The 115,343-nt window shown below is 72.2% G+C and carries 89 protein-coding genes (2 of these 89 only partly in view); 43 read left to right on the top strand and 46 right to left on the bottom strand.

Annotated features, from left to right (window positions below; translation table 11 throughout):
* The 3 genes from WME76_RS20740 to WME76_RS20730 all read left to right on the top strand — a co-directional run.
* Positions 1–202: the final stretch of an MmcQ/YjbR family DNA-binding protein gene (locus tag WME76_RS20740; RefSeq protein WP_437961805.1), read on the top strand. The gene continues 959 nt to the left of window position 1, outside the view; 202 of the gene's 1,161 nt are visible here — the last part of the coding sequence; its start codon lies beyond the left edge, outside the window; it ends in the stop codon at positions 200–202.
* 144 nt (positions 203–346) lie between these two features.
* Positions 347–1,447 (top strand): endonuclease/exonuclease/phosphatase family protein, encoded by a 1,101-nt coding sequence (locus tag WME76_RS20735; protein WP_437961804.1) that lies wholly within the window; start codon positions 347–349, stop codon positions 1,445–1,447.
* Positions 1,448–2,188: 741 nt separating this feature from the next.
* Positions 2,189–3,619 (top strand): glycoside hydrolase family 5 protein, encoded by a 1,431-nt coding sequence (locus WME76_RS20730; RefSeq protein WP_437961803.1) that lies wholly within the window; start codon positions 2,189–2,191, stop codon positions 3,617–3,619.
* A 217-nt stretch (positions 3,620–3,836) separates the two neighbouring features.
* Here the strand turns inward: WME76_RS20730 and WME76_RS20725 are convergent, their stop codons facing one another.
* Genes WME76_RS20725 through WME76_RS20710 form a run of 4 tightly spaced genes read right to left on the bottom strand, consistent with a single transcriptional unit; the run spans position 3,837 to position 8,783 of the window.
* Positions 3,837–5,231, bottom strand: a complete 1,395-nt coding sequence (locus tag WME76_RS20725) for a TolC family protein (RefSeq protein ID WP_437961802.1) — start codon at positions 5,229–5,231, stop codon at positions 3,837–3,839.
* Positions 5,219–7,318, bottom strand: coding sequence for an HlyD family secretion protein (locus WME76_RS20720; RefSeq protein WP_437961801.1), 2,100 nt, complete (start codon positions 7,316–7,318; stop codon positions 5,219–5,221). Before WME76_RS20720 ends, WME76_RS20725 begins: the two co-directional genes overlap by 13 nt.
* Entirely contained in the window at positions 7,318–8,007 is a 690-nt protein-coding gene (locus tag WME76_RS20715) for a DUF4956 domain-containing protein (protein ID WP_433937794.1), read from the bottom strand. Before WME76_RS20715 ends, WME76_RS20720 begins: the two co-directional genes overlap by 1 nt.
* Positions 8,007–8,783 (bottom strand): VTC domain-containing protein, encoded by a 777-nt coding sequence (locus WME76_RS20710; protein ID WP_437961800.1) that lies wholly within the window; start codon positions 8,781–8,783, stop codon positions 8,007–8,009. The genes WME76_RS20715 and WME76_RS20710 overlap by 1 nt, the downstream gene beginning before the upstream one ends.
* A 285-nt stretch (positions 8,784–9,068) precedes the next feature.
* Here WME76_RS20710 and WME76_RS20705 point away from each other — a divergent pair, with 285 nt between their 5' ends.
* From WME76_RS20705 to WME76_RS20695, 3 genes are all read left to right on the top strand, one after another.
* Positions 9,069–9,935 (top strand): hypothetical protein, encoded by an 867-nt coding sequence (locus WME76_RS20705; RefSeq protein WP_437961799.1) that lies wholly within the window; start codon positions 9,069–9,071, stop codon positions 9,933–9,935.
* A 253-nt stretch (positions 9,936–10,188) separates the two neighbouring features.
* On the top strand, positions 10,189–11,277 hold the full coding sequence (locus tag WME76_RS20700) for a hypothetical protein (RefSeq protein WP_437961798.1): 1,089 nt from the start codon (positions 10,189–10,191) through the stop codon (positions 11,275–11,277).
* Between the two features lie 181 nt (positions 11,278–11,458).
* Complete coding sequence (locus WME76_RS20695) at positions 11,459–13,894, top strand: substrate-binding domain-containing protein (protein ID WP_437961797.1); 2,436 nt, start codon at positions 11,459–11,461, stop codon at positions 13,892–13,894.
* 31 nt (positions 13,895–13,925) lie between these two features.
* Here WME76_RS20695 and WME76_RS20690 read toward each other — a convergent pair whose 3' ends face one another.
* From WME76_RS20690 to WME76_RS20680, 3 genes are all read right to left on the bottom strand, one after another.
* Positions 13,926–14,999, bottom strand: a complete 1,074-nt coding sequence (locus WME76_RS20690) for an ABC transporter permease (protein WP_437961796.1) — start codon at positions 14,997–14,999, stop codon at positions 13,926–13,928.
* The gene (locus WME76_RS20685; protein ID WP_437961795.1) at positions 14,996–16,570 is read right to left on the bottom strand and encodes a sugar ABC transporter ATP-binding protein; all 1,575 of its coding nucleotides are present in this window, start codon (positions 16,568–16,570) and stop codon (positions 14,996–14,998) included. The genes WME76_RS20690 and WME76_RS20685 overlap by 4 nt, the downstream gene beginning before the upstream one ends.
* 61 nt (positions 16,571–16,631) lie before the next feature.
* On the bottom strand, positions 16,632–17,654 hold the full coding sequence (locus WME76_RS20680) for a sugar-binding protein (protein WP_437961794.1): 1,023 nt from the start codon (positions 17,652–17,654) through the stop codon (positions 16,632–16,634).
* Between the two features lie 645 nt (positions 17,655–18,299).
* Between WME76_RS20680 and WME76_RS20675 the strand changes: the two genes are divergently transcribed.
* Both WME76_RS20675 and WME76_RS20670 read left to right on the top strand, forming a co-directional pair.
* Positions 18,300–19,334 carry a hypothetical protein gene (locus WME76_RS20675; protein ID WP_437961793.1) on the top strand — a complete coding sequence of 345 codons (1,035 nt, stop codon included), beginning with the start codon at positions 18,300–18,302 and terminating at the stop codon, positions 19,332–19,334.
* Between the two features lie 168 nt (positions 19,335–19,502).
* On the top strand, positions 19,503–20,813 hold the full coding sequence (locus WME76_RS20670; RefSeq protein ID WP_437961792.1) for a hypothetical protein: 1,311 nt from the start codon (positions 19,503–19,505) through the stop codon (positions 20,811–20,813).
* A 46-nt stretch (positions 20,814–20,859) separates the two neighbouring features.
* Here the strand turns inward: WME76_RS20670 and WME76_RS20665 are convergent, their stop codons facing one another.
* The 4 genes from WME76_RS20665 to WME76_RS20650 form a co-directional block, all read right to left on the bottom strand.
* Entirely contained in the window at positions 20,860–21,480 is a 621-nt protein-coding gene (locus tag WME76_RS20665) for a universal stress protein (protein ID WP_437961791.1), read from the bottom strand.
* 77 nt (positions 21,481–21,557) lie between these two features.
* Positions 21,558–22,382: an SDR family oxidoreductase gene (locus WME76_RS20660; RefSeq protein ID WP_437961790.1), complete on the bottom strand. Its 825-nt coding sequence runs from the start codon at positions 22,380–22,382 to the stop codon at positions 21,558–21,560.
* Positions 22,383–22,464: 82 nt separating this feature from the next.
* The gene (locus tag WME76_RS20655; protein WP_433926183.1) at positions 22,465–22,608 is read right to left on the bottom strand and encodes a hypothetical protein; all 144 of its coding nucleotides are present in this window, start codon (positions 22,606–22,608) and stop codon (positions 22,465–22,467) included.
* Entirely contained in the window at positions 22,605–22,877 is a 273-nt protein-coding gene (locus tag WME76_RS20650) for a hypothetical protein (protein WP_437961789.1), read from the bottom strand. Before WME76_RS20650 ends, WME76_RS20655 begins: the two co-directional genes overlap by 4 nt.
* Positions 22,878–23,337: 460 nt before the next feature.
* On the opposite strand from WME76_RS20650, the gene WME76_RS20645 reads away from it, so the two are divergent.
* Positions 23,338–27,219 (top strand): serine/threonine-protein kinase, encoded by a 3,882-nt coding sequence (locus WME76_RS20645; protein WP_437961788.1) that lies wholly within the window; start codon positions 23,338–23,340, stop codon positions 27,217–27,219.
* 132 nt (positions 27,220–27,351) lie between these two features.
* Here WME76_RS20645 and WME76_RS20640 read toward each other — a convergent pair whose 3' ends face one another.
* A complete protein-coding gene (locus WME76_RS20640) occupies positions 27,352–28,293 on the bottom strand; it encodes a hypothetical protein (RefSeq protein WP_437961787.1) in 942 nt (313 codons plus the stop codon).
* A 162-nt stretch (positions 28,294–28,455) separates the two neighbouring features.
* On the bottom strand, positions 28,456–28,776 hold the full coding sequence (locus WME76_RS20635; RefSeq protein ID WP_437961786.1) for a hypothetical protein: 321 nt from the start codon (positions 28,774–28,776) through the stop codon (positions 28,456–28,458).
* Positions 28,777–28,811: 35 nt separating this feature from the next.
* Here WME76_RS20635 and WME76_RS20630 point away from each other — a divergent pair, with 35 nt between their 5' ends.
* The 5 genes from WME76_RS20630 to WME76_RS20610 all read left to right on the top strand — a co-directional run bounded on the left by WME76_RS20630 (position 28,812) and on the right by WME76_RS20610 (position 32,425).
* Complete coding sequence (locus tag WME76_RS20630; RefSeq protein ID WP_437961785.1) at positions 28,812–29,600, top strand: SDR family NAD(P)-dependent oxidoreductase; 789 nt, start codon at positions 28,812–28,814, stop codon at positions 29,598–29,600.
* An 85-nt stretch (positions 29,601–29,685) separates the two neighbouring features.
* Positions 29,686–31,074: an MFS transporter gene (locus tag WME76_RS20625; RefSeq protein WP_437961784.1), complete on the top strand. Its 1,389-nt coding sequence runs from the start codon at positions 29,686–29,688 to the stop codon at positions 31,072–31,074.
* Between the two features lie 111 nt (positions 31,075–31,185).
* Complete coding sequence (locus WME76_RS20620; RefSeq protein ID WP_437961783.1) at positions 31,186–31,545, top strand: hypothetical protein; 360 nt, start codon at positions 31,186–31,188, stop codon at positions 31,543–31,545.
* Between the two features lie 62 nt (positions 31,546–31,607).
* Complete coding sequence (locus tag WME76_RS20615) at positions 31,608–31,991, top strand: hypothetical protein (protein WP_437961782.1); 384 nt, start codon at positions 31,608–31,610, stop codon at positions 31,989–31,991.
* On the top strand, positions 31,988–32,425 hold the full coding sequence (locus WME76_RS20610) for an HNH endonuclease (protein ID WP_437961781.1): 438 nt from the start codon (positions 31,988–31,990) through the stop codon (positions 32,423–32,425). Before WME76_RS20615 ends, WME76_RS20610 begins: the two co-directional genes overlap by 4 nt.
* A 109-nt stretch (positions 32,426–32,534) precedes the next feature.
* On the opposite strand, the gene WME76_RS20605 is transcribed toward WME76_RS20610, so the two are convergent.
* On the bottom strand, positions 32,535–33,311 hold the full coding sequence (locus tag WME76_RS20605) for a hypothetical protein (RefSeq protein WP_437961780.1): 777 nt from the start codon (positions 33,309–33,311) through the stop codon (positions 32,535–32,537).
* Positions 33,312–33,547: 236 nt separating this feature from the next.
* On the opposite strand from WME76_RS20605, the gene WME76_RS20600 reads away from it, so the two are divergent.
* A complete protein-coding gene (locus WME76_RS20600) occupies positions 33,548–34,069 on the top strand; it encodes a DUF2243 domain-containing protein (protein ID WP_437961779.1) in 522 nt (173 codons plus the stop codon).
* A gap of 148 nt (positions 34,070–34,217) precedes the next feature.
* Here the strand turns inward: WME76_RS20600 and WME76_RS20595 are convergent, their stop codons facing one another.
* Positions 34,218–35,042 (bottom strand): hypothetical protein, encoded by an 825-nt coding sequence (locus tag WME76_RS20595; protein ID WP_437961778.1) that lies wholly within the window; start codon positions 35,040–35,042, stop codon positions 34,218–34,220.
* Between the two features lie 77 nt (positions 35,043–35,119).
* Positions 35,120–35,605 (bottom strand): Cys-tRNA(Pro) deacylase, encoded by a 486-nt coding sequence (ybaK, locus tag WME76_RS20590; RefSeq protein ID WP_433926172.1) that lies wholly within the window; start codon positions 35,603–35,605, stop codon positions 35,120–35,122.
* A 35-nt stretch (positions 35,606–35,640) separates the two neighbouring features.
* Here ybaK and WME76_RS20585 point away from each other — a divergent pair, with 35 nt between their 5' ends.
* Positions 35,641–36,942: an ABC1 kinase family protein gene (locus WME76_RS20585; protein WP_437961777.1), complete on the top strand. Its 1,302-nt coding sequence runs from the start codon at positions 35,641–35,643 to the stop codon at positions 36,940–36,942.
* Between the two features lie 53 nt (positions 36,943–36,995).
* Here the strand turns inward: WME76_RS20585 and WME76_RS20580 are convergent, their stop codons facing one another.
* The 3 genes from WME76_RS20580 to WME76_RS20570 all read right to left on the bottom strand — a co-directional run bounded on the left by WME76_RS20580 (position 36,996) and on the right by WME76_RS20570 (position 41,194).
* Positions 36,996–38,642 (bottom strand): ATP-binding protein, encoded by a 1,647-nt coding sequence (locus WME76_RS20580; protein WP_437961776.1) that lies wholly within the window; start codon positions 38,640–38,642, stop codon positions 36,996–36,998.
* A 10-nt stretch (positions 38,643–38,652) separates the two neighbouring features.
* A complete protein-coding gene (locus tag WME76_RS20575) occupies positions 38,653–40,215 on the bottom strand; it encodes an ATPase domain-containing protein (protein ID WP_437961775.1) in 1,563 nt (520 codons plus the stop codon).
* A 64-nt stretch (positions 40,216–40,279) separates the two neighbouring features.
* Positions 40,280–41,194: a hypothetical protein gene (locus WME76_RS20570; RefSeq protein WP_437961774.1), complete on the bottom strand. Its 915-nt coding sequence runs from the start codon at positions 41,192–41,194 to the stop codon at positions 40,280–40,282.
* Between the two features lie 468 nt (positions 41,195–41,662).
* Between WME76_RS20570 and WME76_RS20565 the strand changes: the two genes are divergently transcribed.
* The 4 genes from WME76_RS20565 to WME76_RS20550 all read left to right on the top strand — a co-directional run bounded on the left by WME76_RS20565 (position 41,663) and on the right by WME76_RS20550 (position 44,782).
* A complete protein-coding gene (locus WME76_RS20565) occupies positions 41,663–43,306 on the top strand; it encodes a di-heme-cytochrome C peroxidase (RefSeq protein WP_437961773.1) in 1,644 nt (547 codons plus the stop codon).
* Between the two features lie 150 nt (positions 43,307–43,456).
* Positions 43,457–43,981, top strand: a complete 525-nt coding sequence (locus WME76_RS20560) for a hypothetical protein (protein ID WP_437961772.1) — start codon at positions 43,457–43,459, stop codon at positions 43,979–43,981.
* 136 nt (positions 43,982–44,117) lie between these two features.
* Positions 44,118–44,399 carry a type II toxin-antitoxin system Phd/YefM family antitoxin gene (locus WME76_RS20555; protein WP_437961771.1) on the top strand — a complete coding sequence of 94 codons (282 nt, stop codon included), beginning with the start codon at positions 44,118–44,120 and terminating at the stop codon, positions 44,397–44,399.
* Positions 44,396–44,782: a type II toxin-antitoxin system VapC family toxin gene (locus WME76_RS20550; RefSeq protein WP_437961770.1), complete on the top strand. Its 387-nt coding sequence runs from the start codon at positions 44,396–44,398 to the stop codon at positions 44,780–44,782. Before WME76_RS20555 ends, WME76_RS20550 begins: the two co-directional genes overlap by 4 nt.
* Before the next feature lie 97 nt (positions 44,783–44,879).
* Here the strand turns inward: WME76_RS20550 and WME76_RS20545 are convergent, their stop codons facing one another.
* The 5 genes from WME76_RS20545 to WME76_RS20525 form a co-directional block, all read right to left on the bottom strand.
* A complete protein-coding gene (locus tag WME76_RS20545) occupies positions 44,880–45,125 on the bottom strand; it encodes a hypothetical protein (protein ID WP_437961769.1) in 246 nt (81 codons plus the stop codon).
* Positions 45,126–45,264: 139 nt separating this feature from the next.
* On the bottom strand, positions 45,265–47,136 hold the full coding sequence (locus WME76_RS20540; protein ID WP_437961768.1) for a DUF885 domain-containing protein: 1,872 nt from the start codon (positions 47,134–47,136) through the stop codon (positions 45,265–45,267).
* Positions 47,137–47,228: 92 nt separating this feature from the next.
* Positions 47,229–48,119 (bottom strand): SCE4755 family polysaccharide monooxygenase-like protein, encoded by an 891-nt coding sequence (locus tag WME76_RS20535; RefSeq protein ID WP_437961767.1) that lies wholly within the window; start codon positions 48,117–48,119, stop codon positions 47,229–47,231.
* 303 nt (positions 48,120–48,422) lie between these two features.
* Positions 48,423–49,082: a carbonic anhydrase gene (locus WME76_RS20530; RefSeq protein ID WP_437961766.1), complete on the bottom strand. Its 660-nt coding sequence runs from the start codon at positions 49,080–49,082 to the stop codon at positions 48,423–48,425.
* A gap of 210 nt (positions 49,083–49,292) precedes the next feature.
* Positions 49,293–53,246 (bottom strand): M36 family metallopeptidase, encoded by a 3,954-nt coding sequence (locus WME76_RS20525; RefSeq protein WP_437961765.1) that lies wholly within the window; start codon positions 53,244–53,246, stop codon positions 49,293–49,295.
* 552 nt (positions 53,247–53,798) lie between these two features.
* Between WME76_RS20525 and WME76_RS20520 the strand changes: the two genes are divergently transcribed.
* Complete coding sequence (locus WME76_RS20520) at positions 53,799–54,758, top strand: diacylglycerol/polyprenol kinase family protein (RefSeq protein ID WP_437961764.1); 960 nt, start codon at positions 53,799–53,801, stop codon at positions 54,756–54,758.
* 101 nt (positions 54,759–54,859) lie between these two features.
* Here WME76_RS20520 and WME76_RS20515 read toward each other — a convergent pair whose 3' ends face one another.
* From WME76_RS20515 to WME76_RS20485, 7 genes are all read right to left on the bottom strand, one after another.
* Positions 54,860–55,279, bottom strand: a complete 420-nt coding sequence (locus tag WME76_RS20515; protein WP_437961763.1) for an HNH endonuclease — start codon at positions 55,277–55,279, stop codon at positions 54,860–54,862.
* Positions 55,276–55,632, bottom strand: coding sequence for a hypothetical protein (locus tag WME76_RS20510; protein ID WP_061620903.1), 357 nt, complete (start codon positions 55,630–55,632; stop codon positions 55,276–55,278). The genes WME76_RS20515 and WME76_RS20510 overlap by 4 nt, the downstream gene beginning before the upstream one ends.
* Before the next feature lie 250 nt (positions 55,633–55,882).
* A complete protein-coding gene (locus tag WME76_RS20505; protein WP_437961762.1) occupies positions 55,883–56,524 on the bottom strand; it encodes an HD domain-containing protein in 642 nt (213 codons plus the stop codon).
* 258 nt (positions 56,525–56,782) lie between these two features.
* Entirely contained in the window at positions 56,783–57,595 is an 813-nt protein-coding gene (locus WME76_RS20500) for a mechanosensitive ion channel family protein (protein ID WP_437961761.1), read from the bottom strand.
* 150 nt (positions 57,596–57,745) lie between these two features.
* Complete coding sequence (locus tag WME76_RS20495; RefSeq protein WP_437961760.1) at positions 57,746–58,609, bottom strand: mechanosensitive ion channel family protein; 864 nt, start codon at positions 58,607–58,609, stop codon at positions 57,746–57,748.
* A 235-nt stretch (positions 58,610–58,844) separates the two neighbouring features.
* On the bottom strand, positions 58,845–60,842 hold the full coding sequence (locus tag WME76_RS20490) for a DUF4139 domain-containing protein (RefSeq protein ID WP_437961759.1): 1,998 nt from the start codon (positions 60,840–60,842) through the stop codon (positions 58,845–58,847).
* Between the two features lie 118 nt (positions 60,843–60,960).
* Positions 60,961–61,443: a peroxiredoxin gene (locus WME76_RS20485; RefSeq protein ID WP_437961758.1), complete on the bottom strand. Its 483-nt coding sequence runs from the start codon at positions 61,441–61,443 to the stop codon at positions 60,961–60,963.
* 94 nt (positions 61,444–61,537) lie between these two features.
* On the opposite strand from WME76_RS20485, the gene WME76_RS20480 reads away from it, so the two are divergent.
* The gene (locus WME76_RS20480; RefSeq protein WP_437961757.1) at positions 61,538–62,695 is read left to right on the top strand and encodes a hypothetical protein; all 1,158 of its coding nucleotides are present in this window, start codon (positions 61,538–61,540) and stop codon (positions 62,693–62,695) included.
* A 208-nt stretch (positions 62,696–62,903) separates the two neighbouring features.
* Here WME76_RS20480 and WME76_RS20475 read toward each other — a convergent pair whose 3' ends face one another.
* Positions 62,904–63,389, bottom strand: a complete 486-nt coding sequence (locus WME76_RS20475; RefSeq protein ID WP_437961756.1) for a hypothetical protein — start codon at positions 63,387–63,389, stop codon at positions 62,904–62,906.
* Between the two features lie 349 nt (positions 63,390–63,738).
* Positions 63,739–65,298, bottom strand: coding sequence for a serine/threonine-protein kinase (locus tag WME76_RS20470; protein ID WP_437961755.1), 1,560 nt, complete (start codon positions 65,296–65,298; stop codon positions 63,739–63,741).
* Between the two features lie 181 nt (positions 65,299–65,479).
* Between WME76_RS20470 and WME76_RS20465 the strand changes: the two genes are divergently transcribed.
* The 4 genes from WME76_RS20465 (at position 65,480) to WME76_RS20450 (ending at position 73,086) form a co-directional block, all read left to right on the top strand.
* A complete protein-coding gene (locus WME76_RS20465; RefSeq protein ID WP_437961754.1) occupies positions 65,480–68,128 on the top strand; it encodes a protein kinase domain-containing protein in 2,649 nt (882 codons plus the stop codon).
* A gap of 88 nt (positions 68,129–68,216) precedes the next feature.
* Positions 68,217–69,419 carry a serine/threonine-protein kinase gene (locus tag WME76_RS20460; RefSeq protein ID WP_437961753.1) on the top strand — a complete coding sequence of 401 codons (1,203 nt, stop codon included), beginning with the start codon at positions 68,217–68,219 and terminating at the stop codon, positions 69,417–69,419.
* A gap of 617 nt (positions 69,420–70,036) precedes the next feature.
* A complete protein-coding gene (locus WME76_RS20455; protein WP_437961752.1) occupies positions 70,037–71,704 on the top strand; it encodes a DUF1592 domain-containing protein in 1,668 nt (555 codons plus the stop codon).
* A complete protein-coding gene (locus WME76_RS20450) occupies positions 71,704–73,086 on the top strand; it encodes a DUF1552 domain-containing protein (protein WP_437961751.1) in 1,383 nt (460 codons plus the stop codon). Before WME76_RS20455 ends, WME76_RS20450 begins: the two co-directional genes overlap by 1 nt.
* Positions 73,087–73,256: 170 nt before the next feature.
* Here the strand turns inward: WME76_RS20450 and WME76_RS20445 are convergent, their stop codons facing one another.
* From WME76_RS20445 to WME76_RS20435, 3 genes are all read right to left on the bottom strand, one after another.
* Positions 73,257–74,294, bottom strand: coding sequence for an SGNH/GDSL hydrolase family protein (locus WME76_RS20445; RefSeq protein WP_437961750.1), 1,038 nt, complete (start codon positions 74,292–74,294; stop codon positions 73,257–73,259).
* 537 nt (positions 74,295–74,831) lie between these two features.
* Positions 74,832–76,151: a PAS domain-containing protein gene (locus WME76_RS20440; RefSeq protein WP_437961749.1), complete on the bottom strand. Its 1,320-nt coding sequence runs from the start codon at positions 76,149–76,151 to the stop codon at positions 74,832–74,834.
* Positions 76,152–76,318: 167 nt separating this feature from the next.
* Positions 76,319–76,495 carry a hypothetical protein gene (locus WME76_RS20435; RefSeq protein ID WP_437961748.1) on the bottom strand — a complete coding sequence of 59 codons (177 nt, stop codon included), beginning with the start codon at positions 76,493–76,495 and terminating at the stop codon, positions 76,319–76,321.
* A gap of 402 nt (positions 76,496–76,897) precedes the next feature.
* Between WME76_RS20435 and WME76_RS20430 the strand changes: the two genes are divergently transcribed.
* Positions 76,898–77,077 carry a hypothetical protein gene (locus WME76_RS20430; protein WP_437961747.1) on the top strand — a complete coding sequence of 60 codons (180 nt, stop codon included), beginning with the start codon at positions 76,898–76,900 and terminating at the stop codon, positions 77,075–77,077.
* Positions 77,078–77,150: 73 nt separating this feature from the next.
* On the opposite strand, the gene WME76_RS20425 is transcribed toward WME76_RS20430, so the two are convergent.
* Positions 77,151–77,543, bottom strand: coding sequence for a hypothetical protein (locus WME76_RS20425; RefSeq protein WP_437961746.1), 393 nt, complete (start codon positions 77,541–77,543; stop codon positions 77,151–77,153).
* Here WME76_RS20425 and WME76_RS20420 point away from each other — a divergent pair.
* Positions 77,536–78,357 (top strand): endo-1,4-beta-xylanase, encoded by an 822-nt coding sequence (locus WME76_RS20420; protein ID WP_437961745.1) that lies wholly within the window; start codon positions 77,536–77,538, stop codon positions 78,355–78,357. The genes WME76_RS20425 and WME76_RS20420 overlap by 8 nt on opposite strands.
* A 198-nt stretch (positions 78,358–78,555) precedes the next feature.
* On the opposite strand, the gene WME76_RS20415 is transcribed toward WME76_RS20420, so the two are convergent.
* A complete protein-coding gene (locus tag WME76_RS20415; RefSeq protein WP_437961744.1) occupies positions 78,556–79,332 on the bottom strand; it encodes a hypothetical protein in 777 nt (258 codons plus the stop codon).
* A gap of 833 nt (positions 79,333–80,165) precedes the next feature.
* Between WME76_RS20415 and WME76_RS20410 the strand changes: the two genes are divergently transcribed.
* Entirely contained in the window at positions 80,166–81,890 is a 1,725-nt protein-coding gene (locus tag WME76_RS20410) for a glycoside hydrolase family 43 protein (RefSeq protein WP_437961743.1), read from the top strand.
* A 175-nt stretch (positions 81,891–82,065) separates the two neighbouring features.
* Positions 82,066–83,208 carry a family 16 glycosylhydrolase gene (locus WME76_RS20405; protein ID WP_437961742.1) on the top strand — a complete coding sequence of 381 codons (1,143 nt, stop codon included), beginning with the start codon at positions 82,066–82,068 and terminating at the stop codon, positions 83,206–83,208.
* 82 nt (positions 83,209–83,290) lie between these two features.
* Here the strand turns inward: WME76_RS20405 and WME76_RS20400 are convergent, their stop codons facing one another.
* Together WME76_RS20400 and WME76_RS20395 are read right to left on the bottom strand one after the other, a co-directional pair.
* On the bottom strand, positions 83,291–84,331 hold the full coding sequence (locus tag WME76_RS20400) for a Gfo/Idh/MocA family protein (RefSeq protein WP_437961741.1): 1,041 nt from the start codon (positions 84,329–84,331) through the stop codon (positions 83,291–83,293).
* A 44-nt stretch (positions 84,332–84,375) separates the two neighbouring features.
* The gene (locus WME76_RS20395) at positions 84,376–84,579 is read right to left on the bottom strand and encodes a hypothetical protein (protein ID WP_437961740.1); all 204 of its coding nucleotides are present in this window, start codon (positions 84,577–84,579) and stop codon (positions 84,376–84,378) included.
* A gap of 701 nt (positions 84,580–85,280) precedes the next feature.
* Here WME76_RS20395 and WME76_RS20390 point away from each other — a divergent pair.
* The 3 genes from WME76_RS20390 (at position 85,281) to WME76_RS20380 (ending at position 89,443) form a co-directional block, all read left to right on the top strand.
* Complete coding sequence (locus tag WME76_RS20390; protein WP_437961739.1) at positions 85,281–86,771, top strand: DUF1592 domain-containing protein; 1,491 nt, start codon at positions 85,281–85,283, stop codon at positions 86,769–86,771.
* Between the two features lie 16 nt (positions 86,772–86,787).
* Entirely contained in the window at positions 86,788–88,164 is a 1,377-nt protein-coding gene (locus tag WME76_RS20385) for a DUF1552 domain-containing protein (protein ID WP_437961738.1), read from the top strand.
* Between the two features lie 361 nt (positions 88,165–88,525).
* Positions 88,526–89,443 carry a hypothetical protein gene (locus tag WME76_RS20380; RefSeq protein ID WP_437961737.1) on the top strand — a complete coding sequence of 306 codons (918 nt, stop codon included), beginning with the start codon at positions 88,526–88,528 and terminating at the stop codon, positions 89,441–89,443.
* Between the two features lie 458 nt (positions 89,444–89,901).
* On the opposite strand, the gene WME76_RS20375 is transcribed toward WME76_RS20380, so the two are convergent.
* Both WME76_RS20375 and WME76_RS20370 read right to left on the bottom strand, forming a co-directional pair.
* Positions 89,902–91,533, bottom strand: a complete 1,632-nt coding sequence (locus tag WME76_RS20375; RefSeq protein ID WP_437961736.1) for a non-reducing end alpha-L-arabinofuranosidase family hydrolase — start codon at positions 91,531–91,533, stop codon at positions 89,902–89,904.
* Between the two features lie 181 nt (positions 91,534–91,714).
* Positions 91,715–93,199, bottom strand: coding sequence for an endo-1,4-beta-xylanase (locus WME76_RS20370; RefSeq protein ID WP_437961735.1), 1,485 nt, complete (start codon positions 93,197–93,199; stop codon positions 91,715–91,717).
* 1,064 nt (positions 93,200–94,263) lie between these two features.
* Here WME76_RS20370 and WME76_RS20365 point away from each other — a divergent pair.
* The 4 genes from WME76_RS20365 to WME76_RS20350 all read left to right on the top strand — a co-directional run bounded on the left by WME76_RS20365 (position 94,264) and on the right by WME76_RS20350 (position 99,281).
* The gene (locus tag WME76_RS20365) at positions 94,264–95,055 is read left to right on the top strand and encodes a hypothetical protein (protein WP_437961734.1); all 792 of its coding nucleotides are present in this window, start codon (positions 94,264–94,266) and stop codon (positions 95,053–95,055) included.
* 133 nt (positions 95,056–95,188) lie between these two features.
* Positions 95,189–96,310: a hypothetical protein gene (locus WME76_RS20360; RefSeq protein ID WP_437961733.1), complete on the top strand. Its 1,122-nt coding sequence runs from the start codon at positions 95,189–95,191 to the stop codon at positions 96,308–96,310.
* Between the two features lie 45 nt (positions 96,311–96,355).
* Positions 96,356–97,726: a cation:proton antiporter gene (locus WME76_RS20355; protein WP_437961732.1), complete on the top strand. Its 1,371-nt coding sequence runs from the start codon at positions 96,356–96,358 to the stop codon at positions 97,724–97,726.
* 109 nt (positions 97,727–97,835) lie between these two features.
* On the top strand, positions 97,836–99,281 hold the full coding sequence (locus WME76_RS20350) for a sigma 54-interacting transcriptional regulator (RefSeq protein WP_437961731.1): 1,446 nt from the start codon (positions 97,836–97,838) through the stop codon (positions 99,279–99,281).
* A 36-nt stretch (positions 99,282–99,317) separates the two neighbouring features.
* On the opposite strand, the gene WME76_RS20345 is transcribed toward WME76_RS20350, so the two are convergent.
* Together WME76_RS20345 and WME76_RS20340 are read right to left on the bottom strand one after the other, a co-directional pair.
* A complete protein-coding gene (locus tag WME76_RS20345; protein WP_437961730.1) occupies positions 99,318–101,063 on the bottom strand; it encodes a hypothetical protein in 1,746 nt (581 codons plus the stop codon).
* A 46-nt stretch (positions 101,064–101,109) separates the two neighbouring features.
* Positions 101,110–105,195, bottom strand: coding sequence for a protein kinase domain-containing protein (locus WME76_RS20340; protein ID WP_437961729.1), 4,086 nt, complete (start codon positions 105,193–105,195; stop codon positions 101,110–101,112).
* 29 nt (positions 105,196–105,224) lie between these two features.
* On the opposite strand from WME76_RS20340, the gene WME76_RS20335 reads away from it, so the two are divergent.
* Positions 105,225–106,652, top strand: a complete 1,428-nt coding sequence (locus tag WME76_RS20335) for a serine/threonine-protein kinase (protein ID WP_437961728.1) — start codon at positions 105,225–105,227, stop codon at positions 106,650–106,652.
* A gap of 58 nt (positions 106,653–106,710) precedes the next feature.
* Here the strand turns inward: WME76_RS20335 and WME76_RS20330 are convergent, their stop codons facing one another.
* Positions 106,711–107,010 carry a helix-turn-helix domain-containing protein gene (locus WME76_RS20330; protein ID WP_437961727.1) on the bottom strand — a complete coding sequence of 100 codons (300 nt, stop codon included), beginning with the start codon at positions 107,008–107,010 and terminating at the stop codon, positions 106,711–106,713.
* Between the two features lie 300 nt (positions 107,011–107,310).
* Between WME76_RS20330 and WME76_RS20325 the strand changes: the two genes are divergently transcribed.
* The 3 genes from WME76_RS20325 to WME76_RS20315 all read left to right on the top strand — a co-directional run bounded on the left by WME76_RS20325 (position 107,311) and on the right by WME76_RS20315 (position 111,187).
* The gene (locus WME76_RS20325) at positions 107,311–108,996 is read left to right on the top strand and encodes a glycoside hydrolase family 43 protein (RefSeq protein ID WP_437961726.1); all 1,686 of its coding nucleotides are present in this window, start codon (positions 107,311–107,313) and stop codon (positions 108,994–108,996) included.
* Positions 108,997–109,192: 196 nt separating this feature from the next.
* Entirely contained in the window at positions 109,193–110,200 is a 1,008-nt protein-coding gene (locus tag WME76_RS20320) for a hypothetical protein (protein ID WP_437961725.1), read from the top strand.
* Positions 110,201–110,518: 318 nt separating this feature from the next.
* On the top strand, positions 110,519–111,187 hold the full coding sequence (locus WME76_RS20315; protein WP_437961724.1) for a hypothetical protein: 669 nt from the start codon (positions 110,519–110,521) through the stop codon (positions 111,185–111,187).
* Between the two features lie 61 nt (positions 111,188–111,248).
* Here WME76_RS20315 and WME76_RS20310 read toward each other — a convergent pair whose 3' ends face one another.
* Positions 111,249–112,340: a serine/threonine-protein kinase gene (locus WME76_RS20310; protein WP_437961723.1), complete on the bottom strand. Its 1,092-nt coding sequence runs from the start codon at positions 112,338–112,340 to the stop codon at positions 111,249–111,251.
* Here WME76_RS20310 and WME76_RS20305 point away from each other — a divergent pair.
* A complete protein-coding gene (locus WME76_RS20305) occupies positions 112,257–113,156 on the top strand; it encodes a zinc-binding dehydrogenase (RefSeq protein ID WP_437961722.1) in 900 nt (299 codons plus the stop codon). The genes WME76_RS20310 and WME76_RS20305 overlap by 84 nt on opposite strands.
* 141 nt (positions 113,157–113,297) lie before the next feature.
* Positions 113,298–115,343 carry the 5' portion of an SNF2-related protein gene (locus tag WME76_RS20300; protein WP_437961721.1) on the top strand. Its footprint extends 1,566 nt past the window's final position, so 2,046 of the gene's 3,612 nt are visible here — the first part of the coding sequence; it begins with the start codon at positions 113,298–113,300; the stop codon falls past the right edge of the window.

Here is a 115,343-nt window from a genome sequence, read left to right as displayed (position 1 = left end):
GGCAAATGGCGTGACGGCAAATGCCGCGGCGGCGGGGAAGAAGGGCGCGGCCAAGCGCGCCGAGGTGAGCAAGGGAGTAGTGAGGGCCGCGGCGGAGAAGAAGGAGACGGCCGTCAAGAAGGCGCCGCTGGTGAAGCCCGCAGCACCGGGGAAGAAGGCAGCGCCGGTGCAGCGAACGCAGCCCGCCCGGAAGCGGGGTTAGCGGAGCGCTCTCGCGCGCCCACGCCTGCTCGCACACGGAACGACATCGATGCGGCAAAGCGACCAATCCAGGGAAGCGTCATCCGCTTCGCGAGGGCCTGCTGTCGGGCGCCCGACGCCGCGCTGGCGCCGGCTGCGGGCCGTCGTGCTCGCGAGCGCCGCGCTCTACCTCCTCGGGGTCGCCGTGGTCTGGCTCGCCTTGCCCCGCCTGGGTGACCGGTGGTGGCCAGCGACGCTCTTCCTGTTCGGCCCGCGCCAGGTCATCGCGCTGCCTCTGCTCGTGATCGTGCCCGCCGCGCTGCTCGTGCAGCGCCGCGCGCTCGTCCTGGCGGCCCTGGCGTCCGCGATCGTGGTCTGGCCCATCCTGGGGTTCACGGTCTCGCTCCGGGCCCTCGTCGGCGGGGCGGAGCGCGGTGATCTGCGGGTCGCCTCGTTCAACACGGCGAGCCGCCCCCTGACCATGGATCGACTCAAGGGCTTCGTGGCCGAGACCCGGCCCGATGTGCTCGCGCTGCAGGAGTGCGCGACGCCCGAGCCGGAGCTGACAGCGGCCTTTCCAGGGTGGTTCGTCCACGTCGACCGCGGGATGTGCCTGCTGAGCCGGCATCGACTTCTCGAGGTAGAATCCCGGGATCGGCGCGATGTGTGGAATGCAGGAGGCCACGGCGCCATCCTCCGTTACACGATCGCGCTGCCGGACCGCGCGACCGCTGCCGCGCCGGCCGGCTCGCCCGGTCCGGGCGCCGCCGCAGCGCCGGGCGCGCAGGATGCGCCGCAGCGAGCCGAGCACGCGCCCCCCGGGACGCGCGCCTTCAGCCTGCTCAACCTGCATCTGGAGACGCCCCGCGACGCGATCGAGGCGCTGATCCACGGCCTGTGGAAGCAAGCCGCGGAGCACGACCGGGTGATCGCGCTGCGCGCGTGGGAGTCCGAGCTGGCGAGGCAGTGGGTGGACGAGGCGCCTTATCCGGCCATCATCGTCGGCGATCTCAACATGCCTGTCGACAGCGCCATTTACCGCCGCTTCTGGGCGGGCTTCGAGAACGCGTTCTCGCGCGCCGGGCTCGGGTTCGGCGCGACGAAGCGGACGCGCTGGTTCGGCATTCGCATCGACCACGTGCTCGCCGGTCCGGGCTGGACGACCGAGCGCGCGTGGATCGGCCCGGAGCTCGGCTCGGATCACCTCCCCATCCTCGCCGACCTGCGCTGGACCGGTGGCGGGCCTGGGGGAGACCCCCAGCGCTAGAGTCCATCTATAAATCTTCAGTCCTGCCATCGCGGCCACTGGCGGCGGCACGACCTGACGGCGGAGCCGCCCTGTCGCGCTCAGGAGTGACCCCGCCCACATCAACCGTGCAGTCGCGACGCCAACGGCCCCACCCAGCGAGGTCGACTCGGATTTGTGAGCCGTGGCGCCGCGCGAGAGGCACTGTTGCGCGGAGGGCTGCTCCACGGTGCGAGCGCTGGCTCCACAGGGAGGAGCCGCGCGCCGCCATGGCGCGATCCGGCAAAGAGCAACGAGCCAGGAGCAAGGCGTAACGAGCAGAAGCGTCTGTCCCGCGTCGCGCCTGACGCGATGTAGGAGCATCAGGGGCCTCCGTGGGGCGCTGCCTGACGTCCGAGATGCCCAGAGAAAAATTCACCTCGATCGCATATCATGGGGAGTTGAAAATCACGTTTCGAGACCTGACAGGAGTGTGTTACTAGTTCTATATGCTTCTTTCCCCGCTCCCGGAGGGCGTCTCCGGGGTTGCGGGTGTCGTCGGCGTTACTTGGCCAGGAACTGGTCGCGAGTCGGTACCTTACGTTCGGCTCCCGCGATGCTCGCCACCTGCGGCCTCACCGGCCCGTTGACTGGTCCCGGGCGTCCGGGCCTGCTCGGCCCCGTGGAGGCCAGAAGAGCGCAGCGCGAGGGACTGTCTTGCTCCGACTCACCAGAGCTCCTGGCGTTCCCTGGGAGGACGAGATGAAGAGCTTGCTTTGGGGGATGGTTGCGGATTCAGGCTTCCGGTTCGGGCTGTGCGTCGCCGCGGTGCAGGCGGCCATGCTGTGCAGCTGCGTGGCGTCGTCGGAGGACGCGGGGCAGGGCGAGGTGATCGAGAGCGAGCTCACGGACGAGGAGGCGTTCGCGGCGAGCACGAGGCCGGTGGACGCGCACGGCCGGCTCCAGATCGTGGGCAAAGAGCTGAGGAACCAGCACAACGTGCCGGTCCAGCTCAAGGGCATGAGCCTGTTCTGGAGCCAGTGGGGCGGCGCGTTCTACAACGCGAGCGTCGTCAACTCGATCGCTGACAGCTGGGGCGCGACCGTCGTGCGCGCCGCGATGGGCGTCGAGTCGGGCGGGTACCTCACGAACCCGACGGCCGAGAAGAACAGGGTGAAGGCCGTCGTCGACGCGGCGATCGCCAGGGGCATCTACGTGATCATCGACTGGCACGACCACAGCGCCCAGGATCACAAGGCGCAGGCCCAGGACTTCTTCCGGGAAATGGCGACGACCTACGGGAGCCGGCCCAACGTCCTGTTCGAGATCTACAACGAGCCGGACGGCGAGCCCTGGAGCACGATCAAGCCCTACGCGACCGACGTGATCCGCACGATCCGCGGCGCGGGCTCGAACAACGTGATCATCGTCGGCACGCCGACCTGGTCGCAGGACGTGGACATCGCCGCCAACGACCCGATCACCGGGTTCACGAACATCGCGTACACGCTGCACTTCTACGCCAACACGCACAAGGAGAGCCTGCGCGCCAAGGCGAGGACGGCGATGGACAAGGGCCTGGCCCTGTTCGTGACCGAGTTCGGCACCTGCGACGCCTCGGGGAACACCGGGCTCAACCTCACCGAGTCTCAGACCTGGATGAACTTCCTGAACGCGAACAAGATCAGCTGGGCCAACTGGTCGCTGTTCGACAAGAACGAGACCGCCTCCGCGCTCGTCCCCGGCGCCAGCACCACCGGTAGCTGGCCGGACACGCAGCTCACCGAGTCGGGCAAGTGGGTCAAGGCGAGGATGCTGGAAGGCAGCGGCGGCGCGGGCGGCGGCAGCAGCACGAGCACGAGCAGCAGCACCAGCACCAGCAGCAGCAGCGGGACGGGCGGCAGCGGCGGCGCGGGCGGCAGCGGCGGCGCGGGCGGCGGCGGCGGCGGCACGACCTCGGGCTTTCAGTTCACCGTGTCCCCGAACATCAACCCGTGGTGGATCCAGGTGAAGGTCGTCGAGCCGGGGTACAGCATCACCCGCGTCACCGCGCGGGTGAACACCACCACGCACACCCTCGATCCCAGGCCGTCGTGGGGTGAGGGCGAGTTCGCCATCGGCAAGGAGGTCCCCCCCGGCACGCAGGTGGTCTTCACGGCCACCGACAATCGAGGCGTCTCCGCGAGCTTCAAGTCCGAGCCCTGGCCGAGGTAGCCCCGCGGCTCACGAAACCCTCACTCGACCTTCCTTGTCCCCAACCCGGTAGGCCCCCGGAGAGGGTATTCTCGGCGCGGGGTGGGGGATGGGCCGATGTCTGAGCCTTCGACATGAGTCATCCGGCTTGCCGGATGACTCATGTCGAAGGCGAGTTCGGCGGGGCCCCCACCCCGCGCGGAGCTCACCCTCTCCGGGGGCCGGGCCCCTCGGCCGCTCAGCGCCGGGCGGCCGGCCCGGCCGCGGAAATGGGCCCGCCCACCGCGGTGCGCAGCTCGGCCAGCGCCGTCCGGTAGTCGCGCACGAGGCGAAGGAGCTTGACGCGCGCGGCGTCACGACGCTCTTCGAGGCTCAGCGCCTCCAGCACATCGATCTTCCGGCTGTCGAGCGCGCGCGCGACCTCGACCCCGGCGCGCTCGGCGGCCGGGAGCGCGCGGGCCCTGAACTCCTCGACCAGCGCCCCCGCCGCGCGCGCCTCCCGGAGCCGATCGCGCACCTCCCGCGCGACCCGCTGGACCTCCGCGGCGAGCGTGCGCTCGGCCGCGACGGCGTCCGCGTCCGCGGCCTCGATCGCGCTCGAGTGCGTGTCGAAGAGCGGCAGCTCGATCCCCGCCTCGAACGTCCAGCCGAGCGGGTCGCGCGTGGCGGGCGTGAACTCGTAGCCGACCTCGATGAACGAGAGCCACGGCCAGCGCAGCGCGCGCGCGAGCGAGCCCTCCGCGCCCGCGGCGTCGACCTCGGCGGCCGCGAGCGCGATCTCCGGGCGGCTCCGCAGCGCCGCCTCGACCAGCGCGTCCTCGGGCAGGAGCGCGACGAGCGGCGCCGACCCGAGCGGCTCGCCGACGAGGCGCACCGGCGCGTCCGGGTCGAGCCCGACGCGCTCGAGCAGCGCCCCGAGCGCGGCCCGGCGGCGCGCGCGCGGCTCGGCGCTCTCCTCCGTGGCCACCGCGGCCGCCAGCGCCGCCATCGCCTCGTCGACGGCCGTCCCGTGCGCGGCGCCGACCAGCGCTCGCTGCTCGTCCGCGAGCTTCCGGCGCGTCGCGGCGACAGCGTCGAGCGCCTCGATCTCGGCGTCGATCAGCAGCACGTCGTCGAACAGCCAGCGGACCTCGGCCTCGAGCTCGAGCTCCGCGGTCCGCGTCTCCGCGCGCGCGACGGCCACGTCCGCGCGCGCGGCGTCCGCGGTCGCGCCGGCCTCGCCGGGCCTGGGCGGACGCACGCGGACGCCTGCGCTGATGCGCGGCTCGTGGTCGAGATACTGATCGAGGCGGATCTGCGAGACGCGGATCTCCGGGTTCCGGTAGGTGCCCGCCGACTCGGCGTCGACGCGCGCCCGGGCCGCGACCTCGCGCGCGCTCATCGCCGCGACCGTCCCGCTCCGTTGCTTCGCCATCGCCACCGCGTCGTCCACGGTGAGCTCGCGCGGCGCGGCCCCGCGCGCGGCCGCGCGGCTTGCGCTCGCGCGGGCGCTCGCCTCCGCCTTCCCCGCGCGGTACAGCGCGACCGCCCGGTCGCCCGCCTCGAGGTGCGCCGGCCCGGCGCACGCCGCGAGCGAGAGGCACGCCAGGGTCGTCAGCGCGGACAGCGCCCGAGCGCCGCTCAGCCCTGCCACGGCAGCTCCAGGAACGAGGGCACCTCGGCGCCTGCGTCGAACACCACGATCAGGTTGCCGGACGACAGCGAGAGCGAGATCCCCTCCGGCTTCAGGCCCGGGAAGCGCCGCACGAGCAGGGGCGAGAGGGCGCCGGCCTGGGGGCGCGGGACGCGGAAGAGCGCCCCCGCGTCGCCGTCGGCGGTGGACGGCGTCGACGTGATCGCAAGCGAGCCGTCCGGGAGGAAGCACAGATCGGAGATCCCGCCCGGCGTGGGCGCGCCGCCGAGCTCGACGTCGACGCGCGCGCGCGCCCACAGCGAGAGCCCGGCGCCCTCGAGCCGCTTCGCGTCGAAGAGCGCGCGCGGCGCGTCGAGCTTCCAGAGGAGCGCGTTGCCCTGCGCGTCGAGCGGCGACTTGAGCCCGAAGTAGAGCGCGCCGTCCCGGTAGGCCATGCCCTCGATCTCGAGCGGGCGCGTGCCGCCCGGCAGCCCGAGCCCCGCGAGGACCGCGGGGCCCGCCGCGTCGAGCAGCTCCGCGAGGTGCACCTCGCCGTCGACGCGGAAGCCCCGGCCGTCCGGCTTCAGCCGGAGCAGCGCGGTGCGCGCCGTCTTGCGCTTGCCCTTCGCGCTGTAGCCCTGCGACGAGAGCAGGTACACGTCGCCGCCGTCGCCCGCCGTGATCGACTCGATGTCGACGAGCTGCTTCACGCCGGTCACCGGCACCGGCTCCGGGGCGACGGCGCCGGCGGCGGACATCGCGAACAGCCAGGGCGCGCCCTCGTCGTCCTCGTCCTTGTGGCCCGTGTCGTCGCTGACGAGCAGGTACCGCCCCTCCGCGGGGCGGGGCAGGACGCCGGACGGCTCGAAGCGCGTCCGCTGCCGCAGCGCGGCCGGGACCGCCATGCGGAGCGCCTCGGCGCCGGCGCGCTGCGCCGCCGCGGGCACGACCGGCGACGCCGACGCCGCGGGGGCGCCCGGCGCGGCCTGCGCGACGGGCACGGCGGGCAAGCCCGGCGCGGCGGGCATCCCCGGCGCGGCGGGCGCCGTCGAGCGCTCGAAGGTGACCTCGAAGGCCTGTCCGGCGAGCAGATCGACCGGGTGATCGAGCGCGATCTGGACGTCGCGGCCCCACGCCGGGAGGTTCAGCGAGGCCCAGCAGCGCGTCGGCAGCTCGAGCACCACCGGGCCGACCGTGACGGCCCTGCCGATGAGCGGCGCCCCGCTCCGGCCGCGCACCCAGGCCTTCGCGACGTCGCCCGCCTGGACATCGAGCGCCGCGCGCTCCGGGACGCAGGCGACGATCCGGCCCCGCGAGCTGACGATCTCGACGATCGGATCGCCCGGCACGGCCACGTCGCCCGGCCGCTTGCGGATCGCGGCGACGCGGCCGGCGTGCGCCGCGCGCAGCACGGTCTGGGAGCGCAGCATCTCGAGCTGCTCGATCTCCCGCCTCGCCACCGCGAGATCCGCCTCGATCTTCGCCGTCTGCGGGCCCGCCTGCTCGCGGAGCTTCCTCCGGCGATCCTCGGCCGCCGCGATCTGCGAGCGCAGGAGCTGGATGGTGCGCGGCTTCTCGCGCGCGATCGCCGCGACGCCGGCGCGCTGCACGTCGAGCGAGCCGAGGTCGTCGATGCTCGCCTGCCGGTCCTCGACCATCCGCTTCACCCGGGAGATCTCGCCGGCCAGCACCTCGCCCTCGGCGCTCGCGCGGCGCTGCTCCTCGACCTCCCGCGCGAGATCGCGCTGCAGCCCCTCGACGTTCGCCGCGATCTCCTCCTCGAGCCGCGCGACCTCCGCGGGGATCATCGCCTGGAGGCGCGCCTCCTCGGCGCGCGCCAGCGCGAGCTCCGCGTCGACCGAGCCGCTCTCGAGCGTGACGATCACCTGACCCGGCGCCACCTCGGCCCCGATCTCGACGTCGATCGACCTCACGCGCCCGGCCTCGACCGCGGCGATCGCCTCGATGTCGGACTGCGCGAACGCGACGATGCCGCCGCTCGGCCCGGTGGAGAAGTAGAGCCAGGCCGCGAGGCCGAGGGTGCCCGCCATCGTCAGCGTGGGGACGGCGGAGGAGATCGCGGATCGAGTTCGCCCGGAGATGTTCATCAGAGGTCCAGCGTCGGTTCCTGGAGCATCAAGCTCACGTCCTCCACCCCGGGCACGCCCTGCAGGCTGGTCACGAGGCGGACGCGCAGATCGGGGTGGTGCACGCTGATCTGGTAGGCGTGCTCCATGACGGTGCCCTGCGCGGCCTCGCGCAGGGTCACGAGGGAGAAGCTGCGGCAGTGATCGCGGAGGATGGTCGTGATCGTGCCGGAGATGTCCGCGCCCGCCTGCCCGGCCGGCGCGACGAACCGGAGCAGCCCATCCGGCTGCTTGCGCGATCCGTAGCCGGTCACGTGGAGCAGCAGCGACGCGCCGGCGAACATCCCCGCCCCCGCGATCGCCGCGCCGTAGGCCTGCGCGCCGCTCGCCATGCCGATCGCGAGCGACGCGAAGACGAACACGACGTCGCGCGGATCGCGCATCGTGGTGCGGAACCGGATCGCCGAGACGCCCCCCGCGATCCCGATGCCCGCGGCGATGTTGTTGCCGACGGCGAGCATCAGCGTGCACGTGATGATGCTGCCCATCGCCATGCTCTGGACGACGGTCCGCGAGTACGAGAGGCCGCGGAACGTGAGCATGTAGACGCCGGCGATGCCCTGCGTGAGCCCGAACGCGACCAGGAGGGCGATGAGCGCCTTGCGCCACTCGACGGCCCCGCCGTGCGAGAGCGTCGCCAGCATGTCCATCACAGCTGCAGCCCTCCCTCGAGCCGGGCCGAGCGCACCTCCGGCAGCGTGAGCTGCGCGGTGACGCCGTAGCAGTACTTGGAGAACGAGCGCCGGACGAGCTCGAGGCGCCGCACGAGCGCCACCATCCACGCGGGCGGCCTGCGCTCGAACTTGAGCTCGAGGACACAGACCGGCTCGTACGTCGACGTCTGCACGGGGTGGTCGACGGGGCGCCACCCCCCGCGGAGGGGCGCCTCGAGATCCAGCTTCTCCCGGCGCTGGCACACGATCTTCCGGTCGAACGTCAGGCGCGCGTAGCGGTCGATCGTGCTCTCGTAGGCCTCGCGCTCGTAGTCGACGAGCAGCCTGGGCTTCAGGTCGTGGCGGTGGACCGCGGTGATGAACTTCTCCGCGCCCTTCCGCACGTGGGGCGGGAGCTTGTCGAGCACGGCGGGGCTGCCGCTCGTGAGCAGCTCTTGCCAGCCGTCCGCCGACACCGACGCGCGCGACTTGATGATCACATCCTGGACGCGGCGCTTCACCTCGAGGAAGACCGGGCTGTTCTTCCCGGGGTAGGTGCGCACCCGCACCTTGAAGCGATCCCGCTGCTCGCGGTCGTTAGCCCAGTAGAGATCGAACCCGGTCGTGTCGAGGTAGAGCGACCGGATGCGGTACACGCCGCGCTCGTCCGCGTACCGGTCCCGCCGGCCGACCGCGCAGGCCGTCGCGCGGATCTCCGCGACGAGCCGCTCGGGCACCAGGTACTTGAACTCGTATCGTTCGATGAGGTCCAAGAACGCCGCCCTCCTCGAGCGCGAAGGCGAGGCCCGCGGCGGCGCGGGCCTCGATGGTAAAAAGGCAAACTCGCGGCGCCGCCGCGAGCGTCACAAAATTGTTACTGTACAACAGTGATAATGACACAAATAACGCCGAGCGCCGCAAGCGGAATTCATCGCAAGACCCCGAGATCTCCGCGCTTTCCCTGTGGATTTCATTCGACGCGCACAGTTACAGCGCCAGCGCTGGCGAGGCGCTCAGCGGGGCTCGGGCTGGCGCTGGCGCTGGCGCTGGCGCTGCTCGTGTCGGGCTGCCAGGGCTCGGGTCCGCCGGCGCCCCTGCGGACCTCCGGCTGCCCTCGTTGCGGCGCGGTCGCGCGGGTCGGCGACCTGCCGAAGGGCGATCTCGACGAGTGCTCGGGCCTGGTCGCGGGCGTGGCGCACCCGGACGCCCTTTATCTCCACAACGATTCCGGCGACGGCCCTCGCTTCTTCGCGATCGGGCTCGACGGCGCGCTGCGGGCGGAGATCGAGGTGGCCGGCGCGGCCGCGGTCGACTGGGAGGACGCCGCGCGGGGCCCGTGCAGCGACGGTGGGGGGAGCTGTCTGTTCTTCGGCGATATCGGGGACAACGACCGCGAGCGCGATCGCTATGCGCTCTACGAGGTGAAGGAGCCCGACGCGCTCGGTGGAGCGCCGCGCTCGCTGACCGCGGAGGTGATCCCGTTCGCGTACCCCGACGGGAGCGACAACTCGGAGACGCTGCTCGTCCACCCCATCACCGGGGCGATCACCGTGGTGACGAAGGTCAAGAAGAAGGGCGCGGCGGGCGTCTACGAGCTGCCGGCGAGGCCCGCCGCCGGCGCCACCGCGACGCTCGTCCGGGCGGGCTCGGTCGAGGCGCCCGCGGGGAATCCGAGCTTCACGGGGGGCGACGTGCACCCGGACGGCACCGGCGTGCTGCTCCGCACCTATACGCACGTGTTCTTTTATCCGATGACGCCGGACCAGACGGTGGCGGAGGCGCTGGCCGGAATGCCGTGCGACATGCCGGTGGCCGACGAGGAGCAGGGCGAAGCGATCGCGTGGCTGCCCGGCGGATGGGACTACGTGACGATCGGCGAGGGGGGCGAGGCGCCGATCCACCGCGTCTCCTGCGAGGCGCCCTGAGCGCCGCCGCGCCGGGCGCGGAGCCGCGGGCGGCCGCCGGCGGAGGCGGGCACGCGCGCGAAGCACGTCAGTTCTTCCTGTCACAGGCGCGCAGCCGGCCGACTCGGTCCCTCCGGCCTGATTCGCGCTCATCTCGTCGAACTCGAGTCGTCCGTTGATCCCGATGCCGCTGACGTAGGGCACAGGGACACACGCCGTCTGCGCCGTCGCCGGTGTGCATGGTAAGGAACCGGCTCCTGTGATAATATTTGCTATGACTGTAATCTATGCCTCACGTCGCGCGCGCATGGTGTTGCTGAGCCTGGCGCTCCTTGGCTGCGGCGACAGCGAGGACGACGGCAAGACCAGCGGAGACCCCGGCGCCACGAGCAGCGGCGCCGGCGGGAGCGGGGGTGACGGCGGGGGCGGCGGCGGCCCAGCCGCGATCGATCCGCGCGTCGAGGCCTGTTTGCGGATCAACGCATGTGACGCGGACGGCGGGACGCCGGTGGGACTCCATGCTTGCCTGGGCCACGCGCTCGACGAGCGGTGGGCGTGGGCGACCGTCGGTCCGAGGCGGCTCGGCCTCGCGGCCATGCAGTGCAAGCTCGCGGCGACCGACTGCGCCGGCGTCCGCGCGTGTACGCCGGCGGCCGGGGGCTTCGCCGCGGCGTGCAGCGAGAAGGCCGGCTCCGACCTGTGCGAGGGCGATACGTGGGTGTTCTGCGACGACCTTGGCGCGCCGATCGCCGCGATGGACTGCGCGGCGGTCGGGCTCTCCTGCATGTCCGACTTCGTCGCCGGATGCGGGGCCGAGCCGTGCGACTACGCCACCACGCCGTCGGCGTGCGATCCCGAGGACAAGGACGTGCTCATCGAGTGCAGCGCGGCCGGCTTCCTGACCCGGGTCCACTGTCCGAGCCAGTACAACCTGGTGCGGGTGAACGGCCGTGAGGGGGACGAGGTCTTCGCGATCGCGGGGGAGACCTGCGGCCACGACGAGCAGCGCGGCGCGCTCGGCTGCGTGGGCACGGGCGAGGCGTGCGGCTTCTTCTCCCAGCGGTGCGACGGCGCGGTGCTCGAGACCTGCGCGGGCGGGAAGCTGGGCCGCCGCGACTGCGCCGCCGAGCAGCCGGAAGGCCAGGGCTGCGGCTTCATCCAGAGCGGGCAGCTCGCCGGCGCGGCCTCGTGCGGGTTCGTCGGCGGCGCGTGCGATCTCGGCGGCGACGAGGCGTGCGACGGCGCGGTCCTCCGGTTCTGCGACGGGGGGACGCCGGCGGCGATCGACTGCCGGGCCGCGGGCTACACCGGCTGCGCCGCGGCCGAGCAGGGCGGGCGCACGGTCGCTTACTGCACGCCGTGATCCGGGCCACGGAGGTGCGGTGATCGCGCATCTCGGATTTCTTGAAGAGCGACGGGAGCGCTGTGCGATGGTGGCTCCCCTCGCCGTCCGTGCGAAGGGAACAGCCCTGATGACGGAGCGGTGCTGTACGCTCTCTCGACCCGATCTTCTCGCCTGGTAGTGGCCGCTCGGAACGAACCGCATGCTCAAGGTGCCCGATCTCCTCGCCGTCCTCCACCAGATCGTGCGACGGGCCATGGCCATCTCTCCTCGCGCGCCGCGCGGCAGCCTGCTGCTCCGCGAGGGCCGCCGCTTCGTCGTCAGGGCGCTCATCGGGGCTGACCGCTCGCGTGACCCTGCGCCGTACATGCCCGCCGCCGCGGCGCTCACCGACGACGCGGCGCTCGTCCCCGAGGCGGCGCCCGAGGCGGCGCGCGGGATCTGCGTCGTCGCCGCGCGCGCGTGGTACCGGGCGTTCCTGCCCGCGCCGATCGAGACGCGCGGCGCCGTTCCAGAGGGCGCCGGCGTGCTGGTCGCGCCCGTCCACGCGTGCGGCGCGCCGGTGGGGTACCTCGCCGTCGAGCAGCCGACCCTGGCGTCCCCGGACGAGGAGCGCCGCGCCATGATCGAGGTCATCGCGGACGCCGCCGGAGACGCGCTGGAGCGCAACAGGCTCTATGACGACAAGGCGAGATCGGCGCAGGAGATCCGCCTGTTCGAGAGGCTGCTGAGCGCGGCGGGGACGACGGTCGGGCTGCACGACCTCATCGAGACCATCGCCCACGGCATCAAGAGCGTGCAGCTCGATCCGGAATGGAAGGCGGTGGAGCTCTGGGCGCTCGAGGAAGACAGCATCCTCGACGGCGGGGCGCCGGCGCGCGGCGATCGCCGCGCCCGCGTGTACCGGGCGCCGTCGTCGGAGCCGACGACCTACTGGCAGAACATCTGCGCCGGCGCCGTCAGCGCCGGGCGCCCCCTGGGCATCACCGTGGACTTCCGGACCGGCCACGGCGGCGGCGGCGGCGAGGGCTCCCAGCGCGCCCTGCTCGACGAGGCGATCCGCCGGCGCGTGTCCGGCATCCTCATCGCGCCCGGCAACCCCGAGAACGCGGAGGAGGCGTTTCGACAGGCGGCGGAGGCGTCCATCCCGGTCGTCGTGATCGACACGCCGCCGATCCAGGGCAGCCAGGCGCAGCTCTACATCGGGACGGACAACGTGGCGTCGGGCAGGCTCGCGGGCGAGATGATGAAGCGGCTGCTCCCGGGCGGCGGCGTCGTCGGGGCCCTCGGCGCCGTGGACCTCGCGCGGAACGTCCACGAGCGCGTGGAGGGCTTCCGCGCCGCGATGCTCGGGTCGAGCATCGCGGTGCTGCCGACCATCGCGTGCGACTGGGACCGCGCGGCCGGGACGCGGCTCGCCACGGCGGCGCTGGAGGCGCGGCCCGACATCGCCGGCGCGTTCGGGGCCGCCGCGGACAACGGGCCGTCCTGGGGCTTCTCCGCGGGGGCCCTCGGCAGGAGGGGGGATCTCAAGATCGTCGGGTTCGATCTCATGGCCAGCACGGTCGCCCTGCTCCGGCAGGGCGCGATCCACGCGACGATCGTCCAGCGCGAGTACGACATGGGCTTCCGGGGCGTCGAGGTGCTCCACCGGATGATCTCGCGGGGTATCGCGCCCACCGCCGCGGAGCTGCCGCCGTCGCGCGTCCTGCACACCGGCGTCGATTGCGTCACCCTGGAGCAGACGCCGTGGTCCACGACGCTGAGCGACTACCTCACGCGCGAGGCGTCCCGCCGCGTCGACAACGAGCTGGGCGGCCGGAGCGCGTCCGGCGGCGATCCGACCGAGGTCATGCTGATCGGGTTCCCGCCGCCGTCGCGCGCCGTCATCGAGGCCGAGGTCACGGTCCCGGCGCGCTCGCTGGTGGGCCGCGCGCTCGAGGCGGGGAGCCCGCTCGTGATCGACCCGGGCGAGGGCGACGCGGGCGCGGAGGCGGCGCTGCCCGCGGCCCACGCCGGCGCGCGCACGGTCGTGGCCCTGCCGCTCCAGGCCCGGGGCAGCGTGCTCGGCGCCCTCGTCCTGAGCAGCGACCGCGCGGGAGCGTGCGGGCGGGACGACGTATCGTTCCTGGTCCGCGTCGCCGACACGGTGGCGGTCGGCGTCGAGAACGCGCGGCTCTTCCGCCGGATCTCCGAGCGGAGCGCGGAGCTGGAGCGCGCCAACGAGCAGCAGGCGGCGATGCTCGAGACGATCCGCGAGCTCTCGAGCCCCGTCGTGCCGATCGCGGACGGCATCCTGGTGATGCCCCTGGTGGGCGTCATGGATGCCGAGCGCTCCAGCCACTTCATCGCCTCGATGCTCCGCGAGATCGAGGCGAAGAGGGCGCGGGTCGTGCTGATCGACGTCACCGGGATGGCGATCGTGGACGCGGCGGCGGCGTCGCAGCTCGCCCAGGCGGCGCAGGCGGCCGCGCTGCTCGGCGCCGAGGCGGTGCTCGTCGGCCTGCGGCCGGGCGCCGCGCAGATGATGGTCGCTCAGGGGCTGGACATCGGCGCGATGGTGACGCGCAGCAACCTGGCGCACGGCTTCCGGTACGCGCTGGCGCGGACGCGCGGGCGCGCCGCCAAGCGTGGCTGAGCGCGGCTGAGCGCGGCGGGCCGCGAGCGCGTTACCCCGTGTCGGCGGTGGGCGGCGCGTCGATCGGGCGCGGCGCCGCGGCGCGCGCGTCGTCGGCGCGCCGAGTGCGCCGCTGGGCCTGGACGATGTGCACCACCTGGTCGAAGACGACCGCCACGAGGATGACCGTGCCGATGATGATGAACGTCCAGTTCGGGTCGAGGCGCCAGATGCGCCGCACGCCGCCGTCGACGTAGCGGACCTGGAACATGTTGATGCCGTTGTCGATGACCCGCATGATCGCCGAGCCGATCAGGATCCCGAGCGCGCTGCCCTCGCCGCCGCGCAGCGAGCAGCCCCCGAGCACGGCGCCGGCGATCGCGTAGAGCTCGTAGCCCATGCCGACCAGCTGCGACATCTGGCCGATGTACGACGCGTAGCAGACGCCGGCGATGCCGCCGGTCGCGGACGAGATCACGTAGGTCAGGACCTCCACCTTGCCCACGTCGATGCCCGAGTACTCGGCGGCCTCGCGGTTGCCGCCGAGCGCGTACATGTAGCGCCCGAGCACGGTGAAATGCAGCACGTACGCGCCGGCGGCGAGGACCGCGAGGAAGATGACGAGCGGGTACGGGATCAGCGCGTCGCCGCCGACGCGCAGGAGCCCGCCGTTCGCGAGGTCGAGGAACGGCGAGTCGCCGAAGCTCAGCGTGCCGCCCTCCGCCACCGTCTGCGAGACGCCGCGCACGAGGAGCATGCCCCCGAGCGTGACGACGAACGGCTGCAGCTTGAGCCGCGTGATCAGGAGCCCCTGCGCGAGCCCCACCAGCACCGCGGCGGAGAGCGCCGCCGGGATGCCGACCCAGAGCGGATAGCCCAGGCACCCCATGCCGGTCGACGAGATCTTCGCGATGAGGACGCCCGTGAGGCCGATGACCGAGCCGATCGACAGATCGATGCCGCCGCTGATGATGACGAACCCCATGCCCATGGCGAAGATGCCGAGCATCGAGATCTGCCGCGTGGTGTTGACGACGTTCGATTGGCCGAGAAAATCGGGGTTGGAGATGTAGAGCCCCGCGCACATCAGGACGAGCACGAGGCTCATGCCCAGCTCACGTCTCATGCCGTCACGTCTCCTTCCGCGCCTTCCGCTGCGGCGTCTTCCGCTCTCCCGGTCATCAGCGAGGCGAGGCGCTGCTCGGTGAGCCGCTCGCGCGGGAGCACGCCCGTGATCCGCCGCTCGTGCAGGACGACCACGCGATCGCTCATGCCGAGCACCTCCTCCATGTCGGAGCTGACCATGAGCAGGGTGATCCCCTCGTCGGCCAGCGCGGCCATGTGGCGGTAGATCTCGGCCTTGGCGCCCACGTCGATGCCGCGGGTCGGCTCGTCGAGGATGAGGACGCGGGGGCTCATCGACAGCCATTTCCCGAGGACGACCTTCTGCTGGTTGCCGCCGGAGAGGTTCACCGCGCGCTGATCGAGCGTCGGCGTCCTGACGCGGAGGCGGTCGACCTCGGCGCGCGCCGCGCGGCGCTCGGCCTCGCGGAGGAGCCACCCCCACCGGCTGTAGCGCGCGAGGTTCGGCAGCGACGTGTTCTCGACGAGCGTCATCGGGAGGACGAGCCCATGTCGCTTGCGATCCTCGGGGGCGAGGCACACGCCGCGGTCGATGGCCTCGCGCGTCGTCCGCGGCAGGTAGGGGGCTCCCTCGAGCGTCATCGCGCCGCCGAGCGCGCGGGTCGCCCCGAAGATCGCCTGCATCAGCTCGGTGCGGCCCGAGCCGACCAGCCCCGCGAACCCGAGGATCTCCCCGCGCAGCGCGGTGAAGCTCACGCCCGCGGGCGCGCCGGGCACGACGAGATCGCGCACGACGAGCGCCGGCTCGCGCGGCGGGCGCGCGCGCTTCTCGGGGAAGTAGCGGCCGCTGAGCTCCCGCCCGACCATCATGGCGACGATCTTGTCGTGCGTCGCCGCGGCCCGCGGCAGGTCGCCGACGTGGCGGCCGTCGCGCAGCACGGCGATCCGGTCGGCGAGGCTCATCACTTCCTCCATGCGGTGCGAGATGTAGATGATGCCGATCCCCTCGGCGCGGAGCTTCCGGACGATCGCGAAGAGCTCCGTCGACTCGCCCGCGGTGAGCGACGACGTCGGCTCGTCCATGACGATGATCCGCGCGCGCTCCGCGAGCGCCTTCGCGATCTCGACCATCTGCATCTGCCCCGCGGTGAGCGTCGAGACGGGCGTGGTCGGCGGCAGCGGGAGCCCGACGCGCTTCATCAGCGCCGCGGCCCGCGCGTTCATCGCGTCGCGCTTCAGCGGGGCCAGGAGGCCGCGCGACCCCTCGTTGCCGAGGAAGACGTTCGCGGCGATGTCGAGGTTCGGCGCGAGCATCAGCTCCTGGTGGATCAGCGCGACGCCGAGCCGCTTGGCCTCGCGCACCCCGCGCAGCGCGACCGGCGCGCCGTCGATGAGGATCTTCCCCTCGTCGGGGGCGAGCGCCCCGCCGAGGATCTTCATGAGCGTGCTCTTGCCCGCGCCGTTCTCGCCGACGAGCGCGAGCACCTCCCCGGCGTGGAGGGAGAGCGACACCCCGGCGAGCGCGGTGACCCCGGGGAAGCGCTTGACGATCCCGCTCATCGCGAGCAGCGGGGGAGCGTCCTCGTGGGGGGCAGGGTCGGCGGTGAGCGTCATCCAGAGGGGTGGGGCGGCCCGGGCGAGGGGAGGGCCTCGCGCGAGCCGCCCGCAGGACGGGCTACTTCTTCAGCTCGGCGAGCCTGGCCTTGAACTCCGCGACGTTCTCCTTGTTGATCACGTCGACGCCCGTATCGACCATCTTGTTGGGGGGGATGGCGGCGATGGCCGCGTCGCCCTTGGTCGCGAGGTCGTGCATCCACTTGCTCGCCATGTAGCCGAACTGAAACGGCTTCTGGACGACGGTGCAGGCGACGGTGCCGTTCTCGATGCCGCTGAGCGTCGCGTCCTCTTCATCGAACACGGCGGGGACGACCTTGCCCTTCTTCCCGAGCGCCTCGACGGCGGAGATGATGGCCGGCCCGTTGTACGACCAGAGGCCGGTGGCGACGTCGAGGTCCGGGTGGGCGTTGATGATGTCCTCCACGTTGGCGCGCGCCTTGGCGCGATCGGCGTTGTCCTCGCGCTTGTCGACGATCTGGATGTTGTGGGCGGTGACCACGTCCTGGATGCCCTTGAGGCGCTGGGTCGCGTTGTCGACCGCGAACATCCCGACGAAGACCGCCATCTTCCCGCCGTTCGGCAGGAGCTTCACGATCTCGTTGCCGAGCACCTTGCCGGCCTCGTAGTTGTTGGTCCCGATGTAGAGCAGGCGGTTCGACTTCGGAGCGTCGGAGTCGAACGTGATGAGCTTGACCTTCTCGGCGACCTTGTTGAGCACGGTCACCTGGTCGTTCGGGGCGAGGACGGTCACGGCGACGGCGTCGTAGCCCTGGCTGGCGAGGCTCTCGAGGATCTGGTTCTGCTCCTCCGGCGTGCCGTTCGGCGGCGCCTTGATGTCAACTTGAATCTTGGCCTCTTGCTCGTACTTGTGGACGCCGGCCCCCGCGATCTTCCAGAACTCGCTGGTGCCGCTCGTCACGAAGGCGAGCTTGACGACCTTGGCCGTGGCGTCGTTGCTCTTGCCTTCACCTTTGCTGCCGACCTCGCCCCCGCCACCCTGATCGCAGCCTGCGATCAGCGCCATCGACAGCATGGCGAACGCTGCACACGCGAGCTTCCAGAGACCCTTCTGTTGATTCATGGCAGTCCTCCCCGCTTCGTCCGAGCCAGGCGTGCGTCGAGACGATGCCGTCAGACCGCGACACCGCCATGCCCCGAGGCGATGCTAGCGACTCACTTCGACGATGTCGCGCCTCGTCTGAGCGCCCCAGGCGCAATTCCAACCTGCACCGGCAGACGCGCGCCTGGACGCCGGGAGAGCCGGGCGTGGGCGCATCACGTACACCGGGACGTGGGTCGTTCATGGGCCCACCTGCTCCGTCCCATTCCCCTCTTCATCGCGGTAGATGACGTGCCCTGCTGGATTGACCACGACCCATGGAGTCGCCTTCTCCGGCGGGTACGCGTGCTCGACGGCCACGAACCCCCAGGACGTGTCGTTGGGACCGACGAGATGGCCGTTCGGATCGAGCAGCGATCTGCTCGCTGCTGGTGAGTCTCGGCTGCCCTTCGCGAGGGGGTGAATCGGCCGCGCAGGCGCCCGCGTGGACCGGCGCGAACTGGCGAACCGACGGTCGCCCGGCGGGCTACCCCGCGCCGCGGCCGCGGGTGACATTGGCGGCGCCCTGCGTTAGCATCCTCTCCCCGGTGAGCAGCCCTCACGCCTCGCCTCGCACACCGCCGCGAGGTGTGCGCGCGCGACGGAGCCTACATCAAGGAGAACCAGGTGCGACACGGTGCGATCTTGGGCGCGGCGTGGAAGCTGATCTGCATCGCGGTCGCGGGCGCTGCTTGCGATCCCGTGGTCAGGTCGTTCGACGGCGAGGGCGCCTCCACGGGCGGTCCTGCCGAGCCCGAAGGCGAGTGCGGTGACGGCCGGGTCGATCCTGGCGAGGTCTGCGAGGACGGCAACACCACAGACGGCGACGGCTGCGACAGCAACTGCACGCCGACGGGCTGCGGTAACGGCGTGGTCAGCGAGGCCGAGGGGTGCGACGACGGCAACACCAGAGACGGCGACGACTGCGACAGCAACTGCACGCCGACGGGCTGCGGCAACGGCGTCGTCACGCGCGGTGAGACCTGCGACGACGGCGACTCTACTGACGGCGACGGCTGCGACAGCAACTGCACGCCCACCGGGTGCGGCAACGGCGTCATCACAAAGACCGAGTCGTGCGACGACGACAACCGCGAGGACGACGACGGCTGCGACAGCAACTGCACGCCGACGGGCTGCGGCAACGGCATCGTCACGACCGGCGAGCTGTGCGACGGTGAGGAGCGCTGCCGCGAGGACTGCGAGGCGCTCATCTACCTCCCGACCGACGTCCGTGGCATTCGCAAGTTCGCCGGCGGCGAGCCGTTCCTCCTCGGCTTCCTGGCGATCAAGTCGGGCACGGAAGACCGCACCGTGGCGGAGTTCAGCCTTCACGATCTCCCGCCGACGAGCACCTCCGTGCAGCTCTCGATCGATCTGCAGAACATCGATGAGGGGGGGACCGAGGGGTCGATCGACGTCTACTGGTACTCCGCAGACGGCGTCGTCAATCCGGACGATTTCGATGCGGGCGAGCACTACAGCAGGCTGCCGGCCAGCGCGTCTTTCCAGACGGTCTCCGTGGACGTGAGCTCCCTGGTGGCGACCCTGCGCATGGGGTTCTCGTCCCTCGGCGTCCGTCTCTCGACGGCGACGGCCGACCGCTACAATCTCGATCAGCAAGGCGCCCAGCCGCCGCGCCTCGAGGTGCTCTCGAGATAGAGCAGGCGTCAGGCGCTCGCGGCGGCGGACAGGCCGCTCCGGGATCTCGCGCGCTCCCGCCTGACAGAGCCGCTTTCTGTCATCCACCGCCGTCGTGCCGGTTCGCGCCCTCTGGTAGACTGGAGCCGAGATCGATCCTTTGCCCATCTCCTTGGCTTCGGAGGTTCCATGTCCTCTCGTTCACGCGCGCTCCCGCCCGCGCTCGCTGCCCTCGGCGTCGCCGCCCTCGTCTCGCTCCCCGGCCAGGCGCGCGCCGACGATGCCTACGCCATCTCGGGCGGAGTCTTCATGTCGCTCTCGTTCGGCCAGCAGCTCGCCTTCGGCCTGGGCGCGGATCTCCGCGCGACGGCCCTCCTGAACACCGGCAGACCGTCCGGCGCGGGGAACACGGGACTCGGTCCGTTCGCGCAGGCGACATGGCTCAACTTCTCTGCCGGCCGCTTCGCGGCCGGCATCCACGGCGGCAGCGATCTCGCCGAAGACTTCAGCGATACCCTGCACAGCATCGACGGCGAGCTCGGATGGACGTACCGCACCCGCTATAACGACGAGCTCCCGGGGCAGCACGGCTTCCACGTCGGTGTCATGAGCTCCCTGTTCAGTCCGGTGGCCCTCGATGTCTTGGCGCGCGCCGTCATCCCGCTGTCCGGCGAGCCGTTCGTGCCCGAGGGGACGTTCGGCATCGGCCTCCGCGTCACTCCGCCCTTCGGGGTGCGGTCCGAGGCCGTCGACGGCCGGCCGCTGCGCACGGCGGAGGGGGTCGTGCTCCCGCCGGCGCTCGCGCTGGGCCCCGCGGCCATGCGCCCGGCGCGGCTCGATCGCGCGACCCGGGCCGCGCTCGCGGGCGCGTGGCTGGACAGCGCGCGGGCCGAGTGCGGCTCGATCCCGGCGTTCCTCGCGCTGGCGCGGGATCTCGCGGGCGTCGGCGCGCCCGCGTCGCTCGTGGCGCGGGCGCTCGCCGCGCTCGGCGATGAGGTCCGCCACGCGGCGCGGTGCAGCGAGATCGCGAGCTCGCTCGCGGGGTGGCGCCTCAGGCCGGCGCTGCTCCCGCCCCCGCCGGCGCGCGACGCGGACCGGCGCGCGGCGCTCGTGCGGATGGCGCTCGAGGCGTGGCACGACGGCTGTCTCGGCGAGGGCGCGGCGGCGGCCCGGGCGCGGCGGTCGCTCGCGGGGGCGTCCGACGCGGGCGTGCGGGCGGCGCTCGGCGAGGTCGCGCGCGACGAGGCGCAGCACGCCGAGCTCGGGTGGCGCGTGCTCGCCTACTGCCTGGCCGAGGGCGGGCGCGAGGTGCGGGAGGCGGTCGGCGACGCGATGGCCGGGCCGGCCCCCGCGCCGCCCGGGGGTCACGTGGAGGTCGAGGGCGAGCGGAAGGAGACGCAGGCCTTCGGCCAGCTCCGGCGCGCGCAGGCCGACGCCGCCTGGGACGAGACCTGGGCGGCGGCGCGGCGCGACGGGGAGCGGATGCTCGTCGCGGCGTGAGCGGCGGCGGCGAGCGCGCGCGAGAACCCGGCCCGCGATGGCGAGCTCAGGGCGAGAACCCCCAGGGCACCACCGCCCGGCGCACCGTCCTCGTCGTCTCGGCGCCGGAATAAACATGCGTGTGGACATGACCCTGGTGCCGCTCGCACCAGAGGGTCGCCCCGCCGCTCTGGTTGCGCGCAGCGAGGCAATCCGGGCAGGGCGGCTCGATCTCGGGCACGCGCCAGGACTCGTCGTGGTGCTTGTCCCGCACGACGCAGACGGGACACCCCGCGGTCCGCACGACGTGCTCGGCCACCGAGCCGAGCACGAGGCGCTGTACGCCCGTGCGCCCGTGCGTGCCCATCACGATCAGATCCGCGTCGATGTGCGCCGCGAGCCAGACGATCTCGCGCGCCGGGTCGCCCGTGAGCAGGTGCGTGACCACGCGCTGGACGTGCCCGGGCCGCGACGGCACGGCGAACTCCTTGACGGCGCTTGTCGCGAGCTCCTGGAGCCGCGCCGCGGCGTCCCTGTCGCCCACCGTCACCACATGAACCTCGCCGCCCGTCTCCTCCGCGTTCGCCAGCCACAGCGCGCGGAGGAGCACGCCGCGGCTCGCCGGCGAGAGATCGATCGCCGCCAGGACGTTGAACGGTCGCGCATCGCTCGATGATCTCGACTCCATCGGTTCCTCCCTTGCAATGTGCTCGTCTTCAATCCGCGACCACGCAACGTCCATGCCCCCCGCCGCCGCCCCTGCGCTCAGCCCGCCGCCGGACCGGCCTTCCGCTGCGCGCCGTCGCAGACCCAGCGTACCACGCCCGGGAGCACGCCCTGCGCGATCGCGCTCACGCGCGAGCCGACGTCGGGGTAGATCTCGAATCGACCGCGGGCCATGCCGTCGGCCATGCTGCGCGCCACCGCGTCCGGCTCCAGCGTCTTCACGTTGCCCGCGATCGCCTTCGTCTCCGCGGGCTTGTACTGGTTCTCGAACGCGAGCTGCGGCGTGTCGGTGTCGGGCGGCATGCACACGCTCACCCGGACGCCGTGCGGCCACATCTCCGCGCGCAGCGCCTGCGAGAAGCCGATCAGGGCGAACTTGCTCGCCGCGTAAGGCGTGTAGCCGTAGATACCGATCACCCCCGCCAGCGAGGAGACGTTGAGCACGTGGCCGCTGCCGCGCGCCACCATCGCCGGCAACACCGCCTTGCAGAGGTGGACGGCGCCGAAGAAATTCACGTCCATCATGCTCCGGAACTCCTCGATCGGCAGCTCGAGGAAGCGCCCCGGCATCACGGCCCCCGCGTTGTTCACGAGGTGATCGATCGGCCGCTCGGCGAGCCGCGACTCCATCGCCCGCGCGACGTCCTCCGCCCGGCTGATGTCGAGCTCGAGGATGTCGACCCGCGCCGACGGGTGCTCGCGCCGGATGCCCACCGCCGCCTCCTCGAGGAGGGCGCGGCGTCGCGCGACGAGCGTCACCGCGGCGCCATGGCCCGCGACGAGCCGCGCGAACGACAGGCCGATGCCGCTCGAACCGCCGGTGACGAGAACGCTCTTGCCCTGGAAGTAAGTTCGGGTGTCCATACGGGGCGGAACCTACTCCAGGACAGCGCCCGACGCGAGGCGCTCGAGCGGCGCGCGGAAGCACGTCGACGCGCGGAGCAGCTCAGCGCTCGCGCCGCCGCTTCTTCAGCGCGTCCTTCAGCAGCCTGCCGGCCGCGGCGCCGATCGTGTCGACCGCGATCATCGCGGCCGCCGTCGACACCGCCTTGACCGCCCTTCGAAGGGCACGACGGGTCTTCTTCTTCATGACGACTGGACGAGCTCGACCTCCGGGTGAGCTCTCCCCGAGACGCCATTGGCCAGCCTCGACACGCCCAGCGCGCTCGCCCAGCCCTTCACCTTGCTGGTCACGGCGGTGCCAGCGCTGGACAGATAGCCTCTCGCCTTGCCGCTGTACAATCCGGCCGCGAACACCGCAGCGAAGCTCGTCACGGCGGCCACGGGCTTGAGGACCTTCCGACCGAGCTTGCTGAGCTTCTTCTTTTGCTTCCTGGACAGCTTCGTCTTCATGCTCATCAGTCCAGCACGCTACATGCCATTGCACTGGAACTCGAAATGCTGTGTCAGCGCGACGAGCTATCGTGGCGCCCGCCCATGACCAGGGCGTTATGCCTCACTGTGGTGAAAAGGGGCTGCCCCCGGGTCGCGCCCCCATCGAGGGCCCCGCCCGCCGGGACGCGCGGCGTCTGCCACCCGCGCCCACCCGCGGCGGCCGGGCGAGCCGGCGCGAGCGCCGACCGCGCGCTCCGCTCCACCCGCGCCCACGCCACCGCAGCGCGCGCCCGCTCCGCGCCGCCGCGCGCGGGCGCCGTGTTGTGCAGCTCACATCATCTGACCGTGATCCGGTCCCGGCCGCGCCGCCGCGTCGCTCGCGCGCGGCCGCTCCGGGCGGAGCCGCTGGCGATCGGCGGCGAGTTCGTTTACTCACCGTTGTAAGCAGGCTCATGCGAGGTCTCAGGTAAGACGGGGCGCGGAGATGCGCGTGGGAGATGTCATCGACCGTCGCTTCCAGATCGAGCGCCTCGCCAGCTCGGGGGGGATGGGCGACGTCTACCGCGCCGTCGATCTGACCACGAACGAGACGGTGGCGCTCAAGCTCCTGCAGCGCCGGGGGCTCCAGGAGGCGGTCCGGTTCGCGCGCGAGGCCGAGGCGCTCGAGGCGCTCACCGCGCTGCGGCACCCGGGCATCGTGCGCTACATCGCGCACGGCGCGACCGACGCGGGGCAGCCGTTCCTCGCGATGCAGTGGCTCGACGGCGAGACGCTGACCGAGCGCCTCGCGCGCAAGCCGCTCACGATGAGCGAGAGCCTCGCGCTCGCCTCGACGATCGCCTCCACGCTCGGCGTCATCCACCGCGCGGGCCTCGTTCACCGCGACCTCAAGCCGAGCAACCTGCTGCTCCCCGGCGGCGCGGTCGAGGGGGTCACCCTCATCGACTTCGGCGTGGTGCGCCTCGGCGCCATCGATCGGCACCTCACCATGCCCGGCACGATGCTCGGCACCCCGGGCTACATGGCGCCGGAGCAGGCCCGCAGCGAGCCGGTCATCGACGCCCGCGCCGACGTCTTCTCGCTCGGCTGCGTGCTCTTCAAGTGCCTCACCGGGCGCTCGGCGTTCCAGGGCGCCGACGGGCTCTCGGTGCTCATCAAGGTCATCCTCGAGGACCCGCCGCGCCTCCGGGAGCTGCGCGGCGACATCCCCGAGGCGCTCGACGACCTCGTCGCGCGCATGCTCGCGAAGGCGCCCCAGGCGCGGCCCCGCGACGGCGACGCGGTGGCGGCGGAGCTCCTCGCGCTCGACGAGCTCGGCGCGGGCGCCGTGAGCAGCCGCCCCATGAACACGGTGCGCGGCAGCGAGATCACGACGAACGAGCGCAAGATGATGTGCATCGTGCTCGCGCGCGACGTGACCGGCGACGCCGAGGCGACGCGCTCCCAGGAGGAGGACCTGGAGCGCAGCAAGGCGCTCATCGCCGTCGCCGAGCGGTACCAGGGCGAGCTCGAGATCCTGGAGTCCCGCTCGCCGCTCATCGTGCTCACCGCGGGCGGCGCGCCGACCGACCTCGCGGCGCAGGCCGCGCGCTGCGCCCTCGCGCTGAACGCGCTGCTCGGCTGCGTGCCGGTCGCGCTCGTCACGGGCCGCGCGGAGATCTCGTCGCGGCTGCCGGTCGGCGAGCTCATCGATCGCGCGGTCCACCTGCTCCCGCCCGCGCCCGCGGGCGCGGACGCGGTCCGCATGGACGAGGTGACCGCGGGGCTGCTCGGCTCGCGGTTCGACGTCACGCGCGACAAGGGCGGGCTCCGCCTCCACGGCGAGCGCGAGGCGCTCGCGACCACGCCGCCCCTGCTCGGCAGGCCGACGCCGTGCGTCGGGCGCGACCGCGAGCTCGCGCTCCTCGAGGCCGCGTTCTCGCACTGCGTCGAGGAGGCGACGCCGAGCGCCGTGCTCGTCACCGCGCCCGCGGGCGCCGGCAAGTCGCGCCTGCGGACCGAGCTCCTGCGGCGGCTGCGCGACCGCGGCGAGGAGATCGAGGTGTGGTTCGGGCGCGGCGATCCGATCAGCGCCGGCTCGGCGTTCGCGCTGCTCGCCCCGGCGCTCCGGCGCGCCATCGGCCTGTTCGACGGCGAGCCGCTCGAGGCGCGCCAGCACAAGATCCGCGCGCGCGTCGAGCGGTACGGCCGGGGCGACTCCGCGCGCACCGCGGCGTTCCTCGGCGAGCTCATCGGCGTGCCGTTCCCCGACGGCGACAGCGTGCAGCTCATGGCGGCGCGGCGCAGCCCGGTGCTGATGAGCGACCAGATCCGCCTCGCCTGGGAGGAGATGGTGCGGGCGGAGTGCTCGGCGAGGCCGGTGCTGCTCGTGCTCGAGGACCTGCACTGGGGCGATCTGCCGAGCGTGATGCTCGTCGACTCGGCGCTGCGCAACCTCGGCGACCAGCGGCTCATGGTGCTCGCGCTCGGCCGGCCCGAGGTGCACGAGCTGTTCCCGAAGCTCTGGGCGGGGCGCGGGGTGCACGAGGTGCAGCTCTCGGGGCTGCCGCGCCGCGCGAGCGAGCGGCTCGTGCGGCAGGTGCTCGGCGAGGACGTGGCGCCGGAGCTGCTCGCGATGATCGTCGACCGCGCCGACGGCAACGCGTTCTACCTGGAGGAGCAGCTCCGCGCGGTCGCCGACGGCAAGGGCGCCGACCTGCCCGAGACGGTGCTGGCCATGGTGCAGGCGCGCATCGACGCGCTCGACATCGAGGCGCGGCGCGCGCTGCGCGCGGCGAGCATCTTCGGCCAGACGTTCTGGCTGGGCGGCGTCTCGGCGCTCGTGGGCGGGGCGCAGGTGGCGTCGAAGCTGGTCGAGCTGGAGCAGCGCGAGGTGATCGCCCGGCGCGGCGAGGGGAGCCTGCCCGGCGAGGTCGAGTACAGCTTCCAGCACGCGATCGTCCGGGAGGCGGCCTACGGGATGCTGACCGAGGGCGACAGGCGGCTCGGGCACCGGCTCGCCGGCGACTGGCTCTCGCGCGCGGGGGCGGCGGACGCGATGGCGCTGGCGGAGCACTTCGAGCGCGGCGGGGAGCTGTCGCGGGCGGCGTCCGCCTACTGCCGCGCGGCCGAGCAGGCGCTCCGCGCGCAGGACCTCGCGGCGGCGATCGAGCGGGCCGAGCGCGGGATCGCATGCGGCCCCACGCCGCACACGCTGGGCGCGCTCCGCCTCGTCGAGGCCGAGGCGCACGTGTGGCGCGGGGAGATCGCGCTCGCGGAGCAGCGCGGGACCGAGGCGGTGGACCGGCTCCAGGCCGGGTCGGCGGCGTGGTTCTCGGCGATCAAGCAGGTGGCGGTCGCCGCGGGCAAGCTGGGCGGCTTCGAGCGGGCGGAGCGCTGGATGAGCGTGGCGCAGGCCGCCGAGGCGGCGGCGGAGGGCGCGCTCGTGGCGAAGCACATGTGCCTCGGGGAGGGGGCGCTGCTGCTCGTGTTCGGCGGGCGCTACGCGTTCGCGGACGCGCTGATCGAGGCGGTCGAGGGCGACGGGACCGACCTCGCGGAGCGGGAGGTCGAGGTGGCGGCGCGGCTGCACGCGGCCCGGTCGGTGCGGGCGCTGGTGAACGGCGATCCGGGCGCGTGCCTGGCGGGGCTCCGGGCGGCGCTCGCGGCGTTCGAGCGCGCCGGCGACCGCGGCAACGCCTGCGCGGTCCGCATGAACGTGGGCTACATGCACGCGGAGCTCGGGGATTTCGCGGGCGCGGAGGAGGTGCTGCGCAGCGCGCTGGCGAGCGCCGAGCGGATGGGGCTGCACGAGCTGGTGGCGGCGACGCTGAGCAACCTGGGGCACGTCCTCGGCTACCAGGGTCGGATCGACGAGGCGCAGCGGACCGAGCGGGAGGCGATCGCGCTGTCGCAGCGGCTCGGGGATCCGCGCCAGGAGGGGAGCGCGCGGACCTACCTCGCGCGGATCGCGCTGCTCGCGCGGGATTACGAGGGGGCGGAGCGGGAGGCCCGGACGGCGGCGGAGGTGCTGCAGAGCGCGCCGCCGCTGCGCGCGGCGGCGGTGGCGGAGCGCGCGCGGGCGCTGCTCGGGATGGGGCGGTTCGACGAGGGGCTATCGGCGGCGGGGGAGGCGTTCTCGATGCTGACGGCGATCGGCGCGATCGAGGAGGGGGAGTCGTCGGTGCGGCTCGTGTACGCGGAGGCGCTGGCGGCGAACGGGATGGAGGCGGACTGCGCGGCGGCGATCGCGGCGGCGAGGGAGCGGCTGCTGGAGAGGGCGGGGAAGATCAGTGATCCGGTCTGGAGGGAGCGGTTTTTGACGCTCCCGGACAACCGGAGGACGCTCGCGATGGCGGAGCGGTGGCTCGAGCACCGGCCGGCGTGAGGGGCCGCGGAAGAGAGAGATTTGAACCACAGAGGCACAGAGGGCACAGAGGACAGAGATAGAGAGAATTTTTTTCTCTCCTCTCCCCTCTGTGCCCTCTGTGCCTCTGTGGTTCGTCTCTCTGCCGTTTGATCAGTCGTCGCGGGGCTCCACGGGGAGGCCGGCGTTCTTGCGGAGGGTGGCGCGGAGGGCGTCGAACGCCTCGCGGTAGCTCTTCTGGGCGGCGGCGATGCGCTCGTCCATCGTCTCGTCGATCTGCTTCGCCTGGGTCGCGGAGGCGTCGAGCATCGCCTTGCTGCGGCCGAGCTCCGCGATGCGCGCGTCCGAGGCCTTCTTCTCCTCGTCGGTGCGCTTGCCGGACGACTGGAACGCGCGCTCCGCCGCGACGGCCTCGTCGATCGACGCCTTGATCGCCTCGATCTCCTCGAGCATCCGGCGGAGCCGCAGCTTGTGCTCGACCATGTCGATGTGCACGAGGTAGCTCGTGAAGCTCACGGCGTCGGCCTGCTTCTCGAGCGCCGCGGCGTTCTCCTTGCCGAGCGAGGCGCGGTGGCGATCGATGCGGCGGTGCGCCTCGTTGCGGTCGCGGACGTACTTCTCGAGCTGGCGCTCGACGCCCTCCTCGAGCGCGTGGGACGTGGCGCCGGTGACGTCGACGTCGCAGCCCTTCTGCTTGACGACATACTGCGCGGCGCCGCTCACCTTGCGGGTGAGGTCCTCCTTGTTGTCGTTGAAGAACGCCACGGCGCCGTCCACGGCGCGCACGCGCTCCACGTAGTCGTAGCTCCGGCCAGCAGCGTCCGCCTGCTCGATGACGTCGACCACCACCTTCCAGTCCGGCTCCTTGAGCTGGTCCGGGTAGCCCTGGAACTGGTCGGCGGTGCGCTTCGCGATGTCCTCGCGATCGCTGAGCGACGTGGCCGTGGCCTGCAGCTCGGCCGGATAGCGCTCCGCGTAGCCGCTCTGCGAGGCCGAGGAGGCGATCTCGGGCTCCGGCTTGGGAGCGCTGCAACCGAGCGCAAAGAGGTGGCCGGCCAGGAAGAGCGCGCCGGCGACGAGGCGGGGTCGGGTCATAAGCGGACGCCTATACTCCAACTCCACCCGGCCGGTCGAGCCCGCGCGCCGACCCCGGAGCGCCGCCGAGGAGACCTTGTGTCCGGAGGGGCCGATCGGGAGATCGCGCTCGCCGGGAGCGGCGGAGAGCGCACGTGGGGCGCGCGCCGCGAAAGGCGGCGATCACGCCTCGGATCGGTCGTGGACGAGCAGGCCTTCGGCGAGATAGTTCCGCTCCGGGCCGTCTATCGTCAGGTTGAAAATATCCACCCTGCCTGCGGAAGGCGCGGGGCGATGCGCCGTGACGGAGAGCTCGCGCCGGAAACCCCGCGGCGTCACGACCCGCGTGCCGCGCGCGAAGCAGCTCGCCAGGGTACCGGAATCGCTTCCCTTTTCGTCACCCCCTTGGCATCGTCGCGGTTCTGTCCGGCGCGGCAGGTCGCCGCTCGAGGCGCGGGAAGACGGTTGTTCGATCTCGGCATCTCGGGCGCCGGAGCCGGTCACGGCGGCGTTGATTCCTTGACGAGAGGATGTGCGGTATGGGAGCTTTGAAAGACAAGGTCGTCATTGTCACCGGCGCGAGCTCGGGCATCGGCAGGGAGACGGCCGTCGCGCTCGCCGCAGAGGGCGCCAGGGTCGTCGCGACCGCGCGGCGCGAGGCGCAGGGGCGCGCGCTCGTCGCCGAGGTCAAGGACCGCGGCGGAGAGATCACCTGGGTCACCGCCGACATGCGGGTCGAGCGCGACATCCAGGCGCTCGTGGACGCCGCGCTCTCCACCTATGGCCGCCTCGACGGCAGCTTCAACAACGCGGGCTGCGGCAGCTTTGCGCCGCTCGCCGAGACGACCAACGACGACTACGACATCGTGATGGACACCAACCTTCGCGGCACCTTCTGGTGCATGAAGCACCAGATCAAGGCCATGCTCGCGGGCGGCGGGGGCTCCATCGTCAACTGCGCCTCGGTGGCCGTGTCGCGCTTCTACCCCGGCCTCTCCGCCTACAGCGCCGCCAAGGCGGGTATCGTCGCGCTGACGCGCACCGCCGCGGTCGAGTACGCGCAGAAGGGCATCCGCGTGAACGTGGTGAGCCCCGGCATCATCGAGTCGGACATGTCCAGGGCGGGCTTCCACCTCGACCAGCCCGCGGGCCGCGCCTTCGCCTCGTCGCTCCACGCGATGAACCGCGTCGGCAAGGTCGAGGAGGTGGCCGCGACCGTCGCGTTCCTCCTCAGCGACAAGGCGTCGTTCATCACCGGCCAGGACCTCGCCATCGACGGCGGCAGCCTCTCGGCGGCGTGGCCCGTGAACTACGCGGGCGCCGGCTGAGCCGCGCTCCACCGCAGAGCCCGGCCCCACCGCGGCCCGAGGCTCGGGGCATAGCGACGTGCGCCGGGCGCACCATACTGCGGCCATGCGTCAGCCTGAACCTGAACCGGCGCCGCTCCCCGCGGCCGCCGATCGCAGGCGACGGGCGGCCTCCCGCCCGGCGCTGCTGCGGGCGCTCCGCCACCGGAACTACCAGCTCTTCTTCTCCGGGCAGCTCGTCTCGCTGGTCGGCACCTGGATGCAGTCGGTGGCGCAGTCGTGGCTCGTCTACCGCCTCACGGGCTCGTCGCTGCTGCTCGGCACGGTCGGGTTCGCCACGCAGATCCCGGTGTTCGTGCTCGCCCCGATCGGGGGCGCGGTGGCCGATCGGCGGAGCCGCCACCGCATCCTCGTCGCCACGCAGTCGGCCGCGATGGTGCTCGCGCTCGGGCTCGCCGCGCTCACGATGAGCGGGCGCGTCGAGGTCGCGCACATCCTCGGGTTCAGCGTGCTCCTCGGCGTGGTGAACGCCTTCGACATCCCGGCGCGGCAGGCGTTCGTGGTCGAGATGGTGGGCCGGGAGGACCTCGCGAACGCGATCGCGCTGAACTCGTCGATGTTCAACGGCGCGCGGATCGTCGGGCCGGCGGTGGCCGGCATCCTGGTCGGCGCGATCGGCGAGGCGTGGTGCTTCCTCGCGAACGGGCTGAGCTTCCTCGCGGTCATCGGGAGCCTGCTGGCGATGCGCGTCCCGCCCCGGCCGCCCGCCGCGGCGCGCGCCTCGGCGCTCGCGGAGACGGGCGAGGGCTTCCGGTTCGTGGCGCGCACGCGGGCGGTCCGCGCGCTCCTGCTGCTGCTCGGCGTCGTGAGCGTCACCGCGATGCCGTACGCGGTGCTGATGCCGATCTTCGCCGACCGGATCCTCCGCGGCGGGGCGCAGGGGCTCGGCATCCTGATGGGCGCGTCGGGCGTGGGCGCGCTGCTCGGCGCGCTGGCCCTCGCGAGCCGCAGGCGGCTGCGGGGCCTGGGCCACTGGGTCGCCGGCGCGTGCGCGGGGTTCGGGGTGGCGCTCGGGCTGTTCGCGCTGTCGCGCTCGTTCTGGCTGTCGGCGGCGCTGCTCGTGCCCGTGGGCTTCTCGATGATGGTGCAGATGGCGGGGTCGAACACGCTCGTGCAGGCGATGGTGCCGGACGCGCTGCGCGGCCGCGTCATGGCGGTCTACGCGATGATGTTCATGGGGATGGCCCCGCTCGGCGCGCTGCTCGCGGGCTGGCTCGCGGACCGGATCGGCGCGCCCGCGACGGTCGCCTCCGGCGGCGCCTGCTGCGTGGTCGCGGCGGCGGTGTTCGCGACGCGGCTCCCCGGGCTGCGGCAGGAGGCGCGGGAGCTCATCATCGCGCAGCAGATGGCCGCCGGGACGCCGTCGGAGCAGCTCACGCAGGCGGTCGCGGTGAAGGCCCCGACGGGCGGGCAGGACGCGGCGCGGCCGGCGTGAGCGCGGGCGGCGGACGGGGGCGGCGCGCGCCGGCACCTGGCGTGCACGCAGCGAACCGCGGCGCGCGTGTGCGGGAGATGCACGGCGCGCGTCGGCCGAGGGAGGGGAACCATGGGGCGCGATGACAAGGCGCGGTCCGAACCGCAGGCGCAGGGCAAGGGGCGAGTCGACGAGGTCGATCAGTCGAAGGGGATCTTCCGGCTCGACGGGCCGCATCCGAAGGACGCCGAGCTGCGCGCGCCGGGCACGCTCGGCGGCGGTCCCTACGAGGAGTCGGGGCGCGGAGGCCCTGCCGGCTCGCTCGAGGCGCGCGACCCCAGCGTCACGGCCGCGGGCGCGGCGGCTCCGCAGGAGGAGCCGCCGGAGCCGGAGGGCGGCGCGGCTGAAGCGGAAGAGGCGCAGCCGGTGGGGGCGCTGCCGCAGCATGTCGAGCGGAGCCCGGAGGAGCGCAGGCCCGAGGGGCAGGGGTAGGGAGGGGCGCGGAGCTGCCTCCTGGGGGTCGCCTGGGGCGGGGGGCGTGGTAGCATGCACCCATGAGCGTGCTGGACCCTTCGGAGCTGGAGACGATCCTCGCCGCAGCGCGACGTCTGCCCCGGAAGGCGCAGGCCGAGCTCGCCGAAACGCTCCTGCGCGAGGCCGGGGCGCCCGCCGTCGAGCCGTCCGGCCAGCCGGGGCTCGAGGCGTTACGAGGGATGAGCGAGACGGAGCTCGTTGCGCTGTCCAGCTCCGTTGTCGCTCCCGGGCGCCAGCGACGGATGAAGGCGCTCCTGCGAAGAAATTCTCGGGGTGAGCTCGACGAGGGCGAGCGGCAGGAGCTCGACGCGTTGCTGGAAGAGGTCGACCGCATCGCCCTGTTGAAGGCCAGGGCGGCGTACACGCTCGCCCAGGTTGGACGCCGCCGCACGGCCGCGGCGTGACCGCGGGCCGGATCGCCCTCCGGCTACGCAAGCTGATCCTCGCCCGCGATGCCGGCCGGTGCGCGTTCTGCCGCTGCGCCGAGAGCCTGATCGGCGTGACGTTCGAGATCGATCATGTCGTGCCCCGATCCGCGGGCGGCACGACGTCGCTCGACAACCTCTGCCTTTGTTGCCCGACGTGCAACCGCCACAAGGCAGCGCGCACGCACGCCGTGGACCCGACCACCGGAGAGAGCGCTCCGCTGTTTCATCCCATCCACGACACATGGCAGGAGCACTTTTGGTGGCGCGAGGGCGCGACGCTCCTCGTCGGATGCACGGCGGCCGGACGCACGACGGTGGCGGCTCTCCACATGAATCGACCCGTGATGGTCGAGCTTCGTCGTTACTGGGCAGCGACCGGTCTCCATCCACCGCCGGAACGTGCCGTGTAGAGTTCCCAGGCTCTCCGGCACCCCGGGCCCGGCAGTATCGAGCCGGCGCGATCGGCCCTCGACCTGGCCTGAGGAGGTCGAGGGCCGATCGCGCCGGCGCCTCGCGCGCTCACCGCCGCGGGGCTGCGCCGCTGGCGACGCCGAGGGCGACGTACTTGCTGAAGGTGCCGAGCACGCCCATCTTGTCACGGAAGTTCTTCATGAGCCGGTCGGGCAAGACCAGCTCGTCGAGCAGGAAGCCGCTGAACGCGGACAGCGCGCCCGTGAGCGCGTCGCCCCGCCGCCCCGCCGCGTCGAGCGCCTTCTCGTAGCCGATACCCCACGCGAGCAGACCCCCGGCGAGCGTCGCGATGCCTACAGGCGTGACCACCGGATCGAACCGGTCGCTCACGCGGCGCCCCCCGACCCCGACCGCCGTCGCCATCGCGTTCATGGACGCCCACGGCGAGCCGCGCTTGAGGGTGGACGCTGCCATCATCGTGCACATCGTCGCCGCCGTCATCACGGCGCCGGTCCGCAGCCCGCGCGTGACGATCTCGCGCATCGGGGTCCCCTGCCGAGGGCGCTGCTCCGCTGCGGGAGCCGTCGGCCGCGGCGCCTGGGGCATCGCCTCGGGCGGCAGGGCGGTCGCCTCGGGCGGCAGGGCGGTCGCCTCGGGCGGCAGGGCGGTCGCTTCCGGCGGCACGGCCGCCGCCTGGACACGCGGCGACGTCCCCTGGGAGGGAGGGATCAGCGCCTCCGGCTGGTCCGTCTCCGTGCCTCCCTGGCGGCCGACATGGAGGTAGTCCTCGCGGCCATCGTGGTACGTGTAGGGGACCGGCCTGGGACCCTGGTGCTCCGGCTCCGACGTGCCTGCAGCGTGTTCCGGGTTCGTTCGATTATCCATCTGACACCTTTCAGCATTTCTTCAAAACGGTTGAGCCGGGGCATGTGCCAACGCCGTGCCAGTCCCGATCTGGCCAGTGGAGAGGGGCGCGACCGCGCTGAAATGACCGTCGGCAGCACCACCGGAAGGCCATCCGCTGGAAGCTGGAAGGCCGGCGCTCGGCCGGCCCGATCATCCGTTCGCACCGGCTACATGCCGTGGTTTGGCGCTCGCATGACGTCGCCGCGGAGGATCCCATGAGCACAGCCCGCCCGTTCGCGACCGATCTCCCCACGAGGACACCGCGCGCCGTGAAGACCGCGGGGGTGCTCTTCGGCATGGGCGCGGGCGGCCTCATCGATGGCATCCTGTTTCATCAGCTCCTCCAGTGGCACCACCTGATCTGCTTCAGCTGCCACCCGGAAGCGACCATCGAGGATGTGAGGAGAAATATCTTCGCCGACGGGCTATTCAGCGTCGTTGCATTCGGCCTCACCGTGGCAGGAGTCACCAGGCTCTGGAGCGCGCTGCGCACGGGCGGGGAGCTCCTGCCAGCAAGGGCGTTTCCGGGCGCCGCCGCCGTGGGCTGGGGGGTGTTCAACCTCGTCGAGGGGGTGATTGACCACCACCTCCTCCAGATTCATCACGTCCGTCCAGGGCCGGATCAGACGGCCTGGGACCTGGCATTTCTCGCGTTCGGCGGCCTGCTCGTGCTCGGCGGCCTGCGCCTGATGCGCGAGGCGCCCCGCGGCGCGCCGGTCCGGCCGTCAGCGCGATGAACGGGCGCGGCGCGTGGCGCGCGCCGGCGCGCCGCGAGAAACGTCTCCGGGACCCGGCGTGAACGCCGGGATCACCGGGACACGCGCGCTCGTGTCACCGCGCAAGTCACCGTGTCGAGCTCCCCGCCTGCCGGCTGCGGCTCTGGCCTTATCCAGCGGACGGGCCGCTCTCGCCCTCTTCCCATGCCATCTGGACGAGGCGGCGCAGCACGGACAGCGAGGGCGCCCGCGGGGCCGTCTCCAGCGACGGGAAGGCGCAGGTGAGCTGCACCGCGGCGAACGGCGCCCTCCTGGCGACGAGCAGCTCGCAGTGGCCGCCGAACACCGCCGGGTTCCGGGGCGCCGTGTGGGGGTCCAGCGAGAGCCCCTCCGGCAGCTCAGCGAGCGCCCGCTGCAGGTCGTCGAGCTCCTCGGGCGCGAGGCGCCGCGCGCGAGGCTCTCCGGCGCAGCCCCCGCCGGCCCGGACGAGCGCGTGGCCCGCGGCCTGCGCGCGGAACGGGGCCGCCGAGGACGGGGGCAGCGAGAGCTCGACCTTGACCCAGCGGCGCCCCCCGCCGGCCGGCGCGATGCCCTCGAGCACGAGCAGCCAGTCGGGCGCCGGCGGCCGCGCCATCGCGCGCGCTGCCCACCGCCGCAGCGCCCGGGGCCCCACCCAGGGCGAGACGCCCGCGTGCCAGTCGCGGAACGCGAGCTCCTCCCGGAACGCCGCGCCCGGCAGCCACCCCCTGGCCGCCCCGAGCGACTCCCAGACCACGAGCCCCGCCGCGAACGCCGGGCCCACGCTGATGCACTGGACCAGCCCAGGAATGCAGGCCGCGGCCGCCGCGAGCACGGCGCCCCCCGCGGCGGTCGACGCGATGAGCTGGACCGCGCCGAGCCCGAGCTCCCACGGGTGGCTGCTCCGGCACTGCTGCCGCAGCTCCGCGGTGCTCAGCTCGATGGGATCGCGCACGTCGCAGGCCGCTCTGGTCATATCCTTGGTCGCCGCCGCCGCGCCCGGGCCGCGCGGCCGAGCCTCGCCAGCATACCGCGATCCGGCGGCGGGCGCCCTCACTCCGGCTCGCCGCCGGGCCCGGCGATGGCGCCGACCGTGGCCCTGGTCGCGCGCAGGTAGTCGCCCGGTGACACGAGGATCTGCGTGCCGCGCACGCCGGCCGAGACGGAGACGACATCGAAGAGCTCGATCGTCTCGTCTGCGTAAACGGGATAAGCCTTCTTCGCGCCGAGCGCAGTGACCCCGCCGCGCACGTATCCCGTGAGCGGCTGGACCTCCTTCAAGGACACGGTGTCGACCTTCCGGTCGCCCGTGAGCCGCGCCATCGCCTTCAGGTCGAGCTGGGCGTTGCCCGGCACCACAGCGAAGCAGACGCCGTGGCGATCGCCGCGCGCCACGAGCGTCTTCCACACCTGCTCCGGCGGCAGGCCGATCTTCCTCGCCACCGTGCTCGCGGTGAGGTCGCTCGGGTCGACCTCGTAGGTGCGCAGCTCGTACTGGATACCGAGGCTGTCGAGGATGCGCGCCGCGTTCGTCTTCATGGGGCCGGGCCATGCTATACGACCCGGCTGCGCCGATGACGACAGAGAAGAAGGTCCCCGAGGGTCGGTTGAACCGCTTCGTCCGCCTCGCGGGCCTCGGCGCCCGCGCGGGGGCGGCGCACCTGCTCTCGAGGCGAGTCGACGCCGCCGACGCCGCCGCGAGCGCCGCGGCGCAGGTCGCCGAGGTGCTCGGCACGATGCGCGGGCTCGCCGCCAAGGTCGGCCAGATGGCGAGCTACGTCGATGGCTTCGTCCCCGAGCCCCAGCGCGAGGCCTACGAGTCCGCGCTGCGCTCGCTCCGGGCCGCCGCGCCCACGTCGTCGCCCGCTGCCATCCGCGCGATCGTCGAGGAGGACCTCGGGGCGCCGCTGGGTGAGCTGTTCGCGGCCTGGGACGACGCGCCGTTCGCGAGCGCCTCCATCGGCCAGGTGCACCGCGCGGCGCTCGCGGACGGGCGCGAGGTCGCCGTGAAGGTCCAGCACCCGGGGATCGACCGGGCGCTCGCGAGCGATCTCGAGAACGCCGGCGTGATCCAGGCGATCGTCGGCGCCGTGGCGCCCCGGGAGCTCGACGCGAAGCGCGTGTTCGCGGAGGTGAGGGCGCGCTTCCTCGAGGAGCTCGACTACGCGCTCGAGGCGGAGCGGCAGCGCACTTTCGCGGGCGTGCACCGGGGCGATCCGGCGATCCACATCCCCGAGGTCATCGCGTCCCGCTCGGCGCGCCGGGTGCTCACCACCGAGCTCGCGCGCGGCGCCACCCTGGAAGAGGCGGCGACGCGCGACGAGCGCACCCGGCGCGCGTACGCCGAGGCGCTCTGGCGGTTCGTGTTCAAGGGCAACCTCGTGGGCGGGATGTTCAACGCGGATCCGCACCCGGGCAACTACCTCTTTCACCCGGACGGCCGGGTCACCTTCCTCGATTTCGGCTGCGTGGAGCCGCTCGACGGCGCGCGGCTCGAGCACGGGCGCGGGATGCACCTCGCCGCGCTCCGCAAGGACGAGGCGGCGTTCGCGCGGCACGCGGCGCGCATCCTCGGGACGCGCGGCGGGCGGTTCGAGGAGCTCTCGCTTTCGTACACGCGGCGGTGCTTCGAGCCGCTGTTCAGCGCGCCGTTCCGCGTCACGCGGGCCTACGTGAGGGGGCTCGTGGAGGGCGTGATGGCGATCAAGGAGCAGTTCCTGGTGAAGGACAGCGGGTTCGTGCAGCTCCCGCCGGGCATGGTGTTCCTCAACCGGCTCCAGTTCGGGTTCTACTCGGTCCTCGCGCGGCTCGACGTGGAGGCCGACTACGCGGCGGTCGAGGGCGCGTTCCTGCGGGAGGCGGGGCTGCTCGAGTAGGCGGGCCAGCGCGCCGCGATCCGGCCCGGCGTGCGCGGCCCCCTCCTCCGCCGTCAGGCGCTCCCGCGGGCGAGCTGCTCGATCGCTGCAGCGAGCAGGTCCGGGTCGACCGGCTTGGCGATGTGCGCGGCGAACCCCGCCGCCAGCGCCTGCGCCCGGTCGTCCGTGCGGGCGTAGGCCGTGACCAGCGCAGCCGGGAGCGCGGGCTCGCCCCGCTCTCCCTCCATCGCCCTGAGCCGGCGGAGCAGCTCGTAGCCGTCCAGGTCCGGCATCCCCAGGTCGCTCACCAGCACGTTCGGCCTGCCGCCGGCGTTTGCCGCCGAAAGCACCTCCAGCGCCGCCTGGGCCGACCCGACCACCGTCACCTCGGCCCCCTGCTCTCCGAGCGTGTAGGCCATCACGTGGCGGGTGTCGGGGTCGTCCTCCACGAGGAGCACCCGGAGCCCGCGCAGCGGTCGCGCGATGAAGGCAGCGCTGTCGGCGAGCGGGCCCCCCTCGGCCGGCGCGGCGGCCCTGTCCGCGGCGGGGACGACGGGGAGCGCCACCGTGAACAACGCGCCCAGCCCCTCCCCGGCGCTGGCCACGGAGAGGGTGCCGCCGTGCAGCTCGACGAGCTGGCGGCTGATGGCGAGCCCGAGCCCGAGCCCGCCCTGCCGCCGCTGCGGCGCCGTGTCGGCCTGCCGGAAGCGCTCGAACACGTACGCGAGGAACTCGCGGCTGATCCCGCGGCCCGTGTCCGCGACCGAGATGCGGAGCTCGCCCTCCTCGCGCCACACCCGGATCGAGATGCGCCCGCCCGGCGGCGTGAACTTGACGGCGTTGCTCAGCAGGTTCCAGAGCACCTGCTGGATACGGTCGGGATCGACGCGCACGAGGCCAGCCTCGGCGTCATACGCGGCTTCGAGCTGGATCCGCTTCGCCTCCGCCGCGGGGCGGACGGCCTCGACCGCCGCGCCGGCGATCTGCGCCAGATCCGTGTCCCGCGGGCGCAGGTGGAGCTTGCCCACCATCATCCGCGAGACGTCCAGCAGGTCCTCGACGAGCCGCGATTGCGCCCGGGCGCTCCGCTCGACCGCCTGCAGGCCCTGCTGCATCTTCGGCGCGTCGGCCCGGCCGCTGCCGAGGACGCGCGTCCAGAGCAGGATCGCGTTCAGCGGGTTGCGGAGCTCGTGGGACACCGTGGCGAGGAACGTGTCCTTGATCCGCACCGCGTCCTCCGCCACGGCCTGCGCCGCCTCCGCGGCGTTCCGCGCCGACCGCTCCCGCGCGATCAGATCGCGGAGCTCGCACTGCCGCCGCCGGGCCCGCAGCGCCGCCTGGACGGCCGTCACCAGGGTCAGCTCCCGGACCGGCCGATCCAGGACCGTCAGGTTGCCGGCCGCGCGCAGCGCCGCGATGGCCTCCTCGCTGGAATGCGCGAGCGGCTTCGCGTCGGCCAGCAGCACCACGGGCAGATCGGACCACGATGGCTGCGCGGACAGCGCCGCGACGAGGTCTGGCACGGCCGCGGGCGCCAGCGCCTCCTCCGTCAGCAGCACGACCCCCGCGCCCTCCCGCACGGCGGCCTCGAGCTGCTCCATGTCGCGGCACGCCACAGGCGCGATCCCTGCCCGCGCGAGGACCTGGCACAGCAGCGGCGTGTCCCGACCCACCGGCGCCAGCACCAAGGCGCGCTCGTCGCACGGTGAGGCCTCAGGCACGGCGCTGGCGCTATCCACGGCTGCCGCCCTCCTCGCTCGCCGCCATGCCCCCGTGGCTCGCCGAGCCCTGGCCAGGGCCGGTCGGCTCGGGAATGCCGGTGAGGAGATTGCGGAACTGCCGCAGCGGCGTGTCCCCGACACGTATCCCCTCGGCGCTGATGAACAGCTCCCGGATCGTCGTCTCGTGCCCGCCCTTGCGCTTCTTGATGGCCGCCACGCACCTCCGGATGCCGCCGTCCGCCTCGAAGAACCGCAGGGAGAGGATCGAGTCCGACAGGTAGCTGACGTCCACCGCCGGGATGGGGCCGACGCTCATGAACCCCTCCTGGGTCACCACGAGGAGCGTGAGCACCCCGCGGATGCTCAGGAAGTTGAGCAGCTCGTGCATCTGCACCGAGAGCAACGAGACGTCCCCCATCGTGTTGAAGTACCCCGTCACGCTGTCGATCACGACGACCTTGGCCTCGCGGTCCTCGACCGCTGCGCGGACCCTGTGCGCGAACTCTCCCGGGGTGATGTCCGTCGGATTGAGCTGCTCGATCGTCATCCGGCCGCTGTCCAGATGAGACTGCAGCGCGATACCCACCCCGATGGCCCGCGCCTTGAACGTCTCCGGGCGCTCCTCGAAGAGGAAGATGGCGGCGGCGTCGCCCTCCCGGGCGGCGGCGCAGGCGTAGACAGCGGCCAGCGTGCTCTTGCCGGCGCCGGACGGACCGATGAGCAGGCAGGCGGTGCCCAGCTCCAGCCCGCCCCCGAGCAGCCGGTCGAGCGACTCGATCCCGCTCTGAAGTCGCCGGAACTCGGCGTACTCCGCCCCTTGGCCCCCCTCCAGTCGGGGGTAGACCACCAGCCCGCCCGTCCGGATGCGGAAGTCATGGTATCCGCTCCGGAAAGGGACGCCGCGGACCTTGATCACCCGCAGGCGCCGCCGGACCTCGCCGAAGTCCCGGGCCGAGTGCTCCATGTGGATCACGCAGGCGGCGATGCTGTGAAACTCGGTGTTGAGGGGGCCCTCTCGATGCGTCTCCGACGGCCATTCGCCGATGAACAGCGCCGTGCACCCGCGCGCGACGAGGAATTGCCGGAGCATCACGATCTCCCGGTGGTACCGGGCCGAGCTGCCGGCCAGCAGGGCGATGACGCCGATCGAATCGAGGACGACCCGGCGAGGCTGGGTCTGCTCGATCACCTCGCGAAGCCGCCGGGTGAGCTCGCCGAGCTCGACGTCCGCCGTGCGCAGGACCGTCTGCTCGGCGCGGAGGTCCTCCGCGAGATCGACGGGCGACAGATCGTGCACGGTCACGCCCTCCAGCGACCACCCATGGGAGCGCGCGATCGCCTCCAGCCCTCTCCTGGTCTGGGCGAGCGTGATGTACAGCGCGCTCTCCCCGGCCTCGGCCCCGGAGAGGAGGAATTGCAGCGCGAGCGTGGTCTTGCCGGTGCCGGATGCGCCCTGGACGAGGTGCATCTCCTCGCGCGGAAACCCGCCGTGCAGGATGGAGTCCAGGCCTTCGATGCCCGAGGCTGCCTGTCTATCGGCGAGCGAGGTCGTGTGATCCCCCGGAGCTGTCATGCGGTAGATTGAAGCGTCGACCCGCGGTTGTCGCGCGGCGAGAGGCGATCTCCGCGACGCGGGGTCAGCGCGGGCGGCGGTCGTGGAAGAGGAGCATCTCGATCGTGCCGGCCTCGCGGAGCCAGGGCTGGTCGTGCGGGCCTGGAAGAACGCGGAGAGTGCGAGGAATCGAGCGCTTCGCGAGCTGCGCGGCGAGGGCGGCGTTCGCGTCGTGGAACGGGTCGCCCTGGCTGGTGAGCAGGTGGAGGTCGCGCGCACCGGCCGCGGCGACGGCCCTGGCGAGCCGGTCGGCGTAGGCGGGGGCGCGGTGGGCGCTGATGGCGGACTGCACGCCGCCCCAGGCGCCGAAGAGCTCGGGCCGGCGGAGGAACACCTCGATCCCGACGAAGCCGCCGAGCGAGCAGCCGTCGAGCGAGGTGCGGGCCGCGTCCTGGAACACGGGCGCCTCGGCGCGGGCGCGCGGCAGGACCACCTCCGCGAGCCAGCGCGCGTAGCCGTCGAGCGCCGCGGAGGGGCTCGGCGCCTTGTGGACGTTGGGCATGAACGGGCACGCGACCGCGAGGCCGCGGAACGGCTGCGCGGCGAGCGCGGCGTTCACCTCGGCGAGCCGCGCGTCGGTCCAGTCCTTCCGGCGCGCGGTGCGGCCGAGCGGCGGGCGGCGGAGCCGCTCGTAGGCGGACCCGAGGCCGTAGCGCTCGAGCCACGCGAAGGCGCCGAGGCGCTCGTCGCCGGTCTCGCCGAGGCCGTGGAGGAGCACGAGCAGCGGCACGCGCTCGCCCGGGGCGAGGTGCTTCGGGACGAGCAGCGTGAACCGCCGGCCGAGGGCGCGGTCGCCGGGGACCTGGAGGTCGCGCACCTCGAAGGGGGGCGGGGCAGGGGCGGGAGAGGGCGGCGGGGGGCCGGCGGGGTCGGCGAGGGCGGCGCGCGGGGCCAGGGCGGCGGCGCAGAGGGCGAGGAAGGGGCGCCGGGGGAGGAGCATGCGGGGGAGTGTCGCAAGCTCCGCGGCGCCCGGCCAGCGATCGCGGGCCGGGCCGCGGCGCGCGGCGGCGTCGGCGGCACCCGTGGCCGCGGCGCGCGGCGGCGTCGGCGGCACCCGTGGCCGCGGCGCGCTGTCGCGATCTCCGGCTCCTCACCGATGACCGAGATCCCGAGAGGCGGATAGCGCAACGCACGTCCCCAACATCGGAGCACCGGAGTCGAGCCGTGCGCCAGCCGCGCGCTTGACTCGGCTTTGTAGGGTCGTACGCTCCCTGGTAGGCGTCGCGCCGCTGCGCTCTGTTCGGGGGTGCGCCGCGGCGGCGCGCGGATGAAGCCTTGTCGCGCTCGAGAGAGCCGATCGGGAAAAAGCGCCTTTCGCGGGATTCCGACATGCGGTATCGGCGACCGGCGCGCGCGTTCGGCGGAGCTCACGCCGGTCCGGGTGAGCCTGGCAATTCAGGGGGCGGTCATGTGGAGAATCCAGATCGGCGCCGTCGCGCTCGCGGTGATCGCGGCGTCTGCCTGCGCGCACTCGAAGGGCGGCGGGCGCGCGGGCGACGTCGTGTACCTCGACCAGGGATGGGGCGCCGAGGAGCGCCAGATCTTCTACCGCGCTTCCCAGGGGACCAGGCTCCTGCCGCTCCGGTGGTTCCTCGCCCTGGAGCGGGAGGACAGCGCGGAGCGGTTCGCCGCGAGCGATCCCATGGCGCGCTATCGATTCATCGAGGATCCGGGCTCGAAGGACAACCCGGAGCGCCTCCCCGTGGGGTTCGCCAGGGACGTCGACGCCGCGACCGGCGAGGAGTACGTCGGGTTCACGTGCGGGACGTGTCATACCCGCCAGATCTCCTATCGTGGAACGAAGATCCGGATCGACGGCGGGCCGGCGACGATCGATGTCGTCGCCTTCACGGACGCCGTCTTCAACGCGCTCGACCGCACCCTGAAGACGCCCGACAAGCTGGATCGCTTCGCCAGGGCGGTCCTCGAGGAACAGGTGGATGAGGCCTCCGTGCGCGTCCTGCGAGGGCAGATGGAGAAGGCGCTGGAGGTGGTCCGGCTGCAATCGGTCAGCGCGGGCGCGGGCGGGCCCCACGCCACGGTCGCGGGCTTCGGCCGGCTGGACGCGCTCGGGCGCGCCGGCAACCTGCTGTTCGGGCAGCTCGACCCCAGGAACGTCCGCGCGACGAACGCGCCGGCCGACTATCCGCACCTCTGGGATGCGACGACGTACGACTGGGTGCAATGGAACGGATCCATCATGCAGCCCATGGCGCGCAACATCGCGGAGGCGCTGGGCGTCGGCACGCACACGCAGCTCATCCCGGACGCGCAGGGGACGAGGATGGAAGTCCGGTCGAGCATCCGTGTGGACAACCTGCACCTCATCGAGCAGCAGGTCGAGAAGCTCCGCGCCCCGCGCTGGCCGGAGCACCTGTTCGGCCGCGTCGACCAGGAGCAGGCGGCCCGCGGCAGGCGGCTCTTCCGGAGGCACTGCGCGAGCTGCCATGATCCCGGGCTGACGCGCCCGAACGAGCACGGAAAGCGCTTCCGGAGAGCGACGATGTCCCCGCTCGACCTGATCGGCACCGATCCGGCGCACGCCGTCAGCTTCAACGAGCGCACGGCGGATCTGGGGGCGCTCGGGCTCGGCACGCTGGGGATGGCGCAGGCGCTCGAGATCGGCACGTGGGCGATCCGCGAGACGAAGTACGAGGCGTACGGCCTGTCCCCGGAGCAGCGGCGCGCGTGGGACGGATACCGCCCGAACCGGTGGCGCGCGCCGCTCGCGTACAGGGCGCGCGAGCTGAACGGGATCTGGGCGACGGCGCCGTACCTCCACAACGGCTCTGTCCCGAACCTCTACGAGCTCCTCCTCCCGGCGGAGCGGCGCTCGAAACGGTTCTATCTCGGGAGCACGGAGTTCGACCCGAAGCGCGTCGGCCCGCGGGTGGAGCCGTTCCAGGGCGGGTTCGAGTTCGTGACGGACAGGCCCGGCAACTCGAACGCCGGGCACGAGTACCGCGACGGGCCGCGCGGAAAGGGCGTGATCGGGCCGGCGCTGACCGATGCGGAGCGGTGGGAGCTCATCGAGTACCTGAAGACGCTGTGACGAGCGCGCTGTGGACACCTCGCGGGGCGCGGGCGCCCGCGCGGGGCGCCCGGTCCGGACGCCCGGAGCCGCCGGGGCTGACAGGAAACGACCGAGGCGCGCTCGACGGGGTGGACGCGGCGCGCGCCCAGCGGGTACACCGGGGCGCCCATGGACACGACGAACGAGGCGACGGACGAGACGCAGGACGAGGCGGGGGAGGCGCGGTCGATCCGTCCCGAGGACCAGGATCCGAAGCTGTGGAGGGGCAGCGGGTGGACGGCGCGGGTCATCAAGAACGAGGACGATGACGGGTGGGCCGTCGAGATGACGTGCGACGGCCAGAGCGAGCCGTCGCTCGTGGGGCCGTGGACGATGGGGCGCGACAAGAAGAACCCGAAGCCCCTCGACGCGAGCGCCTTCGCCACGCTCGTGAAGACGGCGAACGAGGTGCTGGCGCGGCACGTCCAGCAGCGCCGGGCGCTGCTCCACCGGAGCGTGACCACGACGGCCGAGGGCGGCGCGCGGGTGCGGGTGGACCTCGACGTGGTGCCCGACGAGGACGACCCCCACGCCATCCTCACCGTGCACGACGCGGCGGGGGAGGTCGTGGCGCGGTCGAGGGTGCCCGCGGACTTCAAGCTCACCACCGAGAGCGCGCGCAGGTGGGTCCAGGAGAACGCTCCCGAGCCGTGATCGGCGCTGCCGGCGGACGCGCTCGGCGGCGTCGCGAGCCAGCGGACCGGTGGAGGCGCTCGTTCCCGTGCCAGAGGAGCGCCGGTAGGGCGAACTCCCGGGACTCCAGGCGAGCGTCAGCGCGGAAAACCTCGGCGTGTTCCTCCTGCTCTGGCCACCGCTGCGCTATCCTCGAGGCGTCATGGTGCAGGTTACACTGGACGAAGCGCTGGCCCGCCTCGACGAGCTGATGGGCGCCGCGCGCGGCGGGGAGGCGGTCGTGATCGTGCATGGCGGGGCGGCGGTGCAGCTCGTTCCAGTGCCTGCACCCGCCGAGACACGCCGGAAGCCGCGGAAGGCTGGCGGCGCCGCTGGGCAGATCTGGATGGCTCCGGATTTCGACGCGCCGCTCGATGATTTCGCGGAGTATGAGCGGTGAGGCTGCTGGTCGACACGCATGCTTTCCTCTGGTTCCTCGCGAATGACCCTCAGCTCAGCGCCGAGGCGAAAAGGTCCCTGGAGGAGCCCGAGAATCATCTGGTGATGAGCGTTGCGAGCCCGTGGGAAATCGCCATCAAGGTGAGCCTGGGCAAGCTGACGGTCCCCGGCGATGTCGAGGCGTTCATCGGGCGGCATATGATGATGAACGACATCGCCTTGCTCGATATCACGCTACGGCACGTCGCGCGCGTGAGCGTGTTGCCGTTCCATCACCGCGATCCATTCGACCGAATCATGGTCGCGCAGGCGCTCGTCGAGGACATCCCGATCGTGAGCCAAGACGTCGCCTTCGATGCTTACGGCGTCGAGCGTATCGGCTGAGCCGTATGCGTTCGCTGAGCCCGTCTGGACGCCCGTGAACGCACGCCGAGCTCGCGGACACACGCCCCTGAGCCCGGCCAGCGGGTGCCCCCGCCGCTCAGCACGGCCAGCTCGGCGCCCAGAACGGGGGGTCGCTCGCCGGAAACGACAGCTCCGAAGCCTCGTCGACGGGCTCGCGCGGCGCATCCGACGTCTCGCGGGGCCATAGCGCGCCGCCGCGGTCGACCGGTGTCTCCGGCACCCGCTGCGCGCGCGCCTCGCTCGCCTCGTTCTCGGGCCAGGCCGCCGCCCTGCCAGGCGCTCCCGGCTGCCGCGTCACCGCCGCCACGTCGCTCGTTTCCATGCGTTCTCCTCCGGCGTCCTCGTGCCCTCCACGGCAACTGGAGCCGGCGAGGGGAGCCGCAAGGGGATCCCGCGCTGGATCGCGGCGTGTCGCGCGCTTCTTCTCGCTTCCTCGCTTCCTCGCTTCCTCGCTTCCTCGCTCAGAGCGCCTGTTGCGCCCCCACGAACCGCTCGGTCACCGCCTTGCGCAGCAGCTTCGGCGGCAAGATCCCCTGGGCGAGCACGAAATCGTGAAACCGCTGCGCGTCGAAGCGCGGGCCCATCCGGGACTCGGCCTCTGCCCGGATCTCCATCAGCCGGGTGAAGCCGTAGAAGTACGAGGTCGCCTGTCCCGGCGCGCGGAACGTGTAGCGCTCCACCTCGGACTGCGCGAGCGGCGTCGACAGCACAACCTCCTTCTCCAGGAAGGCGCGCGCCGCCGCCGGCGTGATCTTGCCGGCCTGGAGCTCCGGATCCAGGAAGGCGCGCGCGGCCCGCAACAGGCGGTATTGCAGCGACACGAGCTGCCCCTCGGGCGGCATGAACGGGAGCACGATGGCCTCCGCGTAGAGGCCCCACCCCTCCACGTTGGCGCTGTTCATCGCGAAGATGGCCCGGGCGATCGACACGCCGCGCTCGACGATCGACGCGAACTGGAGCTCGTGCCCGGGGCGCGCCTCGTGGGCGGTGAGCGTCCACGACGCCGCCGCGTGGGTGAAGTCGTCGACCTTCCGCAGCTCCTCCGGCGATCCAGGGGGCCCCGGGAGGCTGAGCGGCAGCACGAACTCCCCCGCTTCCCCCTGGTTGTCGAGCAGCCGCGGCGGCCGCATGTGCGGCGCGGGCACCTCGGCGCTCTCGGCGGCGGTGCCGAGCCGGATGCGCGCGGGCCGCTCGGGCAGCGTGACGAGGCGCTCCTTCCTGATGATCTGCTCGATCTGGGCGAGCCGCTCCTTGTAATGCGGCAAGATCGCCTCGCCCACGAGCTGCTCCTTCTTCAATGCGCGGATCACCTCGCGGTAGTCCGCGCTCGGCAGCTTGCGCGCCCTGGCGATCGGCACGGAGAGCTTCTGCATCTGCGCCTTCAGGTCATCGAAGGCGGCGTGAGCCAGCGGCACGAGCTCGGCGGGCGGGAGATCGACGCCATACCGCTCCAGCGCGTGCGCGTAGAGCGGCGGCGGCAACGCGAAGTCGGTCCGCGCCCTGGGGAGCACCTCCGCGCGCAGCGTCGCGTCGTACGCCTCGAGCTGGCGATTCAGCGCCGCGAGCGGCTCTTCATGGCCGCTGATAGCGTATTTCCGGAACAGCTCACCGATGCCCTCGCGCACGCGCGCGTTCGTGGCGAGGTGCCGCTCGATCTCCATCTTCGAGGGGGCGACCAGCCCGGGCTTGCCGAGCTCCTGGAGGAGCCTCGCTCTGGCCCGCTCGGCGATCGGCGCATGGCCGCTCTCCATACCGGCGTACTTCCGGAGCCGCGTGAGGGCCGCTGCGCGCCGCGACGGCGGCACCCGGTCGTCGAGCAGGACCGAGATGCCCTCGAACACGAGCCCCGTGACGTGCACGTAGGTGACCCGGTACTTCTCCTCCAGCTCGGAGCCGCGGACGGCCCGGTCCGCGTCGTCCAGCATGATCTGCAGATCTTCGGCGACGGCCGGGTCCTTCTCGGACTCTCGCCGCTTCTGGAGCTCCACGATCGCCTCGCGGTAGGCGGCGCGCTCCCGCGCGTCGATCCCCGGCGAGAGATCGGTGATCTCCTGATCCGCGCGCTCGATCCCCAGCGATCCTGCGTGCTCCGGCGAGAACCTGGCGACGACGTCGAGCAGGACCTGCGCGTGCTCGTTGCTGCGCTCCACCCAGGCAGGGAGCCGCGGGGCCGCCGCGGGCGAGCCGGGCGCAGCAGGCGCGGCGCTCGCGGCCGCCGGGGTCGCCGGCGCGGGCAGGGGAGCCGGCGCGGCCGCGGGGGGCGGCGCGTCGCGGGCACAGGCGGCCACGAGCAGGGGAACGAGGGAGAGCTTGCGGAGCGCGCGCAGTGCCATGGGCCACGTCTTGCACAGGCGCCGCCGCGAGCCAACCGCTGCCCGGTCGACGTGGAGCGCGCGATGCCGTCGCCTCGCGCGCCCACGCAGGCTCAGCGGCGGCGTCGCCAGCGAAGGAGCCCGAGCGCGAGCAGGCCCGCGATGCCGGCCATGGTGGGGCTCTCGGCGGCGCCGACACGGCATCCGCAACCGGACGAATCGGAGGAGGGATCGGAAGCGTCCGTCCCGGCGCTCCCGCCATCGCCGGCGGGCGCGGCGCCGCCGTCGCCGGCGCTGCCGCCGGCGGACGCGGCGCTGCCCTCGCCGGAGCCGCTGCTGCTGCTCACGCTGCTCGGTGCAGCGCCGCCGCCTGCGCCGCCGCCTGCGCCGCCGGACCCCGCGCCTCCGCCCTCACGCGGGACGATCGTGACCGTCGCGCAGTGGTGGTAGAAGCAGCCGCCTGGGTCGTTGAGCGCGTGGTTCGACATGAACTCACTGACCTGCAGCGTGCAGTTGTCGCAGGTCAGATCGTCGGGGAGCTTGATCTCGACAGATTGCTCGCCCGTGAACGCCTCGGTGTGGACCAGCAGGCCGTCTGCCACGAGGGGGAGCTTCGGGGCGGTCTCGATCACGGTGGAGCCGCACGGCGTGGAGCCGGGGGTCACCTCCGGATCCGGGGGGAGGGACTCGGGATCGGGCGCGATCGAGACACGGTAGTGGCCCGGGTGAAATATGGGCTCCGTGAGCCTCAGGGTGATCGTCTGACCCTGGACATAGGTGGTCACGGCGCCTGTCGCCTCCGCCGGCATCCCGGGATCCGCCTGGCCGCAGGGCGCGCTCTTCTGCGGGTTGCCGAGGCGGTCCTGCTCCGTGGCGCAAGCCGGCTCGAGCAGGGAAAAGTGGGCATGCGCCACGGCCGGGGCGATGGCAGAGACCGCCGCCGCGGCCAGCGCCGCCGCGGGCGCGCGCCACAACGCCTTGGTTCTCGTTCGTGATGTTCGCATCGTATTTTTCTATCTCGGGAGGTGGTCTCGGGTCCGCGCCCGTGTGGACTCGCTGGTTCGTGTCCCAGGACGGCGCGGCGCCTACTCTCCACCACCGCCTGCCCGCCGCCAAGCCCGAACGGGCGCGCGGGGACGACACCCACACTCGAACTTGCCGCGGGGACGACACCCACACTCGAACTTGCCGTGGCGACGACACGCGATCTCGCCGCAGGCGAGCATCCGACTCCGGGGCTGTCACGCGCGGTCGCGATGAACCGCGCGGCGCGCGCCGGCGTCCCGCCGAGGCGCCGCGGGCGGGCCTCACCCGCGGTCGAAGAACGTCACCTGGCCGGTCTCGAGCGCGTATTCTGCGCCGACGATCGCCATGCTCTCCTCGGCGCAGAGCCGCTCCAGCAGGCGGCTGCCGTGCCGGAGGTGAGCGCACGAGTTGCGCACGTTGGCGCGCATCGCCTCGCGCATCAGGAAGTCCCTCGGCGCGTCGCGGCCGGCGACGCTCAGCACCGTCTCCACGGGGGATCGGCAGCGCTCGACGATATCGCGGATGTTGTCGGTGAGCAGGCCGCCGTCCTCCTCCTGGAGCAGCTCGCGCACCGTGGCGTCGATGGCGCCGCAGCGCGAGTGGCCCATCACCACCGCGAGGCGGGTCCCGAAGGCGGCGGCGGCGAACTCCACGCTGCCGATCAGCGAGGGCGCGACCACGTTGCCCGCCACCCGGATGACGAACAGCTCGCCGAGCCCCTGATCGAAGATGAGCTCCGCCGGCGCCCGGGAGTCCGAGCAGCAGAGGATGATGGCGAAGGGCCGCTGCCCGTCCACGAGCGCGGCCCGCGCCCGCTTTCCCAGGACGACCTCCTCGCTGCGGATGTCGTCCACGAAGCGCCGGTTGCCCTCGATCAGCCGCTGCAGCGCCTGTTCGGCGGACATGACGGGCAGGGAGGGTGGATTGTTGCTGATTCCCATGGTTCGCGGCCACCCTGGTGGAGCCCACAGCGCGCGTCAACGGGCAGGATGTCTGTCTTGGACGGCCCTCGTTCGGGCCTTCCGTTCTCGGCCCACCGCCCCGGCTGCCCGCGCGCTGCCGTGGCGACCCGGGTTGGACGATGCCGGGTTCCGGCGAAGGACGGGCCGCACGGCTGCCCCGCGCGGCCGGCCTCGCTCGCTACGTGCGCTTCACGCGCCCCTCCGCCGCCGCCTCGCCAGCGCCGCGACGGCCGCCACCGCGCCGAGCCCCGCGAGCGCCCCGCGCGGCGCGCCGCCCCCGGGGACCGCGCACCCGCACGCGTCGTCGGCCGGCTCGTCCGACAGCTCCTTCGCCGGATCGACCACCACGCTCACCTGGTCGGTCGCCTCCAGCACCCCGTCGCTGACCTTCACCTCGAACGCGAAGGTCGTCGCCGCCGCCACCTCGGGCGCCACGAAGGTCGCGCGCGGGCCGTCGCCGGTCAGCTCGACCGCCGGCCCCGCCGTCTGCGTCCAGGTGAACGTCAGCGCGTCCTCCTCGGGATCCGAGCTCCCCGACGCGTCGAGCGTCACCAGCTCGCCGACAGCGACCGTCTGGTCCGCGCCGGCGTCCGCCGCCGGCCCTCCCTGGCACGACGCCGTGTCGGGGACGATCGTCGCGAACGGCTTGCTGGTCACGCCCGCGAACCCGATGTCGTCCAGCTCCCAGCCGGTGTCGCCCGCGGCCTCGTCCGTGCCCACCCGGAACCGTACCCGCACCGTCTTGCCGGCGAACGCCGTCCCCAGGTCGACCGCCACCCGGTCGAGGTCGGGCCACGAGGGGCTCTCGCCGACATACCCCCTCCGCCGGCCCAGCGGATTGCCCGATTCATGGGTGATCCTCCCGCTGTAGCCCGGGTCCGCGTGCCTCCCGAGGTCCTCCCACGTCTCGCCGCCGTCGGCGCTGATCTCGATCACCGCGCCGTCCCAGAACAGCCCGTCGCTCGCCTCGAACTGGTGGCGGTGCGCGAAGGTCAGCACGAAGCGCTCGGTCTCGCTCACCTTCAGGGCGGGCGACACAAGCGTCGCGTCGGACAGGCTCCCGAGGTCGACCCCGCGCCACACGCGGTTCGACGCGGCGCCCTCGGCGCGCGACCAGACGAGCTCGCTGGAGAGACCCTCGACGGTCCACGTCGTGCTCTGCGTCTCCACGGCGTCGATCGCCGACGACGCCGGGACCTCGTCGTAGTTCACGCGCCGCACCAGCGCCTCCACCCGCGTCGGCGTGCACGCCTCGGCGCTCTTCAGCGTCAGGCTGAGCTTCAGGTCCTCGGACGGCGCGACGGTCCGGTCGAGCTTCACCGCCACCTTCGCCGTCCCGGTCGCGAACGGCGCGACGTCGCCGAACGACACGCGCCCGCCGTCCGGGAACGTCACCCCGCCGCCCGGCCCCTCGACCGTGGCCACCGCCCCGGTCAGCGGCGCCGTGCCCCGGTTGACGATCTCGATCGTGACGGTGCCGGACTCCTCCGCGTCGAGCAGCCCGTCGCGGTCGCAGGAGCCGGCGCTGTCGTCGAGCTCCGCGCGGACCAGCGAGATCTCCGGCTGCACCTTGAAGCTCTCGACCACGCCGGAGAGGTCGTACGCGTCGGCGCGCGGCGACGCGGCGCACGTGCCGGCGCCCCGCCGCGCGAACGCCTCGGCCAGCGCGAGGAAGTCGCCGTGATCGCTGGCGAGCGCCGCGGCCAGGATCGCGTCGCGCTGCTCGGTGAACGTCGGGTTCGCCGGGGCGAGCTTCATGCCCGCCACGACGTAGTCGCTCATCCGCCGCCGGGTCTGCTCGAACGCGCGCGGCGGGGTCAGGTCGCCGCCGTGCCGGATCAGCGCGACGTACGCCTCGAACAGCATGCTCGCCCAGACCTCGCCGGCGTTGTGCACCTCGGAGTTCTCGGGCGCCGTGACGCTGAGCGGGTGGTCGGGGAGGCGCGCGTCATCGGCGATGTGCCTGAACGTCAGCCCGTTCCTCGAGAAATCGACGGAGTAGGGCGCGCGGCGGATGCCGAAGTAGATGTCGCCCATCGCCGCGCTCCCGTAGCCCGAGATCGGGTAGACGCCGTCGAGGTCGTCGCCGTCGCGGATCATCATGTGCAGCGCGATGAAGTCGCCCCACCCCTCGCTCTGCGCGCCGCACATCTGCGTGCCGCACGGGACCAGGCGGAGGTGGATGTAGTGGCCCCACTCGTGCGCCACGATGGTGTTGTCGATCGTGCCGTCGCGCTCCACGCTGGCCTCGCGGGTCATCGTGACCGTGAGCGGCTCGCCCCCGCCGGCGAGCGCGGCCCTGAGCGCGCGGCCGTCCTCCAGCGAGATGCTCTGGGCCGGCGTCGTCACGTCCGGCGCCTCGCCGGCCAGCCGCGGGGCCCCGTCGCTGTCGCGGTTGTTGGCGATGAGCACGCCGACGGCGCCGGCCGCCTGCGCGTTCTGCGCCTTCTCGGCGAAGGTGCACCCGCCCCGGTCGACCAGGGCGATCTTGCCGGCCACGTCGCTCGTGACCGGCCCGCACGCGTCGCCCCGGGGCGCGGTGTCGTCCTCGCCGAGGGCGAGCTCGCCGGTCACCTCGTACTGCTGGGGCCCGAACATGGCCGTGTTCGAGGCGTAGCTGGCGTTCTGCGGCGTGACGCTCAGCGACCGCTGGTCCGGCCCCGACCACAGGTACATCTGCATGCGCGGCGGCGCGCCGTCGTACGTCGCGTCCATGTTCGCGTTGTCGCGGCTGCCGCCGGGCGCGTCGTCCTGCGCCTCCGCGAGGAGCGGGTCGCCGTCGAGACCGCCCCGGCCGAGGTTGTCGCGCTGCGCGTTGCCGGCGGCCTCGTTGAAGCCGGAGTCGTAGTACCAGTCGTGGAGCCAGTTCGTGACGTAGAAGACCTGGGTGACCGCCGCCATGATCTGCTCGGGATCGGCGAGCGGCTCGGCCGACGGGTCGTAGACGTGGTCGAACGCGCGCGGCCCCGTGAGCGTCGCGCGCGTGTCGCCGCTGGAGAACCCGTCGGGCGCGCTGTGGTCCGCGTAGGCGTCGACGTTGTTGCCGCGGGTCGAGGTCGCGTCGTCCGGCAGCCACGGGTCGGCGCCGCCGCCCGGGCTCGTGTTGAAGCCCTCGATCGAGATGAGGCTCGGCGCGATGAACCGCGGGCTGAAGCCGTTCGGCTGCCCGGTCGGGTGCGGCGAGAAATCCGCGAGCGGCCCGTCGAGCGGGACGTGCTTGCCCCCCTCCTCGGCCCAGACCCGGTAATCGAACGCGGCGGCGTGGGAGAGGTTCTCCCGGTAGAGATACCGCCCGTCGTCGGCCCCGAACACCCACGCATACGCCTCGGAGCTCGTGCTCGTGGCGTCCCCGGAGATGAGCTCGACGAAGTGGCCGGGCACGAGCCGGTCGGGCAGCGGAAAGAGGACCTTCTTGACGCGCGCCGGCTGGGTGAAGCGCAGGCTCCCGAGGCGCGAGCGCGCGTGCCCGGTGTCCGCGAGTTCGAACGTCCGATACCCGCCCTTCGTCCCGGGCAGCTCGCGGAGGTCGACCGTCTTGATGTCGACGCCGTGCGCGTCGCGCACCGCGCGGACGACCGCCTGGGCCGGCGCGCGCGAGAACGCGCGGCTGCGCTTCGAGCCGGCCCGCAGCGAGCCGGCGCCTGGCGGCAGCGCGACGGCGGACGCGTGCAGGTTGCCCGCGAGGGCGACCAGCGCGAGGTCGCGCTTCATGAGCACCTTGAGCTCGCTGCGGAAGACGGGGACCCCGTCGACGTCCTGGCCGAGCGTCACGACGATGCCGCCGCGCCCGGTGTCGTGCACGTGCCGCACCACGGCGGTGTCGAGCGCGGCCTGCGGCAGGTTGTAGAGGCGCGCGTACCGCTGCACGTACCAGCGGGCGGCGGCCTCGGCCGAGCTGTGCGTCGCGGCGGGCGGGCGGTGCTCCGGCGAGGTCGCCCATACGAAGGTGGGCACGCCGCGCTGCGGATCGGTCGAGGCGACGACGGCGCCCGGCACATCGTCCTGCGCGACGCGGGCCACGCCGGCGGGCAGCGCCGCCGGTTCCTTGTAATAGGCGTCGTGGTTCGGGCGCTCCCGCGCGTGGGCGAGTGGGCCGGCGAGCAGCGCGAACGAAAGCGCGGTGTACCGAACTGAAACCTTCATGTTCCTCGATTCTCCGACTCCGAGGGAACGACGCCTGGCCGGACGCGCGCGAGACAGAGATGGCCGCGCGCAGCGTCCCCGGGGCGCCTCGCGCCCACCCGTCGAATCCGCGACGCCAGGCACCCTAGCCACAGCGTGCGTGCAAGGGAAGCTCGGCGTCTCGCGCTCTGACACGCCCCGTAAGGCGCCTCTCATGCGGTCTCGTCGGCCCTGCGCCACGATGCAAATGGGGCGGAAGCGAGCTCATGATGGAAATCGCAAGGAGGCCTTGTGGCGCGCCTCATGAATCCATGAATGTCATGTTGAGCCCGTCGCCTTCACGTGATCGCGCGGGGCGGACCGGCCCGGCGCGCGATGGCGGTCGCGTCGCCGCGAGCTGGTGGCGGGGGCGGCTGTCGCATGCGGGCTCGTCCGGGGGTCGGTCTGGCATCGTGCGGTGCGTCGCGGCGCGCGCTTTGTGGGGTCGCGAGCCAGCTCACCGGCTGGGCAGCGGGTATGACGAAGCGCTGACACGCGGAGCGAGTTCCGGGAACTATCCTTACAAAACCGAACGTGATCCACACCTTGCACCTCGAGACCAAGCTCGTCTCCGAAGAGCTCTGCGCTCTTTTGCGTCAGGTTGATCCCGCGGTCTTCGCCTTCCGCGACGAGCCCGAGGTTCGCGCCCGGGTCGATCGGGTGGCGTCCCGGCTCCGGGAGCTCGTCGTCGCGGCCGAGCGCGACGACGCGGCTGGCGCGCTCGAGCGGCTCCGCGAGCGTCTTCGCGCGCTGCTCGCCGCGGTGGAGCGAGCGACCCCGACCAGGACGCCCTCGCCCAAGGCGGCGTGGATCGCGTTTCAGCGGGAAGTGCAGCCCGCCTACGAGTCGCTGCTGCTGACGCTGCGCGGCGTCGTCGTCGCGCCGCCGAGCGTCAGGCCGACGAACCACGCGCGCAGCCTGTGGCATGTTGCCTCGGGGCTCTCGGTGCTCGGGCTGATCCAGCTCTTGCCCGAGCGTGGCTGGCTCGTCGCGGTGAGCGGCGCGTTCGCGGCGGCGGCGTGGTCGATGGAGATCGCCCGTCGGGTGAGCGAGCGGGTGAACGATCGACTGATGGGGTTCTTCCGGCTCGTGGCTCACCCGCACGAGCGTTACCGGGTGAACTCGTCGACGTGGTATGTGACCGCGCTCCTGCTGCTGGCGCTGTTCGGCAACCGGCTGAGCCAGTCGCTCGGGGTGGTGGTGCTCGCCGTGGCCGACCCGGCGGCGGCCCTCATCGGCCGTCGGTTTGGCCGGACGCGGCTGCTCGACAATCGCTCGCTGGAGGGGACGCTCGCGTTCTTCGCCGCGGGCGTGCTGAGCTCCTTGCTGGTGATGTGGGCGCTCGGCCCGGCGTCGCTCTCCTCGCGCCTCCTCCTGGCCGCCGTCGCCGGCCTTGCCGGGGCGGCCACCGAGCTGTTCTCGTCGCGGATGGATGACAACTTCACCATCCCGGTCGCCGTGGCGGCCGCCGTGACCATCGCCGGCGCGGGCTGAGTTCGAGTCGCCTGGCCCGGAAGCGAGCTCAGCCTTATCATCGCCCGCAGCATGCTGCGGTGTGCTGCCGGGAGTCCTCTGAGCTCTCGCGCCGCGTCGAGCTAACGATCCGGTACCGAGATGAGTCCGGCCGCGATCAGGATCGCGCGCTCGGCGAGCCGGCTCGGATGGTTTAGCTGCAACAGACGCACTGTCGCCCGAGCCACCGGCGTCAGACCAGCGATGGAGCTCCCAGCAATCTGGAAGTGATCGCGCCAGCGCTGGCGGCGCGGATGGAAAACGGCTGCGAGCTCCCCGGTCTCCGGATCGAACGAGGCGAGATCGCTCCCCTTGTACTTGTTGCAGAGCGCACACGAAAGCGCCAGATTGGCCTCCGTCGTCTCGCCGCCGTGCTTCTGCGCCACGATGTGATCGATCTCGTGCGCCGTGAACGCCAGCGACTCGGGGTACAGGCAGTACTCGCACGCGCCTCCGGCTCGCTCATGAACGAGCCGTCGCAGCGCCGTCGGGATATGCCTCATCGCTGCTGTAGCTTCAGCGCCGCTTTGGCTTTCGCGAGCCGTACCAGGTGCTCGACGGCCTGATAGCGCTGCCACTCCTCCTCTTCCACGGACGAGAGTCCCACGGCCCGGTTCTTTTCGAGCAGCTCGCTCGTCCGTGCCTGGAGTTGAGGCGTCGGGCGGAGCGCCAGGACCTCCTCCGGGGTGGGCAGGCCGGCGAGGAACTCCAGGATGTCCGAAGCGCCCGAGAACGAGGTCACGGACGAGGCATCCAGCTCGCGGAGGCCCAGCTCCAGGATGTTGGGCAGACGGTCAGAGAGCGGCCGCAGCCGGTCCGCGAGCTCGTCTGGAAGGTCGAGGGTGATGGCGGCCATGTGGGCGTACTCTACAGGAGAAGACAGATCTAGCACGTGACGTGCGCACCGGCATGAGGACGCGCGGGCCGTCCACGTCGTGAGGTGCTGCCCGGCCTCTCGCCCGTCCGTAGCTGGGGCGCTGGGGCCTTCGGAGCTGTCAGCGCTCAGCTCGGCGGCACTCACCACGCGGCTGGTGCTGGCGGTCGCCGGCCTGGCCGGGGCGGCCAGCGCGCTGTTCTCGTCGCACCATCGCCGGCGCGGGCTGACCTCAGGGGATCTCGCCGCCGATCTCGATCGCGAGGCGATCGAGATACTGTCTCATGAACTCCGCCCGTCGCGCGCCCTCGCGGCGCCCAGCGGCCGTCTTGAGGCTCTCGGCGGTCTTGAACAGCTTCACATGGAAGTGATCGATCGCGTTCTCGCGATCGTTCCACGGCCTTCGCTCGGCGAACGGGTCCTGCGGGTCGTAGAACCGCACGCCCATCAGGCCGCCCACGGCGAAGCAGCGCGCGATCCCGATCGCCCCCAGGCCATCGAGGCGATCTGCGTCCTGAACCACCCTGGCCTCGAGCGTCCTCGGCTCGATTCCGGCGCTGTAGCTGTGGGCCTCGATGGCGTGGGCGATATCCGCGAGAAGCCCCTCGGGATATTCGATGCTCCGGAGGAAGACCAGCGCCTCCTCCGCGGAGAGCCGCGAGGCCTGGGAGCGCCTGGGATCGTTCTTGGGGACGTTCACGAGATCGTGCAGCCACGCCGCGGGGACGACGACGTCGAGCCTGGCCCCCTCGTCCGCCGCGAGGGCCTTGGCCGTGGCGACCACCCGCGTGAAGTGCGCCAGATCGTGGGCGGGGTCGTCGCCGAGGTCGGTCGCCTCGAGCTTCTTCACGAAGAGCGGTTCCCAGTGCTTCATCCCCGCCTCTTACTCCGCGGACACGGACACGCGCAACGTGGACAGGACGGGTGAACGCATTCCAGTAGGGAGAACAACCCCTCTCGGCCGAACCCGGAGGTGACGATGTACGCCTGCGGGATCCTGCTCCCCAGAACCAACGCTCTCGTCTTCTTTCCCAGCACGTCGATCTCGTCGTTGAAACGGCGGTGATGCGGGCTTCACCTGGACAGCCCACGTCGTTTCCCTCAGCGTCCATCGCGCGCGCACGACGCGGCATCAGGACGGCATCTTGCTCCGCTGGTGGAGGATGAGCTGCGTCCGGTTCATCAGCTTGATGCCCGCCCCCTCGAGCTCCTCCAGGACGGCGACGCGGAGGTTGTGCATGCTCCCGTCCTCTTCCACCGCGCGGTACCAGGCGGTGAGCGTCAGGTCGAGCGACCCGTCCTCCATGTCGGTCAAGAACACCGTCGGGGAAGGCTCCTGCGCCACCCCGCCGGCCCGCTTGCCCGCGCGCACCAGGGCCTCGATCGCCGGCCCGAGCTCGCGCAGCCGGCCCTCCACGGTGACCGTCACGGCGCCGCGCAACAGCCCTCGATCCGAGTAGTTCACGATCGGGCCGTTGGTCACCGAGGCGTTCGGGATCACGATCTTCTCGTTGTCCGTCGACACCAGCGTGGTGTTGAAGAGCCCGATGTCCTCGACGACGCCCGTGTGGTTCCCGATGGCGATCTTGTCGCCGAGCTGGAAGTGCTTGAAGAAGAGGATGAGCACGCCGCTCGCGAAGTTGCTCAGGCTCCCTTGCAGCGCCAGCCCGACCGCCAGCCCGGCCGAGGCGACCACGGCCACGAGGCTCGTCGTGTGGATGCCCACCGTCTCCATCGACGCGATGAACGTCGCCGCGAGCACGACGTAGCGGAGCATCGACGCCAGGAAACGCACCAGCGCCTGGTCCAGGTGGGTCCTGGCCAGCGCCTTGACGGCGAGCCGGTACGCCCACTTGCTCCCGAGCCAGCCTGCGATGAGGAGGGCGACCGCGGTGGCGATCGCCTTGAGCGTGGCAAACGAAGGTACCAGTTCCTGCAGGTCCATGGGCGACGGCCGCGCGGGCGCCGCCCGGGCCTCCCGGGCGTAGAGGATCTGCTCCCCGGCCTCAAGGCCCGTCGATGGGCCAGCCCGCGCGATGCGCCGCGGAGGGGCGCAGCGGTCCGGCCATCGCTCGCCGGATCTCCGGCGAGCGAGCTAGGCCGTCGGGTGCGCCCCGGCGTTCCCGTCGCGCAGGGGAGGCGCCGCCGCGAGCTGCTGGATGTGCACGTGCTGGCCCGGGACAGGCAACCCCATCTTGCCGAGCTCCTCGCGGATGACCCTGGTGGTGGCGAAGAAGACAGCCCCGTAGTGATCGTTATGGCAGAACGGCCGGACGGCCAGCACGGGCCCGGCGAGGTTGAACTCCAGGATGTCGACGGTGGGCGCCGGCTCCGCCACCACGTTGGGGATGAGCGCAAGGCGCGCCCTGAGCCGCGTGATCGCCGCCTCGTGATCCGCGCCGTGCGCGAGCTGCGCGGTGCAATCGACGCGGCGGAACGGGTTCGTGCTGAAGTTCTGGATGGTGTCGCTGAAGATCTTGCTGTTGCCGACGATGGTGCGGACGTTGTCGGGCGTGTTGAGGGCGGTCGCGAAGAGGCCGATCGAGTGGACCGCGCCCGTCACGCCCCCGGCCGTCACGGCGTCTCCCACCTTGAAGGGGCGCAGGAGGATCATGAAGATGCCGGCCGCGAGGTTCGACAGGAGGCCCGACCACGCCATGCCGATGGCGATGCCGACCGCGGCGAGGAGGCTCGCGAAGGTGGTCGTCTCCACGCCGAACACGCTGAGCACCGCGATGACGAGCAGGATGTTCAGCAGCACGGACGTCGCCGACTCCAGGTAGTGAGCGAGCGTCACGTCGAGCTTCTTCAGCGGCGCGCTCCGCTGAAGGAGCGACAGGACTCCCCGGATGATCACGCGGCCGATGACCCAGACCAGGATCGCGCCCACGATCTTCCCGCCGACGTTGATCCCGAGCGCTACCGCCATATCAACGTACCGCTGAACTCTATCGTCCATCTCGAGCCTCCTGGCGGCGTCCTCGCCGCTCGCGGGGGGCCCAGTGCAAGGTGCGTGCGCGCCTCGCATCGCGAGATATCCCCCGAGCCGGGAGCTCTATCACACCGCAAGGTCGCCTTGCGAGGGGACAACAGAGAACTTCGAGCATCAGCCCTGAGGTCTGCGCACATCAGGTGACCACGGGCAGCCCGGCAACACCGCCGGGCTGCCCGGCAACACCGCCCGCCCCCCGCAACTACGGCGCGAGCGACAACCCGCGAACGTACTCCGCGAGCGCCCGCTCCGCGCTCGCCACCGCCTCCCGCGCCCCCGAGAGCTTCGCCGACACCGCCGCGATCCGGTCCTCCTGCTCGCTCAGCGCCTTCAGATAGCGCTCCTGGAGCGCGCTCCCCGCGGGCACGACCTTGAGGTTCTGGCGCACGCGCTCCTGCTCGTCGCGCAGCCTCGCGATCTCGGACTCCAGCGCCGAGAGCGCGCGCTGCCTGTCGGCGACCGCGCCCCTGAGCTCCGCGAGCCGCGCGAACACCGCGCGCACCGCCTCCGGGATCTCGCGCGAGGACAGGTACACCTGGATCTGCTCGCTCGACAGGCTCGTGAGCGCGACCGTGTGCGAGATGGGCTGCTCCAGCGCCACCGTGAGCCGCGCCGTCTCCGCCGCCGCGACCTCCCGCCGGATCCGGTAGCGATCGCGGCTCGTCTCCACGCCCTCCCTGGGCTCGGCCAGCTCCCATCCGGCGAGGCGCGGGTGCTCGATGACCACGACGCGCGGCTCGCGCGCGGCGCCCACGATCGTGTACTCCGTCACCCTGCGCGCCGTCCTGACGATCTCCAGCATGCCGCCCTCGATCCGGGCGCGCGACAGCACCTCCTCGCTCCGCTCCTCGCGGTCGATACGCACCTTCCGGTCCACGGCGAAGCTCACCAGCCGCGATTCCCCCGGCGGCAGCGGCGCGAGGCGCGCGTCGCCGACATAGGTGACGACCCCCTGGTCGGAGCGCTCGTAGACCGTCATCGCCCCTGGCGGCAGGCTCGCGTCGCCGTCGTTGCGCAGCCGCACCGACGCGAGCGGGCTGCGCGCGCTCGCCTCCGGCTGATACAGCCAGAGCCGCTCCGCCGGGATCTGCCGCTCGATGATCGGCAGGAGCGCCGTCTTCCCGCTCGCGAGCGTGAGCGGCGCCGGGAAATGGAACACGACCTGCGTCGCCGCCTCCTCGCGCTCCGGCACCGGCGTCGGGGCGGGCCCGGCGGGCGCCGTGGCCTCCTCGCGGGCCGCGCCCATGCGGTAGCGCGGGAGCCGCGTCGCCCTGGCCGCGAGCGCCGAGGCGCCCTCGTCGAGCCGCGGCAGCACCCGCTCGGCCACGTCGACGGGCACCTCCGGGCGGTCCACATAGTAGATCTCGTAGAGCGCCTGACGGAACGTCACCGGGTCGCCCGACACCAGGGTGAAGTCGATGTCCTTCCAGTCCCCGCCGCTCTGGTTCTCCACGACGGCCCACCCCGAGAGCGCGGCGGTCGTCGCGCGCGCGTCCGCCGGGACGGTGAGCCGGTACGACGTCTTCCAGAGCGGCACCTCGACGACGTACGCCACCCGCACGATCCGCTCTCCCTCGCCGGCCGCGCGCACGACGAGCGCGCGGCGGTTCCGCGCGCGCTGGCTCGCGAGCCCCACGAGCGCCGCGCCGACCTGCTGCCGGAGCCGCTCCTCGACGAACTCCACGCCTTCGAGCTCCTCCAGGACGACCTGCTTCAGCGCGCCGTCCGACATCAGCGCGAGCCGGTGCCGCCCCTCGGTGCCGCCGCCCGGCACGCCGACCTGCACCGCCGTCACCGCGACGATCCGCCCGGCGATGGCGCCCTGCGCCGCGCGAGTCCGCACCTCGGCGCCGCGCAGGGCGTTCAGCAGGGCGGCCTCGGACTCGAGCGCGCCCTCGTCGAACGGCAGCTCGCGGAACAGATCGCGCAGCGGCTCCTTCCCGGGAAGCGTGATCTTCCCGGCCGCGCCGCGCTCGTCATAGACGACGATGCTCTTCAGCACGTCGTCCACCTGGTCGAGCCGCACCTCGAGCGCGAGCTCCGCGTCGCCGCGCACGCGCGCCTCGTGCTCGAAATACCCGACGCCGCCCGTGGAGAGCACCACGCGGCGGAGCGGGAGCGCGTCCGCCGCGGCCCCCGGCCGGGCAAGATCCATCGTGTCGGCCGCCAGCGTCGCTGTCGTCCCCACCCCGTGATTCATCGTTGCCTCCCCCCGGCGGAGGCGCGCGACGGCCTCGCCTCGTCGGTTCATAACGCCCCTCCGGGGGGCGTCAACGACGCGGGGCACGGCGGGAGTTCGCGCGCCGCTCCGGCGCGCGTCAACCGCGGCGGGAGGCCTCGAGCCGCTTCACCACGGCGAGCGCCTCGTCGACGTGCCGGGTCGCGCGGATCTGGGAGGAAAAGACATGTCGAATCACGCCCTCTCGATCGATGACGAACGTCACGCGGCCCGGGAGGAGCCCCAGGAACGACTTGACGCCGTAGCGCGCGGCGGTGTGCCCGCCGGGGTCGCTGAGCAGCGTCATGGGCAGCCGGTGCTTCTGCGCGAACTGCTCGTGAGAGCCCTCCGAGTCGGCGCTCACGCCGATCACCTCGGCGCCGGCCTCCGCGAACACGTCGTGCTGGTCGCGGAACGCGCAGGACTCCGCGGTGCATCCCGGGGTGTCGTCCTTGGGATAGAAGAAGAGGACGACCGTCTTCTTGCCGCGAAAGTCGGAGAGCTTCACCGCCTCCCGCTTCTGCGATTGCAGGGTGAACTCGGGGGCGGTCTCACCGACGGACAGGGTGGATTGGCCGAACATGGCGTCGTCTCTACCCGATGCGCCGCGGCGCGTCCAAGCCCGCACGCCGTCGCTGGCGGCGTGGCCGCGCCGATCGGGCTACCCTGGGCGCCCCATGGCCACCACGTTCGCTGCGCTGATCTTTCGACCCGCCGAGATCCCGGACCGCGCGCTGTCCCAGGGCTTTGCCGTGGCGCTCGGCGGCTGGGACGTCGCCTCGCCGCGCCTGTTCGTCGCGCCGCTCCCGGGCGTGCCCGGCTTCTGCGCCGCCTACTACGCCAGCGGCGACCCGGCCGTCGCCGGCGGCGACGAGCTCGACCACCTCTCCGAGCTCTTCGAGGACGAGCTCTCGCCGCCCGTCGCCGTGCTCGACGCCGCCGCCGAGCTGGGCCACCCGGGCGCAACGATCTTCGCGCTCGTGTTCTCGGAGGAGATCGTCCACGACGACGGCTGGCGCTTCGAGGCGAGCGGCTTCGTCCGGCATTTCGTGAGGGAAGGGGAGGAGGGCATCGAGGCCGGCGTGGAGGCGCCCGACCGGAGCGACCTCGTCGCCGTCGAGGTCGACCTTCCCGACGACGCGACCGAGCAGCAGGAGCGCGAGGCGATGGACAGGGCGATCCGGCCGCACCGCGGCTCGACGTACCTCTCGGCCGAGCTGGGCGCCCCGGTGCTGGGCGCGCTCATGGGCGGCCTCTTCGCGCCCGAGCGCCGCGTCGACGTGCGCCTCGTCGCGCCGGGGCCGGCGTCGATCGCGGGCGAGGTGAGCCGCCTGAACCGCGTGCTCCGGCGCGAGGACGGCCGCGGCGCGCCCGCGTCCCTGCCGCCGGTGCGCGGCGTCGACGCGCCGGCGACGTACGAGGCGTTCGCGCGCGCCTACGACTGGGCCGACCCGGCGGATCCGGAGGACCTCTACCGCGAGCTCGCGATCGGCGCCGTCGAGGGCACGCTGCGCTTCCTGCGCGACGACGAGCTCCGCGGCCACGAGCGCGAGCCCGGCTGGGAGGCGGCGGCGGCGCGGCGCCTCTATCCGATCGCCCGGCTCTCGGGCTCGGCGCTCGGCGGCGGCGCCGCGCAGCGCGCCGTCGTCGCGCTCGAGCCCGACGGCGAGCAGCTCTGGATCGTGCGCGGCGGCACGAGCGCGGCGCCCGCCGGACCCACGTTCGGCGAGCTCCTCCGCTACCTGTCGCTGGGCTGGTCGCGCCGGAGCGACGCCGAGGAAGATCTCATCGGCGCGCTGATGCTGCGCGCGCGGCTCAGAGCCCTCGGCGGCTGAGCCGCGGCACGGCAGCATCGACATTCAGAATTGAACAGCCGAACAGGGCCATGGAGACCCGGTGTTCCATTCAATGGATCTGTCGTGGCGCTGCACCCGTCGCTCGAGGCGTGGGGCGCTTTTCCACGCACGTTTCGATCGAGTAGTTCCCTGGTGCGCCTCGCGCCCGGCGCCCGCGGCGCGGGGCGCCTTGCTGCGCGACGTGCGTTCAAAGGAACGTGTCGTAGGCCTGGGGCCCGGTGGTGGCGGGACGGAGCGCGAACCTGCTGGGATCGTCGAGGACGAGGTGGAGCAGGCCGACGTCTCGTTCGCTGTGGGCGAAGACGCTCACCAGGATCCCGCCCTGCCGGACGCCCGTCTCGTAGCGCTCCGCCCAGTGCTTCGGGACGCCGGCGGTGATGAGGATCTCGCGCAGCCCGCCCGTGATCCCGGCGCCGACCGCGCTGGCCACGACGGCCGCCAGCGGCCCGGCCACGACGAACCCGAGGTCGGGGACGACCACGCTCATCGCGATGGCCGCGCCGAACGTGTGCGCCGGCGGCGATCCGTCCGGGATCCTGAAGTGCCTGTGGCGCGTCGCGTCGGTCATCAGGAGGCTGATATCCTGTCGCGTGTACCCGCAGTCGATGATGCGTTCCGCCGCAGCTTCCGCCTCATCGCGCGTCTGAATCAGGCCAATTACGAGCTTCGACATGAAGAGACCTCCTTCGCGTTGAGCGCGTCCTCGCTCCGGGCCCCCGCGAACCGATACCGCACGTCCTGTGCCAAGCTGAAATTGCCACGAAGCCATGCGATCGCCCCGATTTCGATGGTCTCGGCGCCCAGGTGGTGGCGAGGCGGTATGTCGCACTGCGCCCGGCGCGCCTCGCTTTTCTGATCCTGACTTTCGCCGGCACACCCGATTTATTCCAGGCTTTGCAGGCATGCGACGGCTGATCCCGCTTTCCAGGGATCAGCCTCTGGCCGGTCGTTTCAGGCTTCGACCCGCACCCACGGCGCGCGCGGATGTCCGAAGACGGCGGGATCCGGCGGGCGAAGTCGCCTCAGAAGCCGATCGTGTCCTCGACCGGCGGCGGACGCTTCGGGGTCGCCGCGCGGCCCGTGGCCGCGTCCTTCGGCGTGACGCCGCCGCGGCCGTCCGTGGCGCCGCGCGGCGCCGCCGCCGCGCCCGGCTTCCTCGGCTGCGCGCCCGCCGTGGCCGTCTGCTGGCCTCCCTGAGCCGCCGGCGTCGCTGTCTTCGCTGGCTCTGCCGAGGCCGCCGCCCGTGCGGGCTCTACAGCGACGGCGGGCCGCGCCGGCTCGACCGGCGCCGGCGCGACGCTGGCCGGCGCCGCCGCGGCGCCCTGGGCGCCCTGACGTGCGGCCTGGTCGTCCGACGAAGGCGTCACGTCGACGCTGTGCGACCCTCTCGCCGCCAGGAACACCACCACCGCCGCGAGCGCCCCGAGGGCGAGCGCCGCCGCCAGGATCGCCGGCGCCCACCGGCGGGACCCATCCGACCCCGACGTCGCCATGCCGGCGAGCGTCCGCCCCGGCGTGCCGGTCATCGAGAGCCGCGCGCCCCGCGCCGACGGCGCGCCGCTCCCCGGCCCCGAATCCGGCTGGCCGGTCGTCGAGAGCCGCGCGCCCTGCGCCGCCGGCACCGGCGTCGGCGGCCCGAACAGCACCGGCTGCGACGCGACCCGGGCCGCGCCCGCGTGGCTGGTCCGGTCGCCCCCGGACGAGGGGTCGTTCGTGAACGCCGTGCGCGCGATCCCGAGCGCCGCGTGCTCCAGCGCCTCGGCCATCTGCCGCGCCGACCCGAAGCGCGCCGCGGGATCGAGCGCCAGCGCCCTCTTCATCCAGGCGTCGATCGCCGGCGAGAGCTCCGGCCGCAGCGCGCTCGGCGGCGTGAAGATCCCGGTGTGGAGCACCACCGACAGCGCGCCCAGCGTCTCGCCCGTGAACGGCACCTGCCCGGTGAGCGCGTGGTAGGCGACGACCGCGAGCCCCCAGAGATCCGCGCGGAAATCGACGTGCTTCGCGCTGAGGAGCTGCTCGGGGCTCATGTAGAGCGGCGTGCCCAGCACGTGCCCCGTCGACGTCACGCCGAGCTCGCCCTGCGGCGCGCCCTGCACCCGCTTGGCCACCCCGAAGTCGACCACCTTCACGAACAGCTCGCCCTCGACGTCGAGCAGGAAGATGTTGTCCGGCTTGACGTCGCGGTGGACGATCCCGAGCTGGTGCGCCCGCCCGAGCGCCTTCGCCGTCTGCGACACGATCGTCGTCACCTCGAGGGGCGGCAGCGCGCCGAGCCGCTGGATGCGGCTCTTCAGGTCCTCGCCCTCGAGCAGCTCCATCACGATGTACGGCGCGCCGTCGTGGGTGACGCCGTGATCGAAGACCTGCGCGACGTGCGGGCTCTTGATCTGCGCCGCCGCCATCGCCTCGCGCCGGAAGCGCTCGACGAAGCCGCTCTGCTCCGCGTAGGCCGGCGACATGAACTTCACCGCCACCTGCGTGCCCAGCGTGAGGTGATCGGCCACCCACACGCTCCCCATCGCCCCCTTCCCGAGCTGGCGCGCCAGCCGGAGCGTGCTCGTCACGTGCTGTCCGGGGTTCATCGGGGGTCGTTCTCCATCAGCCGAGCTTCATCAGCCGAGCCGCCGACCCGAGGAGGTGTGCTGTGCGCGAAGCGCGGTCCTCCGGGCGTCTGCGCGCACAGCGTACAACAAACACCCCGGACCGTCACCAGCGAGCGCGCGGACCGCGCACGTCGCAGGGGCTCTCGGATAAGCTTGCGCCATGCGCGAGGGTACGCTGGTCGCAGGCCGGTTCGAGGTGCACCGCCTTGCCGGCGCCGGCGGGATGGGCACGGTGTACCGGGCGACCGATCAGCTCACCGGCCGCCCCGTGGCGCTCAAGGTCGCACCCCCGGAGCTCGCGCCCCGCTTCCGCCGCGAGGCGCGCCTGCTCGAGGCCGCGCAGCACCCGCTCATCGTCCAGCACATCGCGCACGGCACGAGCGACGACGGCGCCCTGTGGCTCGCGATGGAGTGGCTCGACGGGGTCACGCTCGGCGCGCGCCTCGATCAGGGCGCGCTCCCCGTCGCCGACGCGCTGCTCGTCGCGCACCAGATCGCCGAGGCGCTCGCCGCCGTGCACGCGCTCGGGATCACGCACCGCGACCTCAAGCCGGGCAACGTGCTGCTCCGCGACGGCCGCGTCGACGGCGTGGTGCTGCTCGACTTCGGCGTCGCGCGCGCGGCCGCGTCGACCACGCTCGTCACCGAGGCGAGCTCGCTCGTCGGCTCGCTCGGCTACGTCGCGCCCGAGCAGGCGCGCGGCGACGCCGACGTCGACGCGCGCGCGGACGTCTTCGCGCTCGGCGTGCTGCTCTTCGAGAGCGTCGCGGGGCAGCGCCCGTTCGCCGCCGACGACCCGCTCGCCGAGATGTGCCGCATCCTCCTCGAGGAGGCGCCGCGCCTCGCGGATCGCCGCCCGGACGTCCCGCCCCCCATCGACGAGCTCGTCGCGCGCCTGCTCGCGAAGGACCCGGCCGCGCGCCCCGCCGACGGGCGCGCCGCGGCCGCGGCGCTCGCGGAGACGCGCGCCCTGCTCGCGCGCTCGCCCGGCGAGGGCGCGGGCGGCGCGCCCGCCTCGGTGACGGGCGACGAGCGGCGGCTCATCAGCGTCGTCCTCGTCGACCTCGGCGCCGCGGACCCCGAGCCGGCGAGCGATCGCGGCGTCGAGCGCGTCGTCGCCGAGGTCGCGGAGGCGTTCGGCGGCGAGCGCGTGCGGCTCGCGGGCGGCACGCGCATGGTGCTCCTGACCTCGCAGGGCGACGAGGCGCTCACCGGCCGCGGCGGCGCCGGCACCATGGTCGCGTTCGACCTCGCCGCGCGCGCCGCGCAGTGCGCGCTCGCCATGAAGGCGCGCCTGCCCGGGCGCCCGGTCGCGCTCGCCACGGGCCGGGCGCAGGTGGGCGAGCGCCTGCCCTCGGGCGACGTCATCGATCGCGCGGTCGCGCGCCTGCGCGAGGCCGAGGGCGACGTGCGCATCGACGAGGTCACGGCGGGGCTCGCGGCCCCGCGCTTCGAGGTGACCGGCGACGGCCCCTCGTTCCTGCTGAAGGGCGAGCGCGACGGCTCCGAGCCCGAGGGCACGCTGCTCGGCCGCGTCACCGCGTTCGTCGGGCGCGACCGCGAGCTCGCGATGCTCCGCGGCCTCTTCGAGCAGAGCGCCGACGAGCCCGTGGCGCGCGCCGCGCTGGTGCTCGGCGAGGCCGGCATCGGCAAGACGCGCCTCCGCTGCGAGCTCGTCCGCGCCGTGCGCGACGGCGACGCGCGCGCGTCGGTCTACGTCGCGCGCGGCGAGCCGATCGCCGCGGGGGCGCCGTTCGCCATGCTCGGCGAGGTCGTCCTCGCCGCCGCCGGCTGCCTGCCCGGCGAGCCGATCGAGGCGCGGCGCGGCAAGATCCGCGACCACGTGGCGCGCGTCCTCCCCGCGCCTGCCGGCGACGCGCGGCGCGTCGCGTGGTTCCTCGGCGAGATCGCGGGCACGCCGTTCGACGATCCGGATCCGGAGCTCGACGCCGCCCGGGCGGACGCCGTCCTCCTCGGCGATCAGGCCCGCCGGGCCGTGCTCGACTGGCTCGCCGCGCGGTGCGAGGCGGGGCCGGTCGTCGTGGCGCTCGACGACATGCACTGGAGCGATCACGCCTCGGTCGCGGTGCTGGACGAGGCGCTCCAGGCGCTCTCGGATCGCCCGCTGCTCGTGCTCGGCTTCGCGCGCCACAGCGTGACAGAGACGTTCCCCGGGCTGTGGGGGCAGCGCGGGGTGCAGCACATCAAGCTCGGCCCGCTCAGCCCGCGGGCGTCCGAGCGGCTCGTCCGCAGCGTGTTCGGCGACGAGCTCGCGCGGTCCGAGGTGGCGCGGCTGGTCGAGCACGCGGACGGCCACCCGTTCTTCCTGGAGGAGCTCATGCGCGCGCGCGCCGAGGGCCGCAGCGACCTGCCGCCCACGGTCGTGGCGCTGATGCACACGCGCATCGAGGCGCTGCCGGCCGAGGCGCGGCGCACGCTGCGGGCGGCGAGCCTGTTCGGCGGCAGCTTCTGGCCCGAGGGGGTGCGGCAGCTCCTCGGCGCCGGCACGCCGATCGAGTCGGTCGACCGCTGGCTGAAGGGCCTGCTCGAGGAGGAGCTCATCGCCCGGCGCAGCGGCTCGCGCTACCCGGGCCACGACGAGCTCACGTTCCGCCACGCGCTGGTGCGCGACGCCGCCTACGGGATGCTGACGGACGGCGATCGCCGGGCCGGCCACCAGGCCGCGGCGCGCTGGCTGCGCTCGGTCGGCGAGCGCGACGAGCGCGTGCTGGCCGAGCACGCCGAGCGGGGGGTCGAGGCCGAGCGCGCGGGCGGCGTCGTGTCGCTCGCAGCGCGCCGGCCTGCGTAGGCGGCGCGCGCGATTACGACAACACGGAAATGGGGCGTGGTTGATGAATTTACATTGACGTGATAACTCGCCGCCCAGAGTATCGAGCATGGATTCGTCTGGGCTGGGCGCTGTCGGTCCCTACGAGCTGCTGTTGCAGCTCGCCACGGGCGGCATGGCCGAGGTCTTCATCGCCCGGCGCGCCCGGGCGTCCAGCCCGGAGGGGGCGGGCGCCGCGGCAGAGGCGGGAGGCCCGGCGGGAGCGGGGGCGGCCGGGACGGCGACGGCAGGAACGGCCGGCGCGGCCGAGGCGGCCGGCGCGGCCGCTGCGGCGGGCGCGGATCCCGGGCGCGAGCCGCTCGTCGCGCTGAAGCGGATCCGCGCCGATCTGCGGTACGAATCGGGTTATGCGGCGATGCTCTTCGACGAGGCGGGTATCGCGTCGCGCGTCGTGAGCCCGAACTTCGTGCCGATCCTCGATTACGGCCTCGACGAGGCGGGCGCGCCGTACATCGTGATGGAGCTCGTCGTCGGGGTGACGCTCAAGCACCTCACGCGGCCTCCGGAGATGCTCGACGTCGGCGACGCGCTCGATCTCATCGCGCAATCGGCCGACGGGCTGCACGCGGCGCACGAGGCGCGCGACAGCTCGGGGGAGCTGCTCCAGGTGATCCACCGGGACATCTCGCCGTCGAACATCCTCGTCGGCGTCGACGGGCGGGCGAGCATCTGCGATCTCGGGCTGGCGTACGCCCTGCGCCGCACGACGCGGACGAAGACGGGAACGGTGAAGGGGAAGCTGAGCTATCTCTCCCCGGAGCAGGCGCACGCCCGTCCGCTGGACCGGCGCTCGGACGTGTTCTCTCTCGGGGTCGTGGCGTGGGAGGCGGTGGCCGGCAGGCGGCTGTTCATCGGCAGCAGCATGCTGTCGATCCTCCACGCCGTGCTCGAGCGGGAGGTGCCGCCGCTCTCGAGCGAGCGCGAGGGCGTGGGGGAGGCGGTCACCGCCGCGGTCGCGCGCGCGCTGGAGCGCGACCGCGACGCGCGCTGGCCGACCGCGGCCGATTTCGCGCAGGCGCTCCGCGCCGCGGCCGAGCGCGAGGGGCACGCGCCGTCGCGCGGGCGCGTCGGCGCGCGCGTCGACGCCACCCTCCCGGAGCCGCTGAAGCCGCTGGCGTCGTCCTGTGCCCCCGGCGGGCCGCTCGTCACGCCGGAGATCATCGCCGCCCTGCGGGCGATGCAGGCGGCGGGGGTGGTGGGCGAGGGGGACTCCAGCGGGATGCTGGCGCCGCGGCGGCCCTCGCAGCGCTGAGCGTCGGCTCACCGTCCGGTGAGAAAAATGTGATCGTTCACATGTTCGAGCTCAAACGAGCTGACCGCGTGCGGCCGTCCTCGATCCCGGCTCTGACCGCGCGCCGCCGGAGCGCGCTCCAGGCGCCGCACACAGCAGGCGACAGCTCTCGACACGCCGGTCGCCCCTCCTGACGCGGCGCTCCGGAGCCGCTCAAACGGCCTCTCCTCTCCCGGGCTCGAGCACGCGCGGAAGCCGGCCGATTTCAAGTTGACACCGAAAATGTGATCGTTCACATTGCGGTCAGGGGCATCCTTTCGCTTCGCTCTTCGAGCGGGGCGTCACGCGCGCTGCGACCTTCGTCATCGGGTCGATCGTGGCACCGATTCCGTTCGATCGGTCGTCACGGAAGCGCAGCGTCCAGCAATGCAGTGGCTGATGGGGTCCCCTCGGCGCGTCGTCGAGGGAGCTTCAGGCCGAGGTGGCAACGATCGATCGCGACACGGGCGAGGGGGAACACCATGTCCCGCCCACACTCCACTTGGCGTGCCCACAGCGGGCGCAGAGAGAGAACCATGTCCAGGTCCTCAGAACATGAGCGGGCGCGTCCTCTCAGGGGCTGTCGGTCGGCTGTCTCGATGGCGTTGATCCTGGCCAGCGGCTGCACCGGGAGCCTGGGCGGCGACACGCGCACCAACGATTCCACGGACGATCCCACCTCGCCCACCGGCGGGAACCCCACCACGGTGGACCCGCGCGTCTGCGAGGATGGCGCGATTCACCCCGGCCGGGCGCCGCTCCGGCGGCTGACACGGTTCGAGTACAACAAGACGGTTCGCGACCTCTTCGGGGACACCACCGAGCCAGCCTTCTCGCTGCCGAGCGAGGATGTCGGGAACGGCTTTGGCAATGACGCGGACGCGCTGTCGGTCTCGAGCCTGCTGGCCGAGCAGCTCGGCACCGTCGCGGAGGGCGTCGCCCGGCGCGCGACAGCCACGCCGGAGGCGCTCGCGAAGCTCGCCCCGTGCGCGAGCAACGTGACGAGGGAGAGCGAGGAAGCGTGCGCGCGCACGATCATCGAGCGGATCGCGCCGCTCGCCTATCGCAGGCCGCTCGCCGCCGGCGAGGCGGACGAGCTCCTCGCGCTCTACACCGTCGGGCGGACGGATGCGACGTTCGACGTCGGCGTCGCCACGGTGATCGAGGGGCTGCTTCAATCGCCCGATTTCCTCTACCGCATCGAATGGGGCACACCCGACCCGGGGCGCCCCGAGCTCCGCCGGCCCACGGGCGACGAGATGGCGACGCGGCTCTCGTACCTGCTCTGGGGCACGATGCCCGACGACGAGCTGCGCAGGGCGGCGCAGGCAGGCGAGCTCTCGACGAAGGAGGGCGTGCGGGCGCATGCCGAGCGCATGATCGAGGACCCTCGGTTCCGGACCACCGTCCGGTTCTTCTTCGACAACCTGCTCCCCATCAGCAATCTCGCGGACCTCGAGCGAAGCGCGGAGGCGTTCCCGACCTTCTCGCGGACGCTCGGCTCGTTCATGCGCGAAGAGACGCAGCGATTCCTCGAGCACGAGATCTTCGAGGGGACCGGCACCTGGCCGGCCATCTTGACGGCCCCGTACTCGTTCATGAATGGTCCTCTCGCGAAGTTCTACGGCGTCGACGGCGTGACGGGCGACGAGTTCCAGCAGGTGCAGCTCGACACGACCCAGCGCCTCGGGCTCCTCACCCAGGCGGGCGTGATGGCCGGGACGACGCACTCGAACACGACCAACCCCGTGATCCGCGGCTCGTTCGTGATCCAGAAGCTGATGTGCCAGAAGATCCCGCTCCCCACCGGCGACATCCTGGAGCGGGTGAAGCCGCCGGATCCGTACACAGGCGCGACGGCGCGGGACCGCTTCAGCCAGCATAGCCAGGATCCGGTTTGCGCGGGGTGCCACCAGTTCCTGGATCCGGCCGGGTTTCCGTTCGAGAACTACGACGCGGTCGGGCAGTTCCGCACGACGGAGAACGACGTGCAGATCGACGCGAGCGGCGGGGTCCCGGGCACGGACGTCACGGTGAGCGGGCCGATCGAGCTGGTGCGGGAGCTCGCCGAGAACGAGGACGTGCTGAGCTGCTTCGCGACGCGCTGGGCCGAGTACGGCTATGGCCTCACGCTGCGCTCCGAGGACGCTTGCACCAAGACGGACGTCACGGCCGCCTTCAAGGCATCCGGGTACAACGTGAAGCAGCTCCTGGTCGAGCTCACGCAGACGGACGCTTTCCACTACATGGCTGCCCGAGAGGAGTGATGGTGATGTCGAACTTTCGCTTGAGCCGACGTGCCGTGCTGCGCGGTGCTGGCGCCATCGCCATCGCGCTCCCCTGGCTGGAGATCATGGGCCCCGAGCGCACCGCGCGCGCGGCCCCCGCCCCCGCCAAGCGCTTCCTCTCCGTCTACACGCCGGGCGGGACGGTGATCAACCGCTGGCGGCCGAGCGGCACCGAGACGAACTTCACCCTGGGGCCCATCCTGTCGCCGCTCGCGCCGGTGCAGGACCGTCTGCTCGTCGTCGACGGCCTCGACCTGAAGAGCGCGCGCGGTGAGCAGCACCAGAGCGGGATCATCGCCTGGCTCACGGGCACGGCGCAGGAGGGCTCCTCGAACGGCGGCTACGGCAACGGGCCCTCCGTCGATCAGGTGATCGCCTCCCGGATCTCCGCCGGTCAGAAGGCGAAGGCGAGCATCGAGATCGCGGTGCGCTGGGCGACGGGCAAGTCCCACGGCCTGGTGTCGCCGATGAACGCCGCGAACTTCGAGACCGCCGCGCCGTTCAAGCCGATCCCGCCGCGCCTCGATCCGGTGGAGATCTTCACCGAGCTCTTCGGCACGCTGGATCCCACCGCCGGCAACGACGCCGCCCGTCGCCTCGCGCGAAAGCGCTCGATCCTCGACTTCCTCGACGGGCGCTACTCCGCCCTGTCCTCGCGGCTCGGCGCGGCCGACAGGCAGAAGGTCGACCAGCATCTGACGAAGATCCGCGAGATCGAGATGAGCCTCAACAACGTGCCGGTCGAGACGAGCGCGTGCAAGGCGCCGGAGCGGGTCGACACGTCCGACTACAACCCGCGCACGGGGCTCAACTCCTCGGACAACGGCTCGATCAAGGACACCTCGACCGACGCGGCGATCCCCAAGGTCGGCAAGCTCATGATGGACATGCTGGTGATGTCGCTCGCCTGCGACATCACCGCGGTCGGCACGCTGCAGTGGAGCGACACCGAGGCGAAGCACACCTTCCCCTGGCTCAACCTGACCGAGCACCACCATTACTACCAGCACGACGGCGGCTTCAAGCCGGCCGAGTGCGAGCTCATCTGCAACTGGTATTCGAAGCAGCACCTCTATCTCCTGCAGGAGATGGAGAAGGTCGACATGGGCGGGCACTCGCTGCTCGACGAGAGCGTCGTCTTCTTCGGGTCCGAGCTCTCGGATCCGCCGAGCCACAACAAGACGAACATGCCGTTCCTGCTGGCCGGCGGCGGCGGCGGCCTGCGCACAGGGCGCTGGCTCCGGTACCCGAACCTCCCGCACAACAACCTGCTCGTCTCGATCCTGAATCTGTTCGGCGACGCGAGGGACACGTTCGGCGACCCGCGGTACTGCACCGGGCCGCTCACGAACCTGACGTAGCCATCTCGAGCCGGAACACCGCTGGCGCGAAAGCGACGGCGGTGTCCGGCGCTCGTCGAGGTCCCCTGGCAGGACGACCTCTGCCACCCCGGTGCGCTCGCGGGGAGCGGTCGTGCCCTGGGCCTCTGCTCAGGGCATGACAGGAATCAAGGCGCGAGCGCCACGTCGCCTCACCGCAGCAAGCCCTCGATCGCCGCGTACCACATGTTCGCCATGCGCGCGTAGCCGGCCTCGTTCGGGTGTATCCGGTCCGGGAGCTCCGCGGCCGGAAACCCTGTGTGCAGGTCCGCCAGCACCACGTGCTGCCCGGCGGCTGCCCGCGTCTCCACGATGTCCACCAGCGCGTTGTTGTAGGTGACCACCGTGGGATCGGCGAAGGTGATCGGGATGATCTGCGCCACGACCACGAGCGTCTCCGGGGACGAGGCGAAGATCTTGTCCAGGACTGCGCCCACGCGCTGCGGCGCCATGGGGATGTCATCGTTCTGGGTCAGATCGTTGGTCCCCGCGTGGAGCAGCACGATGTGCGGGTGATCCGCGAGCGCTGGTGTCGGCACCAGCCCGGCGATCTGATTGATCCTCCAGCCGCTGTGCCCTTCATGATTCCGCGGGAACGCAGCACCGTCGACCATCGACGGCCCGTTCACCAGAGACCCGACGAACGTGATGTTCTTGCCCGCGGCCCGCGCCTTCCTGAACAGCTCGATCCGGTAACCGCCGCCGCCCTGCACCCCGATCCCGTCCGTGATGGAGTCGCCGAGCGGCAGGATCTTGCAAGGCTCCCCGGTCGTCGGGCACGGCGTGTACCCGCCCGCGCTACCCGCGCCGCCACCGCCCTCACCAGCGGCGTCGCCGCCGCCCTGGCCACCCGCGCCGCCACCTCCCTCGCCCCCGGTGCTGGTCGCGCCGCCGCCGTCGCCGCCGCCCGAGCCTGCCGGGCCGCCCGTGGTGACGCCGCCTCCACCGCTCCCGCTGGTCACGCCGGCGCTCGTCACACTCCCGCTGGTCACGCCCGACGCAGCGCCCCCGCCGGTCCCGGAGCTGGTCGACGCCGCTCCGCCCGGCTCATCGGAGCACCCGCTGAACAGCGCCACCAGCGCGGCAGCCCCCGCCAGCGCGACCCACGTCGAGCGGCGCGGCCTCCGGAGCTCCGCATCGCTCCGCGCGCCCGACCCACACCGCCCATCCTTCGTTCGAACCAGGCTCATCGCATTCCTCCTTGACCACGTACGCCGAAGCGAAGATCCGCGGAGCTCGCCATGCGCGCTCCGCCGCGCCATCGGGATGATCGACCCAGCGTCTCGGAGGAGACGCGCGGGTCGGTGACTTGATGAACTCGACACAGGACAACGAGCTGAAGAGTCGCGGCGGGCGGCAGGCGAGACGTCAGGCGGAAGAGGGTCTCCATTCCACTCGCACCAGACGACGGTGTATCCATCGTCGCAGCCTCGATACTCCACGCATGGCCCGTGGCCTGTGGGGACACGTACCGGCCCCGCCGTCAGCGATCTCGATTGTCCGGCTGGAAGGTTCGCGAGCCCGAGGGAGGAACAGCGTTACCGGCGCACGGATCGATCCCCGTCCCGGGGACCCGGAGTTGCACGACGGCCTCCAGCACACAAAGTGGGAGGGTACCCGAAGCGGCAGTGTGAACGCTCACATATCGTATGTCAACCGAAATGGACGGGGGCGCGGCCGTCCTCGGTCCCGACGGATCGCAGGCGCCTGGACCGTCGGGGCGCGCTTTACCGGGCGACGCGCTGGCGCGCCGTGGGCCGGAGCGCGTGGGCGATGCCGCTCTGCAAGGTGCCCAGCGTGATGATGCCGGAGAGGTCCGCGCCGAGCTCGAGCAGGGCCCTCGCCACCTCCGGGCGGATGCCCGTGAGCACCACGCGCGCGCCGAGCATCTGGGCGGCGCGCGCGGTCCGCGTCAGCGCGTCGGCGACGAGCGCGTCGACGGCGCGCACGCCGGTGACGTCCAGGATCGCGGTGTGGGCGCGCTGGCTGCTGATCCCGGTGAGCAGCGTCTCCATGATCCGCCCCGCGCGCGCGCCGTCCATCGTCCCGACGATCGGCATGGCCAGGACGCCGTCGGCGAGCGGGATGAGCGGCGTCGACAGCTCCCGGAGCGCCTCCTCCTGCGCGGCGATGATCTGCTCCTGCAGCGCGGCCCGCTCCGCCTCCGCGCGCCTCAGGTCGGTGTCCTCTCTCACGACGCCGCCGACGCCGACCAGCTCGCCGCCCTCGTTGCGGACCGGGAACTTGACCGTGAAGAAATAGTAATTCTGGCTGCCGTAGTCGAGGACCTCTTGGTACTGCAACGATCGGCCGCTCGCGAGCACCTCCCGCTCCTTCGCCACGATCATGTCGGCGACGCCGGGCGGCGTGGCGCCGAACTCATGCTCGTCCTTGCCGAGGAACTCGATGGCGTGCCGCCCGAGAGCGCGCGCGTAATGGCGGTTGAGGAACACGTAGCGCCCCTCCGCGTCCTTGATGAACATGACGTTCGGCGAGTTGTCCACGAGCTGCAGGAGCATCTGATAGCGCTCGTGCAGCAGGCGCTCTCTCCGCCGCGGATCGTCGCCTTCATCCACGATGGCCGCGATCTCCCGGACTTCTCCTCGCTCGTCGCGCAGCACGGCGTACGTCCACCGGCAGGTGATCGCGTTCCCCTCTCTCGTCGTGCCCGCGCTCGTGGTCGTCGCGAACAAGCTCTCGCCAGCGTCGTGGTTGAACGCCTGCACCTCCTCGGGCGACACCGGATCCGCGGCCACGAGGTCGGAGAGCCGGCGGCCCACGGCCTCGGCCTCGCTCCAGCCGAAGAGGCACCCGGCGGCGTCGTTCCAGCGCGTCACGGTGCCATCCTGGCGCCAGTGGATCAGCGCCGGCACCTGCGTGGCGCCCCGCGCGAACGGAGCGTCCACGTACGCCGCCGGCGCGCTGACCAACCCCCTCTCGCGCGCGCTCTCGCCGCGCCGACTGGCCAGCTCCTGCTCCAGCTCCGCCACGCGCGCGCGCAGCGCCTGGCACTCTGCCTTGTAATCAGTCTGACCATCGATGTGCATGGACACCCCACCCGGCGCGGAGAGCCCGTCGAGCTGGCGATGCCGGTCCGCCGTGCTCCCTGCCTCCGATCCGTGGTCCCCTGGAGATGCCCCGTCTGCGTCCGCGCCCCCGCCCGGTCCGGCTGTCCGCTCGCTCCTGTCGCGGCTCATGCTAGCTCCTCTTCGCGCTATTTCAGAAGCGCGTCGCCCGCAGTGTAACGGCTTTGCAAGTCGAGGTCTCGCCAGAAATCTGACCAGGCCCCGCCCCGATCGCGCGCCTGCCGCTGCCCGCGGTCGATCGGGTTGACCGCGCTGGGCTCACCGTCGAGCCGCCCGTTCGTGTCAAGAGGCGTGTCGCCGATCATGCTTGACATTCGTGCTGTGAGCGCTCACAGCCCATCGCAGGCTTTGCCCATGGATGTATCCGCGCGGTTGGTGCCGAGCCATGTGGGCCCCCTTGCTTTCCAGTGGCTGGCTGCGGCTGTCGGAGAAATTTCTCGTATGAAGAGCATACTCCGATGTTCTCTCGGGCTCGTCCCGTCGTGCGTCGCGCTCTCGGTCACGTCGCACAGGTCACCCTGGGCACCCGCTACGCCGAGAAGATGATGGGCGCCCTCGGTCTCTGAGCGCTTCCCCCCGGGCCCGTCCTCGCGCGGGCTGGAGACGACCGGGGGTCGAGGTCGGGCCGAATGGAGTTGACACCGAGATTGTGAGCGCTCACAATACTCCGGAGCCACATTCTCTTGCTTCATTCGGGGTGGGTCGTCATGCGCGCCGAGACCTCCGTCCTCCGGTGGATCTCGGCGCCGGCCTCGCTCGTTCGGCGGCCCGCGCCGCGGGCGGCGGATCGGTGCGCCGCAGGTCGCCCGCTGCCGCACCGAGGCCCGCTCTACAGCTTCGGCGACGAGCGCCTCGAAGGCGGGCTCATCGACTCGATCATCGCCTGAGAGACCAGGGAATCCAATCGTTTAGGAGCTCGAGCCGCCGCCTGTCGGATCGCCGCTCCAGGCATCACCAACTTCAATCGCCCAACTCGCGGAAATCCAATATGAACAAGAAACTTTCTTCCAGACGGCTGTGCGGCACGACCTGGATCGCGCTCGGTGTCGCGACCCTCTTTGGATGCTCCGATGGGGGCGACGGCGGTGAGGGTGGCGCGGGCGGCTCGGGGGGAGCGGGCAGCACCACCACCGTCTCCTCCACGTCCAGCTCCAGCGCTGGTACGACGGCGAGCAGCGGAGCGACGACCAGCGGCACCGGAGGCTCGGGGACGACCAGCTCCTCGACGACCACCGGGACGGGCGAAGGCGGCGCCGGATCGGTCAGCACGACGACCGGAACCGGCGGGAGCGGCGGTTCCCCCAGCTCCGAGAAGTTCGTCGGCAACATCACGACGAACGGCGCAGTGCGCAACGGCTTCGCGAACTACTGGAACCAGATCACGCCCGAGAACGAGGGCAAGTGGGGCTCCGTCGAGAGGAGCCGCGGCAATCGGAACTGGTCCTCGCTCGACGCGATCTACAAGTACGCGAAGGACAACAACATCATCTTCAAGCACCACGTCTTCGTGTGGGGTGCCCAGCAACCCGAGTGGATCGGGGGCCTCTCCGGGGCGGATCAGCAGGCGTCCGTGAGGGACTGGATGAAGTCGTTCTGCGAGCGCTACCCCGACACGAAATACATCGACGTCGTCAACGAGCCGCCGCCCCACACCACGCCCTCCTACAAGAACGGCATCGGCGGTGACGGCGCGAGCGGCTGGGACTGGATCGTCAACTCCTTCAAGTGGGCTCGCGAGTTCTGCCCGGGCGCGGTCCTGATCCTCAACGACTACAACAACATCGAGTACCCGAACGACCACAACAACTTCATGAGGATCGCGAAGGCGGTGATCGACGCGGGCGCCCCGGTCGACGCCCTCGGCGCGCAGGCCCACGACGCGTACAAGATCAACACCAGCACCGTGAAGGACTACATCGACAAGATGGCCGCGCTGGGCAAGCCCGTCTACATCACGGAGTACGACATCGGCATCGCGGACGACAACCAGCAGAAGCGGGTGATGGAGGAACAGTTCACGATGTTCTGGAATCACCCCGCGGTCCCGGGCATCACGCTCTGGGGTTACGTCGTCGGCGCCACCTGGAGGGACAACACCGGCCTCCAGCACCCGGACGGCAGGCTGCGGCCGGCCATGCAGTGGCTGATGGACTTCCTGGAACGGTGATTGACATCGCGCTCAAGCGATGATCCCGAGCGAGCTCCCTCCCCGGAGGGAGCTCATGCGCGGCTGCGTGGGAGGGGTGGACCTGCGCTTACACCTCCGGCGAGCAACTTCGCGACAGGTTCGTCAAGAACAACGGCTGCACGGCGCAAGATCCGCCCGAGCCGCGGCGCGCGCAGGCGCGAGCGCCGCGGCGCGCGGTCACGGCTGCGTCACCTCGACGGATTGCACGTCGAGCTGGATGAACTGACCGACGAACGGCTCGGGCGCCGGGGGGACGCCGTCCACGACCAGGTGCTTGAAGTTGGCGATCATCACACGATTGGGATCGTCGCCCACGAAGGACACGGTGGCTCCGCCCCGGACCGGGATGGTCTTCGTATGGTCGATGATGAACACGTCGTGGCCCACGGTGGGGCTATCGTTGAGGTAGTAGACCTCGGGCGGGTCGGAGACAGAGAAGCTGTAGACGTTGTACGTCGCGTTGTCGGGTGAGCCGCCCACGCGAAAGTGCATGCCGTCGGGCGTGCCGCCCTTGTACGTCTCCGGCTCGACCACGCCGCGGAGCCGGACGGTCACCTGGTAGATCGTGTCGGGCGAGCCGCCGAACGTCCTCTTCTCGTCGACCCGCTTGGACGTCGCGCACTCGTCGCGGTTGCCCGGGTCCTCGTCGCACGGGATCTCCCAGCGGAAGCCGTCGATGCTGGCGGCCGCCGCGAGCAGGTCTTCGGCGCCGCTGCCGCCGGCCCCGCCGCTGCCGCCGGCCTCGCCGCTGCCGCCGGCCTCGCCGCTGCCGCCGGCCCCGCCGGAGCCCGCGCTGCTCGAGGCGCTCGTGCTGGCGCCCGTCGTCGCGCCTCCGCCCGAACCCACGGCGCTTGTCGAGCTGGAGGTCGCCTGGCCGTCCGGAGGCGGGTCGGCATCGGAGCCGCAGGCGAGAAGAACCATCATTGAAGGGACCACGAGCAGAGAGATTCTCATGTCACACCCGTCCGGCGAGAGCGCCGGCATGGAAGCTGGTAAATCCGAACTTCGTCTCGTTGATATCGCGTCTCGTTCGAATGGCCATGTCAGGTCCGTGAGCGGCCCTGTGCAGCACCGCAGGTCGCCTCATGACCGTCTCCGCGGGATCTTTGCGTCACCATCCGCCTGACGTCGTCGGCGCGGGTCAGCTCGCTGGGGGCAGGGGAGTCGAGCGGATGCTCGCAAACCCTCCGGAGCGCAGCGAAAGGATGCCCGCAAGGACAAATGTGAACGCTCACATTCTCGGTGTCAATCCCGATCCCGATCGACCGGCCCGCGGTCTCTCGAGCTCGAGGGGGACGCGGCGGAGCTCCCCCTGGACCCGGGCAGGGGGGGCGAGGATGCCCGGGGGCCGGTCGATCAGGGTTGACGCCGATCATGTGTTCGTTCACATTGCTCCCGAAACGTATTCTTTTGCTTCGCCCTGGATGAGACGTCCTGCGCGCCGAGACCTTCGTCCTTCGATCGGCCCCGGCACCAGGCAACGCTCAGGCCCGCTCGGTCGTCTCGGAACATCCGCGACCCTCACGGTCGTGACGGGGGCCACACACGCGCGGTCGAGCACGACGCCGCTCGGTGCGCCCCGCCGGAGCGTCGCCGATCTCGAGAGTTCGAACGTCGTCTGCCGCCGATCCTTTCTTTTCCCGTGGAAGACGATCACTGCCAGCTCGCCCAGCGGGCTGCCTTGGCGGCGAATCACCCCAGCGAGAAGCGCCAGAGTCATGGCCCCGGCGATCCACGACATCTGGCGAGACCTGACGAGTTTTCAGGAGAGCCGCAAGGATCCAGCTATGGCAACGATCACGACATCCCTCCAACGTAAGCTCCTCACGGCGGCATGGTTGATCTGTGGCGTGACCGCGCTTCCGTCCGGCGCCCTGGCAGACAATCCCATCGTACAGACCCTCTATACCCCCGACCCTGCGCCCATGGTCCACGGCGACACGGTATATCTCTATACCGGACACGACGAGGACAGCGCGACGGACTGGTTCGGGATGAACGAGTGGAGAGTGTACTCCTCCAGGGACATGGTGAACTGGACGGACCACGGTTCACCGCTGAGTTATCGCGATTTCAGCTGGGCAAAGGGGGACGCATGGGCAGGCCAGGCGATCCACAGGAACGGAAAGTTCTACTACTACGTTCCTGTGACGAGCACCTCCCTCAACAGGATGGCCATCGGCGTGGCCGTGTCGGACAGCCCCACCGGTCCCTTCAAGGACGCCCTGGGGAAGCCGTTGATCACCGCCAATTGCGGCGACATCGATCCGACGGTGTTCATCGACGACGACGGCCAGGCCTATCTGTACTGGGGAAACCCCAGCGTGTGCTACGTGAAGCTGAACGAGGACATGATCTCCTACCAGGGAGACGTCGTGCGCGTGCCGATGACGGCGGCGAGCTTCGGGCAGCGCACCGGGAATGACGACGGTCGCCACACGACCAAGTACGAAGAAGGTCCGTGGCTCTACAAGCGCGATGGCCTGTACTACCTGGTGTATGCGGCCGGCCCCATCTCCGAGTACATCGCCTACTCCACGAGCAGCAGCCCCACCGGCCCGTGGACGTACCGGGGGGTCATCATGCCCACCGAGGGCACCAGCTTCACCAACCACGCGGGCGTCATCGACTTCAAGGGGAACTCCTACTTCTTCTATCACAACGGCGCCTTGCCGGGCGGCGGAGGGTTTCACCGGTCCACGGCCGTCGAGCAATTCACGTTCAACGCCGACGGTACATTCCCGACGATCAAGATGACGCAGGCGGGCGCGCCCGGCGTCGGTACCCTGAACCCGTATGTCATGACGGAGGCCGAGACGATCGCCTGGGAATCGGGCGTCGAGACCGAGCCGTGCAGCGAGGGCGGGATGGACGTCGGGTCGATCGAGAACGGGGACTACATCAAGGTGAAGGGCGTCGATTTCGGCACCGGCGCGGTGTCCTTCGACGCAAGGGTGGCCTCGGCGACCAGCGGCGGGAACATCGAGCTGCGCCTCGACAGCGCGACCGGCACGCTGGTGGGAACCTGCATGGTCCAGGGGACCGGCGGCTTCCAGACCTGGGTCACCACGTCCTGCGCGGTCGACGGTGCGACAGGGGTCCACGATCTGTACCTCAAGTTCACCGGTGGAAACGGGTTTCTGTTCAATGTCAACTGGTGGAGATTCACTCCGCTCGACGCCCCGGATCCGGATCCGGATCCGACCGGCGGCGGGGGCGCTCCGGGCGCGGGTGGAGGGGGAGCGACGGGCAGCGGCGGCTCGGGCGGGGGTGTGAGCGTCAGCAGCGCCGCGACGACCGGCACCGGAGCGACGGCGGGCAGCGGCACGGGCGGCGCTGGCGCCGCCCCCGCCGACGACGGCGTCGACGACGCGGGCGGGTGCGCCTTCCGGGTCACCTCGGAGCCCAGCTCCCGCAGAGGCGCCTTTGCCGCCTTGATCGCGCTGGGCGCCGTCGCCGCGCGGCGGCGGCGTAACCGAGGACCTGGGCGGGGCGGGGCCGCCGCGAGCTGACGGTCGGGCGCAATGACCGCAGCGCCCGCAGAGATCTGCGCCCGAGGCGCCGCGGAGCGCAGACCCGGCGTCGCCCGGGTCTGCGTCTCCTCGCTGCCGCCGGCCCAGGCGGCTCGGGACGATGAGCTATCCCACGGACACTGACTGTATTCACGTTCTCACTGGAGGTTCCATCATGTTCACGACAATCCGCGCAGGTCTGATGCTCGCCGCTGCCTCGCTGGCGCTCGCGGTGAGCTCGACCGCGGTCGCGAAGCCCTACAAGGGGGCAGAGGTTTACACGCCCCAGGGCTATCTTCATGGTCGCATCGAGGTGCGCATGCGCATGGCGCGCGGGAGCGGCATCCTGTCGACCTTCTTCACCTACAAGGACGGCTCCGAGATGTCCGGTGCGTTCTGGGAGGAGATCGACATCGAGGTCTTCGGGAAGGACAACGCCCGGAGCTGGCAGTCCAACATCATCACCGGGATGGGAACGAGGGTGACGTCGGAGGAGGTGCACACGGCGGACACCTCCCTCGCGGATGGCTATCACACCTACACGCTGGAGTGGACGCCGGACTACGTCGCCTGGAGCATCGACGGGAGGGAGGTCAGGCGGACGACGGGCGCGCAGGTGGGCACCCTGAGGAGCCCCCAGGGCCTGCGCATGAACATGTGGTCCTCCGATGTCGTCGAGTGGGTCGGAGCGTTCGACGATTCCGTCCTCCCGCAGCATCAGTTCGTCAACTGGATCAAGTACTATCGCTACAACAACGGCGCTTTCGAGCTCGATTGGCAGGACAATTTCGACTCCCTGGACGGCGCGCGATGGGGCAAGGCGGACTGGACGTTCGACGGGAACCGCGTGGACTTCGACCCGCAGAACGTGACGGTGAAAGATGGCACGCTGGTGCTGTCGCTGACGCGGGAGGGGCAGACGGGATTCACCGGAGCTGTGCCCCGCGATGAAGACACCGGGCCAGGCACCGGCGCCGGCGGGGCGGGGGCGACGACCACCTCGTCCGCGAGCGGCGCGGGCGGGGAGGGGGCGACGACCACCTCGTCCGCGAGCGGCGCGGGCGGGGAGGGGGCGGCGACGACCACCTCGTCCGGGAGCGGCGCGGGCGGGGCGGGGACGACGACCACCTCCTCCGGGGGCGGCGACGCGCCGGGCGAGGGAGGCGGGCTCGACGGAGTCCTGCCGGACGAGGACGTCCTCAAAGGAGATTGCGGGTGCGTCGCCGCCGGAGCCAGCGCCCCGGCGAGCTCGTGGGCCGCGGCGCTCGCCGTGGGGCTCTCCGCCCTGGCGATGCGACGGCGCCGGACCCGTCGCTGACCTTTCAGGACGCTCGCAGGCGCCGCGGGGCGGGGCGCTCTCGCCGTCGCGGCCGTGACGACGCCGGGCGCCGCGGGCGCCGCTAGATCCTCTCCCAGCGCCCGCTCTCGGCGGAGCGGAAGAGCGCGTCGATGACGCGCATGTTGCCGACCGCGACCTCGATCGGGTTCTCGACGGGGCCTCCCGTGCGGATGGCGCGCGAGAACGCCTCGCTCTGGAGGTGGTACTGGTCGACGACGGCCGACGAGGCGACCTTGGCCGAGCTGCAGTTCAGCGTCGAGCCGTCATCGAGGAAGAGCTTGCACGGCTGGTCGGCGGGGGCGTTGAACGGGATCTCGATCTCGATGCGCCCCCTGGTGCCGAGCGCGTTCACGCGCTGGTAGGGGACGGCCTGCGTGCTGCACGTGAACGTCAGGTGCGCGCCGCGGTAGTCGAGCAGGCCCGAGGTCAGGCGATCGGTGCCGAACTCGGGATCGCGCTCGACGAGCGCCATCGCCCGCACGGGCTCGCGCCCGAACAGGAAGCGCGACGTGTTCACCGCGTAGCAGCCGATGTCGTAGAGCGCGCCGCCCCCGACTTCCATCCTGTTGCGGATGTTGGTGGCGTCGCGGTTGAAATACGAGAACGCCATCTGGACGCTGACCAGCTCGCCGATCCGGCCGCTCCGCACCCAGTCCCTGGCCTGCTGCCACTGCGGGTGGTAGCGGATCATGAACGCTTCGGCGATGCGCTTGCCCGTCTCGTGCTGGACGTCGACGAGCGCCGCGGCGTCCTTGGCGCTGAGCGCGATCGGCTTCTCGCACAGGACGTGCTTGCCGGCGCGGGCCGCGCGCGCCGTCCACTTCACGTGGAGGTGGTTGGGCAGCGGGTTGTAGATGGCGTCGATCTCCGGATCGTCGAGCAGCTCATCGTAGCTGCCGTACGCCTTCGGGATCCCGAGCGACTGCGCGGCGGCGCGCGCCTTGCCGAGGTCGCGCGACGCCAGCGCGGCGAGCTGGGTCAGGGGCCCCCGCCTCATGCTGGGCAGGCTGACCTTCAACGCGAAGTTGCTCGCCCCGAGGACGCCCCAGCGCACGGGGGTGAGGTGCTCGCTCGACTTCCGATCCTGGGCAGATGTGGGCATGGGCACCTCGCAGCGCGCGACGCTGGTGGCCGACGGCGCGTCTCTCAACGCTCGACGTGAATCGACGGACAGGCCTTCTGTCCTTTTGCGCCGCAGCCGAAATTCTTCGCCTCGGCGCCCGATGCGGGGACGTGCGCCGTCCCGTCCCCGGCCCATGCTGCGCCCGCGAAGCCGAGTGCAAAGCCGACGGCAAAGCCAAGGCTGAGGCTCATCGTCACGGCCCCCATCAGCTTCATGCGCATCGACATCCGACGTCTCCTGATCAGGTGAAGGGCAAGCTCAGCCACCCCATCGCAGCCCTCCAAATGTGAACGCTCACATTTCGAACGTCAATCCAAATCGACCGCTGTGGGGCCTGCATTACCGTGACGCGGCGCTCCGGAGGAGCCCGCCTGCGTTGTCCTCCCTCGCGCTCGAGGATCCCCGTCGGGCCGGTCGATTGAGTTTGACATCAGAAATGTGATCGTTCACATCTGGCGGGGGGTATCCTTTGGCTTCGCCCTGGGTGGGTCGTCCTGCGTGCCGAGGCCTTCGTCGTCTGACCGGTTTCGGCACGGGTTCCGTTCGGTTGTAGCGAAAGCGGTCGCCGATGAGCGTGCCTGGCGTCGATCCACCGGGGATCACGGTCAGGCGCTCCACGTTCTGTCACGCCGGGCGAGATGGGTTTCACAGCGCGAGCAGTTGCTCTCAGGCATTGTCGCCAGATGTGGGTACCCGTGCGTCGTCACCCCTCGCATTATCGGAGAGCAAGATGAAGAAGCCGTCGTGGCACGAGCTCCGTTCCTCAAGAGAAGCCGCCGCTGTTTGTGCGCTCGCGCTCGCGGCCGCGTGCACGGGCACGGTGGGTGATCCGGCGGATGACGCCGGGGGATCCTCCGCCGGGAGCGATGGACCGTCGACGGGCTCGGCCCCTCCGCCGTTCCAACCCGCGGCCGGGATGCTGCGTCGTTTGACGAGAACGCAATTCCGCAATGCCGTGCGCGACGTCTTCGGCGTGGAGGTCAACATCAATGAGCTCGACGCCGACAGCTGGAATGGAAACTTCGCTGTCATCGGCGCCGCGACCGTGGTGACCTCGGAGCGAGGCGTCGAGCAGTACCACACGGCCATCGAGAGCGCCGTCGACGCTGTGTTCGCGGATTCCGCGAAGCGGGACCAGTTCATCGGCTGCGCGCCCAGCGGGGCGCAGGACGACGCTTGCGTGCGCGGCTTCATCCAGGCGCTGGGGCTTCGAGCGTGGCGCCGCCCGCTCGAGACAGCGGAGGTCGACAGGCTCGCGGCGGTCGCCAGCAATGCCGCGGCGGAGCTCGACAGCGCCGTCGAGGGAGCCCGCTGGGCGACGGTGGCGCTCTTCTCGTCGCCGAACTTCCTGTATCGACCGGAGCTCGGCGCCCCGAGCGCCGATGGGTCGCTTCGCTTGACGGGGTACGAGATGGCGTCCCGGCTCGCGTTCCTCGTGTGGAACAGCCTGCCGGACAGGACGCTGCTCGACGAGGCCGCGAGCGGGACGCTCGACACGGTGGAGGGGGTTCGCGCCGCGGCGACGCGGATGCTCGACACGCCCGCTGGGCGCGAGGCCGTCGGCGCCTTCGCCGAAGAGTACATGCGGCTCGATCGGATCGGCACGCAGGCGAAAGACACCGAGCTGTTTCCGGAGTACGACGCCGCGCTGCGAGCGGCGATGGTCCGCGACATGCGGGGCACCTGGGAGGTCCTCGCGTTCGACGAACAGGCGAGCGCGCTCGACCTGTTCTCGACCACGAAGGTCGTCGTCAACACGGAGCTCGCCCAGCTCTACGGCCTCGACACGACCGGCCTGAGCTCGAGCACCTTCGAGGTCCGCTCGTTGCCCGCGGACGGCCCGCGCGTCGGGATCCTCGGCAAGGCCGGCTTCCTCTCGCAGTTCGCCAACCAGAAAGAGGGGTCGCCCACGTTGCGCGGCAAGTTCATGCGGGACGCCCTCATGTGCACGCCTGTCCCGCCGCCCCCCGGTGACATCGCCCTCGAGCTCCCGGAGCCGCCCGCGGACAGGCCGCTCACGAAGCGTCAGCGGCTCGAGGCGCACCGGACCGCTCCTGCCTGCGCCAGCTGCCATGGGTTCATGGACCCGCTCGGCCTGCCGCTCGAGACGTTCGACGCGATCGGCCGTTACCGCACGACCGATCACGGTCTGCCGATCGACCCCAGCGGCGACTTCAACGGCGAGGCGGTCGCCGACGCGCGCGATCTCGGCATGACCGTCAGCGAGAGCGACGATGTCGCTCGGTGCCTCGTCCGCAAGTACTACGCGTATGCAGCAGGCCACGAGGAGCGAAAGGTGGACGTCACCGTGCTGGACACGCTGGCCGCTTCGTTCGAGGCGTCGGGGTTCGACCTGCGCGAGCTCGTCCTCGACGTCGTGACGAACGAAGCCTTTTCCTCCGTCGCCCCCCAACCCTGAACGCACGGTGCCCACCATGACCAAGAAAGTTCTGGACCGACGAACCGTACTCCGGGGCCTGCTGGCGACGGGCGCCGCCGTCACCATCCCGCTGCCGCTGCTGGAGATCATGCTGAACGAGAGCGGCACGGCGCTCGCCCAGCCGAAAACCCCGGTCTCGCCGCTCTACGTGACGTGGTTCTTCGGCAACGGCACGCTGCCCGGCCGCTGGAAGCCGGCGCGCACGGGCTCCGGCTCGGCGTGGGAGCTCAGCCCCCAGCTCCAGCCGCTCGCGGAGCACAAGTCTCATCTCACGGTGATCAGCGGCCTCGAGAACAAGCTCGTCGTCTCCGGCTTCGAGCACCCCAGCGGGTCGGCGGGGGCCACGACCGGCGCGCCGCTCAACGGGAACGCCGTGCGGGCCCCATCCATCGACCAGGTCGTCGCGGACCTCGTCTCCGAGGGGGCGCCGTACCGCTCTCTCGAGGTGGGATTGACGCCGGCGACGCCGGGCGGCCCTCAGGACTCGCTGCATACGGTCTCACACAAGGGACCGAACTCGCGCAACAACCCGGAGTTCGATCCGAGGGCCGTGTTCAATCGGTTGTTCATGGGCGGCACGCCCGCGCCGAGCGACGACGGAGCGGAGCAGGCCGCGAAGCTCGCGAACGTCCGGAAGAGCGTGCTCGACTCTGTCCTGCAAGACGGCGCGAGCCTGCAGCAGCGGCTCGGGGCGGCCGACAGGCAACGCGTGGAGCAGCACCTCGAGTCGATCCGCGCCATCGAGCGGCGCCTCGAGGCGACGACCCCCGGCGGCGGCACGCCGTCCGCGTGCAGCAGCCCGACGGCCCCGACCGCCGGCAAGGACTCGCAGAGCGAAGCGCCCCCGCAGGTGAACACCGCCATGGTCGAGCTCTCGGCGCTCGCGCTCGCCTGCGAGAGGACGCGCGTGCTCTCGTTCATGTTCTCGCTGCCCGCCGCGCACGTCTACTACCGGCACCTCGCGCAGGACATGAACGACGACTTCCACGACACCATCTGCCACGGGGATGCCGGAGATCAAGCGAGTCAGCCCCGCGTCGACAAGGGCGTGATCTACACGATGCGCTGCCTGAACGAGTTCTTGACGAAGCTCAAGAGCACGCCGCACGGCAGCTCGAACCTGCTCGACAACACGCTCGTGTTCGTCACGTCCGACACCGCCTGGGGCAAGGTGCACACGAAGGCGGAGTGGCCGGTGCTCCTCGCGGGGAAAGCCGGAGGACGGCTGCGCGGCGACGAGCACCACAACTACCCCGGCGACAACCTGAGCAAGGCGCTCCTGACGGTCGCCCAGATCATGGGCTCGAAGGCCACGGAGATCGGCGTCGACGCGGGGCGGGTCACGTCGCCGCTCGCGGGCATCCAGGTCTGAGCGCGGCACCGCGAGGGCCTCTGGAAGAGGCCCTCCGAAGGCGCCCGCCCACCTGCCGGCGCCATCGTCCCCGGATCGAGGACAACCCACCTCGCGATCGAGCGGCCCGCTTCCGCGACACACGCCGATCGGCGTCAGCTTCCGGCTTCCCGCTGCAAAGGGGCATGCTTCGCTGCCGCTTCAGCGACCAAGGTGCTGGAGTAGACGGTCCGACCAGCGGCTGCGCTCGACGCTGCCCCCGGCCGCGTAGCGGGGCTGGACGGCTGGGCGATCTCCGACTGTTCGCAAGTCGTTGTGCCATCGATTGAGTCATGTCCTACCTTCTCTTGCAGGCGCGTCTCAAACGTAGGACACTGGCTCCATGAACTCGAGTCCTTCGTCCGCTACACCGCGGCTCGTCTGCGCGAGCCGCACCGTCATCGATCACCCCGATCCCGGTCCCGATACCGCAGGTATGCGGAGCAGCTGCGCGATGCCGGCGATGGCTCTGCTTGCGCTGCTGCTTGCGGTCGCCGGATGCAGCAGCACCGAGACGGGCGACCCGGGGGGGACCGGGGGAACCGCGGGAGCAGCGCCGGGCGATACCGGTACGCAGGACGCCGCGTCGGGCCCGGGTGGCGGCGGCGGCTCGGGTGGCGGCGGTGGTGCGGGTGGCGGCGGTGGTGCGGGTGGCGGCGGCGGCTCGGGTGGCGGCGGCGGCTCGGGTGGTGGCGGCGGCGACGCCGCTCCCGATCTGGCAAGCTATGCGAGCGGGTTGGACAAGCTGTTTGTCGATGCCCCGTGCGACCCGTCGACGCCCTTGCCGCTGGCCCGCATGGCGACGTGCAATCATCCGCCCGGTACCCAGCGCATCGAGAAGCAGGTGACCTTCGGCGGCGACCCGGGCACGACGTACTCGGTCAAGCTGCGGGTGCGCGGGATCTGGGAGCCGACGGACATCGTGGGGGGGGAGATGCCCATGAAGCCGTTCATGATCGGCGGCAGCATTGGCCCCGGCGACGCCATCAATTACCAGCAATATTCGATCGAGGTGAGCGAGCCGCGCCAGACGTACTGGCTGAACAATTACCAGTACCGCGCTCACGACATTCACAAGGAGGACTACGAGGCGACGATCCAGGTCAACGGCGGCGCCGTGGTCAAGGTGGTGATGAACGACGGCAACGAACGCCAGATCGCCAACTGGACCAAGGACTATTTCGAGGGGCTGCCACCGTACGACACGGCGCCGACCATCGGCCAGATGCTGCGCCTGGACGTTGTGTCGGTGAGCGAGTAGGGCGTATCGGCAAACCGGCTGCGCGCCCCGAATCGCCGCTCGCCTTCCCTCGAATCGCCGAGGATTACTGGGTCGTGCTCGCTAGCTTCGGGGCGCCCGCGACGGCTTGCCGACATGCCCGAGAGCGCTTTTTGCTTGGGTTTCAGGCAGACGTCTTCCGTCTTCCGTCTGCCTTCCCCATGCTCGTCCCTCGTGCGCGTGCGCGTGCGCGATTCACCGGAGTCAGCGCGCACGAAGGACGAGCACGGAAGGCGGAAGATGGAAGACGGTGTACCAATTCCGGCTGAAAACCGCTCTGGAGCGGTGCTCGGTCGCGTCTGATACACGAGACACAGAGCGGCGGTCACCCGCACAGGAGACGGGCCCAGATCGGCGTTTTCGGCGCGGAAGCGCACTCCTGTGCGCTGAGCACCGAAAACGTCGAGGTGGGCCCGTATCCGAAGCGGGTGCCCGCCGCTCTAGCGAACGGCCTGCAGAAGGCCGAGGCGATACGGGAGCTGCGAGTACTCGCCGCCCGAGCTCGGATTGCGTCCCTGGTACAGGAACTGCAGATTGCAGGTGTCGATCGTCGCGGTCTCGTCGTTGCCGTCGCGCACCAGCTCGCCATGGCTGACGTCGTCGCTCCAGTCAGCCACGCCCGGCGCGTAGGTGACGTTGTTCTGACCTGCGAACGGCGCGTTCCACGTATGCGCGAGCGGGGTCCAGGTGCCGTCGAGGCGATCCGCGGTGAAGGAGCGATAGAACCTGGCGCCCGTCGGGCCGATGGCCTCGATCAGGGTCAAGTACTTGTTCATGCCCTTGATCTTGTACGTGGAGCTCCCCTCGAACAGATTGTTGCGGTTCGAGTCCTGAAGGGCGATCGAGATCGGGCCAAACCCGTTCGGGAAATTCTGCACGGTGGTCTGGCTGCGGTACATCTTGCCGTCGTCGCCGGTGAAGAAGAGGTAGCAGTTGGCGCTGTCGCAGATCACCCAGTAATCGATGGGCAGGCTCGGCATGCCAGCGGGCGTGGACGCGAAGAAGTTCTGCGGTCTGGTCCAGGTCTCCGGGCGGCTCGGGTCGGTCGTCGTGGAGAACTGCGGCGGCTGCGCTTGATAGATGAGATACCACTTGTTCTGAGGCTTGAAGAAGAACATCTGCGGCGCGCACCGGTAGCCGCTGAAGCCGGGCGTACGATCCATGTAGTACTGCGACGCGGACGCGGCCTGGGACCAGTCGGTGAAGTTCAGGTACGTCATCTGCCAGTTCCCGGCGGTGTTCGCCGTGGTGGCGTAGATGTGCCATCGGTCGTTGAAGAACGAGACCGTCGGATCTTTGATGGACACGATGTTGTGCGTCGCGTCGGACTTCGGGCTCACCAGCATGCCGCTCGACTGCCAGCGGAAGCTGGTGGGCAGGCCGCAGCTCTCGCCGCCCCCGCCGCTGCCGCCGGCCCCGCCGCTGCCGCCGGCCCCGCCGCCGCCGCCGGCCCCGCCGCTGCCGCCGGCCCCGCCGCCCGCGCCGCTCGTGCTGCTCGTGCTGCTCGTGCCCGAGCCGACGGGCGTGAGCCGGAACTGCTGGTTCGTCCCGCCGCTCCACGACCATTGGATCACGGCGGTGCCGTCCGCGGTGCCGCGGCCGTAGACGTCCAGGGACTTGCCGCTGTTGCGTGCGGTGAGGCGCACGCCGCCGCCGGCGACGTCCGCGAACGACCACTGCTGGTTTTCCCCGCTCCAGCAGGAGTATTGCTGGATGCGGGCGCCGTCGCTGGTGGAGGCGCCCGAGACGTCCATGCAACGGTTGCTGTTGACGTTGCGGATGCGATAGTAGCCGCCGCCCGCCGATTCCATGCGGAACTGTTGCCGCGTCGAGCCGTTGCAGCTCGCGATCTGCAAGGCCGCTGCGTCAGCGGTGCTGCCACCGGCCACCTCGACGCATTTTCCACTCTGGACGCCGACGATCGTGTAGGTCGCCGCGGTGTCGATGGTGACGCTCTCCGATGACTCGTCGAACTCGTAGCCGCCTTCATCGAGCTGCTCGGCGGAGACGCACGCAGCCGTGGCGGCGAACGTCGTGACCAGGGACCATAGTCCAAATCGAATTCTCATCATTATCCCCTCTGTTCAAAGGCATACGAAGCGGGAAGCAAGACACATTGGATGGCGCCCGGGATCGGCTGCGCGAGCCCTGACCCCACGGGGGGGCTTCGTCCTCCTGCGGCCAGGCGGAAGAGCGCGCGCAGCGATCCCGGGCGCGCCGATCTCGGTGAACCGCGCGCCAGCGCGCTCGGCGTCAGCGCCCCAGGTAGCTCATCAGCCAGGACATGGCCGGCCGCATCTGGCCGCCGCTGCTCATGAGCCCTGAGTTGGCCACCCACGTCTGACCGCTGATGTACCCCCACAGCGTGATGCCCTTCACGCTCGGATGTTCGTAGAACATGGGGAACTGGCTCTGCATCACGTTGAGCTGCTGCGTGTCGTTCGCCAGGTTGATGTCGTACTCGGTGATGTAGACCGGTAGACCGGTGCCGGCGAGCCGGTCGAGGAAGCCTTTCACGGTGCTCGTCGACATCGAGAACGCGGCGTGGGCCTGCGCTCCGATGCCGTCGATGGGAGCCCCTGCCGCCCGGATCCGATTCACGATGTTGATCGTGTTCTGGTTGTCACTGCTGTACTCGATGTTGTTGTAGTCGTTGAGCAGCAGCGTGGCGTTCGGGCAGTACTGCCGCGCCCATTTGAACGCCTGCACGATCCAGTCGTAGCCGCTCGAGCCCGCGCCGCCGAGGGCGTTCATGTACACCGGGGTGGTGTGCGGGGGCGGCTCGTTCACGACGTCGATGACGGCGACGTCCGGGTAGCGCTGGCAGAACGCCTGGATCCACTCTTCTACCTCTGCGCGCTGCTCGCTCTGCGACAGACTGGCAAGCCAGCCCGGCTGCTGGGCACCCCAGATCAGGGTGTGACCCTTGTAGGGAATGCCCTTCTCACGAGCGTAGTTCCGGACTCGGTCCATGCCGGACCAGTTCATGACGTCCCGCGTGCCCTCGATGGAGCCCCACTTGCCCTCGTTCTCCGGGGAGATCTGGTTCCAGTAGCGGGACAGATCCGCGCGCACCTGCCCGCCGGTGGTGATGTTGCCGACGAACTTGCCGCCGCCGCCGCCGCCGCCGCTGCCGCCGCTGCCGCCGCTGCCGCCGCTGCCGCCGCTCCCGGTGCTCCCGCCCGAGCTGACGGGCGTGAGCCGGAACTGCTGGTTCGTCCCGCTGTTCCACGACCACTGGATCACGGCGGTGCCGTCCGCGGTGCCGCGGCCGTAGACGTCCAGGGACTTGCCGCTGTTGCGTGCGGTGAGGCGCACGCCGCCGCCGGCGACGTCCGTGAACGACCACTGCTGGTTCTCGCCGCTCCAGCAGGAGTATTGCTGGATGCGGGCGCCGTCGCTGGTCGAGGCGTCCGCGACGTCCATGCAACGGTTGCTGTTGACGTTGCGGATGCGATAGTAGCCGCCGCCCGCCGATTCCATGCGAAACTGTTGCCGCGTCGAGCCGTTGCAGCTCGCGATCTGCAAGGCCGCTGCGTCAGCGGTGCTGCCTCCAGCCACCTCGACGCATTTTCCACTCTGAGCGCCGACGATCGTGTAGGTCGCGGCGGTGTCGATGGTGACGCTCTCCGATGATTCGTCGAACTCGTAGCCGTCTTCATCGAGCTGCTCGGCGGCGACGCACGCGCTGAGCGCGAGCGTCATCAGCAGGGGCCATCGGTCGAATCGCAGTCTCATGAGGTTCTCCTGTACCCAGGCGGGCGTGTCGTAGGCTGTGGCGTGAAAGCGGCCGCTTCGACGCATGGATCAACGTCAATTGTTGACACGGCGTCGCTTTGGCATGGGGCCGGATCACACGGAACGATGTTCTGTCAACCCAGGGCAGCTCCCGCAGTTGGGGCTCGACGTCTCCGAAGCGTTTGGACCCTGAGGCATCCCTCGGGCTCTTCGGAAAATTGAACCGGGGGGCGGGGAAACGGGGAGGGAAAGCTTCGAAATGCTCCCTGTCTCCCCGCCTCCCTGTTCAACTTTCCCGCCAGGAGGCTCACCGCCACGCGCGTCCGTGACGACCGAGCGAGCGTGACCGGTGACGCGCTCGATCGGTTGACGAAGGTCTCGGTGCGCATGACCGCGCTTCCGATGCGAAGCAAAAGGATACCAACGCAATGTGAACGCTCACATGGCCGATGTCAACTCCTGATGGCTGTCGAGTGAAGGCGAACCCACCGATGCATGGATGAGTTGTCGATACGGTGCCTCTTTTCCAGGGAGGCCGGATCGCATGGAGAGGTGTGCTGTCAATCCAGGGCGGGCTCTGCAGCTGTGACTTGACGCCTCGGGAGCGTTTGAACCTCTCTCTCCACATCGAACTTCCTTTTCCCACATCGAGGCTCTCCCTCGAGCGCGCGCCCGCCGCCGTCACGGCCGCGAGGTGTCACCCCTCGCCACACCTGACACCTGTCACACCTGGTCGGTGTGGCAGGGAGCCAGGCGTCGCGTGACAGGCGCGCGCGTTCCGTGGAAAGCACCCTCCGGAGCGCGGGACGGGAGAAAGAGCGCCCTCCGTGAATCCCGGGCGAAGGCGGCGGCAGCGCGCAGGCCGACATCGCCTCTGGCCCCGACCTTGCTCATGCGGTCGAGGCGAAGGCGAACGCCTCGCACGACGCGCTGTCGAGCCCACGGTCTCGCGGATAGGCCCGCGGACACGCCGCGAGCGTCGCACAGCGGGGTCGTGCCGCGCGCTGGCCGGACACGCGGGCGGACGTCCGCACATGACCCATGAACGACCGAGGAGAATGACAATGATCATCGATTCAATGCTTCGCGACCTCTCGATGGCTCGCTCCGCCCGCCGCGCCGCGGCCCTCGCCCTGGGGCTCTCTGCCCTCGGCGGCTGCGCCGTGGAGCAGGCGCCGGGGGACGAGGCCGTGGAGGAGGGGCTCGCCCCGATCACGAGCCTCCGCCTCGAGGACGGCGCCGAGATCCGCTTCTTCGAGCCGGAGGAGGGGAGCGTGATCATCGTGAGCACCGGCGAGGTCCTCGAGGCCTTGAAGGGGCAACCCCCCGTCGCGCTCTACGAGGCGCTCTCGGGGCAGGCCGCCCCGCCGGCGCTGATCGCGGCGCAGGCGCGCGTGGACGAGGCCCGGCTCGCCGCCGGCCCGCGCCGCGCCCCGGCGCAGCCCGAGGTGGAGATCGAGGAGGCACCTCCGGCGCCGCAGGCGCGCGCCGCCGAGGGGCTCGGGACCGCCGCGCAGGCCCTCGACGCAGCCGGTTTCCAGACGGCTTACTGCAACAGCAGCAGCTACGACTTCAACTACTGCTGGACCGACAGCTCCGTCGGCCGCACCGTGACGATCAACAGCGTCGCGACCTTCCACGCCCACGCGGACGCCACCGTGGGCTCGATCCAGATGGTGGTGTCCCGCAAGAAGGGGCTGGGCAGCTGGAAGACGCTGTTCAATCAGACCGTCTCCACGGTCGGAGCCCTGGACGTGACCGGGTACACCGACACCGACAACGGCAAATACGAGGTGGTCATCTCCAGCGTGTCCGCCTCCGACGTCTACCACCTCGCGGTCCACGGCGACCTGTAGGCCGCGGCCGGTCGAGCCTGGGCCGCTCACCGGGGCGCGGGGGCGTCGGGCGCACGATCGCGGCCGGCGCGCCGGTGATCGGGCGCCTCCTGCCTGGCCGCGCCCTCGGCGGGGAGGCTAGGATGTGCCGAGGATGGAGCCTCTCTTCGTCCTGATGATCGTCTCGGGCATCGCCGGCCTCGCGCGGTGCTTCGCGCAGGCGCGCCAGGATGCCAGGCGGGCCGCCGAGGCCCGCTGGCGGATCGCCCGGCCCGTCTGGCAGCGCGCCGCGGCCCTCGTCGGGGGGGAGTTCAAGTCAGGGCCGGGCCAGTGGGGCGACCCCCGCATGCAGATCTCGGTCGTGTGCGAGAACGTCGCGCTGGTCGTCGACCACGACATCGATCACGGCGAGGCGCCCGTCGTTCGGTACAACACCCGCATCACCGGCACCGCGCGGAACCCGTCGGGCCTCCGGCTCCGCGTCCACGAGCAGCGGCTCCGCCAGGCGAGCGGCGGGGCCTTCCGGGCGCGGCAGGTCGACGTCGGCGACCCGGCGCTCGACGGCGCCTTCGTCGTCAAGGCGAGCAGCCCGACCCTCGCGCGCTGGTGGCTCACGCCGCCGCTGCGCGAGGCGCTCCGCGCGGCCGCCGAGTACCAGCTCACGCTCGAGTCGCACCGGCTGACCGCCGTCCGCGCCGGGCTGGAGGACGACGCCGACAAGCTCGCGAGCGCCATCCGCGCCGCCGCGCTGGTCGCGGGCCGCGGCCGCGCGCTCGCGAAGGAGCTGCGGGCGCTCTCGCAGGAGCTCGGCGGGCGCATCGTCTCCGGCGCGGGCGCCTCCTCGGCCGAGGGCGAGACGATCATCGAGGTGGAGCACCGCGGCAGGCTCCTCACCGTGGAGTTCGGCCGGGACGCGAGGAAGGGCCCGTTCGGCACGCAGGTGCGCGTGGCCCGCGCGGCGTCCCCCTCGGAGCGGTTCGCCCTGCGGCGGCGGCCCAGGCGCGGCCCGGCGCGGGCGGCGGCAGCCCGGTCCGGCGACGACGCGCTGTCCCGGGTCTACGAGCTGCGCGCGGAGGCGCCGGACCGGGTGGCGCAGCGCCTCGGCGACGAGCTGCGGCGCGAGATCGCCGCGCTCCGCCCGGCGGCGATCGTGGGCGACGAGGCCGCTGTCACGCTCGCGTTCGGCCACCTCGAGACGGGGCGCGAGGGCATCGAGCGCGCGATCGCGATCGTCTCCGCGCTCGCGGCCCCCGAGCCGCGCGGGCCTTATCGCTGACCGCGCGCCGCGCGGCCCGGGGCCGTCGAGCCGGGGGGACCCCTCATGACCTTCGCGACCCTGAGCTTCCTCCAGTGGCTGGCGCTCTCGGGCGGGATCCTCCTCGTCATGGCGCTCGCGTCGGCGCACCTGAAGCGGCTGCCGATCTCGTCGTCGCTCATCTACCTCGGCCTCGGCTGGCTCATCGGCCCGCAGGCGCTCGGCTGGATCCGCATCGATCTCGAGGGGGGCAGCGCCTGGTTCGAGCGGCTGACGGAGATCGCCGTCATCATCTCGCTGTTCATCGGCGGGCTGAAGCTGCGGCTGTCGCCGCGCGATCCCGCGTGGTCGGCGGCCTACCGGCTCGCCGGTCCGGTCATGCTCGCGTCGATCGCCGGCATCGCCGTGGTCGCGCGCCTGGTCCTGGGGCTCGCGCCGCCCCACGCGCTGCTCCTCGGCGCGATCCTCGCGCCCACCGATCCGGTGCTCGCCAGCGCGGTCTCGGTCGGCCACGCCGCGGACAAGGACCGCATGCGGTACGGCCTCTCCGGGGAGGCGGGCCTGAACGACGGGATGGCCTTCCCGTTCGTGGTGCTCGCGCTCCGCTGGATGGAGCAGGGCAGCGGCGGCGCGTGGGTCCTGCGCTGGGCGCTCGTCAAGGTCGCCTGGGCGGTCCCGGCGGCGCTCGTGCTCGGGTACGGCCTCGGGGTCTGGGTGGGGCGCTGGGCGATCCGCCTCCGGAGCCGCCAGCGCGACACGGAGGCGCCCAGCGACTTCCTCGCGCTGGCGCTCATCGCGCTGTCCTATGTCGCGGCCGACATCCTCGGCGCGTGGGGGTTCGTCGCCGTGTTCGCGGCGGGCGTGGGGCTGCGCCGCGCGGAGCTCAAGGTGGTCGCCGAGACCCCTCATCCACAGGCCGTGCCCCGCGCGTCGCGGCCGGACGCCCCGCACCCGCCGGCGGAGCACCTGGTCGGCGCGCGGGTGGAGCCCGAGGCGATGGGCGAGCCGGCGGTCGCCGCGGGCGTGCTCGTCGCGGAGACGATCTCGTTCGGCGCGACCGCCGAGCGGCTGCTCGAGGTCGCCCTGGTCACGCTCGTGGGCGTCCTCGTGGGCCCCTTCTGGAGCGCGCGCGCGCTCGTCCTCGCCGCGGTCCTGCTCTTCCTGCTGCGCCCCGCGGCCACGCGGCTGCTGCTCGCCGGGACGGCCACGTCCCCTCACCAGCGCTGGCTCATGGGCTGGTTCGGCATCCGCGGGATCGGGAGCCTGTACTACGTGGCCTACGCGCTGAACCGCGGGCTGTCCGGCGACGCCGCGCGCGACGTGCTCTCGCTGACGCTCTCCGTCGTCACGGTGAGCATCGTGCTGCACGGGATCACGGCGACGCCGCTGCTCAATCGCTACCAGGCGACGCTGAAGTCTCCCGGGCGCGCCGCGTGAAGCGCCGCGCGCCGGCAAGGCGTGGTAGATCGTACGCCCGCAGCATGCAGGCCCACGTCGAACCCCCGGCTCCTCCCCGCGCGCCCTCCCGGGGGCGGAGAGGCGCAGGATGAGCGAGGCGCGCGACGAGCCGACGACGCTGGCCCGCACCCAGCGACGCGCCGGCTCGTGCGCCGAGCCGCGGCCGTTCCTGTTCCTCGTCCTGCAATGTCAGCGGCCGCTGGATCCGTCCGCGCGGCTGTCGCTCGACGGGATCGACGAGGTGCGCTTCGGGCGGGGCCCGGTGCGCTCGATCGAGCGGCGGACCGAGGGAGGCCGGGCGCTGCTCGACGTGCGCCTCGAGGACGGGTGGGTGTCGTCCCGGCACGCGCGCATCACGCGCGACGGCGGCCGGCTCCGCCTGGAGGACCTCGGATCGAGGAACGGCACCTTCGTGAACGGCGTGCCGCGGCAGAGCGCGCAGCTCGCCGAGGGGGACCTGATCGAGCTCGGACACACGTTCTTCCTGTTCCGCGAGGTCGCCGCGCCGGACGAGGTCGCGGGCGACGCGGCGCCGGCGCCGGGGCAGCCGCTCGGCCTCGCCACCTTCGCGCCCGCGCTGGACGATCGCTTCGCGGCGCTGCGCGCGATCGCGCCCGCGAACATCCCCGTCGTCCTCCAGGGCGAGAGCGGCACCGGCAAGGAGGTCATCGCGCGCGCCCTCCACGCGCTCTCGGGGCGGCCCGGGCCGTTCGTCGCGATCAACTGCGGCGCGCTGCCCGACAGCCTCATCGAGTCCGAGCTGTTCGGCCACAGGAAGGGCGCCTTCTCCGGCGCGGCCGAGGACCGGCCCGGCCTCATCCGCGCCGCGGACAGGGGCACGCTCTTCCTCGACGAGATCGGCGACCTGCCCGCGACGTCGCAGACCGCGTTCCTTCGCGTGCTGCAGGAGTCGGAGGTCGTCGCGGTGGGCGCGACGCGGCCGGTGAAGGTCGACCTCCGCGTCGTGGTGGCCACGCACCGCGACCTGCCGGCGATGGTGGATCGCGGCGATTTCCGGGGCGATCTCTTCGCGCGCCTGTCGGGCTTCGTGCTCGAGCTGCCGCCCCTGCGGAGGCGCCGGGAGGACCTCGGCCTGCTCATCGCGTCCCTGCTCCGCCGCGCCGCCCCGGACCGGGCGGCGGAGATCGCCCTGAGCTGCGAGGCGGCGCGCGCGCTCCTCCTGCGCGAGTGGCGGCTCAACGTCCGCGAGCTGGAGAAGTGCCTGGCGACCGCGATCGTGCTGGCGGGGAGCGGCAGGGTGGAGCTCGATCACCTGCCGCCGCCCGCCGGGATGACGCGCACCCCGACCGAGCTCCCGAGGCTCGACACCCAGCCCGGCGAGCCGCAGCGGCCCGCGGCGGAGGACCCGGCGCGGCGCGAGGCGCTGATCCGCCTCTTCCGCGAGCACCGGGGGAACATCAGCGCCGTGGCGAGGGCGATGGGGAAGGGGCGGACGCAGATCCACCGGTGGATCGCGCGCTACGGGATCGAGCCGGCCGATTACCGGGAAGGCGGGGGAGGCGGAGAAGGGTGAGCGCCGCGGGCCCGGTCGAGCGCCGGTCGACGCCGATCAAGGGCAGAGCGGCATGGTGAGCGGCATCCTGGGCCCTGCCAGGATGGGCAGGTCCGGAACGAGGAGCGTGGGTCTCCGGACGACGTCCGACGGCTTGTTCAGATAGACCGTGATCGGATGGTCCCATGTGCGCCTGTCGCCCTCGCACTGCTGGAAATCCCCGTCGCCCTCCACGAGACCCCCGTCGTCGACGGCGCATTGATCGAGCGGCGGGCAGTTCGCGATGGCGTGCGAGTCACCGCAGGCGCCGACCGAGGTGGCGACGCAGTCCTCGTCCTGCCCGGCGCAGAGGCGGCTCTGCTCGTAGGCGACATGGTCGTTCCAGTACTCGCCGGTGCAGGCAAACGCATGCTGAAACACCTTCACCCCGGAGTGCGGAGCGGCATGGAAGGTGCCGTCTGGGTCCACCTCGTTCATCGTCTCCGTGAGCTTGGTGTGGAGGCTGCCGGCGAGCCACAGGTCCCCGTAGAACGCGCCCTCGCGCCAGCCAAAGACGTCCGCCTCCTGCGCCGGATACACCGCGGCGTGGTATGGCGGCGGCTCGATGACGATGCCGCCGCCGCTCGGCGTCATCGGCAGGCCGACGCTCGGCGGCCGGCGGCTCGCGACGGTGAAGGCGCCGGGGCTCGGAGGCCCCGAGGCGCCTTCCCTCATGCGGCGGACCGCCCGGGGGCCGCTCATGACGCTGAAGTAACCGCTGCTCCGGCACTCGAAGCGGAGCGCGGGCTCGCTGCGCCCGCTGCAGCGCACCTCGCGCTGATCGAGGAGGTCGGGCGAGCCGGCTTCGCAGCCGCGGATGCCGTCGCAGACACGGAGGATCGTGTCGTCGTCGGACTGCTCGATGGGCTCCGCCGCGTCGTCTTCACACGTGCCCAGGGGCTCGCTGCCGGCGCCGATGTACACGATCGAGCCCTCGCTGCAGGTCCCGATGTGCTCGGACGTCCAGCCACACTTGCGCGATCGGCCCACAGCGTCGCGCTGGCACGGCGCAAAGCTCGTGATGGTGCCGTTGTCCTCCGTGCCGGTCACCACACGTACGGAGGGCCCCGGCGTGAGGAGCTCCGGCCGATGCTGCGGGAAGGCCTGGCCGCGCATCGAGAGGACGACCTTGTGGCCGGTGGGGTTCACGCGCGAGAGCAGGCACGCCGAGACGAGCTGCCGGCACTTCACCGCTGCATCGTTGTTCAGCTCGTCCAGCCCTTCCTTGCCCCACGGGGGGCAGAGCCCGATCTCGCCGGGGAACGTGTAAGTCTCGTCCGTCCGGGTGTCGGTGTACGAGACGCTCTGGCCTGGCTCGAGGGCGCAGGAGACGAGATACTTCATCACGTCGCGCGTCTCCTTGTGGCGGAGCCTGTAGCGGAGCAACTTGGGGTCGAGGCGCGACTCGTGCTCGTAGAGCTCCTTGTGCACGCTGTCGTCGGCGTAGGTCTCGGTCGCGAGCGGTAGCATCACCATGGCGCGGTTGGCGCGCACGTTCGAGATCAGCGCATTGCGGGTGAGCGCCTCGGCGGAGAGGCCGTTGGTGTACACGCCCTCCAGCACCTCGGAGCCCGGCCCCAGCACGTCGATGAGCGACCAGTCGGCGCCCCGCACGTCGGTGGCCGACCCGGTCCCGGCCCCTTGCGTGGAGCGCGGCGGCCCGCCGAGCGAGGGCGCGTCGTCGCCGGCGACGGCGCAGCCCGCGCCGGCGCTCGTGAGCCCGAGACAGAACGCAAGCAACCCAGAGATCCGGTAGATCAGCACGTGGTCGGATTCCTTTCTTGTCGTCCCGGGGAGCCGTAGGGCCGGTTCACGCTGCGCCGGTCGCTCCCGGCGCGAGGAGCGCGCGCTCGATCTCGTCGAACCGCTGCTCCCAGAAGCCCGCCGAGACCGCCCTGGCCTCCCCCAGGAACACGCGCGCCTCGCGGGAGGCGCCGGCCCGGAGGGCCGAGAGGAGCGCGCCGTGCAGCGCCTCGGCGTGCTCGTGGAGGATCGCGGTGTGCCGCGCCTCGTCCACGAGCGCGCGCCACGCCGCAGCGTCGAACCGACCGGCCGCCCGGTCGTCCAGGGCCTGTTGCACCAGGCGTGCCAGCGTCCGGGCGCAGGGGGTGAGGTCGGGCTCGGGGACGCTCGCGCGGGCCTCGGCGAGGTGGTGGGCCGCCTCGTCGTGCTCGCCGCGGGCGAGGTGGATGCGGGCGAGGAGCAGGGCGTCGTCCGGCGAGGGGCGCTGGTTGAAGAAGCGCCGCTGGAGGTCGAGGCTGCGGCGCGCGAGGGAGAGGGCCTCGTCGAGCGCGCCCATCCAGCAGCGCAGCTCGGAGAGGTTCAACGTCGCCATGCGCTCGAGCTGGGCGTGGCCGAGCTCGCGGGCGAGGCGGACGGCCTCCCGCTGGTCCGCGAGCGCTCGGTCGTCGGCGTGGCGCTTCACCCACATGAACACGCGGTTGATGTAGGCGCCGCACAGGTGGAAGGCGTCGCCGGCGCGCAGGCAGGCATCGACGACGGCGTCGCCGTGGCGCTCGGCCTCGTCGAGGCGGCCGGCCACCGAGAGCGAGCCGACGAGGAAGCTCCGGGCGATGACGTGCGCCTCGTGGTCGCCGAGGGCGAGGGCGTCCCGGGCGGCCTGCTCCACCTTGGGGATCCCCTCGTCGACGCGCTGGGCGCGGCAGTCCGAGCGGCCGCTCGCGAACAGGCAGCGCGCGTGGAGGCGCGCGTCGCCGAGGCCCGCGCACAGCTCCGCCGCGCGCGCGGAGGCCGCGGCGGAGGCGGGGAAGTCCTCGAGCCAGTCGAGCGCCGTCGCCTCCTCGAGCAGGAGCTCGGCCGCGCGGCCCCGGTCATCGGCGGCCTCGGCGAGCGCCCGGGCGGCGCGCAGGTCGACGAGCGACTCGTCGAGCCGCTGCAGGCGGTAGCGCGCCCGCCCGCGGCCCGCGAGCGCGCGGCCGCGGGCCGCGGCGTCTGCGCCGTCGAGGAGGCGCAGGGCCGCGGTGAAGCGCTGCTCGGCCTCGACCACGTCGTGCCGGGTGAGCGCCTCCTCCGCGAGCGCGGCGTGCGCTCGCGCGGCGGCGGCCGCGTCACCCGCGGCGGCGGCGTGGCGGGCGATCCGGGCGCGCGACCCCGCGGCGGGCGGGGAGGAGAGGAGGCGCCCGAGGACGGCGGCGTGCAGCGCGCGTCGGCGGGCCGGCGGGATGCGCGCCTCCACCGCGTCGCGCAGGAGCGGGTGGCGGAACGCGTAGCGCTCGGGCGCGGTGGCCAGCGCGACGAGCACGCCGGCCCGGGCGAGGCGCGCGAGGCCGACGCCGGGGTCGAGCGCGCCGGCGGGCGGCGGCGCGCCCCGGGCGTCGAGGGCGGCCTCGAGGTCGGCCGGGCAGAGGTCGTCGCCGACGATCGCCGCGCGCTCGAGCAGGTCGACGAGCGGCGGCGGCAGGGCCGCGGCCGCGCGGGCGGCGAGGCGCTCGCCGAGCGGCGCGGCGGAGAGGGAGAGCAGCTCGTCCGGCGCGAGGGCCCAGCCGTCGCCGCCCGGGGCGCGCCGGATCGCGCCGCCGACGCGCAGGGCGCAGGCGATCTCCACGAGATCGCGCGGGACGCCGCGCCCGAGCGCGCGCAGGTGATCGAGCACGGGGCGGGGGATGAACTCCACCGGGCGCAGGTGGTCCTGGAGCAGCGCGCTTGCGGCGCCTTCGTCGAGCGGGTCGAGGTCGAGGGCGAGGCGGCGGGCGGCGCGCTCGCCGAGGCGCGGGCGGAGCGACGCGATCGACGGCCGGGCCGCGAGCACGATCGCGAGGCGCGCGGGGCTGCCCTCGGCGGTGGCCAGCTCGAGCGCGTCGAGCGCGGCCGCGTCCGCGCGGTCGGCGTCGTCGAGCAGCAGCGCGAGCGGCGCGGCGGCGGCGAGGGCGGCCGCGAGCGCCCGGGCCTCGGCGTGGCGGCGCGCTCCCGCCGCCTCCAGCAGGGGCGCGGCCGCGGGATCCTGGCCGGCCATCTGCCCGAGGGCGAGCCCCACGGCCGGCCAGGCGCGGGCGGCCTCCGGCGGACCCAGGCGGCGCGCGAGCGCCGTGTCGGCGGTGGAATCGAGCGCGCCGCTGGCCGGTAGATCCAGGGCCGCCCGCAGGAGGGCGACGAGGGTCGCGCCGCGCTCGGCGGCCTCCGGCCCGAGCGCGGCCGCGGCGTGAACGGCGGCGCCGCCCGCGCGGAGCGCCGCGGCGAGGGCGCCGAGGAAGCGGGTCTTGCCGTGCCCCTCGGCGCCGATCACGGTGACGAGCGCCGGCCCGCCGCCGGCGAGCGCCTCCTTCACGGCGGCGAGGGCCTCGGCGAGCGCAGCGTCGCGGCCGCGCAGGGCGGCCTCACCGGGCGCGACGGGGGGCGCTTCCCGCGGGGCGGGGGGCGTGTCGTCGGGCGGGGGCGCGTCGTGCAGATCGAGGGCCGCGTCCTGCGGACCTTCGGCGAGGGCGCGCTGCGCTTCGGCCGTGAGGATCGCCGGCGGCGGCGCGCCGGGGTGCTCCAGGCCGGCGCTGTCCAGGCCGGCGCCCCACGCCTCCGCGGTCTCCAGCGCGGTGCCGGCGAGGGTGACGCCGTGCGCGCCCTCGCGCACCCGGAGGGGCGCCAGGTGAACGACGAGGGGCGGCGCCGCCAGGCCGGCGGCGACCAGGCGCCGGGCCGACCGCACCGCCGCGCGCACCCCGTCGCCCGGCGCCGCGGTGGGGAAGGCGAGCACCGTGTGCTCCCCGCGGAAGCGCGCCAGGAGGCCGCCCTCCGCGCGCGCGACGTCGACGACCAGCGCCCCGGTGGGCTCGCGCGTGCGCAGGGCCAGCAGCGCCACGGGTCGGCGCTGGACGGGGGAGGGGGCGCGTGCGTCGGAGCTGGCAGTGCGCGCGTCGGGGCTGGTCGCGCGCGCGTCGGAGCCGGCAGCGCGCGCGTCCGACCGGACAGCGCGCCCGCCGGACGAGCCAGCGCGCGCCTCCAGCGCCGCCGTGAGCGCGCGCGCCACGTCGCCGGCGCGGGCCGGGCGGGCCCCGGGGTCCTTCGCCAGGCAGCGCAGGACGGCCTCGTCGACGGCCGCCGGCAGCCGCGCGAACGACGACGGCGGATCGGGGCGGCGCGCCACGTGCGCCTGCCGGACCTCCGCCGCCTCGCCCACGAACGGCGGCCGGCCGGTGAGCAGCTCGAAGATCACCGCGCCGAGCGCGTAGACGTCCGCCCGCGGGTCCACGCCGCGCGCGCCGAGGCACTGCTCCGGCGCCATGTACGCCGCCGTCCCCAGGACGGCGCCGGTGCGCGTCAGGTCGGTGCCGAGCGCGCCCTGCGCCTCGTCGGCGTCGCGCCCGCCCCGCGCCAGGGCCGCGAGGCCGAAGTCGATCAGCGCGACCTCTCCCCCGGGCCGCAGCCACACGTTCTCGGGCTTGAGATCGCGGTGCACGAGGCCCGCGTCGTGCACCGCGTCGAGCGCCGCCGCGATCCCGCGCGCGAGCGCCGCCGCCTCGTCGAGCGGCGCCGCGCCCGCGCCCGGCAGGCCCGCCAGGCGCGCCGCGAGCGAGCCGCCCGCGAGCCGCTCCAGCGCGAGGAACGGGCGCAGATCGGCGGCGCGGCCGTGACCGAGCAGCGCGGGCGCCCGCGGGGGCGCGAGGCGGGCGAGCGCCGCGGCCTCGCGCGCGAGCCGGTCGTCGTCCTGCCGCCGCGCCACCTTGAGCGCCACGGCGCGGCCGTCCCCCTCGCGCGTCGCCGCGTAGACGCGCGCGAACCCGCCCTGCCCGAGCATCTGTTCGACGCGGAACCCGGGGATGTGCGGGGGCGGCTCAGGATCGACTACCTCGGCGGCCGCGCGCGCCGGCGGCGCGGCGCGCGGGTGTTCCGGGCACGCGGCGCCGGGCCGATCGGGGAGGCGGCGATGGCACTCGGAGCAGCGCATGGGGCGCGAGTATACTGGGGTAGGTCGCCATGCTGCCGCCTGCCGAGCCTGCCTCTGAACCCGAAGCGACCGCCGTCATCTCGGGTCGCCCGCAGGAGCTGCAGACGACCGCCGCCGACGCGCTCCCCGCCGGCGCGGTGGTCGGCGGGTACCTGCTCGACGAGGTGCGCCTCGGAGGGGGCTTCGGCGTCGTGCACCGCGCCTGGCCGATCGGGGGCGGCGCGGCGGTCGCGCTGAAGGTGCTCCGCCGCGAGCTGTCGCTCCTGCCGGCGATGCTCCGGCGCTTCCACCAGGAGGCGGAGGTGCTCGCGCGGCTCAGGCACCCGGCGATCGTCGAGGTCCGCGGCGTCGGCGCGCTCGACGACGGCCGGCCCTACATCGCGATGGAGTGGGTCGAGGGCCGGACCCTCGCGGCCGAGCTGCGCGCGCGGGGCGCCCTCTCGCCGGCCGAGGCGGTCGCGCTGCTCGAGGAGGTCGGCGGCGCGCTCGCGGCCGCGCATGCGATCGGCGTCGTGCACCGCGACGTGAAGGCCCAGAACGTCATGATCCGCCCCGCCGCCGGCGAGGGCGGCGCGCGCGGCGTCAAGCTCGTCGACTTCGGCATCGCCAAGCTCCTCCACGCGCCGGCGTACGGCGCGCGCGGCGCGCGCGGTGACAAGACCAGCAGCCTGATCGTCGGCACGCCGCTCACGATGGCGCCGGAGCAGATCCTCGGCGGCGCGGTGGACGCGCGCACGGACATCTATGCTGTCGGCCTGCTCGCGTACCAGCTCGTGACGGCCGTGCTGCCGTTCCAGGGCGCGAACGCGGTCGAGACCGAGGAGATGCACCTGCGCGCGCCGCCGCCCAGCCCGAGCGAGCGCGCGCCGGTGTCGGCGGCGTTCGACGCCGTGGTGCGCCGCTGCCTCGCGAAGGACCCGGCCGACCGGTACGCGAGCGTCCCCGACCTGCTCGCGGCCCTGCGCCGGGCCGTCGCCGCGCCGGGCGCCGGGGGCGCGGCGCCGTCGCCCGGCGGCGTGGACGAGCCGCTCGGGCCGAGCACCGCGCTGCTCGTCGAGGCCCGGCTGGCGGCGCCGGACGACGCCGGCGACGAGGCGCTCGCCGACGTGGAGCGCCTGCTGCAGTCGGCGAGGTCGGCGCTCTTCCGGATCGGGGCGACGCTCGTGGTCGAGAGCGCCGACGCGCTGCTGGCGACGCTGCCCGCGCCGTACGGGCGCGCGCCGGCGCGGGCGCTCGGGTGGGTCCTCGAGCTCTGGGCGGAGCTCGGCGCGCGGGCCGGCGCGAGCCCCGAGGTCCTCCCGCGCCTGGCGCTGCACGCGGCCGTGCCCGAGGCGCTGCGCCGCTGGGCGCCCGATCCGACCGAGGCCGGGGTGTTCGTGACAGGCGCGTTCGCCGCGGAGCTCGAGCGCGCGCCGCACCCCGCCGCGGGAGGCGCGCTGCGCCGGGTATCGCCCTGAGCGGCGTCGCCTCGTGAGCGGTGTCGCCCCGGTACGGCGCGCGCTGCCACGTCCCCTGTCACACCGCCTGTGACAGGGGACGTGGCAGCGGCGATGTGACAGGGGGACAGCCGGCGTGTGGCAGGCGGGGCTCTGTCGGCGCGAGGCTCCGGGCGGCGCGCCGGAAGAGCGTCACGCCGAGCCTGCGCTCGAGACGCGCGACGCTCCCGCTCGTCACCTGCGGCGTGACGGCGAGCAGGCGCGCGGCGCGCGTGAAGCTCGCCGTCTCGCAGGTGCGGCAGAGCGCCTCGACGTTCCGGCGGCAGAAGTGATTGTCGCTGATCAGCAGGCACAGCGGGTACAGGCGCAAGCTCCGCACACGCCCTAAGCTGCTTCGCTGCGCGGCTCGGCGGCCTCGGCGTCACGAGCGCCCGCCGTGACGCGCGAGGCGCGAACACGCCGTGGTCGATTGGAATTGACACCGACAATGTGAACGCTCACAGTGGGCGCAAACGGTGCCGTTTTGCTGTAAACGTTCACTTGTTGGATCGACAAACGCAATGATTACACGCACTTGCGCGAAGCGCCCTGACGAGGAGCGCCGGAGAGTCATCGCCTGAGCGATCCACGACATCTGGCGACACCTGACGATTCTTCAGGAGAGCAGCGAGGTCCAGGAATGGCCACGATCACAAAATCCCCTCAGAACAAGCTCCTCATCGCGGCGTTGTCGCTCTGTGGCACAGCCGTGTTTCCGTCTGAATCCATGGCGGACAACCCCATCGTGCAGACCCTCTACACCGCCGATCCGGCGCCCATGGTCCACGACGGGACGCTGTACCTCTATACCAGCCATGACGAAGACTCCGCCACGACGTTCTTCGGGATGAATGACTGGCGAGTATATTCGACCACGGACATGGTGAACTGGACGGACCGCGGATCGCCGCTGAAATACAAGGATTTCAGCTGGTCGAAGGCAGATGCCTGGGCAGGTCAGGTCATTCACAGGAACGGGAAGTTCTATTTCTACGTCCCCACGACGAGCAGGGCGCTCAGCAGGATGGTCCTCGGCGTCGCCGTGTCGGACAGCCCTGTCGGTCCGTTCGAGGACGCCCTGGGGAAGCCGTTGATCACCGCCAATTGCGGCGACATCGATCCGACGGTGTTCATCGACGATGACGGCCAGGCCTATCTCTACTGGGGCAATCCCAACCTGTGTTACGTGAAGCTGAAGGAGGACATGATCTCCTACGAGGGGAGCGTCGTACGCGTGCCCATGACGGCGGAGAGCTTCGGAGAGCGCACCGGGAGCACCGAGCGGCCGACCCTGTACGAGGAAGGGCCGTGGCTCTACAAGCGCAATGACATGTACTACCTGGCGTATCCGGCCGGCGGCCTCCCCGAGTACATCGCCTATTCCACGAGCAGCAGCCCCACCGGCCCGTGGACTTACCGGGGGGTCATCATGCCCACGGAGGGCGGCAGCTTCACCAATCACCCGGCCATCATCGACTACAAGGACAGCTCGTACTTCTTCTACCACAACGCCGCTTTGCCGGGCGGAGACGGTTATCACCGCTCGGTCGCCGTCGAGCGATTCACCTACAACGCCGACGGCACCATCCCGACGATCACGATGACCGAAGAGGGCCCGCCTGGCGTCGGCACCCTCGACCCGTACGTCATGACGGAGGCTGAGACCATCGCCTGGGGATCCGGTGTCGAGACCGAGGCGTGCAGCGAGGGCGGGATGAATGTCACGTCGATCGACGACGGGGACTACATCAAGGTGAAGGGCGTCGATTTCGGTCCCGGCGCGGGGGCCTTCGAGGCAAGGGTGGCCTCGGCGACAAGCGGCGGCAGCATCGAGCTGCGCCTCGACAGCGCGACCGGCACGCTGGTGGGGACCTGCGTGGTCGAGGGGACCGGCGAGGCCCAGACCTGGGTTACCACGTCCTGCGAGGTCGACGGTGCGACAGGGATCCATGATCTGTATCTGAAGTTCACCGGTGGGGACGGTCCCCTGTTCAATTTCAACTGGTGGAAGTTCACGCCGCTCGACGCCACGAATCCGACAGGCAGCGGGGGTGGTCCGGACACGGGTGAAGGGGGAGCGACGGGCGGCGGCGGCTCGGGTGAGGGGGGGAGCGTCAGCAGCGCAGCGACGACCGGCAGCGGCACGGGCGGCGCCGGCGCCGCTTCACCTGGCGGCGATGGCGAGGACGAGGGCGGGTGTGGGTGCCGGGTCCAATCGGCGCCCAGCTCCCCGGCGGGCGTGCTCGCCGTCTTGACCGCGCTGGGCGCGATCGTCGCGCGGCGTCGTTCGCGAAAAGCCGGGCGGAGCGGGGCTGCTGCGAGCTGACGGCGCCGGTGCCCGGCGTGATGGTCCAGCGGGCGCGCTCCCGGCAAGTGGTGAGAATGCCGGGGTCGTACAGGGGGGCGCGGCCGGCGCGGCTGGCTTTCAGAGAGCTGGGACAAAGGGGAGCGGGCACGGCGAACGCCGGCCCGAACCACGCGCCATCGGGTGGGACAATAGAGTAGAGCGTGGAGAGGATGCCATGAGATCAGTTTTTGCTTTGGCGATGTGCGGCTTGCTGGCTGGCTCGTTCGTCACGATGGGTTGCGGCGATGACGACGGCGGGGGCGGGTCCGGTGGCGACGGCGGGGCCGGTGGAGGCACCACGACGAGCAGCTCGAGCAGCTCTTCGACGAGCGGTACCGGGAGCGCAGGCGGCGAGGGCGGGGCAGGTGGCGAGGGCGGGGCAGGCGGCGAGGGCGGGGCAGGTGGCGCGGGTGGCGAGGGCGGGGCGGGCGGCGCGGGCGGCGCGGGCGGCCTCGAAGAAGTGGACATCGGTCCCGGTCCGGACGAGAGCTGCTCGGGCTGCGCCCGGCTGGCCGTGCCGCTCACCGAGGAAGACACAGGGACGCTGTTCCAGTTCGACTATCCGGAGCTGGTCGACCTGACCGGCGCCACCGTCACGTTCCGTGTGAAGGTGTACGCCGGCACCGGCGGTGGCGTGCAGACGTTCGTGCAGAATGGAGGTGCACAGGCCTGGATAGGCCTCCCCTGGGCGTGGACGGACCTCAGCAGCCTGAAAGAGTGGACAGAGCTCACCATCGACGTCGACGCCACCGCCGCTGCGGATGAGTCCATGACGTTTGACGAGACCCAGGTGAGGCGCATCGGCCTGAGGGTCGACGCAGGTATCTCGGGGCCCTGGTCCAACCCGACCGTCGTCTACGTCGACTCCATCACGGTCACGAGGCCCGGCGGCACGGGCGGCGACGGTGGCGCGGGCGGCGACGGCGGCACGGGCGGCACCGGCGGCGACAGCGGTACGGGCGGCGACGGCGGCGCTGGTGGCGCGAACGGTGACGGCGGCGCCGGTGGCGCGAGCGGCGACGGCGGCGCCGGTGGCGCGAGCGGCGACGGCGGCGCCGGTGGCGCGAGCGACGACGTGATTCACGTGCTCGGTCCGTTCGAGTTCACGAGCGATCTGCAGGGATTGGCGGTCGGTGACTACAGGATGGTGCCAGGATCGAGGCTGGATCTCCTGGTCGAGTGAACCAGGTTGTCTGCGGCGCTCGCTCTCGCGCTGCTGCGCGGAGCGAGCGCCCGCGCCCGCCTCATCGCTCATCGAGGGAGCGCGCGTTTCGGTGCGCCCCAGCTTGACTCAACCCCCGCTTTCCAGGAAACGACTCCCCTGCTGCCGGCGTCCGTCACGACGTCGGCTTGCGAGCCGCCGGGCCCCGTAGGCTGTATGTGAGAGGCGGCGCTATCTTTCCTCGTCGGCGTCGTGCACCATGCCGCGAGGGTGCCCCGGGGAGGAGCCGAGATCCCGCGGCGGCATCGGGCAGATGACCTGGCCGGATGACATGAGCCCATGACGACCCCCCTGCGCCCCGAGGATGCGCTCGCGACCCTGCGTCGCGCCGGGCTCGCGACCCGGATCGACGCCGCGGCCTTCGCGGCCGCCTGCGACGCGGAGCGCGCCGGCGCGCCGCTCGACGCCGAGATCGCGCTCTCGGCCCTGGCGTCGCTCTACGGCGCGCGCGGCCCCTCGGAGGCGAGCGACGCCGACGGCGCGTTCGCGGTGGACGAGCACGCCGCTTCCGACCCGAAGGTCCTCGCGGCCGCGTGGCTCGCCTTCGAGCGGTGGCTCGAACATCCCATCCCCGTGGCCGTGGCGACCGACCTCGACGAGCTCGTCTCGTACGCGGGCGACATGTGCTTTCTTCGCCGGCACGCGGACGCGACGGGGGAGGCGCCCTGTCTCTTTTCGATCGACGGGTGGCGCCCGCGCGACGATGCGTCCTTCTCGATCTATGCGCTGCGGCGCGACGGCGAGCCGCTCTATGCGCTCGGCCTGCCGGTCCAGTTCCACGTGCACCCGGACACGGAGGCCGCGGCCGCCGGCATCTTCCGCCTGGACGGCCTCACGGACAGCTATCGCGAGCACGCCCCGACGTGCGCTGTGTGCCGGGACAACCTCCGGCGCGCGGCCGACGAAGGCGTCCTGCCCGACGAGTTCGGGCCGCTCCTCGGCGCATGAGCGGACGCCGGCGAAGGCCGGCGCGATCGCGATCGGTGGATCGAACGACGGCAGGGCGCCGTCAGGGATCGGCGCCCCGCCGCCCCAGGAGCCGCGCCGTCACGCCCTGCGCGGCGTGGACCGCGCGGCCGGCCGCGCGCGTCGCCTCGCGGAGCGCCTCGTCCGCGCCGCGCGCGCCGGCGCCCCCGGATGGCCTCCAGAGCAGGGTTGCGGCGAGCGCCACCCCGAGCGCCACGGCGATGCCCACCGCCGCGCGGCGCAGGCGCCGCGGTCCGCGCCGCGCCCGCGCACCGGATGGCGCCGCGGCCGGCGTGCCCGCCGCGGCCTCGAACGCCGCCACCATCGCGCCGACGCTCGGAAAGCGCTCCGACGGGCTGATCGCGAAGGCGCGCGCGAACCACGCCTCCAGCGCGGGCGGCGCCCCCGGGCACACCGTGGTCAGCGGCGGTCGCGCGCCGACGAGGATGGAGGCGAGCACCGCGGCCAGGTTGCGGCCCGGGAACGGCTGCTGACCGGTGAGCGCCTCGTGCGCGACGACCGCGAGCGACCACAGGTCGAGCTGCGGGCCCGCCTGCCCCTCGCACGTGTGCTCCGGGCTCAGGTAGGCGGGCGTGCCCAGCACCACGCCGTCCGCGGTCCGGCGGCGGAAGTCGACGGGCCGGTCCTCACCGACCCACTTGGCGATCCCGAAGTCAGCGATCTTGGCGCGCAGGTGCCCGTCGTTCCCCTCGACGAGCAGGATGTTCGACGGCTTGATGTCGCGGTGCACGACGCCGAGCCCGTGCGCCACCGACAGCGCCTCTCCGAGCTGCCGGAGGAGCGGCGCGAGCTCGGCCGCCAGCACTGGCCCTCGCTCCTGCAGCCATTGCCGCAGCGACCGGCCGCGCACGTACTCCATGACGAGGTACGGGCCCGCCGCCGGATCCTCGCCGGCGTCGTACACGGCGACGACGCCGGCGGTCTTCTGGCCGAGCTGCGCCGCGACCCGGGCCTCGAGGCGGAACCGCTCGATCGCCTCGAGGTGCCGGCCGTTGCGCGCCACCACGAGGAATTTGAGCGCGACGTCGACATGCCGGACGGTGTCGCGCGCCCGCCAGACCTCGCCCATCGCGCCGCGCCCGAGCGGCTCCTCGAGCTGATAACGGCCGTGCACGACCCGGCCCCGCTGCGGCCTCGCGCGGGCCTCGCTCCGCCCGGCGCGGCGGGAGGACGCAGGGCGGGAGTCTGCCGCTCGCTCAGCGAGCGCGGCCGCGGCGAGCACCGCGGCGCGGACGCTGTCTTTTCTCTGGGATTCTGGCTGTGGATCGAACGAGGATGGCTGGAACACGATCGAACACCTCCGTGCCGCCTCTGTGTTCCCGACGTGTCGACGTGCGTCTCGCACGGCGCGCTGGGACCAGGGACCGGGGCATGTCTGGAGCGTATCGCGAACGCGGGATCCGGGGAATCCACGACAGCGCGTCTTCTTCGGGCAGCTCCTCGCGGACTTGCGCTTACAAGGTCGTACGACAGCCCTGAACGTCGCTGTCGGTGCCACGTACGCTCCGCTCGGCGGGCGCGCGAGCTCGGCGCGGAGGAAGGAATCAATTACCGGAAGCACCCTGACTGGGAGGAGAAGGTGCTGGAGGTGACGGGAGGGCAGGGGGCGGACCACGTGATGGAGGTGGGCGGGGAGGAGACGCTGCCGAGGTCGATCCGGGCGACGCGAGAAGGGGGGCACATCGCGCTGATCGGGCTCCTGAGCGGGGCGTGGGGGGCGCCGGAGCCGGAGGCGATCGAGAAGAAAAGACTTCAGGTGTTGCCGGTGTTCGTCGGGAGCCGGGTGATGTTCGAGGAGATGAACCGGGTGCTCGTGGCGCACCGGATCAAGCCGGTGATCGATCGGGTGTTCGGGTTCGACGAGGCGCGGCAGGCGATGAGGTGCCTGGAGTCGGGGGCGCACTTCGGGAAGGTGGTGATCCGCGTCTGAACGGCCCGCGGCGGGCCGGCGCCGAGCGCTCGCCCCTCCGGGGATACAGCGCGCAGCGCGGCGAGGTCGTCGTCGCGGTCGACGCCCGGGCCGAATGCCCTTGAACCGGACCCGCGCCCCCACAAGGTTACGCGGCCCGACATGGCAGACGACGTCCACGCCGTCATCCCCGCCGCGCCGGCGGCGCCCTTCGAGACCCGGGAGGCCCTCGTCGCCTGGCTCGCCCGCCACGGCGTCGTGCACCTCGCGCGGCTGAACCTCGAGGCGGTGGCCCCGCGCGTCGATCCCGCCCTCTGGCCCGAGCTGCGGGTCCTCGGCGCGCGCCGGCGCCTCATCGACCTCGCGAGCGCCGACGAGCTCTCGCGCGCGTCCGAGTGGCTGCCGTCCCCGCGCCTGCGCGACGCGCTGCCGCCCGCGGTCTTGCGCTTCCTCGAGGACGAGCGCGCCGACGCGGCGCGGGCGCGCGCCGCGGTCCCGTCGCTGCTGCGGCCGCCCGACGAGCCGCGGGCCCTGCCGGCGCACGAGCGGCTGTGCGCCCTGCGCGCCCGCGTGCCGGACGCGGTCGCCCCGCGCATCGAGCGCGCCCTCCAGCTCGGCGCGCTGCGCTTCGACGCGGCGCTGCCCGGCTTCCGCTTCGAGGACCCGCTGCCGTTCGAGTCGCAGCGCGTGGGCGCCGGCTTCGTCCGGCCCGAGGCGCGGATCACCCTCGCGCACGGGGCGCTCCGCGCCGAGTGCACCTGCGGCGCGGGCGACTGCGTCCACGTGCTCGCGGCGATCGACGCGGCGCTGCTCTGGCTCCGCCAGCCCCCGGGCGACGCCTTCCTCCAGGCGCTCGACGAGCTCGGGCGCCCCGCCTGGGAGCGCACCTTGCTGGCGCTCGACCGCGCCCTCGACGAGGGCCCCGGCGGGCGCGCCGGCGTCGAGATCACCTACCGCCTGCAGGTCGTCGAGGACGTCGGCGTCTCGGTCGCGGCCTGGGTCCACCGGCTCGGCAAGAAGGGCCAGCGCAGCGCCGGCACACGCGCCGGCCGCAAGCGCCTCCTCCAGGAGCACGGGGCGCGGCTCTCCTCCGAGGACGCCCGCGCCGCGGCGCTCCTGCCCGAGGGCGACGGGTTCGCGCCGCGGGCGCTGATCGAGGCGCTCATCGGCCACCCGCGCGTCTTCCTCGACGAGGCCCCTCACGTCGCGGTGCGCGTCGAGCGCGCGCCGGTGGGGCTCGTGGCGGAGGAGCGCCAGGGCGTCGTGCGGGTGAGCGCCGGCGTCGACGGGACGGCGCTGCCCCCGGCGCTGCTCGAGCGCGTGCGCCGGGCCCGGCCCGAGGACGCGCTGTTCCTGTGGGACTGGGACCAGGGCGCGCGGCGGCTCACGCTGCTCGACGTCAAGACCGAGCTCCGGACGCTGCTCGACGTGCTCCTGCGCGAGGGCAACCTCTTCCCGCCCGAGAGCCACGGCGCCCTGCTCGCCGCGCTCGCGCGGTGGGCGCTGCGCGTGCCCGTGGCCATGCCGCGCAGCGTGATGGGCGAGTCGGTCCCCGCGCTGCTGCTCCCCGTGCTGCGCCTCTCGCCGCAGCCGAACGGCGCGGTGGAGGTCGAGCTGCGCGTGCGGCCGCTCGTCGACAGCCCCGCCCTCGCCCCGGGCGCGGGCGCGCGCGACGTGCACGTGCGGCGCGGGGACAGGGCGCTGCACGCCGTGCGCGACCTGCGCCGGGAAGAGGACTTCGCCCGCGCCCTCTGCGCCGAGCTGCCGCTCTCCGGCGCCGAGCTGCTGGAGGAGGGGCGCCCGTTCCACTACCGCTTCGCCAGCGCGCAGGGGGCGCTCGACCTGCTCGCGGCGTGCGCGCGGCGCGAGCCGCCCCCGGAGCTCGAGTGGGTGGGCGCGCCCCTGCGCGCGCTGAGCGGCGGCGGCCCGCAGGCGCTCAAGGTCGTCCTCGAGAAGCGGCGCGCGTGGTTCGGCCTCCTCGGCGGCCTGAGCGTCGAGGGCGAGCGGGTGGAGCTGGCCCGGCTGCTCGACGCGGCGCGCCGCAAGGACCGCTACGTGCAGGTCGAGGCCCGCACCTACATGGAGCTGAGCGAGGCGCTGCGCGCGCACCTCGAGCGCCTGTCGGATCACGTGCACGCGTCCGGCCACGGCCTCACCGTGGGCCCGTCGGCCGCCGGGGTGCTGCGCGAGCTCGAGGCGGCCGGCGCC

Origin of the sequence: Sorangium sp. So ce119, assembly GCF_051524405.1 — a bacterium.
GTDB classification, from domain to species: domain Bacteria; phylum Myxococcota_A; class Polyangia; order Polyangiales; family Polyangiaceae; genus Sorangium; species Sorangium cellulosum_G.
The sequence above is the reverse complement of the archived record's forward strand: the minus strand, read 5'-3'. Positions and strand labels throughout refer to the sequence as shown.

Bases quoted from the DNA above. Each gene is read 5' to 3' on its own strand.
- WME76_RS20730 (WP_437961803.1), top strand. From the start codon at position 2,189: ATGGTTGCGGATTCAGGCTTCCGGTTCGGGCTGTGCGTCGCCGCGGTG.
- WME76_RS20720 (WP_437961801.1), bottom strand. From the start codon at position 7,318: ATGAACATCTCCGGGCGAACTCGATCCGCGATCTCCTCCGCCGTCCCC.
- WME76_RS20715 (WP_433937794.1), bottom strand. From the start codon at position 8,007: ATGGACATGCTGGCGACGCTCTCGCACGGCGGGGCCGTCGAGTGGCGC.
- WME76_RS20700 (WP_437961798.1), top strand. From the start codon at position 10,189: ATGACTGTAATCTATGCCTCACGTCGCGCGCGCATGGTGTTGCTGAGC.
- WME76_RS20695 (WP_437961797.1), top strand. From the start codon at position 11,459: ATGCTCAAGGTGCCCGATCTCCTCGCCGTCCTCCACCAGATCGTGCGA.
- WME76_RS20690 (WP_437961796.1), bottom strand. From the start codon at position 14,999: ATGAGACGTGAGCTGGGCATGAGCCTCGTGCTCGTCCTGATGTGCGCG.
- WME76_RS20685 (WP_437961795.1), bottom strand. From the start codon at position 16,570: ATGACGCTCACCGCCGACCCTGCCCCCCACGAGGACGCTCCCCCGCTG.
- WME76_RS20680 (WP_437961794.1), bottom strand. From the start codon at position 17,654: ATGAATCAACAGAAGGGTCTCTGGAAGCTCGCGTGTGCAGCGTTCGCC.
- WME76_RS20670 (WP_437961792.1), top strand. From the start codon at position 19,503: ATGTCCTCTCGTTCACGCGCGCTCCCGCCCGCGCTCGCTGCCCTCGGC.
- WME76_RS20665 (WP_437961791.1), bottom strand. From the start codon at position 21,480: ATGGAGTCGAGATCATCGAGCGATGCGCGACCGTTCAACGTCCTGGCG.
- WME76_RS20660 (WP_437961790.1), bottom strand. From the start codon at position 22,382: ATGGACACCCGAACTTACTTCCAGGGCAAGAGCGTTCTCGTCACCGGC.
- WME76_RS20655 (WP_433926183.1), bottom strand. From the start codon at position 22,608: ATGAAGAAGAAGACCCGTCGTGCCCTTCGAAGGGCGGTCAAGGCGGTG.
- WME76_RS20650 (WP_437961789.1), bottom strand. From the start codon at position 22,877: ATGAGCATGAAGACGAAGCTGTCCAGGAAGCAAAAGAAGAAGCTCAGC.
- WME76_RS20645 (WP_437961788.1), top strand. From the start codon at position 23,338: ATGCGCGTGGGAGATGTCATCGACCGTCGCTTCCAGATCGAGCGCCTC.
- WME76_RS20640 (WP_437961787.1), bottom strand. From the start codon at position 28,293: ATGACCCGACCCCGCCTCGTCGCCGGCGCGCTCTTCCTGGCCGGCCAC.
- WME76_RS20630 (WP_437961785.1), top strand. From the start codon at position 28,812: ATGGGAGCTTTGAAAGACAAGGTCGTCATTGTCACCGGCGCGAGCTCG.
- WME76_RS20625 (WP_437961784.1), top strand. From the start codon at position 29,686: ATGCGTCAGCCTGAACCTGAACCGGCGCCGCTCCCCGCGGCCGCCGAT.
- WME76_RS20620 (WP_437961783.1), top strand. From the start codon at position 31,186: ATGGGGCGCGATGACAAGGCGCGGTCCGAACCGCAGGCGCAGGGCAAG.
- WME76_RS20615 (WP_437961782.1), top strand. From the start codon at position 31,608: ATGAGCGTGCTGGACCCTTCGGAGCTGGAGACGATCCTCGCCGCAGCG.
- WME76_RS20605 (WP_437961780.1), bottom strand. From the start codon at position 33,311: ATGGATAATCGAACGAACCCGGAACACGCTGCAGGCACGTCGGAGCCG.
- WME76_RS20600 (WP_437961779.1), top strand. From the start codon at position 33,548: ATGAGCACAGCCCGCCCGTTCGCGACCGATCTCCCCACGAGGACACCG.
- WME76_RS20595 (WP_437961778.1), bottom strand. From the start codon at position 35,042: ATGACCAGAGCGGCCTGCGACGTGCGCGATCCCATCGAGCTGAGCACC.
- ybaK (WP_433926172.1), bottom strand. From the start codon at position 35,605: ATGAAGACGAACGCGGCGCGCATCCTCGACAGCCTCGGTATCCAGTAC.
- WME76_RS20585 (WP_437961777.1), top strand. From the start codon at position 35,641: ATGACGACAGAGAAGAAGGTCCCCGAGGGTCGGTTGAACCGCTTCGTC.
- WME76_RS20575 (WP_437961775.1), bottom strand. From the start codon at position 40,215: ATGACAGCTCCGGGGGATCACACGACCTCGCTCGCCGATAGACAGGCA.
- WME76_RS20570 (WP_437961774.1), bottom strand. From the start codon at position 41,194: ATGCTCCTCCCCCGGCGCCCCTTCCTCGCCCTCTGCGCCGCCGCCCTG.
- WME76_RS20565 (WP_437961773.1), top strand. From the start codon at position 41,663: ATGTGGAGAATCCAGATCGGCGCCGTCGCGCTCGCGGTGATCGCGGCG.
- WME76_RS20560 (WP_437961772.1), top strand. From the start codon at position 43,457: ATGGACACGACGAACGAGGCGACGGACGAGACGCAGGACGAGGCGGGG.
- WME76_RS20545 (WP_437961769.1), bottom strand. From the start codon at position 45,125: ATGGAAACGAGCGACGTGGCGGCGGTGACGCGGCAGCCGGGAGCGCCT.
- WME76_RS20540 (WP_437961768.1), bottom strand. From the start codon at position 47,136: ATGGCACTGCGCGCGCTCCGCAAGCTCTCCCTCGTTCCCCTGCTCGTG.
- WME76_RS20535 (WP_437961767.1), bottom strand. From the start codon at position 48,119: ATGCGAACATCACGAACGAGAACCAAGGCGTTGTGGCGCGCGCCCGCG.
- WME76_RS20530 (WP_437961766.1), bottom strand. From the start codon at position 49,082: ATGGGAATCAGCAACAATCCACCCTCCCTGCCCGTCATGTCCGCCGAA.
- WME76_RS20525 (WP_437961765.1), bottom strand. From the start codon at position 53,246: ATGAAGGTTTCAGTTCGGTACACCGCGCTTTCGTTCGCGCTGCTCGCC.
- WME76_RS20515 (WP_437961763.1), bottom strand. From the start codon at position 55,279: ATGAGGCATATCCCGACGGCGCTGCGACGGCTCGTTCATGAGCGAGCC.
- WME76_RS20510 (WP_061620903.1), bottom strand. From the start codon at position 55,632: ATGGCCGCCATCACCCTCGACCTTCCAGACGAGCTCGCGGACCGGCTG.
- WME76_RS20505 (WP_437961762.1), bottom strand. From the start codon at position 56,524: ATGAAGCACTGGGAACCGCTCTTCGTGAAGAAGCTCGAGGCGACCGAC.
- WME76_RS20500 (WP_437961761.1), bottom strand. From the start codon at position 57,595: ATGGACCTGCAGGAACTGGTACCTTCGTTTGCCACGCTCAAGGCGATC.
- WME76_RS20495 (WP_437961760.1), bottom strand. From the start codon at position 58,609: ATGGACGATAGAGTTCAGCGGTACGTTGATATGGCGGTAGCGCTCGGG.
- WME76_RS20490 (WP_437961759.1), bottom strand. From the start codon at position 60,842: ATGAATCACGGGGTGGGGACGACAGCGACGCTGGCGGCCGACACGATG.
- WME76_RS20485 (WP_437961758.1), bottom strand. From the start codon at position 61,443: ATGTTCGGCCAATCCACCCTGTCCGTCGGTGAGACCGCCCCCGAGTTC.
- WME76_RS20480 (WP_437961757.1), top strand. From the start codon at position 61,538: ATGGCCACCACGTTCGCTGCGCTGATCTTTCGACCCGCCGAGATCCCG.
- WME76_RS20475 (WP_437961756.1), bottom strand. From the start codon at position 63,389: ATGTCGAAGCTCGTAATTGGCCTGATTCAGACGCGCGATGAGGCGGAA.
- WME76_RS20470 (WP_437961755.1), bottom strand. From the start codon at position 65,298: ATGAACCCCGGACAGCACGTGACGAGCACGCTCCGGCTGGCGCGCCAG.
- WME76_RS20465 (WP_437961754.1), top strand. From the start codon at position 65,480: ATGCGCGAGGGTACGCTGGTCGCAGGCCGGTTCGAGGTGCACCGCCTT.
- WME76_RS20460 (WP_437961753.1), top strand. From the start codon at position 68,217: ATGGATTCGTCTGGGCTGGGCGCTGTCGGTCCCTACGAGCTGCTGTTG.
- WME76_RS20455 (WP_437961752.1), top strand. From the start codon at position 70,037: ATGGCGTTGATCCTGGCCAGCGGCTGCACCGGGAGCCTGGGCGGCGAC.
- WME76_RS20450 (WP_437961751.1), top strand. From the start codon at position 71,704: ATGGTGATGTCGAACTTTCGCTTGAGCCGACGTGCCGTGCTGCGCGGT.
- WME76_RS20445 (WP_437961750.1), bottom strand. From the start codon at position 74,294: ATGAGCCTGGTTCGAACGAAGGATGGGCGGTGTGGGTCGGGCGCGCGG.
- WME76_RS20440 (WP_437961749.1), bottom strand. From the start codon at position 76,151: ATGCACATCGATGGTCAGACTGATTACAAGGCAGAGTGCCAGGCGCTG.
- WME76_RS20435 (WP_437961748.1), bottom strand. From the start codon at position 76,495: ATGATCGGCGACACGCCTCTTGACACGAACGGGCGGCTCGACGGTGAG.
- WME76_RS20430 (WP_437961747.1), top strand. From the start codon at position 76,898: ATGCGCGCCGAGACCTCCGTCCTCCGGTGGATCTCGGCGCCGGCCTCG.
- WME76_RS20415 (WP_437961744.1), bottom strand. From the start codon at position 79,332: ATGAGAATCTCTCTGCTCGTGGTCCCTTCAATGATGGTTCTTCTCGCC.
- WME76_RS20410 (WP_437961743.1), top strand. From the start codon at position 80,166: ATGGCAACGATCACGACATCCCTCCAACGTAAGCTCCTCACGGCGGCA.
- WME76_RS20405 (WP_437961742.1), top strand. From the start codon at position 82,066: ATGTTCACGACAATCCGCGCAGGTCTGATGCTCGCCGCTGCCTCGCTG.
- WME76_RS20400 (WP_437961741.1), bottom strand. From the start codon at position 84,331: ATGCCCACATCTGCCCAGGATCGGAAGTCGAGCGAGCACCTCACCCCC.
- WME76_RS20395 (WP_437961740.1), bottom strand. From the start codon at position 84,579: ATGTCGATGCGCATGAAGCTGATGGGGGCCGTGACGATGAGCCTCAGC.
- WME76_RS20385 (WP_437961738.1), top strand. From the start codon at position 86,788: ATGACCAAGAAAGTTCTGGACCGACGAACCGTACTCCGGGGCCTGCTG.
- WME76_RS20380 (WP_437961737.1), top strand. From the start codon at position 88,526: ATGAACTCGAGTCCTTCGTCCGCTACACCGCGGCTCGTCTGCGCGAGC.
- WME76_RS20375 (WP_437961736.1), bottom strand. From the start codon at position 91,533: ATGATGAGAATTCGATTTGGACTATGGTCCCTGGTCACGACGTTCGCC.
- WME76_RS20370 (WP_437961735.1), bottom strand. From the start codon at position 93,199: ATGAGACTGCGATTCGACCGATGGCCCCTGCTGATGACGCTCGCGCTC.
- WME76_RS20365 (WP_437961734.1), top strand. From the start codon at position 94,264: ATGATCATCGATTCAATGCTTCGCGACCTCTCGATGGCTCGCTCCGCC.
- WME76_RS20360 (WP_437961733.1), top strand. From the start codon at position 95,189: ATGGAGCCTCTCTTCGTCCTGATGATCGTCTCGGGCATCGCCGGCCTC.
- WME76_RS20355 (WP_437961732.1), top strand. From the start codon at position 96,356: ATGACCTTCGCGACCCTGAGCTTCCTCCAGTGGCTGGCGCTCTCGGGC.
- WME76_RS20350 (WP_437961731.1), top strand. From the start codon at position 97,836: ATGAGCGAGGCGCGCGACGAGCCGACGACGCTGGCCCGCACCCAGCGA.
- WME76_RS20340 (WP_437961729.1), bottom strand. From the start codon at position 105,195: ATGCGCTGCTCCGAGTGCCATCGCCGCCTCCCCGATCGGCCCGGCGCC.
- WME76_RS20335 (WP_437961728.1), top strand. From the start codon at position 105,225: ATGCTGCCGCCTGCCGAGCCTGCCTCTGAACCCGAAGCGACCGCCGTC.
- WME76_RS20325 (WP_437961726.1), top strand. From the start codon at position 107,311: ATGGCCACGATCACAAAATCCCCTCAGAACAAGCTCCTCATCGCGGCG.
- WME76_RS20320 (WP_437961725.1), top strand. From the start codon at position 109,193: ATGAGATCAGTTTTTGCTTTGGCGATGTGCGGCTTGCTGGCTGGCTCG.
- WME76_RS20315 (WP_437961724.1), top strand. From the start codon at position 110,519: ATGACGACCCCCCTGCGCCCCGAGGATGCGCTCGCGACCCTGCGTCGC.
- WME76_RS20305 (WP_437961722.1), top strand. From the start codon at position 112,257: ATGCCGGACGGTGTCGCGCGCCCGCCAGACCTCGCCCATCGCGCCGCG.